The sequence below is a fragment of the Stenotrophomonas sp. Nf1 genome (assembly GCF_003028475.1).
GTDB lineage: Bacteria > Pseudomonadota > Gammaproteobacteria > Xanthomonadales > Xanthomonadaceae > Stenotrophomonas.
Map to the genome: position 1 here is coordinate 1 of NZ_PYTV01000007.1, position 112,876 is coordinate 112,876.

Consider the following 112,876-nt stretch of genomic DNA (forward strand, 5'->3'; position numbering starts at 1 on the left):
CCCGATCCCATCCCGAACTCGGAAGTGAAACGCAGCTGCGCCGATGGTAGTGTGGCTCAAGCCATGCGAGAGTAGGTCATCGCCAGGGTTTACACCCAAAACCCCGCTGCTCACGCAGCGGGGTTTTTCTTATTAAGTGAAGGCATCGCTTTTCCGGATACCTTCCGCCCCAAGGGCAAGATCGCGAAGCTGGCGCTGAAAGCGCCGCTGCAACCGTCTCCCTGGTGAAATTAGCGCTGTGGAACCACCCGATCCCATCCCGAACTCGGAAGTGAAACGCAGCTGCGCCGATGGTAGTGTGGCTCAAGCCATGCGAGAGTAGGTCATCGCCAGGGTTTACACCCAAAACCCCGCTGCTCACGCAGCGGGGTTTTTCTTTGTGCGCAGGAAAGATCGTGGTTGCCGGCCAGCGGCCGGCACTACCGGTGATCGACAGTGGGTAGATCCACCCCATGCGTGGATGGAAAGAGGTGCCAACCAAGGTTGGCAGCCACCAATGGCGGAGCGCGCAAAAAAAAGCGGCGCCCCGTGGGGCGCCGCTCAGGCCTGAACCTTGGTCAGTCGAGCAAGCTCGACTCTACTTGGCCGGGGCCTTGTCCTTCATCATCGCGTCGCGGGCCGCCTTGAACGGGTTGCCCTCGTACCAGTTCGGCCAACGATCACCGCCGGCCAGCTCCTTGCCGACGCCATACATCAGCTGCAGGTCTTCCACGGTGCCGTCCAGCTTCCAGGTGGCAGCGTCGAACTCATCCTTCGGGCCGTGGTAACGGTTGGCACCGTAATCGGCAGCGGCCTTGCGACCTGCCTCCACGCCACCCTCGCGCAGGTCTTCGCCACCATCGGCGTACAGCGCCGGCACGCCGGCCTTGGCGAAGTTGAAGTGGTCCGAACGGAAGTAGAAGCCGCTCTGCACCGAGGTCTCGCCGTGCAGGGTGCGGTCCTGTGCGGCGGCCAGCGGCTTGAGAATGTCTTCCAGCTCCGAACTGCCGAAACCGGTCACCGTTACGTCCTTGGCACGGCCGGCCACCGACATCGCATCGATGTTGATCACACCGGCAATCTTGTCCAGCGGGAAGGTCGGGTGGGCGACGTAGTACTTCGACCCCAGCAGGCCCGACTCTTCCAGGGTCACGGCCAGGAACACCACCGAACGCTCCGGCTTGGGATCCTGGTGGGCCATGGCCTCGGCCACCTCGAGAATGCCGGCCACGCCGGTCGCATTGTCGACGGCGCCGTTGTAGATGTTGTCGCCGGTCTCACCCTCGTGCTTGCCCAGGTGATCCCAATGAGCCATGTACAGCACGGCCTCATCGGCGCGCTTGCTGCCCGGCAGCACGCCCACCACGTTGCGCGACTGCTTCTGTGCAATCTGGCTCTTCAGATCAACCGCAGCGGTAGCCTTCAGCGACACCGGCTTGAAGCCACGCTTGCTGGCGTCCTTGTAGGCCTGCGCCAGGTCAAGGCCCGCACCGGCAAACAGCGCCTTGGCTGCGTCGGCACTCAGCCAGCCCTGCACCGGGATGCGCGCATCCGGATCGTCCTTGGCCGGCAGGTCGTACTGCGGGCCGGCCCAGGAATTCTTCACCACGTCCCAGCCATAGGACGCGCCGGCAGTGTCGTGCACGATCAGTGCGGCGGCAGCCCCCTTGCGCGCGGCTTCCTCGAACTTGTAGGTCCAGCGCCCGTAGTAGGTCATGCGCTTGCCGTCGAACAGCTTGGCGTCATCGACGTGGAAGCCCGGGTCGTTGACGAACATGACCACCGTCTTGCCCTTCCAGTCCTGGCCGGCGTAGTCGTTCCACTTCTGTTCCGGCGCATCGACGCCGTAGCCGACGAACACCAGGTCACTGGCGTCGACCTTCACTTCGGCCTGGCCGGTGCGGGTGCCGACCACCATGTCGGTGCCGAACTTCAGCTCGGTGGTCTTGCCACCCTGGGTGATCTTCAACACGGTCGAGGCATCGGCCGTGGTCTTGGTCATCGGTACATCCTGGAACCAGCTGTCGCCGTTGCCGGGCTGCAGGCCGATGCGCTGCATCTGGTCGCGGATGTAGTTGACCGTCAGTTCCTCGCCCTTGCTGCCCGGCGAGCGGCCTTCGAACTCATCCGAGGCCAGGGTCTTGACCATCTCGGCGAAGTCGCCGGCGTTGATCTCCGGCGAGAACGAATGGGCCGCCGGCTTGGTGGTGGCGGCGGCGGCGTCGGTGGCCGGCGCGGGTGCCGGAGTGTCTTCGCCTTTGCAGGCACTGAGCGCGGCCGCAGCGGCCAGGCACAGGAGGAGTTTGCGGGGCATCGTCGATTCCTGGGAAACAAAGGGCGGCCGCACGCCTTGCGCGACCGGTGTCAGCGAGTATCACCGAACCTGGGAGGGCCGGTGCGCTCAGTCCGCCGGGGCGGTTTCGGTGTCGAACGGGATCGGTTCGGCGCCGGTGACCGGCCCGATCCGCGCGGTGCGGTGTACATACAGCACCACTTCACGCTCGAACTGCAGGGGACCGTTGACCACGGCATTGGGGCCGACAATCACGCGCGGCTTGCGGCTGGCGGTCAGCGAGACGCTGAAGTTCGGCTTGCGCACATGCACACCGCCGTTGACCTGTGATCCGATGCCGACGGTGATGTCACCGTTGACGGTCTCCACGTCCTTGCCGATGCGGCTCTCGACCAGGCCGATACCGCCGTTGACGGTCTCGACACCGCCTTCGATCTGGCTGCCGCGGTCGGCGAAGATGCTGCCGTTGACGGTGCTGACGCTGCCGTTGGCGATCACCTCACGGCCCAGCCGCACGCCGCCGTTGACGGTCTCGATCTTGCCGGTGCGGGCGCGGTCGGCGACCTTCACCCCGCCGTTGACGGTGTCGATGCTGCCGGTCTCGACGCCTTCGCCAACCCGGATGCCGCCGTTGACGGTGTCCAGCTTGCCGTAGCGCTGGCCGGGTTCGGCGCTGATGCTGCCGTTGACCTTGCTGATGTTGTCCTGCGCCGCCACCGGCGTGGCGACCAGCAATACGCCCAACAGCAACGGAATGGAAAGAGTGTTCATGGCGCCCTCGATGGAAGTGCGGCTGGCAGGCCGCGTGCGGAGATGTCACCATTCCCCGGTACCCCCTGCAACTGCCTGAAGTCACTGGAAAGCCCTTGCGCGACAACGTCTTCCCATCACGCCAACCTCACATCGCCGCAGCCCGTGGCGGGCGCTGGCTGTTGTTGGGTCTGGCCCTGATGCTGGCCGTGCCCCTTCCCGGTGCCGCACAGACCACCCGTGAGACCGAGCGCAAGCTGCAGAAGCTGCGCAACGAGCTGAAGGATGTCGCGCAGGAACGGCGGCAGATCGAAGGGCAGCGTGGGCAGGCGTCGCGGCAACTGCGCGAGGCCGACGAGAAGGTGGCCCGCAGTGGCCGGGCACTGGCACAGACCGAAACGGCACTGCGCGAGCAGAACCAGGCACTGGTCGAGGCCGAGCGCCGCCGCAGCAGCCTGCAGGCCAATCTGGCCCAGCAGCATCGCGAGCTGGCCGGCCTGCTGCGTGCGGCCTACCAGCTGGGCAGCCATGCACCGCTGAAGCTGTTGCTGTCACAGGACACCGTGGCCGATGCCAACCGTGCGCTGGCCTATCACCGCTACCTGCAGCGCGAGCGGGCGCAGCGCATCACCACGCTGACCGCCGACCTGAAGGAACTGGAAGGGCTGCAGACGCAGATTGCCGAGCACCAGCAGAAGCTGCAGGGCACCCAGCGCGACCAGAAGCAGCAGGCGGCGACGCTGGCGGCCGATCGTCGCGATCGCGCGCAGACCGTGGCCTCGCTGGACGAGCGCTTCAAGGACCGGCGCGAGAAGGAACAGGCGCTGGGCCAGGATGCCAAGGCGCTGGAAACCTTGCTGGCCAATCTGCGTGCCGCTGCGGCCCGTGCCGAAGCCGAACGCCGTGCTGCGGCTCGTCGCGCGGCAGCGGAGAAGGCGGCCGCCGAGAAGGCCGCGCGGCAGGCGAAGGCGGAAGGGCGTCCACCACCGCCGACCAAGGTGCCGCCTGCGGTGGCTTCGGCCCCGGCGCCGAAGGTCGGGGGCCTGGGCTGGCCGCTGTCGGGCAATCTGTTGGCCCGCTACGGCGGCAAGCTGCCCGATGGCCGTACCAGCAGCGGTGTGCTGATCGGTGCACCGGCCGGCAGTACCGTCACGGCGGTGGCCGATGGCACCGTGGTGTTCTCCGACTGGATGACCGGCTACGGCATGATCCTGATCGTTGACCACGGCAATGGCTACATGAGCCTGTACGCGCACAACGACACGCTGCTGAAGGACGCCGGGGCCCGGGTCAGCCGCGGCGATGCCGTGGCCAAGGTTGGCAATTCCGGCGGGCAGGGCGTCACGGCGCTGTACTTCGAGCTGCGTCGCGGCGGGCAGCCGGTCAACCCGGACAGCTGGCTGCAGCGGCGCTGAACCTGGCCCCGCTGCCAGCGTTGCGGATTCAACGGGAATTTAGCTGTGCTTCGCGCATAATCGCGGCATGTGCCTTGGGCACGATGCCACCGTCGACAGGAGTGATCCATGCGCGCAGCCCGTACCGCCACCCTTTTGCTGGCCCTGTTGCCGGCGCTGTCCTGGGCGCAGCAGACCGCGCCCGCCCCGGCCCAGGAAACCAGTGGGCAGGCGGCGAACAGCGAGGAGGCGGTGACCTCGAAGGTGCCGCTGGAAGAGATCCGCCGCTTCGTGGCTGTGTACAACGCCGTGCGCGCGGCCTATGTCGATCCGGTCGATGACAAGAAGCTGATGCAGTCGGCGGTGCGCGGCCTGCTGCTCGACCTCGATCCGCACAGCACCTATTTCAACAAGGAAGATGCGCAGGCCTTCGACGAGCAGGCCAACGGCGCCTATGAAGGCATTGGCGTGGAGCTGCAGCAGCAGCCGGACAACGCCAGCATGAAGGTGATCTCGCCGATTGACGACACGCCGGCAGCCAAGGCCGGCATTCTGGCCGGCGACCTGATCATCGCCATCGACGGCAAGCCGATCAGCGCCATCGATGCCAGTGAACCGCTGCGCGGCCCGGCCGGCAGCAAGGTGGTGCTGACCATCGTGCGCGACGGCAAGCCCAAACCGTTCGATGTCAGCCTGACCCGCCAGACCATCCGCGTGACCAGCGTGCGCAGCCGCCTGCTGGAGCCGGGCTATGGCTACATCCGCCTGAGCACCTTCCAGGCCGACACCGGTTCGGACTTCCAGAAGCACGTGCAGCAGCTGCAGAAGCAGTCCGGTGGCCAGCTCAAGGGCCTGGTGCTCGATCTGCGCAGCAACCCGGGCGGCCTGCTGACTGCCGCCGTACAGGTGGCCGACGATCTGCTCGAGAAGGGCAACATCGTCAGCACCCGTGGCCGTATCAGCATCAGCGATGCGCGCTTCGATGCGACCCCGGGCGACCTGTTGAAGGGCGCACCGGTGGTGGTGCTGGCCGATGCGGGTTCGGCCAGTGCCTCGGAAGTGCTGGCCGGCGCGCTGCGCGACAACAAGCGCGCGCGCGTGGTTGGCAGCCGCACCTTCGGCAAGGGCTCGGTGCAGACCGTGCTGCCGCTGGACAACGGGGATTCGGTGAAGTTGACCACGGCGCGCTATTACACGCCCAGCGGCAAGTCGATCCAGGCCACCGGCATCGTGCCGGATGTTGAATTGAAGCCGGCCGCCACGCCAGCCGACGATGCGTTGCCGGCCAGCCTCAGCGACTACAGCGAAGCTACCCTGCCGGGCCATCTGCGCGGTGATGATGAAGGCACCGAGGGCTACCGCGCCGGCGCGGTGCTGCCGGGCGACGGTCCGATCAACGACGCGCTGGCCGAACTGAAGAACCCGGGTTCGGTGGCGGCACGCCTGAAGGCCGAAGCGGCCAAGGCGGACGCAGCCAAGGCCGCAAAGGCCGCAGCAGCGAAGCCGGAAGCCAAGCCGGAAGCCAAGCCGGAAGCCAAGCCCGCTCCGGTGCCGGCCAAGCCCTGACGGTAGCGCCGGGCCATGCCCGGCGTCCGCCCAAGGGGGGAACAAGGAAACGTTGCCGGCCAGCGGCCGGCACTACCGGGGCGGTCAGAACCCGTGCCGCTTGCGCAGCCGACGGGCGATCGCCGCCCGCACGTAGACCCCGTACACCACGCCGAACACGAAGCCGCCGATGTGCGCCCACCAGGCCACCATGCCGAAGCTGGGGCCGATATGGGCGAACACCACCTGCAGCGCCGCCCACACGCCGATCAACAGGTAGGCCGGGGCGCGCACGAACTCCAGGAACAGGCCGAGCGGAATGACCACGCCCAGCCGAGCGCCCGGGAACAGGGCCAGATAGGCGCCGATCAACGCCGAGACGGCGCCGCTGGCGCCGATGATGATCTGGTCCGGGCTGCCCATGGTGTAGATCGCCACCAGGTTGGACACCGCGCCGCCGACCAGGAACAGCAGCAGCAACCGCCACGGCCCCAGTACGCGTTCGGCCGGCAGACCGAAGATCAACAGGAAGACCAGGTTGCCCAGCAGGTGCGACCAGTCCGCGTGCAGGAACAGGGCGGTGAACAGGCGCAGCACGCTGCCGTCCTGCAGGGTCGCCCACCAGTCCAGCGGGTGGGTCAGGCCGGTGGACAGCGCGCCCCAGTCCAGCCAGAGACTGCTGCGGGCATCGTCCGGGCGCGAGATCGACCACAGGAACGCCAGCCACAGTGACGCAAAAAGCACGGGCGTGGCCCAGCGCAGGGCCGTCTTCTTGCGCGACGGGAGGGAGACGAACATGGGCAGTAGCCTAGCGTGACGGCGCCTGGGGCGGGGATTGTCCTGTTCAGCTTTTGAGACGGAAAAAGCGCCGGCGCTGTTATTGTTTCATTAACAGCTCTGGGTAATACTCGCATACGGCGTCGTATGTCGGGAGGGGAATCCGGCGCGCTCCGAAGGGCCCTCCGGGGCTGGTCGGGCGCAGGCGCACTCAGAGCAACATCACCGCTTACCGGAGAGAGAGAACTACGATGCAAACCGCTTCCACCATTGCCCGTCTGACCCTGCTGGCCGTCGGCGTTGCCGGTGCGCTGGCCGCCGCTGACGCCAACGCCGCCGCCTTCCAGCTGAAGGAAAACAGTGCCAAGGGCCTGGGCCGCGCGTTCGCCGGCTCCACCTCCGCCGAAGGCGATGCCTCGGTGGTTGCCACCAACCCGGCCTCCATGCGCCTGCTCGACGGCACCATGCTGCAGGGCGACGTCAGCGCCATCAGCTTCGGCGCCAAGTTCCGTGGCCAGGGCAAGTACGCCAACGGCGCTCCGATTTCCGGTGGCAACGGCGGCGACGCCGGCATGATCGCCCCGGTTCCGGCTGCCTACTTCCACCTGCCGTTCGGCGAGAACGACAACATGCACTTCGGTGCCTCGCTGACCGTGCCGTTCGGCTTCAAGACCGAATACGACCGTGACTGGGTCGGCCGCTACAACGGCGTCAAGACCGAACTGCAGGCGATCGACCTGGGCGTGGCGTTCTCCTACGACGTCAACCCGTACCTGTCGTTCGGTGCCTCGGTGTTCGCCGAGCGCCTGAACGTTGACCTGACCAGCGCCGTTGACGGTGGCACCGCGATCAATGCCAGCGCCCAGCAGCGCGCTGCTGCCGCTGCGCTGGCCGCTGGCCGCACCCCGGCCCAGGCCGCCGCTGCCGCCCAGGCCGCCGGCCGTCAGGCGGCCCAGCTCGGCTTCTCGCCGGGTACCGCCGATGGCTACCTGCGCATCAAGGGCGATGAAGTGTCCGTGGGCTACACCCTGGGCATGACCGTCACCCCGGTGGAAGGCACCAACATCGCCTTCAGCTACCGCTCGGAAGTCGAACACAAGATCACCGACGGCAAGGCTGACTTCACCATGACGCCGGCCGCGGAGCAGTTCCTGCGGACTGCGGCTCCGGGCACCTTCGTCGACAGCAACGGTCGCGCCACCATCACCCTGCCGGCCAGCGCCACCGTCAGCGTGACCCACCGCGTGAACGACCAGTGGAAGATCATGGCCGACGTCTCGCGCACCGCGTGGAGCAAGTTCGACCAGGTCACCGTCGACTATGATTCCAACCAGCCGGACAGCGTGCTGCCGTTCCACTACCGCGACACCACCTTCGCGTCGATCGGTACCGAGTACCGCATGAACGAGAAGCTGACCCTGCGCGGCGGTCTGGCCTATGACCAGACCCCGACCACCGACGCCCACCGCGACGTGCGCGTGCCGGACACCACCCGCAAGTGGCTGTCGCTGGGTCTGACCTACGCACCGTCGGAGAAGATGGAATACAGCGTGGGCTACACCCACCTGTTCACCAAGGATCCGAACGTCAACTCGACCTCGGCCACCGCCAACACCGTGACCGGCAAGTACAAGGTCAGCGGCGACGTGCTGGCTGCTTCGATGCAGTACAAGTTCTGATTCGGGCGATTGCCTGAGGCAGTACGAAGGAGGCCCCGCGTAAGCGGGGCCTTTTTTTTGTGCCGCGCCAGGGCATCCACGCGTGGCGTGGATCTACCGGGTGCGCTATCCGGGTTGCCGATCCTCGACAATAGGGCGATGAACCTGTCCGACCCGAACTTCCAGCTGGAGCTGGCCGCCAACATCGCCGTCGCCGGCTCGATCCTGCTGGCCGGCCGCAACAACGTGCACACCTGGTGGTTGGGCATCGTCGGCTGCGCGCTGTTCGCTGCGGTGTTCGAGCGTTCGCACCTTTACGCGGACATGGTGCTGCAGTTCTTCTTCATCGCCATCAGCGTGCTGGGCTGGTGGCAGTGGCTGCGGGGCGATCATGGTGCGCCGCTGCCGATCACCGCGCTGCGGCCGCGCGCGTGGGCCTGGCTGGCGCCGCTGGCGGTGGTGGCTACCTTCGGCTACGGCTGGATGCTGACCCGCCTGACCCATGCCTATGCGCCGTACGTCGATTCGGCGGTGCTGGTGCTGAGCGTGATCGCGCAGATCCTGATGATGCGGCGCAAGCTGGAGTCGTGGTGGGTGTGGCTGCTGGTCAACACCATTGCGGTGCCGCTGTATTACAGCCGCGGCCTGCACCTGACCTCGATCCTGTACGTGGGCTTCTGGATCAATGCGCTGGTGGCGCTGCGCCATTGGCGCAAGCTGATGCGCGTGTAGAGCCGAGCCCCATGCTCGGCTGTACCGTTGAAGCCGAGCATGGCTCGGCTCTACAACGGGCAAGACACAAAAAACCCCGCGTTCGCGGGGTTTTTCGTTTACCGCATGACGCCTGGGATCAGTCGCCCAGGGTCAGCAGCGAGGCGTTGCCGCCGGCGGCGGTGGTGTTCACCGTCACCGTCTTTTCGGTGGCGAAACGCAGCAGGTAGTGCGGGCCGCCGGCCTTCGGGCCGGTGCCGGACAGGCCCTGGCCGCCGAACGGCTGCACGCCGACCACCGCACCGATCTGGTTGCGGTTGACGTAGACGTTGCCGACGTGGACGCCGTTGCTGATGCGGTCAACGGTCTCGTCGATGCGCGAATGCACGCCCAGGGTCAGGCCGTAGCCGGTGGCGTTGATCTGGTCGATCACCGCATCCAGCTGGTCGCCCTTCCAGCGGATCACGTGCAGGACCGGCCCGAAGATTTCCTTTTGCAGCTGGCCCAGGTCCTTCAGTTCATACGCACGCGGCGCGAAGAAGGTGCCGTTGGCGGCTTCGGTGGACAGCTCGGCGGCGGCGATCAGACGTGCTTCGCGGTCCATGCGCGCGGCGTGGTCCTGCAGGATCTTCAGCGCGTCGGCATCGATCACCGGGCCGACGTCAGTGGACAGCAGGCCGGGGTTGCCGACCTTCAGTTCCTTCATCGCGCCGGCCAGCATGGTCATCACCTTGTCGGCGATGTCGTCCTGCACGAACAGCACGCGCGCGGCCGAGCAACGCTGGCCGGCGGAGGTGAAGGCCGAACCGATCGCGTCCTTGACCAGCTGTTCCGGCAGCGCCGAGGAGTCGGCGATGAAAGCGTTCTGGCCGCCGGTCTCGGCGATCAGCACGCCGATGGCGGCATCACGTGCGGCCATCGCGCGGTTGATCGCACGGGCGGTCTCGGTGGAGCCGGTGAAGGCGACGCCGGCCACGCGCGGGTCGGCGGTCAGTGCGGCGCCGACGGTGGCGCCGTCGCCCGGCAGGTACTGCACCACCTCGGCCGGCACGCCGGCGTCGTGCAGCAGCTTCACCGCGTAGTAGCCGATCAGGTTGGTCTGCTCGGCCGGCTTGGCGATGACGCTGTTGCCGGCGGCCAGTGCGGCGGCCACCTGGCCCAGGAAGATCGCCAGCGGGAAGTTCCACGGGCTGATGCAGACGAACACGCCGCGGCCGTGCAGCTGCAGTTCGTTGGATTCACCGGTCGGGCTCGGCAGCTTCTCGGCGTGGCTGAACTGCTCGCGCGCCTGCTTGGCGTAGTAGCGCAGGAAGTCCACCGCTTCGCGCACTTCGGCGATGCTGTCGGGCAGGCTCTTGCCGGCTTCCTTCACGCACAGCGCCATGAACTCGGGCATGCGCGCTTCCAGCTGGTCGGCGGCGTGCTCGAGGATGGCGGCGCGGCTGGCGGCCGGGGTGCGGTTCCAGGCCGGCTGCGCGGCCACGGCATTGGCCAGGGCCTTCTGCACGGTGGCGGCATCGGCGGCCAGCCACTGGCCGACCACTTCGCGGGTGTCGGCCGGGTTGGTCACCGGCAGCGCGGCGCCGGCCGGGTTGGCACCCGGCACCAGCGGGGCGGCCTGCCAAGGCTTCACAGCCGCGTTGATCTGCTCGGCCAGGGCGCGCAGTTCGTTGTCGTTGGCGAGGTTGGCGCCCATGGAGTTCTTCCTGTCGTGGTTCTGGCTGCGCAGCAGGTCAACCGGCAGCGGGATCTTCGGGTGGGGGATTGAGGCGAACGAGGACACCATCTCGACCGGATCGCGGATCAGGTCGGCAATCGGCACGCGCTCGTCGGTGATGCGGTTGACGAAGCTGGAGTTGGCGCCGTTCTCCAGCAGGCGGCGCACCAGGTACGGCAGCAGGTCTTCGTGCGAACCGACCGGTGCGTACACGCGGCAGGGCAGGCCCAGGCGGTCGGCCGGCACCACTTCGGCGTACAGGTCGTCGCCCATGCCGTGCAGCTTCTGGTGTTCGTACACGCCGCCGTTGGCGATGCTGCGCACTGCGGCAATGGTGTGCGCGTTGTGCGTGGCGAACATCGGGTAGATCGCATCGGCATGGGTGAACAGACGCTTGGCGCAGGCCAGGTAGGACACGTCGGTGTTCTGCTTGCGGGTGAACACCGGGTAGCCCGGATAGCCTTCGATCTGCGCGCGCTTGATCTCGGCATCCCAATAAGCGCCCTTGACCAGGCGCACCTGCAGGCGACGACCGGCGCGGCGTGCCATGTCGGCCAGATGATCGATCGTGTACGGGGTGCGCTTCTGGTAGGCCTGCACGACCACGCCGAAGCCATCCCAGCCGGCCAGCGAGGCATCGGAGAACACCTGCTCGATGATGTCCAGCGACAGTTCCAGGCGGTCGGACTCTTCGGCGTCGACGGTGCAGCCGATGCCGTAGCTCTTGGCCAGCTGTGCCAGTTCCAGCACGCCCGGCACCAGGTCCTTCAGCACGCGCTCGCGCTTGGCGTGCTCGTAGCGCGGGTACAGCGCCGACAGCTTGATCGAGATGCCCGGCGCGTTGTTGACGTCGCCGTCCGGACGGCCGCCGCGTGCCTTGTGATCGCCGCCGATGGCATGGATCGCACGACGGTAGTCTTCCAGGTAGCGCAGCGCGTCCTTCATGGTCAGCGCGCCTTCGCCCAGCATGTCGAACGAATAGCGGTAGCTGGCGTTGTCGCCCTTGTGCGAGCGCGACAGCGCTTCGCTGATGGTGCGGCCCATCACGAACTGGTGGCCCATGATCTTCATCGCCTGGCGCACGGCCAGGCGCACCACCGGCTCACCGACGCGGCCGACCAGGCGCTTGAACGCGCTGGGCGCATCGGCGCGGGTGGCATCGTTCATCTGCACCAGCTTGCCGGTCAGCATCAGGCCCCAGGTGGAGGCGTTGACCAGCACCGAGTCGCTGCCGCCCAGGTGCTTTTCCCAGTCGGCATCGGCCAGCTTGTCGCGGATCAGCTTGTCGGCGGTGTCCTGGTCGGGAATGCGCAGCAGCGCCTCGGCCACGCACATCAGCAGCACGCCTTCCTCGCTGCCCAGATCGTACTGGCGCATGAAGGCTTCGATCGCGCCCTGGTCCTTGGCGCGCACGCGCACGCGGCCGACCAGGTCGGCGGCCAGCGCCTGCACCCGGGCCTGTTCCTCGGCGGGCAGGCGGGCCTGCGCCAGCAGCTCGCGCACATGGCTGGCCTCGTCCTTCAACCAGGCATCGGTGATGGCCTGGCGGAACGGGTTGGGGGACGCCGGCAGTTCCGGCGACAGCAGCGCGCCGGGACGCGGGGCGTCGCTGGCGGCAGGGGAGGAGGAGGGTGCGTTCATGCCGGTCCGGCCAGTGGAAAACTTGGCGATTTTAATCATTTTTGCGCCCTTCGGAAGTGCCCCGCAGACACCTTCATGAAGGGCTGATAGCCCCTAACGGTGGTGGATTCGGCGTGTTCAGCAAACCCGGCCATATTTATGCTGAATTCGTCATTCGCGCCGCCGACCTCATGCTGTGTTGCAGCATCGGAAAAAGTGTGAATGCACCCTTGCTACCGGCGAGAGGGCGGGGCTACCATCGAGACGTTTCCCGCGGCAGGAACGCGGTTGCGACATGATCGAGGTGCTTCCAGCTCCGGATGGGTCAGGTACGCAGCTGCGGCTGCGTCCCCCACGGGCGCTCGATGCCCGGCAGTTCGTCCTGTTGTTCACCGTGTTGGCCGGTGCGATGTGGCTGGTGTCCGCCCTCGGGTGGTTGGCCGGCAATGCATTCGCCCCCCTGTTCGCGCTGCTGTACAGCCTGGTGCTGGCGGCGGCCCTGCGTGCCTTGTGGCGCAGTGGTGAACGGCAGGAGGAGATCCGGGTAGTGCCGGCGTACGTGGAGGTCATCCCCGTACCCGGTGGATTGCCGGTGTTCCGGGCTCACCCCCACTGGGTGCGCCTGCTCACCGACGATGAGAGGGTCCGGCTGGCATCCAGCGGCCGGCAGGTGGAGGTGGGGAGTTTCCTCGCGCCGGCCGAACGTCAGACGCTCGCAGAGACACTTGAAAGCTTGCTCGCCGCCAGCGATGGCGGCAACCGACGACGCTAAGGGTCTAGGCAATGAAGCAAAGCAGCAGGTGGGGCACGAAGTGCGTGAATGCGGTCGCCGCAATACTGGCGACCGGGGGACTGATGCCGGCGTTGGCCTGGGCCCAGGCGGCCGATCCCAAGCCGTGGCAGCTGAACATGGGCAAGGGGGTGACCCAGACCTCGCGCCTGGCCTGGGAATCGAACAATCTCTCGCTGATCGTCTGCACGGTCATCGGCGTCATCGTGTTCGGCGCGATGGCCTATGCGATGTTCAAGTTCCGCAAGTCCAAGGGCGCAGTGGCAGCCACCTTCAGCCACAACACCAAGGCCGAGGTCATCTGGACGGTGATCCCGGTGATCATCCTGATCGTGATGGCATGGCCGGCCACGGCCAACCTGATCAAGATGTACGACACCCGCGATGCCGAGATGACGGTGAAGGTCACCGGCTACCAGTGGATGTGGAAGTACGAGTACCTCGGCGAGAACGTCACCTTCACCAGCCGCCTGGACCGCGAGTCCGACCGCGTGCGGCAGAGCGGCGTGGTGCCCACCCGCGAGAGCCATCCGCACTATCTGCTGGACGTGGACAACCGGCTGGTGCTGCCGGTCGATACCAAGGTGCGCTTCGTCATCACCTCCGACGACGTGATCCACGCCTGGTGGGTGCCGGCGCTGGGCTGGAAGCAGGACGCCATCCCCGGTTTCATCAACGAGGCCTGGACCAGCATCGAGCAGCCGGGCGTGTACCGCGGGCAGTGCGCCGAACTGTGCGGCAAGGACCACGGCTTCATGCCGATCGTGGTCGAGGCGGTGTCCAAGGAAGACTTCAAGCGGTGGCTGGCGCAGCGCAAGCCGGCACCGCCCGCAGCACCGGCGGCCCCTGCGGCACCGGCAGAACCTGCTGCACCGGCCGCCGAGGCACCGGCCGCCCCGGCGGCGGCTGAAGCCGGCAACGCACCTGCCACCGCGGCCAGCGGCGCGTGATGTAAAGCCCGTGGCCGCCTGCGGCCGCGGTGACAACCGATTCTGAGAGGTGTTTTGCAATGGCGCACTCGGCAGTTGGGCACGACGATCACCATCACCATCCGGGCTTCTTCGAGCGTTGGTTCTTCTCGACCAACCACAAGGACATCGGCACGCTGTACCTGGGTTTCAGCTTCATCATGTTCATCATCGGCGCGGCGATGAGTGTGGTGATCCGTGCCGAGCTGGCGCAGCCGGGCCTGCAGTTCGTCAAGCCTGAGTTCTTCAACCAGATGACCACCGTGCATGCGCTGGTGATGATCTTCGGCGGCGTGATGCCGGCCTTCGTAGGCCTGGCCAACTGGATGATCCCGCTGCAGATCGGCGCGCCGGACATGGCCCTGCCGCGCATGAACAACTGGTCGTTCTGGCTGCTGCCGGTGGCCTTCAGCCTGCTGTTGTTGACCCTGTTCCTGCCCGGTGGTGCACCGGCCGGTGGCTGGACGCTGTACCCGCCACTGTCGCTGCAGGGCGGCTACAACGTGGCCTTCAGCGTGTTCGCCATCCACGTGGCCGGCATCAGCTCGATCATGGGCGCAATCAACATCATCGCCACCGTGCTCAACATGCGCGCGCCGGGCATCGACCTGCTGAAGATGCCGATCTTCTGCTGGGCCTGGCTGATCACCGCGTTCCTGCTGATTGCGGTGATGCCGGTGCTGGCCGGTGCGGTAACCATGCTGCTGACCGACAAGTTCTTCGGTACCAGCTTCTTCAACGCCGCCGGTGGCGGTGACCCCGTGATGTACCAGCACATCTTCTGGTTCTTCGGGCACCCCGAGGTCTACATCATGATCCTGCCCGCCTTCGGCGTGGTCAGCGAGATCATCCCCACCTTCAGCCGCAAGCCGCTGTTCGGCTATCAGGCCATGGTCTACGCCACGGCGGCGATCGCCTTCCTGTCGTTCATCGTCTGGGCCCACCACATGTTCACCGTGGGCATGCCGCTGGGCGGCGAGATCTACTTCATGTTCGCCACCATGCTGATCTCGATCCCGACCGGGGTGAAGGTGTTCAACTGGGTCAGCACGATGTGGCGCGGCTCGTTGACCTTCGAAGCGCCGATGCTGTGGTCGGTGGCCTTCGTCATCCTGTTCACCATCGGCGGTTTCTCCGGGCTGATGCTGGCCATCGTGGCAGCGGATTTCCAGTACCACGATACGTATTTCGTGGTCGCCCACTTCCACTACGTGCTGGTGACCGGTGCGGTGTTTGCGCTGATTGCCGCGGTGTACTACTGGTGGCCGAAGTGGACCGGGCGCATGTACAGCGAGAAGTGGGCCAAGGTGCACTTCTGGTGGTCGATCGTGTTCGTCAACCTGCTGTTCTTCCCGCAGCACTTCCTCGGCCTGGCCGGCATGCCGCGCCGCATTCCCGATTACAGCGTGGCGTTTGCCGACTGGAACCTGATCAGTTCGATCGGTGCGTTCGGTATGTTCGTCACGCCGTTCATGATGGCCGCGATCCTGCTGTCCTCGCTGCGCAATGGCGAGAAGGCCGAGGCCCGAAGCTGGGAAGGCGCGCGGGGCCTGGAGTGGACGCTGCCGTCGCCGGCACCGGCACATACCTTCACCACGCCGCCGACCATCCGCCCGGGGGACCTGGCGCATGACGACATCACGCATTGAGGTGGGGCATGCATAACGAAAGCCCCCTGCAAACCTGTAGAGCCGAGCCATGCTCGGCTGACGAAAAGCAGCCGACCAGCGGTCGGCTCTACCAGGGCGAGAGCAACGGCGTCGAACAGCAACGCCAGCGCGCCCGGCGCACCGCCGCCTGGGTCGGCGCGATCGCGGTGCTGGTCTACGCCGGCTTCATCCTCAGTGGAGTGATCGGCCGATGAGCGAGGCACCGGCCAGCACACCGTCACCCAGCGCCGGGCTGCCGCGCCTGATCGGCGTGGCGGTGGCGGTGTTCCTGCTGACCTTCTCGCTGGTGCCGCTGTACCGCATCGCCTGCGAGAAGGTGTTCGGCGTGCGCCTGGAGCGTGGCCCGGGCAGTGAAGCCAGCACCGGCGCCGCCGCGGGCAAGCGCACCGTGCGGGTGGAATTCGATGGCGGGGTGAATTCGCGCCTGCCGTGGTCGTTCCATCCCGAGCAGCTGACCATGGACGTGGTGCCGGGTGAACTCAACGAGGCACTGTACTTCGCCCGCAACGACAGCACGGCTGCGGTGGTCGGCAGCGCGGTGCCATCGGTGGCGCCGGCGCGTGCGTCGGGCTTCTTCAGCAAGACCGAATGCTTCTGTTTCACTGCGCAGACGCTGCAGGCCGGCGAGAAGCGCGACATGCCGGTGCGCTTCATCGTCGATCCGGACCTGCCGCCGGAAATCAAGACGATCACCTTGTCCTACACCTTCTACCGCAACGACGCGCTGTCCGATCGGCTGGCCCCGGCCGCCACCTCGGAAGGCGCGCACGCCGCACCCTGACCCGGATACCGACATGGCCCAGACACCGACCGACGCCAACGTGTACTTCGTTCCGGCCCAGAGCAAATGGCCGTTCGTGGGTTCCATCGCGATGATGGTGACCATGGTCGGCGTGGCCAGCTGGCTCAACGATGCCAGCTGGGGACGCTGGACCTTCTATATCGGCATCGCGATGCTGGTGCTGACCCTGTTCTGGTGGTTCAGCGACGTGGTGCGCGAATCGCAGGCGGGCCATTACAACCGCCAGGTGGATGGCTCATTCCGGATGGGCATGGTCTGGTTCATCTTCTCCGAGGTGATGTTCTTCGGTGCCTTCTTCGGCGCGTTGTTCTACACCCGCAACCTGGGCCTGTCCTGGCTCAGCGGCGAAGGCCGCGGGGTGATGACCAACGAGCTGCTCTGGCAGGGCTATTCGGCCGGCTGGCCAACCAACGGCCCGGCCGCGATCGGCGGTGCGTTCCAGACCATTCCGGCCTGGGGCCTGCCGCTGATCAACACGCTGATCCTGCTGACCTCTGGCGTGACCCTGACCATCGCCCATCACGCGCTGAAGGCCGGCAACCGCCGCCAGCTGCTGATCTGGCTGGGCCTGACCGTGGTGCTGGGCCTGGGCTTCCTGACCCTGCAGGCGGAGGAGTACATCCACGCCTACAAGGAACTGAACCTGACGCTCGGCTCGGGCATCTACGGTTCGACGTTCTTCATGCTGACCGGCTTCCACGGCGCGCACGTGCTGCTGGGCACGATCATGCTGATCGTGATGTGGCTGCGCTCGGCCAAGGGGCACTTCACCCGCGACAACCATTTCGGTTTTGAAGCCGCCGCGTGGTACTGGCACTTCGTCGACGTGGTGTGGCTGATGCTGTTCCTGTTTGTCTACGTGCTTTGATCACGCACGCATCGGTGGCCTCAGCCGCCGATGCCGTGCGGCTTGATCCAGCCCATGTAGATGCTCACGATCACCAGTGCGATCAGTGCGACAGACACCGCGATGCGGCGCGTCAGTGCGTTGACCGTGCGTTTGGTCTGGCCACGGTCGACCAGCAGGTAGTACAGGCCGGCGCCCAGATTCCAGACGATGACGATCAGAAACGCGATTACCAGCAGGGTCTTCAGCGAATCACTCATGCGCGGCTCGAGGGCAGGGTGGATGCGCCTATCTGACCGCGTTTGCGCGGACTTGTCATGATGCGGCAGCACACACGCGTGATTGGATGGCTGCTGGCCGTGCTGGCGATGGCCGCTTTCACCGCATTGGGGCTGTGGCAGCTGCAGCGCATGCATGCCAAACAGGCGATGTTGGATGCACAAGGTCCAGCTGCAGCGCAGGTACTGTCGCTGGCGCAGGCCCTGGCAGCGCCTGGTGCGTTGCACGGTGTGGCCGATCACGGCCGCTTCCTGCCCGGCGTGGTGCTGCTGGACAACCAGACCCGGCATGGCCGCGCCGGCGTGAAGATCTATCGCCCGTTCCGCAGTGACGATGGCAGCGTGCTGCTGGTCGACCTGGGATGGCGCGCGCTGCCGCCGGACCGCACGTTGCCCCAGCTGCCGCCGCCGCCCTCGCCGGTGGCGGTGCGCGGGCTGCTGGCACCGCCACCGGCGGCCGGATTGGCACTGGGTCCCGCATTCTCCGCCACCGGAGAAGCGGGCCGCTGGCTGGCCAGCCGTCTGCCCGCCGAAGGCCTGGCCCGCGCGCTGGGACTGCGAGCGCTGCCAGAGCGGGTGCTGCGGCTGGACCCGGCACTGCCGTTCGGCGACGAGCGCGACCTGGACCTGCTGCCCAACACACTGCCGCCGCAACGCCATCTGGGCTATGCCGTGCAGTGGTTCGGGCTGGCCCTGACCGTACTGGTGGTGGCGCTGGTGCTGGAGCGGCGCAGGAGACGGCCCATCGCCCGGTAGTGCCGGCCGCCGGCCGGCATCCAGGAATCCGAGGGATTGCCGGCCAGCGGCCGGCACCACACCCGCATCCCCCACCCAACCATGAGAAAATGCCCCGCATGAACACTGCTACGTCCCCGCAGGCGCGCGGCTCCGGCCGCCGGACCCTGGTGCTGCTGTTTGCCGTGTTCTTCGGCGCGATGGCGCTGGCCGCCGTGTTGCGTTTCTCCGGCTGGCAGCCGACCGGGCACCGTAATGCCGGCCAGTTGCTGAAGCCGCCGGTGGACCTGCGCCAGCAGGCACCGACCCTGGCCAATGGCCAGGCCTATCCGTGGAACCCCGAGGCACGCACCTGGCGCCTGCTGGTGGCGCCATCCGGGGCTTGCGACGCGCAGTGCGTCACTTTGTCGCAGGGACTGGGCAAGGTGTGGCAGCTGTTCGGCCATAACGCCGATAATGTCGAGATCCTGTGGCTGGGAACGCCACCGGCGTCGATCGCCTCGCTGCCCGCGCTGCGGCCGCTGGCTCCGTCGCCCGCCCTGCGCGCGGCGTTGCCGGGCGTCGATGATCCGGCGGGACTGCCGGTCTACGTGATCGATCCGAACGGCTTCGTGATCATGCGCCATGCCCCGGGTTCCGACCTCGGTGGCCTGCGCAAGGACATGGCCACGTTGCTGAAACTGAAGTGAGTCCCGTTTGATGAGCCTTTCCGCGCGTCCGGCGCTGCACCGCAATTTCCACCGCCTGGCGTGGTTCGCCATGATCATGACCGCGAGCACGATCATGTTCGGCGCCTTCGTGCGCCTGTCCGATGCCGGCCTGAGCTGCCCGGACTGGCCGACCTGCTATGGCCGCGCCACCTGGCCGCAGCACATCGAGGAGACCGTCGGCCACCCGGCTGCGGAGATCCGCCCGCTGGAGACCCACAAGGCCTGGCGTGAGCAGGTGCACCGCTTCCTGGCCGGTGCGCTGGGCATCGAGATCCTGACCCTGGCCCTGCTGGCCACACGCAAGCGACGCTTCGGAAGCACGGCGGTGGTGACCGCCTGCGTACTGGTGGCCGCCGGCATACCGTTGTACATGATGGGCTGGCATGGCACGGCCAGCGCCCTGGCATTGATCGGCGAGGCGATCCTGCTGATCGCTGCGCTGCGCTGGAGCAACATCGACCTGGCGCGCGCTGCGCTGCTGACCCTGGCGGTGGTGATCTTCCAGGCCCTGCTGGGCATGTGGACGGTGACCCTGCTGCTCAAACCCATCGTGGTGATGGGCCACCTGCTGGGCGGCATGCTGATGTTCGGCCTGCTGGTGTGGATGGCCTGGCGTGCCACGCATGTGCCGATCACCCTGGCCGAAGCACCGAAGCTGAAGTGGCTGCTGCGTGTTGGCGTGGCGGTGCTGGTCACCCAGATCGCACTGGGCGGCTGGGTCAGCGCCAACTACGCCGCACTGGCCTGTGGCGGTGGCAGCCTGTCGATGGACAACTTCCCGCGCTGCGCCAACCAGTGGTGGCCGCAGCACAACTTCGCCGAAGGCTTCACCCTGTGGCGCGGTATCGGCGTCGACTACGAGGGGGGCGTGCTGGACGGCGCCTCCCGTATCGCCATCCAGATGGCGCACCGCCTGTTCGCGGTGGTGGTGGCGGTCTACCTGCTGTGGCTGGGCGTGCGGCTGTTCCGCCTGCCGAGCATGCGTGGCTGGGCCAGCGCGCTGATCGCGCTGCTGGTGCTGCAGGTCACGCTCGGCATCCTCAATGTGAAGCTGGCGCTGCCGCTGGAAGTGGCCGTTGCCCACAACGGCGTGGCCGTTGCCCTGTTGTTCGTGCTGGTCAGCCTGCTGGCCCGCCTGCGTGCCCCGGACTGATTCCATGTTTTCCAACTATCGCCAGTACTGGGACCTGACCAAGCCCAAGGTCGTGGCCCTCATTGTCTTCACCGCCCTGGTCGGCATGGTCCTGGCCATTCCGGGCGTGCCCAGCTGGGAGCAGGTGCGTGCCGGCCTGCTCGGCTTCCTCGGCATCTGGCTGGCCGCTTCGGCCGCCGCCGCCATCAACCAGCTGCTGGATGCGCACATCGATGCGCAGATGGCGCGCACCTCGTGGCGTCCGCTGGTGGTGGGCAAGGTCAAGCCATGGCAGGTGCTGGTGTTTGCCGGCGTGCTGATCGTGCTGTCGATGGTCATCCTGGTGCTGTGGGTGAACCTGATCACCGCCGTGCTGACCTTCGCCTCGCTGATCGGCTATGCGGTGATCTACACCGTGTACCTGAAGCGCGCGACCTCGCAGAACATCGTCATCGGTGGCCTGGCCGGGGCGATGCCGCCGATGCTGGGCTGGGCGGCGGTGACCGGCATGCAGGGTTCCTCGGACTGGGCGTACTCGTCGCTGCTGGTACTGATCATCTTCATCTGGACGCCGCCGCACTTCTGGGCGCTGGCGATCTTCCGCCGCGAGGACTATGCCAAGGCGAAGATCCCGATGCTGCCGGTGACCCATGGCGTGGTGCACACCCGCAAGCAGATCATGGTGTATTCGGTGGTGCTGGCGCTGGTCTGCCTGCTGCCGTACCTGGTGGGCATGAGTGGTGCGTTCTATCTGGGCGGCGCGATCGTGCTCAACGCCGTGTTCCTCTGGTACGCCTGGCGCATGCTGGACCCGCCGGACGAACTGTTCTCGATGAAGATGTTCCACTACTCCATCGTCTACCTGATGGCGCTGTTTGCCTTCCTGCTGGTCGACCACTGGATCTTGCCCTGGTTGTGAGGGGCCTGACGTGGGGTCAGATCCCCGAAGGGGCTCTGACCCCGCCTGAAAGCGGGAGCATCCACGCATGGCGTGGATCTACTGAACCGCCGCGCTGAGCGTGGTCCCGTAGAGTCGAGCCATGCTCGACTGATCGCCGCAGCATCCACCCATGGCGTGGATCACCTTGAACTGTGGTTGATGCGTCGCCATTGCTGTTCCTGACCCCAAGGAAAGGAAGGCGCACGGATGCATTCGATCTTCCGCTGGACCACCGCGCTGCTGCTGGCGCTGGGCATGGCGTTCGGTGCGCATGCCAACGACACTGCCGGGCAGATCCGCCAGCACGCCGCCGAGCATCGCCTGCTGGTACTGGGCGAATTCCACGGCACCCGCGAAGTACCACTGCTGGTGCGCCAGCTGATGGACGACTACAGCCGCGACGGTACCCCGGTGCTGCTGGCGCTGGAACTGCCTCGTGCTGAGAGCCCCGCGCTGCACGACTATCTGGATTCCGATGGCGGGACGGCGGCACGCCAACGCCTGCATGACCGTGCGTTCTGGACCGTGCGCGATGACCAGCACGATGGCCGCCGCAGTCGCGACATGCTGGCGATGATCGAAGCATTGCGCGCGCTGAAGGCGCAGGGCCGTGCGATCGAGGTGGTGGGCTACGACGTGAACCGCAGCGACGGCGGCAACCAGGATCGCGATGACCGCATGGCCGCCGAGCTGCGGCGCCTGTACCGGCGCCTGCCCGACGGCGCACGCATGGTCGTGCTGACCGGCAATGTGCACGCCATGCTGCAACGCCCCGCCGATGCGCCGCCGGAAATGCAGATCCGGCCGATGGCATCGGCGCTGCGTGACCTGGATATCTACAGCGTGCGGCTGGAAGCGCTGCGCGGGCACTTCTGGGGATGCATGGACCGCTGCAAGGCACTGGCCCTGCTCGAACGGCCGGCGCGCGCGGCGCAGGTCAACACCCATGCCGGGCGCGAGTACGACCTGTGGGTGTGGATGCCGCAGCTGAGCGTCGGCACCCTGATTGACCCGTGAACCCGGGGTCAGATCCCCGAAGGGGATCTGACCCCATTTCGCAGTACATCAGCCGAGCATGGGCTCGGCTCTACAGTAGATCCACGCCATGCGTGGATGGCGTTTCCGGCAACAACCCGCGCGCCCGATCAGGGCGCGCGCTTTGCATACCGCTGCGCGATCACGCCGCAGACGATCAGCTGGATCTGGTGGTAGATCATCACCGGCAGCACGATCGCGCCGAGGCTGCCACCGGCAAACAGCACCTTGGCGATCGGCACGCCGGTGGCCAGGCTCTTCTTCGAGCCGCAGAACACGATGGCGATCTCGTCCTCGCGGTTGAAGCGCAGGCGGCGGGCGATGAAGGTGATCAGCGGCATGGCGATGCCCAGCAGCACGGCGGCCACGACCGCCACCGCGAACAGCGACAACAACGGCGTCTTGCTCCACAGCCCTTCAGTGACCGCTTCGCCGAACGCCGAATACACCACCAGCAGAATGGTGGCCTGGTCGGTGTAGCGCAGCAGCGCACGCTGCCGCTCCACCCAGCCGGCGATCCACGGCCGCAGCAGGTGGCCGGCCACGAACGGCACCAGCAGCTGCAGCATGATGCCGCCGATGGCATGCAGCGGGTCGTGCACGCCGCCGGATGTACCGGCCAGTGCGGTCAGCAGCAGGGGTGTGAGGAACACGCCGAGGATGCTCGACAGCGAGGCGCTGCACACCGCTGCGGGCACGTTGCCGCGCGCCATCGAGGTGAAGGCGATGGACGACTGCACGGTGGACGGCAGCGTGCACAGGAACAGCACGCCCAGGTACAGCTCCGGGGTCAGCAGCCAGCCCGACAGCGGCTTGAACAGCAGCCCCAGCAGCGGGAACAGGATGAAGGTGCAGGCCAGGATGGTCAGGTGCAGCCGCCAGTGCAGCATGCCGCCGATGATCGATTCGCGCGGCAGGCGCGCGCCGTGCAGGAAGAACAGCGCGGCGATGGCCACCGTGGTGACGTCGTCGAGGACGATGGCGGCAGCGCCCTTCATCGGCAGCAGCGAGGCCAGCCCGACGGTGCACAGCAGGGCGAGGGTGAAGTTGTCCGGTCGCAGGCGCGACCACCAGCGGGTCATGGTGGGCAGGGTCCTTGGTGCGGTGGAGTCAGGGCGAAGTGGAAGGCGTGGCCAGACGCTGGCGGGTGGCGGCTTCCAGCGACTTCAGGCCGGCACGCTGGCCCAGTTGCAGCGCCTGTTCGGGGCTGGCCTGTTCGTAGCGTGCATTGACCAGGCCGAGCACGGCGCCGGCGCGGTTGCCGGAGGCGCAGTGCAGCAGCACCGGCCCCTGGCTCTGCTGCAGGGCCTGGTGCACGGCACGCACGTTGGCCGCGTCCAGGCCCTCGGCACCGGCCATCGGAATGCGCACGTAGCGCAGGCCCAGTGATTCGGCCTCGCGGGTTTCATCGAAACCACGGTCCTCGCCGGGCTGGCGCAGATCGATCACGGTGCGCACGCCCTGCGCGGCAAGCTCGCGCAGTTGCACGGCGCTGGGCTGGCCGCCGGCATACAGGCCAGGGCGGACTTGGTTGAGCGCCGCGTCTTCGGCCAGTGCGGCCAGCGGCAGGCAGAGCGACAACAACAGCAGGCAGGTCAGGCGCAGCAGCATGGTCTTCTCCGTGAAAACGTCCTGCCGCTACAGGCGCAGTCCGGCGCGGGCCTTGAGCAGCTCGCGCAGTTCGTACTTGTCAGTATCGTCCAGGCCCTGCTGGCGCTGCTTTGCCAACAACTCCTCCAGACGTTGCACCAGCAGCTGTTTCTCCAGCTGGGCCACGGCATCGTGCAGTTCCTGGGTCCACATTGCCTCGTCGCCCGGCATCGTCTGCGCGGCCAGGGTATGCAGGGAGGCCTGTTCCTCGCGGCCGTCGAAGTGCTCCAGCAGGGCGCCGGTGCTGATGTCCGGGCGCTGTTCGACCAGCCCCAGCAGTTCCAGCAGCAGCTCTACGCCCGGCAGGCGCAGGCCCTGGAAGTGGTGCTTGCCACCCAGGGTCAGCGCCAGCGACGGCTGCTGCAGCAGTACGGCAATCGCACCGCGCACCAGGCTGCGCTTGGCCACCGGCTGGATGGAACGCGCCGGCGGCCGTTGCGGCATCGGCGAACGTGCCGCCTGGGCGTTGCCGCCGAGGCCGGTCAGCTGCCCCAGCTGCTGCTTCATCAGATCGCCGAAGGCGCCATCGGGAATCTGCGCCAGCATCGGCTTTGCGCGTTCGGCCAGGCGGGCCTTGCCGTCCAGCGTGCCCAGGTTGATCTCGCGGGTGAGTTCGTCGAAGAAGAACTGCGACAGCGGCGTGGCCTGCTTCAGGCGTTCGTTGAACGCTTCGGCGCCTTCCTTGCGCACGATGGTGTCCGGGTCCTCGCCATCGGGCAGGAACAGGAAGAACGCCTGGCGGCCGTCCTTCATGCGTGGCAGTACCGATTCCAGCGCCTTCCAGCCGGCGCGGCGGCCGGCAGCGTCGCCGTCGAAACAGAAGAACACGTCCGGCGCGTTGCGGAACAGCAGCTCGGCATGGTCCGGCGTGGTCGCGGTGCCCAGCGTGGCCACCGCCTGGGTGACGCCGAACTGGAACAGCGAAACCACGTCCATGTAGCCCTCGACCACGATCAGCCGCTCGATCTTCTGATTGGCCTGGCGCACCTGCCACAGGCCGTACAGTTCGCGGCCCTTGTGGAACAGCGCGGTCTCGGGCGAGTTGAGGTACTTGGGGCCGTCGTCCTTCTCGAACACGCGACCACCGAAGGCGATCACCCGGCCCCGGCGGTCGAAGATCGGGAACATCACCCGGTCGCGGAACTTGTCGTAGACGTGGCCGCGATCGTTCTTGGAGAACAGGCCGGCGCGGTCGAGCAGCTTCATGCGCCGCTCGTCCTTGCCCAGGGCATCGCGCAGGCCGCTGTAGCCATCGGGTGCGTAGCCGATCTGGAAGCGCGCGCGGTTGTCCTCGTCGACGCCACGACCATCGAGATAACTGCGCGCCTTGTCGCTGCCTTCCAGGTTCTTCTGGAAGAATTTGGTGGCCGCATCCAGCGCCGAGTACAGCTCGCGGCTGTCGTCCTGCTGCTGCGGGCTGCGCGGGTTCTCGTTGCGCGGTACGTCCATGCCGGCGCGCTTGGCCAGCTCATCCACCGCATCGAGGAACTCGAGGCGGTCGTAGTTCATCAGGAAGCTGATCGCGGTGCCGTGCGCGCCGCAACCGAAGCAGTGATAGAACTGCTTGGTGGGCGAGACCGTGAACGAGGCCGAGCGCTCGTCATGGAACGGGCAGCGCGCCGCGTACTCCTTGCCCTGGCGCTTCAACGGCACGCGGCTGCCCACCACCTCGACGATGTCGGTGCGGGCCAGCAGGTCGTCGATGAAAGCGTCGGGGATACGGGCCATGGGCAACAGGGCAGGGCGCAGCCGGCAGGCCGCGCAGAAGGGAAGGCAGGTTCCCTAGTCTACTCGCTGGTGGCCGCCGGGCCCGCTTCTTCGGTGGTGTCCCCGCCCTTGGCCAGCTGCGCCCGGGCGTACAGGCGTTCGTCGATCACCGCGGTCATCAGCGCACCGACGAAGAACACCGCAGTGGCGTAGTAGATCCAGACCAGCGAGATCACCAGCGCGCCCATCGAGCCGTAGGCGCTGCCCGGGGCCACGGTGGCGATGTAGACGCCGATGCCATAGCGGCCCAGCGCGAACAGTGCCGAGGTGATGGCGCCGCCGATGAAGGCCTGGCGCCAGGCCACGCGGCGGTCGGGCAGGTAGTGGTAGAGGAAGGCGAAGGCCAGCGTGTACAGCAGCAACGAGGTGAGGTAGCCGATGGCCGGCAGCACCGAGGGCAGCTGTGCGAACACCACCTGCAGCGCGGTGGTGGCGGTCATCGACAGGATCAGCAGGAAGCCCAGCGCCAGCACCACGCCGAAGGAGAACACGCGCTTGCGCAGCCAGGCCTTGATGCCATCCAGGCGCTGGCCGCTGGTGTGGAAGATGCGGTTCAGCGCGTTCTGCAGCTGGGCGAACACCGCGGTGGCACCGACAAACAGCAGCAGCGTGCTCCACAGCCCGGCCAGCGAGCCCATGCTGGGCTGGCTGTTGGCGTTGTGCAGCACGGTGTCGGCGACGCTGGCCACGCTGCTGCCGGCCACCGAGCCGATCTGGCCGATCAGTGCCTGTTGCGCCGGCGGGTACAGCGAGGCGGTCAGCCACAGCAGCAGCACCAGCAGTGGGGCCATCGACAGCAGGGCGTAGAAGGAGACCGAGGCGGCCTGGGTCAGCACGTCGATCTCGACGAAGCGCTTGGCCACGGCCATCGGGAAGCTGTCCTGCAGCTTTCCCAGGCGAGATCGGACGGCAGGCAGAAAGGCGTGGGGATGCGGCATCGAAGCAGGAGAAGGCAGGTGGATGATGCTTTTTCTAGCAAATCAGGGCGTTGGGTTGGGTGAAGTGCCTATTCAGACGTTGTGCCGTACAGCGTCCGCGCTATCCTTCTGCCCGACCGTGGGTGCGCAGGGGGCTGCCGCCACGGTATCCGGGGCCGGCTGCCGATGCGCAGGGCCGCGACATTCCAATTTCTCTGCAAAAGGACGCGTTATGAAAGGGATGGTCTACACCACGATGGTGTTGCTGGCGACGGTGAGCGGCTCGGCGACCGCCGCCTCGGCTGCCTGCGAGAAGGCATTCAAGACGGTAGGCGATCCGCGCAACGGCGCGATGTACATGGCCGATGTGACGGTGCCGGGGTTGAAGGTGCAGAGCGCACTGGACCAGCTGCGGCAGATCGGTGCCGAGGACCAGTTCGAGATCGGTGGCCAGCTGGTGGAAGGCAACACCGGCAACCAGTACCTGATCCAGACCAAGGGCCTGCGTACGCCGCTGGTGCTGATCGGTACCGCCGACCATACCGGCCGGGTGACCCTGGCGACCAAGCTGGCGCGTGGCCAGACGATCGGCCAGGACGAGGCGCGGCAGTCGATGTGCGCGATGCTGGACAAGCTGAAGGGCGGCAGCCAGGGTGAGGCGCTTGCCGCCGCGGCGCGCGCGAAGCAGCCGATGCCTGCGCTGGAAGACGTGGCCGCACCGGACCTGTCCAAGAAAATGGGCAAGGAAGTGCGCTCCACGATGGCCGCCTACAATGCCGCCGGCAGCTTCAAGGACCTGATGCTGGGTACCACCACCAACAAGGAAGACCTGGGCGATCGTTCGGCCACCTTCCTGCCGCTGTATGCGAAGTACATCGGCCGCCGGTACCGCATCGACGGGCAGATCTATACCGTCAACCGGAACAGCTACTCCACCCGCCCGGGCGAGGTGGGATCGATCAACTACCTGGTGACGCCGGAACGCGGCCTGCTGCGGATCCGCCAGAACGACACCTTCAACAACAACAACTACACCATCCGCTGCGAGTTCGCGCCGGACCAGGCGGCCAACTTCAGCGTGCTGCGTGAGCGTGACTGGGCCAAGCTGGAAGGTGAGGTCAGTTCGATCGAAGGCAGCTCGATGACCCTGCGCAACTGCCGCCAGGCGTAAGCGGCAGCGCCCCTGCCTGCAGTAATGACAAGGCCCGCATAGCGCGGGCCTTGTCGTATGCAGCGGGCGGTGCGGTGATCAGCCGGCCAGGGCCTGCTTGACCAGCTTGGACACCAGGGCCATGTCGGCCTGGCCGGCCAGCTTGGGCTTCAGTGCGCCCATCAGCTTGCCCATGTCGGCCGCGCCGGTGGCGCCGGTCTCGGCGATGGCAGCCTGGATGGCGGCCACGATCTCGGCTTCGCCCATCTTGGCCGGCAGGTAGGCTTCGATGACCACGATCTCGGCACGTTCGATCTCGGCCAGGTCTTCGCGCTGGGCCGCTTCGTACTGGCTGACCGAGTCCTTGCGCTGCTTGACCATCTTGTCGAGCACGGCGATCACCGCGGTGTCATCCAGCTCGATGCGCTCGTCCACTTCGCGCTGCTTGATGGCGGCATTGATCAGGCGGATCACGCCCAGCTTGTGCTTCTCGCCCGCCTTCATGGCGGCCTTCATGTCGTCGGTGAGCTGCTGCTTCATGCTCATGAGGAACCTCGTGGTGGTGGTGGGGCGGGGCGGATGCCCGAACCCGGAAACGCAAAAAGCCGGCGACGCTCGCGCGTGCCGGCTTCGGCTTCACCGCGGAAGGACAAGCCTGCCGCAATGAAGATGCGTCCGATCAGTACAGGCGCTGACGCTTGGTGACGTCGCGCGACGAGCGGCGCAGCTGACGCTTCACAGCAGCGGCGGCCTTGCGCTTGCGCTCCTGGGTCGGCTTTTCGTAGAACTCGCGCTTGCGGGTTTCGGCCAGCACACCGGCCTTTTCGCAAGTGCGCTTGAAGCGGCGAAGAGCAAACTCGAAGGGCTCGTTCTCGCGGACTTTGACGCTGGGCATGGAATCTCCGGGACACAGTAGAACCGGGTCACGCCCGGCGAGCCGCACATTATAGCGGCGAATAGACAAACTGCAAGCGGCCAACCCTGAATACGGGCCGGAAGTTCGAAAGCAGTGAGATCTGCACATCCCCCGAGGGGGCGGCAGGGGCGTCATAATAGCAGGCATGCGAGTCCTTGGCATCGAATCTTCCTGTGATGAGACCGGCGTGGCGGTGTATGACACCGACCTGGCCGGCAGCGCGGCCCTGCGCGCCCATGCGGTCTACAGCCAGATCGCCCTGCACGCCGAGTACGGCGGTGTGGTGCCCGAGCTGGCCAGCCGCGACCACGTCCGCAAGCTGCTGCCGCTGGTGCGCCAGACCCTTGCCGAAGCGGGCCTGGGTGTGGGCGACATCGACGGCGTGGCCTACACGGCCGGCCCCGGCCTGGTCGGCGCCCTGCTGGTGGGTGCCGGCGTGGCCCGCTCGCTGGCCTGGGCGCTGGAGGTGCCGGCGGTGGGCGTCCACCATATGGAAGGCCATCTGCTGGCCCCGCTGATGGAAGATGACCCGCCGCAGGCGCCGTTCGTGGCACTGCTGGTCTCCGGCGGCCATACCCAGCTGGTGGCGGTCGATGCCATCGGCCAGTACCGCCTGTTGGGCGAAACCCTGGACGACGCGGCTGGCGAAGCCTTCGACAAGACCGCCAAGCTGATGGGCCTGCCGTACCCGGGCGGCCCGCAGCTGGCCAAGCTGGCCGAGCAGGGCACGCCGGGCGCGTACCGCTTCGCGCGGCCGATGACCGACCGCCCGGGGCTGGATTTCAGCTTCTCCGGCCTGAAGACCCAGGTCCTGATGGCCTGGCGCGACAGCGACCAGAGCGAGCAGACCCGCGCCGACATCGCGCGTGGCTTTGAAGATGCGGTGGTCGAGACCCTGTCGATCAAGTGCGAGCGCGCGCTGGAAGCGGCCGGGACCAATGTGATCGTGGTGGCCGGCGGTGTCGGCGCCAACAAGCGCCTGCGCGCGCGCCTGCAGCAGATGGCCGAACGTCTTGGCGGCCGTGCCTGCTTCCCGCGGCCGGCGCTGTGCACCGACAACGGCGCGATGATCGCCTTCGCCGGCGCGCTGCGCCTGCAGGCCGGCCAGCACAGCCCGCCGAAGGTGGATGTGACCCCGCGCTGGGACATGGCGACCCTGCCGGCGGTGTGATCCGCTGTCTGTAGCGTCGAGCTTGCTCGACTGTTCCAGGCAACAACAGTCGAGCAAGCTCGACGCTACAAAGGCGGTGAGGCAGTCGAGCAAGCTCGACGCTACGGGCGGGCACCCAACGGCGACGCCGCCAACACCGTCGTCGCCCGCTCGTGCCGCTGCAGCCACCCCAGCGTATGCGGGCAGCGTGCATGGATCAGCCGCCCGATCGCGGCCAGGTCTGCGCCGATGTCGCGCTCCAGGATGGGTTCGTGGTGGGCGATGCGGTTGCGCAGGTGGCGGATGCGTCCAATGTCTGCGTGGATGGCTTTCCTGATGACACTGGGATGCGCCGAAGGCGCATGACGTAGAACCCCGCCGAGTGCAGGTATCCACAATGTGGCGTCGAAGCGGCAGGTGAAGAGCTGCTGCCAGAAGACCATCGGCAGGTTGGCGACGACTTCGGAGGCCTCTGTTGCGCGGCTGGCGACCTGCTCCAGCGCGATTCTCGCCGAGGTGGATGAAGCGGCGGGCAACCTGCGCCGCAAGGCTTCATTCCACGGCCATCGCGGGCCGTGCTGTCGGGCCAGGACCGACGCCGCTGCGTTGCGAATGACCACTTCGCACAGATGCACCGGCATCATGAGTGCACCGCACATCCGCATGTTCCACACGTACAGGCATTCGGCAGTGACGTCAGCGTTGCAGGTTGATGCGATTCTCTCGTAGGTCGACAGTCGCTCCGCCGACAACGCGCGCCTCAATGCATCGTATGCAGCCATGGTGATGTGTGGTGAGGGAGGGAAGCGGGATGTTGCCGAGGGGCCGAGCCGGTCACCATCAGGAAACATCCTTGTGTACGTGGGCTGTTTCCCGCGTTTCAGCCGGGGCGGGAACACGGATCTGCGTTGTCGTGATTGGCCTTGACCCGCCGGTTGGTCACTGACTAGTCTGGGCACCTGCGCCACCGGGACTCGCGGCTTGAGAAAGCTCCCCCCGGGGACAAACGGTAATACCAAAGGGCCCCGCTAGCAGGGCCCTTTGTCTTTTCCGGGCCCGCCCCATGCGGGACGCCCACCGCCCGTTCCGGGCAGGGTCACCGCCGTGCCGTTACCATGGCCGCCTGTATTGGCGCTGGTAACCGCAATGGACAAGGTTTTCATCGAGGGGCTGACGATCGACGCCCTGATCGGTATCTACGATTGGGAACGACGGATCCGCCAGGACCTGGTGTTCGATCTGGAAATGGGCTTCGACAACCGTCGCCCCGCGGCTACCGACGACATCGCCCACACCCTGAACTACAAGGCGGTGAGCAAGCGCCTGGAGCAGTTCGTGCGTGAATCGGAGTTCGGCCTGGTCGAGACCCTGGCCGAGCGTTGCGCGCAGATCGTGCTGGACGAGTTCGATGTGAAGTGGCTGCGCCTGAAGCTGAGCAAGCCCGGTGCGGTGCGTGGCGCGCGCGCAGTGGGCGTGATCATCGAGCGCACGCGCGACTGACCCGGTAAACCCGGCCTCAGGCCGGAAACCCGGTAGTGCCGGCCGCCGGCCGGCAACCTTGGCAACAACGAAACAGACAGGAGACAACCGATGGTGGACGCGGTGGTGGCGGTACAGTGGCTGGAAAAGCTGCAGAACACACTGGAACCCTATCCTGGCGCCTACCTGGCGTTGATGATCACGGCGCTGTTGATCGCCGCCGGCCTGGCCAACTGGGTGACCAAGCGCATCCTGCTGCGCGGGCTGCGGCGCCTGCTCAGCCGGCTGCCGGGCGCCGACACCGGCCGCGGCAGCCATCTGATGCGGGTGATCTCGCGCCTGTCCAATGTGGTGCCCAGCCAGGTGATCGCCTCGGGTATCCGCATCGTGCCGGACCTGCCGCCGGGGCTGGTCAGTTTCATCATCGGCGCCTGCCAGGCCTGGGCGATCCTGACCGTGGTGCTGGCGATCTCGCATGCACTGGATGCGGCCAACGACCTGTACGAGCGTCGCCCCGAAGCGCGCAACAAGCCGATCAAGGGCTACCTGCAGGTCGCCAAGATCGTCATCTTCGTGATCGCCGGCCTGTCGATCGTTGCCACCCTGGCCGGTGTCGACCTGCGCTATCTGGTCACCGGCCTGGGCGCCGCCACCGCAGTGCTGATGCTGATCTTCCAGGACACCATCCTGTCGCTGGTGGCCAGCGTGCAGATCAGCGGCGATGGCCGCGTGCGCATCGGCGACTGGATCGAGATGCCCAGCCAGAACGCCGATGGCGATGTCATCGACATCGCGTTGCACACCGTCACCGTGCAGAACTTCGACAAGACCATCACCACCATCCCGACCAAGAAGCTGGTGACCGAGTCGTTCAAGAACTGGCGCGGCATGCAGGAAGCCGGTGGCCGCCGCATCAAGCGCGCGCTGTACCTGGACCAGCACAGCGTCGGCTTCCTGGATGAGGGCGACCTGGCCTTCCTCGGCCAGTTCGCGCTGCTGGGCGACTACCTGCGTGAGAAGGAACAGGAACTGGGGCAGTGGAACGGGCGCCTGCGCGAGCAGGGCGTGGCCGAGGTCAACAGCCGCCGGGTGACCAACCTGGGCACCTTCCGCGCTTACGTCGAGCGCTACCTGCGCAGCCATCCGGGCATCCACACCGACATGACCCTGCTGGTACGGCAGCTGCAGCCGACCACCGAGGGCCTGCCGCTGGAGCTGTACTGCTTCACCCGCAGCACCGCCTGGGGCGAGTACGAGGCGGTGCAGTCGGACATCTTCGACCACCTGCTGGCGATCCTGCCGGCCTTCGGGCTGCGGGTGTTCCAGGCCTCCAGCGACGCCATGTTGATGGCCGGGCAGCGCCAGTTGGCCGGCTCGGAGTAAGCTGCGAGGCCTCCGGCCGGACCGTACGGATCCGGCTGGAGGTTGAAACTGAACGACGAAACCTCTCGCCAAATGGCTCCGGATCGCTAGAATGCCGGGCTTGTAAACGTTTTCATCAAGGACTGCTGGTGGCCTCCGATCGCATCGAATCCCTCATTGCCCAGATGACCGTCGAGGAAAAGGTCGGCCAGCTGGGTGTCTTCGCGGACATGGTCCGCCCGTTCGCCCCGGACGTGAACCCGGAAGCCAACGTGCGCAATGCCGACCAGGTGCTGCAGCAGGTGCGCGAGGGCAAGGTCGGCTCGCTGTTCAACGGTGTCGGCGCCGAGCTGGGCCGTCGCATCCAGCAGGTCGCCACCGAGGAAAGCCGGCTGGGCATCCCGGTGATCCTGGCCGCCGACGTCATCCACGGCATGCGCACCGTGTTCCCGATTCCGCTGGGCGAGGCCGCCAGCTTCGAACCGGACCTGGCCGAACGCACCGCGCGCGCCACCGCCGTCGAAGCCACCGCCGCCGGCCTGCACTGGACCTATGCGCCGGCCGTGGATATCGCCCGTGACCAGCGCTGGGGCCGTGGCGCCGAAGGTGCCGGTGAGGACGTGGTGCTGGGCTGTGCGTTCGCCGCCGCCCGCGTGCGCGGCTTCCAGGGCAGCGACCTGCGCGCCGCCGATTCGCTGCTGGCCACGCCCAAGCACTTCGCTGCCTATGGCGCGGTGATGGCCGGCATGGAATACAACATGGTGGACATCTCGCCGCAGACCCTGCGCGACGTGCACCTGCCGCCGTTCAAGGCCGCCTTCGACGCCGGTGCGATCACCGTGATGTCCTCGTTCAACGACATCAACGGTGTGCCGGCCAGCGCCAACGCCGAACTGCTGACCGACATCCTGCGCGGTGAGTGGAAGTTCCCGGGCGTGGTGATCTCCGATTACACCGCCGACATGGAACTGGTTGCGCACGGCTATGCGGCTGACGATCGCGATGCCACCGCCAAGGCGTTCACCGCCGGCCTGGACCTGAGCATGCAGAGCGGCTTCTACGCCGAGCACCTGCCGGGCCTGGTCGAGAGCGGCGAGGTGCCGATGGCGGTGCTGGATGAAGGCGTGCGCCGCATCCTGTGGCTGAAGGAAACCATTGGCCTGTTCGACGACCCGTACCGCTCGCTGGACCCGGCGCGCGAAGCCGATACCTCGCACATCGCCGCGCATGACGCACTGTCGCGCGACGCTGCACGCCGTTCTATCGTGCTGCTGAACAACCGCGACAACGTGCTGCCGTTGCAGAAGACCGGGCAGAAGATCGCGCTGATCGGCCCGTTCGTGCAGGACCGCGAGAACATCGAAGGCTGCTGGACGCTGTTCGGTGACAAGCAGCGTTATGTGGACCTGGAAACCGGCGTGCGTGCCGCTATTGGCGACGAAGCGCTGCTGGAGATCGTGCCGGGCTGTGATCTGGAAAACGCGATTCCGGGTGGCACCGAAGCGGCTGTGGCCGCCGCGCTGCGCGCCGACGTGGTGGTGCTGGCGCTGGGAGAACCGCAGCGTTACAGCGGTGAGGCGCAGTCGCGCGTGGAGATCACCCTGCCGCCGGCGCAGCAGGCGCTGGCCGAGGCGGTGGCGATGACCGGCAAGCCGCTCGTGGTGCTGCTGCGCAACGGTCGCGCGCTGGCCCTGCAGGGCGCGGTGCGCAACGCGCACGCCGTGGCCGTCACCTGGTACCTGGGCACGCAGACCGGCCATGCCGTGGCCGATGTGCTGTTCGGTGATTACAGCCCGTCCGGGCGCCTGCCGGTCAGCTTCCCGCAGGTGTCCGGCCAGCAGCCGTACTTCTACAACCACCCGCGCACCGGCCGCCCGGAACTGCCGACCATGTCGGAGTTCAAGGCACGTTGGCGCGAGATTCCCAACGAGCCGCTGTACCCGTTCGGCCATGGCATCGGCTACACCACCTTTGCCTACGGCGTGCCGCAGCCCAGTGCGGCCCAGCTCGGCTGGGATGACACCCTGACCCTCACCACCACGCTGACCAACCGCGGCGATGTGGCCGGCGAGGAAGTGGTGCAGCTGTACATCCACGACCGCGTGGCCAGCCGCGTGCGTCCGGTGCGCGAGTTGAAGGACTTCCGCAAGGTGGCCCTGCAGCCGGGCGAATCCACCGAGGTGGTGTTCACCCTGACCCGCGAGCAGCTGGCCTTCACCGGTCGTGACGGCGTGCTGCGCGCCGAGCCGGGTGTGTTCGACGTGTGGGTGTGCGCCTCGTCGGCCGCCGGTGAAGCGGTGCAGTTCGAGCTGCTGAAGGGCTGATTGCGCGCTCATCCACGCATGGCGTGGATCTACTGCAAGCGGTAGCGCCGGGCCATGCCCGGCGTTGCCTTGCTCACGATGCACGAACACGCCGGGCGTGGCCCGGCGCTACCATCGGGCTTTCGATCCGATGGAGTCCGCGTATGCGCACGATTGCCGTGTTGATTCCCACCCTGATGCTGGCCGCCTGTTCGCAGCCGGCACCGCCGGCCGCGCCTGCTGCGGATGCACCGCCGCCGATGGAGGCCAGTGCCCCGGCAACGCCTGCAGCACCTGCCGCTGAACCCGCGACCTCCACACCTGCCGCGCCCGCAGTGGAGGCGCCTGCCGAAGATGCACGTGCGCGTATCGACGCCGTGCTCGGCGATGCCGCGCAGTACGAGAAGGTGTTCAACGCATTCAAGACCGCCGTGGTCGGCGGTGACCGCGCCGCCGTCGTCGAGCAGGTGCGCTTCCCGCTGAACATCGCCGATGGGAAGAAGATCACCGGCCCGGGTGAGTTTCAGCGCAACTACGAGAAGATCATCACCCCGGCCGTGGTCAAGGCGGTGTCCGAACAGGACTTCGGCAAGGTCTTCGCCAACCAGCAGGGCGTGATGATCGGTGATGGCCAGGTATGGTTGAACGGGCAGTGCCTGGACCAGGCCTGCACGAAGACCGAAGTGAAGGTCATCACCATCCAATGAATGCAGACGGCCCCGCGTGCGGGGCCGTTGCGGAGAAGCGTGCCGGCCAGCGGCCGGCGCTACCTCAGGCTTTCGGCGTCAGCTTCAGCAGGCGTGCCTTGCTGCCGTCTTCCAGCAGCCACAGCGCGCCATCCGGGCCCTGTTCCACTTCGCGGATGCGCTCGCCCATGTTGAAGCGTTCGGCTTCGCGCGCACTGTCGCCGTCGAAGGCCACGCGCACCAGCGAGGTCGACGACAGCCCGCCGATGAAGCCGCTGCCCTTCCACTGCGGGAACAGGGCGCCGCTGTAGATCACGAAGCCGGCCGGCGAGATCACCGGCGTCCAGGTCACCTTCGGCGCGGCGAATTCCGGGCGGGTGCTGTGGTCGGGAATCGGGCGGCCGTCGTAGTGGTCGCCATTGGAAACCACAGGGTAGCCGTAGTTGGCGCCGCGCACGATCAGGTTCAGTTCGTCGCCGCCGGCCGGGCCCATCTCATGCGCCCACAGCTTGCCGTTGGCATCGAAGGCCATGCCGAGGATGTTGCGATGGCCCAGCGACCAGACCTGCGCGGCCACGCCGCCCTGCGAGGCGAACGGGTTGTCGGCCGGCAGGCTGCCATCGTCGTTGAGGCGCACGATCTTGCCGAGGTTGCCGCCCATGTCCTGCGCCGGATCGAACTTCTGCCGTTCGCTGGAGCTGATCCACAGCTTGCCGTCCGGGCCGAAGGCGAGGCGGTGGCCGTAGTGGCCTTCGCCACTGACCTTGGGGCTCTGCCGCCAGATCACCTTCAGGTCCTTGAGCTGGCCAGCGCCGCTCGCGTCCAACGCCAGCGTCGCGCGGGCCACGGCGGCACCGCGGGTGTCCAGCGTGCCTTCCTCGGCGTAGCTGAGGTAAACAACATGATTCCGGGCGAAGTCGGGGTGCAGGATGATGTCGCCAAAGCCCCCCTGACCACCGTAGGCCACCTTGGGAACGCCGGTGATCTCGTGCTTCTGGCCGCTGGCCAGGTCCAGATGCTGCAGCTTGCCGCGCTTCTCGGTGACCAGCAGGCTGCCGTCAGGCAGGAAGGTCATCGCCCACGGCTGGTCGAAACGGCTGACTTCGGTGGCGGTGAACGGGCGCTGGTCGGCGGCGGTGGAGGCTGCGGGCGCGGCGGCCTGGGCGCCGTTGGCGGCCGGGTCGGCGGCGTTGCAGGCGGAGGTGGCGAGGATCGGCACCAGGCCGAGGGCGAGCAGCAGGGAGGGGCGGGTCATGGGTATCTCCAGGGCGGGGATGCGGATGGCCGGGCTGTCCCTTGTACACCACCCGGCGTGTGACCGTCGTGGCCCGAAGGTCCTGCAACCCCTGTGCGAGGGCGGCGGGATCGTCTAGGGTGTTGGCGCCCGGGCAAAGCGTGCCCGTCTGCCTGCCAAGGATCTGCAATGAACACTGCCATGCCGCACAAGCCGTCCACCGCCTTCATCGCCGCCTCCTGGGTTGCCCTGCTGCTGGGCGCGGCGGCCTACCTGATCGGCCTGTTCAACGCCGCGATGGCGCTCAACGAGAAGGGCTACTACCTGACCCTGCTGCTGTTCGGCCTGTTCGCAGCGGTATCGCTGCAGAAGAGCGTGCGCGACCGCGTCGAGGGCATTCCGGTGAGCGCCCTGTACTACGCGCTGTGCTGGTTCGCGCTGCTGTCGGCGTTGATGCTGCTGCTGGTCGGGTTGTGGAACGCCACTCTGGCTCCCAGCGAGAAGGGCTTCTACGGCATGGCCTACGCGCTGTCGCTGTTCGGCGCGGTGGCGGTGCAGAAGAACACTCGCGACCTGATCGCCGCTGGCGGTGGGCAGAGCAAGCGCAGCGCGATCGTGCCGCCGTTGCCGGAACAGGAGTGACTCCGTAGAGCCGAGCCCGTGCTCGGCTCTTCTGCCGCACCTGTAGCGTCGAGCCATGCTCGACTCCCAGCCGAGCATGGGCTCGGCTCTACAGGGGCATGGCGTTATCGCTTCAACCGCGGATCGGCCAGCTGCGCGTCTTCCCAGCCGCGGCGTACCGCATTGCGTGCCTGTGCCCACTCAAGGCGGCTGTGGCCACGCTCGTTGGCCCAGCGCGATTCCAGCTCGGCTTCCACCTGTTCGTAGGCGCGGATCATGTCCTGCGCGCGGGCCGCGTGGCCGATCCGGTAGGCCGGTTCGTAATCCTCGAAGAACAGCTGGTCGTCGTAGTACGGCTCGGCGCTGTAGCGCTCGCGCCAGTAGTTGCTGACCGCATCACGCGGCGTGCTGTCATCCGGTACGCGGCCGGGAATCTGGTACTCGGTCATGGAAGGCTCCGTTGTGTACGAAGCCTGATCGTGCCTGCGTGGCGGTTAACGGCCCGGTCCGACAGCGTGATCACCAGATCAATCCGCCGGGCATGGCCCGGCGCTACCGGTCACCCGGCGTCGGCATCCTTGCGCGGCAGCTTGTAGATCACCGCGCCGATGGCAAATGCCACCAGCGCAGCGGCGATGTTCTGCCAGCTGGCACTGGCGAACAGCGCCACGCACAGCAGCAGTGCCAGCACCGGAATCAGCGGCCCACCGGGCAGCTTCAATGCGCCCGGCCGATCGGCGTAGCGCTTGGCCAGCACCAGCACCGCAGCGGCGGTACCGATGTAGGCGAACAGGCGCGTGGTCATCGACAGCAACGCCAGCTGCACGAACGAGCCGGACAGGGCCAGGCCGAGCGCGATCAGGCCCTGGCACAGGATCGATGCGGCCGGGGTGTGGAAGCGCGGATGCACCTGCGCCAGGATCTTCGGGCCGTAGCCATCGCGTGCCAGTGCAAACAGGAAGCGCGGGCCCATCATCATCGTGTTGCTGTTGGTGCCGAGGATGGAGATGGTGGCACCGACCGTCAGGATCAGCGCCAATGCTTCGCCACCGAAGCCGGCGGCGGCATCGGCCAGCGGCGTGGCCGAGCTGGCAAGGCCGGCCAGCGTACCCTGTGCCACCACCTGCACCGCGCCATAGATGACGGTGACGGTGATGATCATGGTGATCAGTGCGAACGGAATATCGCGACGCGGGTTGCGGTATTCACCGGCGGCCGCAGGAATGTTTTCGAAGCCGGCGTAGGCGTACAGCAACAACAGCGCAGCCTCGCCCATGCGTTGCAGGTCATGCGGGTCCGGGCGCTGGCCGGAGAACGCCAGTTGCGGGTCGATGTAGAACGCGCCGATGGCCACGAACAGCAGCAGCGGCAGCATCTTGCCGATCACCAGCACCACGCCGGTACGCGCGGCCGAGCGCACGCCGATGATGTTGATGCCGGTGAGGAAGCCCAGCGACACCACGATCACCGCGATGCGGCCCAGGCCAGCGCCGGCCCACGGCCAGAAACGCGCAACTGCATCGGCCAGCGCGTTGCTGAGCGCAGCGGCCGAGCTGATGCGGGTCAGCCAGATCATCCAGCCGATCTCGAACCCGGCGAAGCGCCCGAACGCCTCACGGGCGTACAGGTAGCTGCCGCCGGGCTCATCGAAGTAGCTGGCGGCCTGCGCGTAGCACAGTACCAGCAGGGCCACGACGATGCCGGCGGCAACCACGCCCCACAGGCTGAACGGGCCGAGCAGGGCGACGGTGGCGGCCGGCAGCAGGTAGATGCCGCTGCCGATCACATCGTTGATCGACAGGCCGACGATCTGCCAGCGGCTGACCGCGCGCTGCAGCTGTGGTTCGTCCTGCGCGCTCAACGGGCGTCTCCGGCCAGCGCGGGCAGCTGCCACTGCGCCTGCAGCCGCGTGTACTCGGCGCGCGGCAGCAGCACGAAGCGCGGCGCATCCTGCGGCCGCAGCCAGTCCAGCAGCGCCTGCATGCGCGCCTGCGGCATCGCGGTGCAGCCGGCGGTGGCCTCACCGGGTTGGCGCCACAGGTGGGCGAAGATGCAGCTGCCCTTGCCAGGCTGGTTGTCCGGGTTGTGGGCGATCACGAAGCCTTCCTGGTAACGGACGTCGCCCTTGTTGTGCAGGTCCAGCCGCATCGGCTCGGTGGAACCTGCCACGGCTGCCTTGCCCACCTTCTTCGCGTCGACGATGCGGTTGTAGAACGGCGAGGCCGGCACATCCATGCAGTAGCTGCTGTCGAGCATCGGCTGGTAGGCCATCGCGGTGCCGGGGCGGGTGACCGCATAGCCGAACGCGCTGCCGAGTGCGAACACGCCGGCCGGGCTGCGGCCATCGCCTTCGTGCTTCTGGGGGCCCTCGGCCTGCGCCGGATGCAGGCCCAGGCCCCAGGCGCTGCCGGTGCGGCCCAGCGCCACCGGAAATGCCTGGCCATGCCGGCGCCAGCCCTTGCCGTCGCGCACGTAGGCTTGCAACTGGCCCTGGGTGCTGTCCCAGCCGTCGCTGGTGACCACGATCAACTGGCGCGCGCCGTCCAGCGGTGCGGCGTGGACGGACAGCGAGCCGGCAAGCAGCAGGGCTGTCGTGGCGAGGCGGACCAGCGATTTCATCAACGTGCGCTCCGGTCAGGAATCCAGCAGGTGGTCGATCCGCTCCAGGTTCACCGCCAGCTGCTGCTGGCGGTCCGGATTGGCGTGGCAGAGCAGCACGAACAGGAAATCGAGCAGGGCGTGCATGGCGCTACGGTACAGCAGCTGCGCCACCTGCGGCGCGCGATCGTGCGCGCAGACCACCAGTGCCGCATCCGCATGCGCGCGCAGCGGGTTGGCGGTGTGGCGGGTGATCGAAATCACCTTGCCACCCATGTCCTGGAACTGCCGCGACAACTGCGAAAGCTGCGGCAGGTTGCCGAATTCGGAGAACACCAGCAGCGCATCGCCGGGGCGCGCGGCCGACAGGTTGGCCAGCATCAGGATCGGATCGGTATGCGGCACCACCAGCAGGCCGAGCAGCGACAGCCGCATGGCGAACTCGCGCGCGAACAGGCCGTCATCGCCCAGGCCATGGACGAACAGCTTCGGCGCGCCATCGAGCAGCTGCACGATGCGCTCGATTTCTTCGCGCGGATTGGCCTGGCGGGTTTCCTCTTCGGCCTGCGCCTTGCTGCGGCGCAGGGCGTCGCCCAGGCGCAGGTAGTCATCGCCGCTGTCGGGTTCGCGGGGTGCCTGTTGTGGATCGGCACCGGCGCGGGCGACATCCTGGCCGATGGAATACTTCAGATCCGGGTAGCCCTTGAAGCCGAGCTTCTGGCTGAACTTGACCACGCTGGACTGGCTGATGCCCAGCGCGCTGGCCAGTTGCTGGGAGGAGTAGTCGCGCAGCAGGTGGGCGTTGTCGAGGATGAAGTCGGCGATGCGGCGTTCGATGGCCGACATCTGCCCGCGCTCGGAACGGATCTTCAGCAGGGGCGGCATGCGGGGCGTCCGGGCATGGATAGGCGCGTTGCGGTTGGTCGCGTAGAGCAGATTATGTGGTGGGTCGGGCGGGTGGGGTTTGCAGGGGACGCCGTGAATCCGTCCATGGAGGCTTGGCCGCGCCATCCATGGCGCGGACACCCCTGCAAATCCCACCCGCCCGACCCCGGACAGATCGCGCGCGTGCCAGCCGCGAAGAGGATACGGGGTGGGGCAAAAGCAAGAGCATCCACGCATGGCGTGGATCTACGGTTCAACCCAGCATCTCCAGCCCGCGCACTTCGGTGATGCCCAGCCCCGGCACATCGCTGATGCTGATCTCCGATTCGTTGAAGTGCACGCCGCCGCTGACCGGGTCGAACTGGCCCAGCGACGGGCCATCCAGGTCGACCTTGGTGATCACATCGCTCTTGGCCACCGCCAGGTGCACGGCGGCGGCGACGCTGATGCTGGATTCGATCATGCAGCCGATCATGCACGGCACGCCGTAGATGCCGGCGATGTCGGCAATGCGGATCGCGTTGGACAGGCCGCCGGTCTTCATCAGCTTGATGTTGATGATGTCGGCAGCGCGCTGCTGGATCAGGTCCATCACCTGGCTCGGGCTGAACACGCTTTCGTCAGCCATCACCGGTGTATTGACCCGGTCGGTGACGTACTTCAGGCCGCTGATGTCGGCGGCCTTCACCGGCTGCTCCAGCAGCTCCAGCACCACGCCGGCTTCTTCCAGAGTGCGCATGGCATGCACCGCCTGCTTGGCGGTCCAGCCCTGGTTGGCGTCCAGGCGCAGCAGGGCGCGGCCTTCGACGGCGGCATGGATCGCCTTGACCCGTTCGATGTCCAGGCCGATGTCCTTGCCGACCTTGATCTTCAGCGACTCGAAACCGCGGTCGATCGCCGACAGCGAATCGGCCACCATCTTGTCGATGTAGTCCACGCTGATGGTGATGTCGGTGGTGATCACCGGGTCGCCGCCGCCGAGCATCTGGTACAACGGCGCACCATGCAGCTGCGCCCACAGGTCGTACAGCGCAATCTCCACTGCCGCCTTGGCGCTGGTGTTGCGCTCCATCGCGCCCTGCACCAGACCGCACAGGCGGTTGAGGTTGACCACGTCCTGGCCGATCAGGCGCGGGGCGATGAAATGGCGGATCGCTTCGATGATCGAGCCGTGCGTATCGCCGGTGATCACCGCCGTGGCCGGGGCTTCGCCATAGCCGGTGTGGCCGCTATCGGTGCGGATCAGCACCACCACGTCTTCCACGGTCTCCACCGTGCGCAGGGCGGTCTTGAACGGTGTCTTCAGCGGCACGCGCAGCATGCCCAGTTCGATGGCAGTGATCTTCATTCAGGAGTCTTGGCGCGCAGGCGCTGGATGTTGGTGATGCGGTCGATGTAGCGGACGGTATCGCTGGCCATCATCGGCTCCAGCGGCGTCACCGAAACGCCATTGAGGTGGGCCTGCACGCGTTTGCCGTCGGCACCGGACCAGCTGCCGCCCGCGGTATCGTGGATGACCCAGGTGCGGCCGTCGACGTGGCCGATGGCCATCATCACGTGGCCGGGTATGTAGACCAGATCGCCCACCCGGAGATCGGTCACAGCACGGTCACGCGCGGCCTTTGTGTCCTTGTCGGTGAACGGCAGGCGGTCCAGCGCCGGGCTGATGGCCTGCGCGCTGGTATTGCGCGGCAGCAGCACGCCGAAGCTGCGGTAGATCTCGGAAACGAATCCGCTGCAGTCGCGGGTGTCGTAGTCGTGGCCCCAGCCGTAACGCTCGCCGAGGAACTTGAAGGCCTGCTGCAGCAGCAGTCGCGGGGTCAGTGGCAGGTAATCGGCCGCGGTGTCCTGCGAACGCGGCAGCAGGGCCGGCACCAGCTTCAGGCGACCATCGGCCTCGCGCACCGGCAGCTGTACCACCCACGAGGCATGCGCCTGTTGGCCGTTCACTGCTTCGGCAGCGGGCCAGTCGGCCAGCACCGGCAGTCGCACGCCCATGTCCAGCTGCAGGCGCGAGACGCGCGGTTCCTCCGGGGTGTAGGCGGTCTGCGCGGTGGCGCCGGTGACAACGCGGTACGGGCCCTTCGTGCCATAGCCGAGCACCGTGGCCTTGTCGCCGCCGGCGATGGCGTCGGCCTCGATCCACGCGCTGTAGCGCTCGCTGTGCACGAACAGCCAGCGGCCATCGGCACTGCGATGGACCACCGCCACCTTGTCGCCGGGGAACAGTGCCGACTCCTGGAAGCGGTCGATGTCGGTGTCACCGGCAGTGCTGAAGACGCGCTCGCGGGTGGGGAAGGTGCGCAGCGCCGCGCGCTTCACCACCAGGCCGTAGGCGGGTGCGACGTGTGCGGGAATCGCATCGAGGCCGAGGTTGGCTTCGATGCCACTGCGCAGCGCAGGCGCGATGGCCTGGCCCCGCTCGTTGAACAGTGCACGCCCGGGCCAGCGCGACAATGCGCTGATGCTGGCTCGTACCTGCGCGGCATCGAGCTGTGCGGGCAGCGCGGCGATGTCCTGGATGTGGCTGTCCTGCGCGCGCATCCGCGCGTTCTGCGCATCGATCTGCGCGCGGTCCAGGATCGGCGCATCGGCGTTGTCCAGCCGGGCCGCCCAGTACTGCGGAGTCAGGTAGGCCTCGTGCAGGCCGATCACATACGGCAGCGGCGCGCCAGGATCGGGTGCCGGTGCGGCCGGTGCAAAGGCCGGTGCGGCCAGCAGGCACGCGGCCAGGGACAACCGGCGCGGCCATCGCCACTGCCGTTGCGGTTCGCGGGAAGCCAGGATCATGCGCAGCACACCCTCCTCGAATGCCTTTTGGAATATTTATTCCTTTCGGCATAGAAAGCAAGAATAAATTATTGACCGGCATCCCGGCCCGTGTTACACAGCCATTACCACCCGCGCTGGGGAAGTGTCGCTGTGGATCCTGCCGTTCGCAAACCGCGTCTGCCTGCTGCTGCCGGCCTGTGTGCCGCGCTGCTGCTGTGGGCGTGGTCGGCGGGAGCGGAGCCGCCGCCCTCGGCCGTCCGGTTTGCGCGCGTCGTGCAGATGATCGACGCGGGACGGTTCTTTGAAGCTCACAGCGAACTGAACACCTGGTCGGCCGCCGACGCGGCGGAGCCTGGCGTCAGTTTCGACGACATCGCGTTCCAGGAAGAACGCATGCGCCGCATCCGCCTGGATTTCAGCCTCGACGAAACCGCGGCCAAGGCCGCTGTGCGGCGCTGGATTCCCAACCTGACCGACGAAGAATTCGCGCGCTGGGACCAGCTCGGCCTGATCGAGCATCTCGATATCGATGGCGAGCGTTGGTACTTCAAGCGCGCACCGTCGAACCTGTTCCTGCTCAGCGACGAAGCACGCGCACGCCGCCGCGCGGATGCGCCGATGCCACCTCCGGGGCCCAACGAAGTGCTCAACGCACACCACGCGCGCGTGGTTGCCGCGGCCGAACAGCGTGGCCGGGCGTCGGTGCTGCCGCAGCGCATCGAATTCACCCAATCGCTCACGGTGAAGGCCGATGCGGTGCCGGCCGGCGAGACCGTACGTGCCTGGATTCCGTACCCGCGCGAGATCCCGGGCCAGCAGGAGCAGGTGCAGTGGCTGGGCAGCAGCCCGGGCAAGGCGCGGGTGGCACCGGCCAGCACCCTGCAACGCACGGCCTATCTGGAAACCAAAGCGGTGGCCGGGCAGCCAACCCGTTTCGAGGTCCGCTACGCGGTCACGATCTTCGCCCGGCATACCGCGATCGATCCGGCCAAGGTGCAACCGACCCCGGTCGATCCGGCCTTGAAGCCCTATCTGGCCGAGCAGTTGCCACATGTGCGCTTCACCCCTGCGCTGAAGCTGTTCTCCGACCAGGTGCTGCAGGGCGAGACGCGCCCGTATGAAGTGGTCCGCAAGCTGTTTGCTGCGGTCGACCGCATTCCCTGGGCCGGTGCACGCGAATATTCCACGATCAGCAACATCAGCGACTACGCGCTGCGTGCCGGCCATGCCGACTGCGGTCAGCAGACCCTGCTGCTGATCGCGCTGCTGCGCCTGAACGGCATTCCCGCGCGCTGGCAGTCGGGCATGGTGTTCTCCGGCGATGGCAGTGGTTACAACAACCTGCATGACTGGGGGCAGGTCTACCTGGCGCCGTATGGCTGGCTGCCAATGGACGTGACCACCGGCGCTCTGGCCAGCGACGTGCCCGCACTGCGCGATTTCTACCTGGGTGGCCTCGACGGCTACCGCATCGCCTTCAACGATGATTTCGGCCAGCCCTTCGTGCCGGCCAAACAGCACTACCGCTCGGAAACGGTCGACTCGCAGCGTGGCGAGGCCGAGTGGGCAGGCGACAACCTGTACTTCGACCAATGGAGCTACGACTTCCAGTGGCGGGTACTGCCAGCCGGGCAACGCTAGCGCGACACATCGCATTCCACACCATTCAATTCTTGCAGGAGAGAGCAGGGGATGAAGGCTTACAGCATCAAGCGGGCGGCGTTGTGCGTCGCCCTGGGGGCGTGTCTGGGCGTAATGCTGCCCAGCATTGCGATGGCGCAGAACGTGAGCGGCGCGGTCGCTGGCCGCGCAACTGCTGGTGACCAGGTCACCGTGGTCAGCAGCAGCACCGGCCTGACCCGCACCGTCACCGTCGGTAGCGATGGCAGTTACCGCCTCGGCCAGTTGCCGGTGGGTGACTACCAGCTGCAGCTCAGCCGCGATGGCCAGAAGCTGGGCGATCAGGTCTCGGTGAGCGTTGCCGTTGGTGGTACCACCACGGTCAACCTGGCCAGTGGTGGTGGCGTCACCAATCTTGACGCACTGCAGGTGGTCGGCACCCGCGTGGTCAACCGCGTGGATGTCTACTCCACCGAAACCTCGTTCAACATCAACCGCCAGGAAATCTCGCGGCTGCCGGTGGCCCAGGACCTGTCGGCGGTGGCGCTGATGGCGCCGGGCGTGGTGGGGGGCAACTCGTCCTTTGGTGGCCTGTCCTTCGCCGGTTCATCGGTGGCCGAGAATGCGGTCTTCATCAACGGCCTGAACGTCACCGACATGTACACCCGTCGTGGCTTCAGCACGGCGCCGTTTGCCTTCTTCAACGAGTTCCAGGTCAAGACCGGCGGCTACTCGGTGGAGTTCGGTCGCTCCACCGGTGGCGTGATCAATGCTGTGACCCGCTCGGGCAGCAATGAATTCGAAGGCGGCGTGGAAGTCACCGCCGAGCCCAGTGCATGGCGTGCCAGCGGCGGCGATCATTTCCATCGTGATGGCACGCCGCATTCCTATGGCAGCCGTGACAACAACTCGTTCCTGAAAACCAATGTCTGGGGTTCCGGGCCGATCATCAAGGACAAGCTGTTCCTGTTCGCGATGTACGAAGACCGCAGCGACAAGGGTCACAACACCTCGTCCGATGGCAGTACCTGGTTCAAGAACGATTCCGGCAACGGCTTCTGGGGCACCAAGCTGGACTGGAACATCAACGACAACCACAGCCTGGCACTGCTGGCATTCTCCGACGAAGGCGACGTCACCAATGCCTCGTACGGCTACAACTGGAATGCCGACCAGCTCGGTGCCTGGGGCGGCGATTCGGTTACCGAGACCGGCGGCCGCAACTGGTCGGCCACCTACACCGGCCACTTTGGCCAGAATTTCACCGCCCGCGCCATGGTGGGCCAGAACAACCAGCGCGCGTTCACCAACTCGTCGCTGGACCAGGCCTGCAGCCCGGTGTTCACCGACAGCACCTACGGTCCGCGGTTGAGCAAGCTGCAGGGGCTGCGTGCCGGCTGTCATCCGACCGGTGCGGCCGTGGCCGAGCGTGACGATACCCGCGATGTGGCGCGCCTGGACTTTGAATGGCAGCTCGGCGACCACCTGCTGCGCTTCGGTGTGGACCGCGAGTTGATGACCACCAAGCAGTCCACCCGCTACCCGGGTCCGACCGAGCTGAGCTACACCGCCTACGTGGCGCGTCCCGGCGATGAAGTGTGGGACGGCGCCAACGCCTACGTGCCGGCCGGCGTCACCGAAATGCTGCGCGCCCGCAACCGCAGGTCCGGTGGTACGTTCGAAACCGAGGCCAATGCCTTCTACCTGGAAGACATCTGGAACATCACCCCGAACCTGATGCTGAACCTCGGCGTGCGCTGGGACCGCTTCGAAAACCGCACCGCTGCCGGCAAGGCGTTCATCAAGATGGACGACCTGATCGCACCGCGCGTCGGCTTCTCCTGGGACATGCGCGGCGACGGCAGCACCAAGCTGTTCGGCAACGCCGGTCGCTACTACCTGCCGGTCACCAACAACATCAACGTGAACTTCGCTGGCGGCCTGACCGACGAATACAGCTACTACGTGCTCAACGGCTGGGAGCAGAAGACCTCGCCCACCGGATCGCCGTACATGGCGCCGATCGTGGGCCAGCAGATCGGCCCGACCGACACCCGCATGAATACCGGCGGAGCCGACCTGCGGCAGAGCGTGGACCGTGATCTGAAGGCGGTCTACCAGGACGAGTACATCCTGGGCTTCCAGAACATGATCAACCAGGCCTGGTCGTGGGGCGTCAATGCCACCTACCGGCGCATGACCCGCGCACTGGATGACATCCGCATCAACTACACCCCGTGCGGCCCGACCCCGAGCACGCTGTGGCCGATCGCCAACCCCGGCGAGAGCCTGACGATCTGGGGTGACAAGAGCATCGGTTGCGCCAACGAAGGCTGGATCACCATCGATACCGCCAACAGCGGCTACCGCAAGGGTGGCAGCGGCGAGGTGATCGGCTATTCCAAGCCCAAGCGCACCTACAAGGCGCTGGAGTTCCAGATCGACCGTGCCTGGGACGAGAAGTGGATGTTCAACGCGTCCTATCTGTGGTCCAAGAGCGAGGGCAACTTCGAAGGTCCGGTGAACTCCGATACCAACTACGGTGACACCGGCATGGTGCAGTTCTGGGATCATCCGGCCACCAACGAACGTTATGGCGTGCTGTTCAACGATTTCCGCCATCAGTTCAAGCTGCGCGCCGCGTATGCACTGAACAAGCAGTGGTCGTTCGGCACCACGCTGCAGGTGCAGTCGGGTGGCCCGATCACCGCTTACGGCGTGATGTGGCCGAACGACTCCATCGCCGGTGGCAGCACGTCCAGTGAAGGCAGCGGCGGTGGCACCGGCTGGCTGTGCGTGGCCAACTGCGCGGGCCCCTACAACCAGCGCCAGTTCGAATACAGCCCGCGCGGTGCGTTTGGTCGCCTGCCGTGGACCTGGACCCTGGGCGCCAACGTGACCTGGCGCCTGCCGGTGGAAGGCATCGACCTGAGCGCCCGGTTGTCGGTGTACAACCTCACCAACAACCAGAAGACCATCAACGTGCACCAGCGCTATGAAGCACAGCCCGGCCAGTACCGTGAGGCGACCTTTGCGACCGGCACGCGCTGGCAGGCCCCGCGCTATACCCAGCTGGTGGTGACCTGGAACTTCTGAGGCCAGCGCCGCGTGCGGCGCCGAGCGCGCTCGACCGTGCTCGACGCTACCTGTGCATTGCGGTGCTGGCGGTTCCCACGGCCTCCATCGATGCCGACGTTGCGGCCATCGTCCAGCACGAGCACCTGCCCGGGCTGGCCATGGCCGTGGTCGACAACGGGCAGGTGGTCTATCGCCATGCGGAGGGTGTGCGCGGCGATGGCGGCCGTATCGACGAGGACACGCTGTTCAAGATCGCCTCCAACAGCAAGGCGATGACCGCAGCGCTGCTGGCGCGGTTGGTGCAGCAGGGCCGGCTGCGCTGGGATGACCCGGTGCAGCGGCACCTGCCTGGTTTCCGCATGCATGACGCGTGGGTGGGCCAGCAGATGCAGGTGCGCGACCTGCTGATCCACAACAGCGGCCTCGGCCTGGGCGCCGGCGATCTGATGCTGTGGCCGGAACCCAACGCCTTCACCCGCGCCGACATCATTGCCGGCCTGGCGCACCTGAAGCCGGTCAGCAGCTTCCGCAGCCGCTATGCCTACGACAACCTGATGTATGTGGTGGCCGGCGAAGTGGCGGCCGCTGCCGGTGGCAAACCGTACGATCAGCTGATGCGCGAGCAGGTGTTCGAGCCGCTCGGCATGGACCGTTGCCAGGTGGGCGCGTGGTCGGTGAAGCAGATGGGCAACGTGGCCCAGCCGCATGCCTGGCGCGCGGGCCGCAACGTGGTGGTGAACGCCGATGGTGAAACCAGCCCCGACCTGACCTCGATGGCCGCCGGCGGCATCCGCTGTTCCCTGCGTGACATGACGCGTTGGATGCAGGTGCTGCTGGAGCCTTCCCTGGTCCCTGATTGGCTCAATGCCGAGCAGCGGCGCACGCTGTGGACCCTGCACATGCCGATGCCGCTGGGCGAACGCCAGCGGCGCTGGGACAACGCGCACTTCTACGGCTACGGCTATGGCTGGCGGGTGTCGGACATGGACGGGCAGTGGAAGGTAGCCCACACCGGCACCTTGTCAGGCATGTACTCCTCGCTGGCCCTGCTGCCGGACCGCAAGGTGGGCGTGGTGATGCTGATCAACGGCGAGGGCGAAGATGCACGCACGGCGCTGATGCAGGCGCTGCTGAAGCGCTTCACCGCTCCGCATGATGCGCGCCCGGCCGAGGCCTATCTGACCGAACTGAAGACCGAGCAGGCCACGCGGGCAGCGTCGGGCCATCAGCGGCCTGTGACGTCGACGGCGCAGCCGGCGCGCGCGGTCGATCTGCCGCGCTGGCAGGGCCGTTATCACGATCCCTGGCTGGGGCCGGCCTCGCTGTGCCCGGGCAAGGGCGGCCTGCGTTTCAGCGTGGACAAATCGCCGAAGCTGCAGGGCGCCGTGCTGCAACAGCAAGGACGCTGGCTGCTGCGCTGGGATAGGCTGGGCAACGAAGCGCAGGCATGGCTGCAACCGGGCGAAGCCCCGGTGCCGACGCTGGACCTGCGCGCCATCGATCCGGACATCGACTTCAGCTATGACTTCCAGGACCTGCATTTCACTCGTACTGGCGATTGCCCTGGCCGCGACCGCCCACGCCGCTGAGCCACCGCGCGTTTCGCCGGCCACCGATGCTGTCGCGGCCGGACTGGTGGAGATCCGCGCGCTGTCGCCGCACATCGAGATGGACATCCGCTATGCGACGTTGAACAACTTCACCGGCGCGCGCGTCCCTGGCTACCAGGCGCCGTCCTGCTATCTGCTGGCGCCGGTCGCGAAGGCACTGGCCCAGGTGGAGCAGGACCTGCGCGCGCAGGGCTTCGGCCTGCGTGTTTACGACTGTTATCGGCCGGTGCGTTCGGTGCAGGCCTTCATGGCCTGGGTGAACGATCCGCGCGAACTGTCGCGCAAGGCGATGCAGTATCCGGACCTGGACAAGCCGCGTCTGCTGGCCGACGGCTATATCGCCGAGCGCTCCGGCCACAGTCGCGGTGCCACGGTGGATCTGGGGTTGCTGGATTGCCGCAGCGGTGATTGCTCGGTGCTGGACATGGGCACCGACTTCGATTTCTTCGGCCCGCGTGCGCATACGCAGACGCCCGGGCTGAGTGATGCACAGCAGGCGAACCGCCAGCAGCTGGTGCAGGCGATGGCGCGGCGTGGCTTTGTGAACTATCCGCAGGAGTGGTGGCACTACACGTTCCAGCCCGAACCGGACCCCGGCACCGCCTACGACGTTCCCGTGCGGTAGGGGCGACACGGTAGTGCCGGCCGCTGGCCGGCAACCGCTGTCGGCTCGGTAGCTCCGCCCTCAACGATTCCGCGCGCGGTCTCTGGTTGATGTTGCCGGCCAGCGGCCGGCACTACCGCAGGTGCCGGGCGATACCCCTTACACTGGCCGCCTTCCCACCGCTGCCCACCCGATGAACCTTCCCCTGCACTTCGGCCTGCTCGGTACCCTGGAAGCTGGCGGCATCGCCTTACTGGTCGGCCTGCTGGTGTACCTGCTGTGGTCGCGGTTGTGCCGGCTGCTGCACTGGTCGATGGGCCATGCGATTGGCTGGTCCTGCGTCATCTCGGTAGTGATCTCGGCCGGCATCGATGCGTGGAAGCTGTTCTACATGGGCATCGTGCGGCTGGAATCACCGCTGTACGCGCGCATCTTCCTGTCCACCATCCACGATCCGAACGAACTGGGCAGCCGCGTGGTGCTGGAAATTGCCGGCGCGCTGGCCGGTGTGGCATTGGGATGGGTGATGTTCAGTTCGCGGTCATCGGAAAAAACCGTCGACTGACGCAGGTTTTTCGTTGGCACCCGGTTAAATCCGGGCGCACTGAATGCACATCTTATGAGCCACTCACCCGGCCCTAACCAGCGCACTAATGCATGCGCGCGGGCCAGTGGTTAATCGCGCGTGTGGGCGCCGGTTGCTGCGCAAAATCGATTCAGAAAGGCGGTGGCAGGGTAGGTGCCGTGCGGAGACAACAGGCCGCGCAACACCACCCAATAGGTAGGAGACACCCCTGATGACTATTCGCAACCGCAAGCCCCTGATCGCCCTGATCGTCGCCGCCGGCAGCGTACTGGCCATTCCGGCGATGGCGCAGTCGGCCAAGCAGCAGGCCGCGCATGCGCAGAACGAGGCCGCGCAGGCCCAGCAGGCAGCGGCGCAGGCCGGTCAGGCCGCTGACCAGGCGACCAATGCGGCCGCGGCGGCATCGGCGCAGGCCAATGGCGGTGGCCAGACCTGGGCCAGCATCGATACCGATGGCAACGGCACCATCAGCAAGACCGAGGTGCAGGTGAACGCGGGCCTGGCACAGGTGTTCGACCAGGCCGACAGCAACAAGGACGGCGAGTTGAGCGCCGATGAGTACAAGGCCTACGTCGCCGCCCAGCAGGCAGGTGCGGGCGGCGCTGCGCAGGGCGCGCAGGGCAGGTAACACCTGCATCGGGGCGTATGGGAACCCGGGCGGCTGCGGCCGCCCGGGTTTTTCTCGTCACCATGGCCCCTGTATCCTTGGCCGATGAATACCTCCACGCCTGCGCCGTCGCGCGCCATCGGCCTGGTCGGTTTTGACGGTGACGATACGCTGTGGAAGAGCGAGGACTACTACCGCAAGGCCGAGCAGGATTATCTTGACCTGCTGTCGCGCTACGTCGATGTGCATGACACCCAGACCGCGCGCCACCTGCTGGAAGTGCAGCAGCGCCACCTGGGGACCTTCGGCTACGGCGTGAAGAGCATGACCCTGTCGATGATCGAAGCGGCCATCGACATCACCGGCCAGCGCATCGAAGCCAAGGACATCCAGCGCATCCTCGATATCGGCCATGCCACCCTGGGGCATCCGGTCGAGCTGATCGACGGCGTGCGCGAAGCGGTGGCGGCCATCGCCGAGCACTACCCGGTGGTGCTGATCACCAAGGGCGATCTGTTCCATCAGGAAGCCAAGATCAAGGTCGCCCACCTGGCCGAGCTGTTCCCGCGCATCGAGATCGTCTCGGAGAAGGACCCGGAAACCTACGCCCGCGTGCTGGCCGAGTTCGACCTGCCGATGCAGCGCTTCGTGATGGTCGGCAACTCGCTGCGTTCGGATATCGAACCGGTGGTCACCCTCGGTGGCTGGGGCGTGCACACGCCGTACGCGGTGACCTGGGCGCACGAGACCCAGCACGGCGTGGCCGACGACGAGCCGCGCATGGTCACCGCCGACAGCGCCCATGATTGGCCGGCCGCGCTGGCCGCGATCGAGGCCAAGGCCGCCGCCGCGGCCTGACAGGCGCCGGCGGCTGCGGCAGAATCGGGCCATGAACCTGCGACTGCGCGCCCTGCTGTTGTCCCTGCTGCTGGCGCCGGCCACCGTGCTGGCCCAGCAGACCGCCGAACGTTCGGCTGTGTATGAGGTGGAGACCGGCGACAGCTGGGTCGATGCCCAGCTGCAGGACATCAACCATTACGCCGAACGCTACCCCGACGCCTTCCTTGACGAAGTGTCGCGCTACGCGGGCGTGCCACGCGGCTACATCAGCGCGCTGTTCACCACCCATGGCTGGCAGGCCGGGGACATCTACTTCGCCTGTTTCTGGGCCAAGGCCAGTGGCCAGACCTGCCGCGACAGCGTGCGCGCCTTCAGCCAGAACCCGGAGGGCGGCTGGGAGGCAGTGGTGAAGCGGATGCCGGTGAAACCACAGAACGTGCATGTGCGCGCCGTACGCCATGCCATCGTGGCCAGCTACCAGCACTGGGACCGGCCGATCACCCTGGATGCCACCTTGAAGCGGCAGCTGAACCGGTAGTGCCGGCCGCTGGCCGGCAACTGCACCAATCCAGGCATCCGGAGGTTGCCGGCCAGCGGCCGGCACTACCGATTTCTTTCATGTTGCTCTGCGTATCGCCGCCGCCCCGCGCTCCGGCGACAATACGGGCCCGAGCTGTTCCCCGTTCCCGTAATCGAGTGACTGATGAGCGCCTCTTTCGTTTCGCCCGATGTGATCCGCCGCCTGTTCGCGCAGGCCATGTCCCGCATGTACCGCACCGAAGTGCCGCTGTACGGCACGCTGGTGGAACTGGTGGAGCGGATCAACGCGCAGGTGCTGGCCCAGGACCCGGCGCTGGCCGCGCAGCTGCAGCGCAACGAGGAGCGCGCGCGCCTGGATGAAGAGCGCCATGGCGCGATCCGCGTCGGCACCGTGCAGGAACTGGCCACGCTGCGCCGCCTGTTCGTGGTGATGGGCATGTACCCGGTGGGTTACTACGATCTGTCGGTGGCCGGTGTGCCGGTGCATTCCACTGCGTTCCGCCCGCTCACCGGCGCCGCGCTGGCGCAGAACCCGTTCCGCGTGTTCACCTCGCTGCTGCGCCTGGAGCTGATCGAAGACGAAGCCCTGCGTGCCGAATCGGCGAAGATCCTTGCGCGCCGCCGCATCTTCACCGACGGCGCGCTGGCACTGATCGACCAGGCCGAGCGTGACGGCGGACTGTCGCAGGCCGATGCCGAGCGTTTTGTCGAGCAGGCGCTGGAAACGTTCCGCTGGCACGGTGATGCCACCGTCGACCTGCCGACCTACCACGCGCTGCACAACGCGCACCGCTTGGTGGCCGACGTGGTCAGCTTCCGTGGCCCGCACATCAACCACCTGACCCCGCGCACGCTGGATATCGATGCCGCGCAGACTGCCATGATCGAACACGGCATGGCGGCCAAGGCGGTGATTGAAGGCCCGCCGCGCCGCGCCTGCCCGATCCTGCTGCGCCAGACCAGCTTCAAGGCGCTGGAAGAGGCCGTGCACTTCCCGGACAGCGAGGGTGGCGATGCCGGTACCCATACCGCGCGCTTCGGCGAGATCGAACAGCGCGGCCTGGCCCTGACCCCGAAGGGCCGCGCGCTGTACGACCAGCTGCTGGCGCAGGCGCGCGATGCCGGTGGGGCCGGCAGCACCGGCGGCGACTACGGCCAGCGCCTGCAGGCGGTGTTTGCCAGCTTCCCGGATGACCACGACACCCTGCGCCAGGAAGGCCTGGGCTACTACCGCTACCAGCTGACCGAGGCCGGCCGCGCCGCACCCGAGCGCGTGGCCGATCTGCCGGCCGAAGTGCTGGTGGCCGCTGGGCTGGCCACGGCCGACCCGATCGTCTACGAAGACTTCCTGCCGGTCAGTGCCGCAGGCATTTTCCAGTCGAACCTGGGCGGCGAAGAACAGCGTGCCTATGCCGCGCATGCCAACCGCGAGGCCTTCGAGCAGGCGCTGGGGGTGGCGGTGAATGACGAGTTCGAGATCTACGAGCGGCTGCAGGCCGAGTCGCTGGCGGCGCTGCGCACCGCCTGAAGGTAGAGCCGGCCGCTGGCCGGCTGTTGCGGAAGCCGGCCAGCGGCCGGCTCTACCCGATGTCCGTACCTGGGGTCATGCTGCTGCCCCTTTGTAGAGCCGAGCCATGCTCGGCTGCACAGGGAAGGAGAGTCGAGCATGGCTCGACTCTACAGAAGCGGGCCTCAACCCTTCATCGTGCCGGTATCCAGCCAGCGCTGGTGCCACGACAGCGCTTCGGGCAGCAGATGCGGGGTGTGCTTGCCGTAGCTCTCGCGGCTGGCACGGTCGAAGTAATCCTGCAGCTGCGCGCGGAAATCCGGGTGCGCGCAGTTGTCGATCAGCACCTGCGCACGCTTGCGCGGGGTCAGCCCGCGCAGATCGGCCAGGCCCTGTTCGGTGACTATCACCGACACGTCGTGCTCGGTGTGGTCGACGTGGCTGGCCATCGGCACTATCGCCGAGATGGTGCCGTTCTTGGCCGTGGACGGGCTCAGGAACGCCGACAGGAAGCCGTTGCGGGCAAAGTCGCCGGAACCACCGATGCCGTTCATGATCCGCGTGCCCATCACGTGCGTCGAATTGACGTTGCCGTAGAGGTCCACCTCGATCATGCCGTTCATGCCAATGCAGCCCAGGCGGCGCACCAGTTCCGGATGGTTGGAGATTTCCTGCGTGCGCATGATGATGCGCTCGCGGTAGAAATCGATGTTTTCCTTGAACGTCTCGTTCGCCTGCGGGCTCAGCGCAAAACCCGTGCACGAGGCATAGCTCAGCACGCCGTCGCGCAGCAGGTCGAGCATGCCGTCCTGGATCACTTCGGTGAATGCGGCCAGGTCGCGGAAACCACTCTTAGCCAGGCCGGCCAGCACCGCATTGGGAATATTGCCCACGCCCGACTGCAGCGGCAGCAGGTTCGGCGGCAGGCGGCCCTTCTTCACTTCGTGCTGCAGGAACTCGATCAGGTGCGAGGCGATCTGTTCGCTGGTCGCATCGATCGGGCTGAACGGGCTGTTGCGATCCGGGCCGTTGGTGCGCACCACCGCCACGATCTTGTCCGGGTCGCAGCGCAGCGCGGTGTCGCCGATGCGGTCGTTGGCGTTCACCAGCGGAATCGGCTTGCGGTGCGGCGGCAGCGCGGTGCCGTAGTAGATGTCATGCATGCCGTCGACGCCCGCCGGCTGCCACTCGTTGACCTCGACGATCACCTTCTTCGCCAGGTCCAGCCAGGTCTTGTTGTTGCCGACCGAGGTGGACGGCACCAGTGAGCCGTCCTCGCGGATGGCCGACACTTCGATCACCGCGGTATCGATCTCACCGTAGAAGCCGAACCACACGTGCTGGGCGACGTGGCTGAGGTGGATGTCGATGTAATCCAGCTTGCCCTCGTTGATGCGGTTGCGCGCATCCGGGTCGCTCTGGAACGGCATGCGCATGGCGATGCCATCGGCCTTGGCCAGCGCGCCATCGAGTTCCGGCGCGGTGGAGGCGCCGGTCATCAGTTTGATCTGGAAGGGGTTGCCCTGGGCGTGCACCGCTTCGATGCGGCGGGCCAGTTCGACGGGAACGGCCTTGGGATACCCGGAGCCGGTAAAGCCGCTCATGGCCACGGTTTCACCGGGCTGGATCAGCGCGGCTGCGGCCTCGGCAGAGACCACGCGGTCACGGAGACGCGCGTTGGCGATGCGATCAACAGACATGACGACAGTGTTTCTGGGGGGAAACCCGATTATCGGCCATCCTCATCCGTACGGGGGGTTCTACCTTCGTGGAATGGCTTTTCCCGGGAGGGGGCACCCATACCCGCCGGTTTTGTTTTGCAGTGCAGCGTGCAAAGTGCTTTCGCAGCCCGCACGATGGCCCTGCATCCCGACGTGGGGGAGGGAGCAGAGCCCGCTGGCAGTTCGCTGCAAGCGGGCTTTTTTATTGCCTGTCGCCCAGTATGAATACGCAATAGCGGGGTCGGATCCTTCTGCCAACGGCAAAAGGCTCTGACCCCATCCACGCTGCCGGTAGAGTCGAGCTTGCTCGACTGCCGTTGGGCGGCATGGGTGAAAGCCAGTCGAGCAAGCTCGACGCTACAGGCCCTTGGGGTCAGAGCTCTTTGCCCATGGCCAAGGGATCCGACCCCGGCCGGTCGATACAATCAGCCCATGACCCTCGCCCCCGCTGAACTGCCCGCCTCCCTGCAGCCCGTCGTCGAGCGCGCGCTGTCGCGATTGACCCAGGTTTTGCCCGAGCCCGTCCCGGCCGAGCTGCAGCCGCTGCTGACCCGGCTGGCGGTGGCCAGCGACTTCGCGCTGGACACCCTGGTGCGGCAACCGGCACTGCTGGCGCAGCTGGCCGCCCCCGGTTGCCCGCCGATCCCGGCGCCGGTGCTCGACCCGCTGCAGCCCAGCGACTGGCCGGCGCAGCTGCGGCGCTGGCGTGCGGCGATGTCCACGCGGCTGATCTGGCGCGACCTGGCCGGTCTGGACGACGTGGCGCAGACCCTGGCCGGCGCCACCACCCTGGCCGAAGACTGCCTGCGGCTGGCGCTGGAGGCCCTGCAGCAGGAGTTCGCGCAGCGCCACGGCGTGGTCCGCGATGCCGAGGGCCATCCGCAGCAACTGGTGGTGTTCGGCCTCGGCAAGCTCGGCGGCGGCGAACTCAACTTCAGTTCCGATATCGACCTGGTCTACGCCTACCCGCACGGCGGTGAATCCGACGGCCCGCGCGCGCTGGCCGCCGAAGAGTATTTCGCCCGCCTCGGCCAGCGCCTGGCCAAACTGCTGGACGAAACCACGGTCGATGGCTTCAGCCACCGCGTCGACCTGCGCCTGCGCCCGTTCGGCAGCGCCGGCCGCGTTGCGCTGTCATTCGCGGCGATGGACCAGTATTTCCAGCGCGAGGGGCGCGACTGGGAACGCTATGCCTGGTTGAAGGCGCGTGCGGTGGCCGGCGACATCGAGGCCGGCGAAGCGTGGCTGCAGACCCTGCGTCCGTTCGTGTACCGGCGTTATCTCGATTTCACCGCGCTCGATGGCCTGCGCGAGATGAAGGCGGCGATCACCGCCGAGGTCGCGCGCCGCGAACTGCATGAAGACATCAAGCGCGGTGCCGGTGGTATCCGCGAGATCGAGTTCCTGTGCCAGGCGCTGCAGCTGATCCGCGGTGGCCGTGAACCGGTGTTGCGCGAACGCCGCCTGCTGGTGGCGCTGGATGCGTTGATGGCCGCCGGTCAGATCGCGCCGGAAGATGGCAGCGCGCTGCGCGAGGCCTATCTGTTCCTGCGCCGCCTGGAAAACCGCTTGCAGATGCTGCGCGATGCGCAGACCCACGTGCTGCCCAGCGATGCACTGGACCGCGAGCGCATCGCGATCGGCCTCGGCTACCCGGACTGGGACGTGCTGCGCGCGGCGCTGGCCGTGCAGCAGCAACGGGTCAGTACCGAATTCGCCGCGCTGCTGGCCCCGCGCAAGGGCCAGGCCGCGCCCGACGCGCTGGCCAACTACTGGCGCAGTCTGCCTGACGGCAGCGATGCACCGTTGCTGGCCGAAGCCGGTTTCCTCGATGCCAACGGCGCCGACCAGTCGCTGCGCGATTTCGCCCAGGGCACCGGCGTGAAATCGCTGTCCGACGCTGCGCGTGCACGCCTGGACCGCGTGCTGCCGGCGCTGCTGCATGCGGCCACGCGCTCGCCGCAACCGGACGCGGCGCTCAAGCGCGTGCTCGGCCTGCTGCAGGCAGTGCTGCGCCGGACCAGTTATCTGGCGCTGCTGGACGAACAGCCGAGCGCGTTGGCGCGGCTGGTGGACGTGCTGGCGCGCAGCGCACTGCTGGCCGAACGGCTGGCCGCGTATCCGCTGCTGCTGGATGAACTGCTGGACGTGCGCGTGTCCGGGCCGATGCCGGATGCGGACGGCATGCTGGCCGAGTGCCGGCAGGTGCTCACGGTGGAGGATCCCGAATCCGCGCTGCGCTGGCTCAATGAGACGCGGCTGGCGCTCAGCTTCCGCATGGCGATGGCCACGCTGGACGGCCGTCAGGGCGCGGTGGACAGCACCCGGCAACTGGCCGAGCTGGCACAGGCCGTCGTCATCACGGTGCTGGCGATGGCCGAAGCGGACATGCGCGCCGCGCACGGCGAGATTCCCGGCGGGCGCTTCGCGATCATCGGCTACGGCAGCCTGGGTGGTCTTGAGTTGGGCTTCGGTTCCGATCTGGACCTGGTGTTCCTGCACGACAACCCGGCCGGCGTGGATGCCAGCGATGGCGCGCGCCCGCTGGAACCGGGGCGCTGGTATGCGCGCCTGGCACAGAAGGTGATGGCTCTGCTCGGCGCGGTCACTGCAGCAGGCCGCCTGTACGACATCGACGTGCGCCTGCGCCCGGATGGCGGCAAGGGTTCGCTGGTGTCTTCGCTGGCCAGCTACACCGAGTATCAGCGCGAACGCGCCTGGACCTGGGAACACCAGGCACTGGTGCGCGCGCGTGGTGTGGCCGGTGATGCCAGCCTGCTGGCCGACTTCGAACAGGTACGCGCGCAGACGTTGGGTCGCGAACGCGATCAGGCCACGCTGTATGCCGATGTGTTGAAGATGCGCGGCCGCATGCGCACCGAGCTGGACCGCAGCGATGCCGCGCGGCTGGACCTGAAGCAGGGCGCCGGTGGCGTGGTGGACCTGGAGTTCCTGCTGCAGACCGGCGTGTTGGCGCGCAGCGCGCAGCATGCGGCGCTGCTGCAGCCGCGTGATACGCCATCATTGATCGATGCATTGGCCGTTGCCGGATTCCTGCCCGATGGCACCGCGCAGGCGCTGCACAGCGCACATGCCGCGCTGCTGGAGGTGGGATTGGCCTGCACGCTGGATCGGCGGCCACGCCTGGCAGCGACCACCCCGGCCATTGAAGAGGCCTGCGCGGCGATCACTTCGGCCTGCGTTGAAGCGGAGTTGCCGTTCGCCTGACCGGCAGCGATGGCTGGGCAATGGCCTGCTTCTGGTGGGTGCCAACCTTGGTTGGCACAGGCCCTCAGCGCTCTTGACCCCGGCAAGAGCGTGCCGACCAACGGTCGGCACCCACCAAAACGATGCCCCGCTGTTGGCACCTACCAAAACAATGCCCCGCTGTTGGCACCCACTGGAGCCATGACCCGCCGATGACCCGCTCTTGGTAGGTGCCAACCTTGGTTGGCACGGGCCATCAGCGCTCATGACCCCGGCAACAGCGTGCCGACCAACGGTCGGCACCTACCAGAGCGATGGCGGTCAGCCGGCGGCGCGCAGCGGCGCCATCTTCCACAGCAGCGCGCGGAACGGGGCCAGCAGGCACACGCCGATCGCCAGCTTCACCGCCAGGTCGCCGGCGGCCCAGCTCATCCACGGCAGCGCCGAACCGGCAAATGCGATCGACCAGAAGATCGTGGTGTCCACCGTCGCGCTGCAGGTGGTAGCCACCATCGGCGCGCGCCACCAGCTGCCACGGCGCAGGCGGTCGAACACGGTGATGTCCAGCAGCTGCGCCACGATGAATGCCGAGCACGAGGCAATAGCGATGCGCGGGGTGGCCACCCACACCGACAGCACCACCGCCACCAGGAAACCAATCCACGCCACGCGGCGTGCCGGGCCCGGGCCGAAACGGCGGTTGATCAGGTTGCTGACCAGAAACGCCACCGGATAGCTGAAGGCACCCCAGGTCAGCCAGTCATTGATCGGGTACTGCACCAGCACGTTCGACAGCAGCACCACCGCGCCCATCGCCAGCACCGCCAGCACCAGGGCGCGCGGGGTCAGCGGGGCAAACACAGGGGCAGGACGCACGGACATGGCGAGCCAGGGGGACAAGGGGAATCGCCCATTATCCGCCCGGCCCGCGGCAAAGCCAAAACCGGTCGTTCAGCTTTACAGCGCTTCGCTCATCACATCGCCGGCGGCGTAGGCGGTGGGCACGTAGGCCAGCGTCTGGCCCTGGGCGCCCTTCACGTTCCAGCCGGCACCGGCCGGGGTCGGCTCGAAACGCACCTGCTGGCCGACCACGAAGGCCGCCGTCGGGTCCTGGTCCTTCGGCGTAACCGGCCAGTGCAGGGTGGCGGTCTGGTCGGCCTTGTCGGGCACCTGCAACTGCACCTTGCGCTCGCCCTGCGGCGTGGTCTCCACCTTCTTCACCTCCATCGGCGGCAGCGGCACCGCCTTGGTGCGGGTGGACTTGCCGTGGCGCTCGCTGGCCTCGAACGGCGCCTTGGACAGCTCGGACAGGCCCATCGAGGCCGCCAGCGGCAACGACAGCACCACGAACGAAGTGACGATCACGCTGGCCTGGCTGCTGTTCAACTGCGGCGCAGCGCCGGCATGGACAGTGGGCACCAGCAGTGCGGAGAGCAGCAGGGCGGACGCGGGAACACGCAGGCAACGGAACATGCAGACCTCCAGGGAGCGAGGAAAAAGGAAAGGATTCAGGGCGCGGCGGCGGCAGCACCAGCCACCGGCACATGAGGGATCACCAGTTCCTGCTGCAGCTGGCTGCGCTGGTGCAGGAAGTCGAACACCGATTCCACCGTCACCACCGAGTAGTTGCCGGAGATGCGTTCGCCGGCGGGATGGTCGGTGGTGGTGGCGTTGGCCACGAACAGGCGCGCACCCACGCGCTTGCCCAGGCCGATATGCAGCACGCTGGGCTGGTATTTCTGTTGGCGCAGCCACTGCTGGGCCTGTTCGCGCTTGACGATGGCCGGCGCGCCGTCGGCCTGGGCCATCGCCGCGGCCAGCACTTCCAGCACCCACTGGTTGGAGTTCTGGTAATCGGTGGCGAACGGATAGGCCACCACGTTGTACTTGGTTTCGTGCAGCGCCTTGGGCTGGATCGACGGCGCGGCCAGCATCGCCTTCAGTGCCGCACGCAACGCCGGCGAAGGGATGCCGATGCGCACATCGGTATGCCCCGCGCTTTCACCGACGAAGTTGCCCAGGCCCTCGTGGTACAGCTGCGAGCTGTCGGTCTTGCAGCGGTTGAGCAGGTGCATGGCGCGCCAGCGGCCGTCGTCCTCGCGCAGCAGGAAGGCCAGATGGCTGTGGCGCAGGCCGTAGCGGCTCAGGTCCTGGCCACCGCGCGCGGCAATCACCACCTCTACGTCGGGCAGCGCGTCCAGGCGTTCGGCAGTGGTCCAGGCAACGTCCAGCATCGCCGCCTGCGACGCTACGCTGGGGTAGTGCTCGCGGCACTCGGTGCTGTTGGCCCAGGCGGGTGTGGTTGCCAGCAGGCTGGCGAACAACAGCGCGGCGCGGGGCAGGCGATAGAAACGATCCATGTCGGTACCTTCAACGGCGGTCAGGGCCGCGCGCTGATCATACGCCGGTCAGCGCAGCGGGCGGTCCACACCCTTGCGCTTGAGCTCGCGGTCGCAGGCCTCGCTGATCGGTGCCACCGGCAGTGGCGGGCGCTCGTCGCGCGGATTGCGCAGGGCCGGCTGTTCGCGGTACGCATCCAGCTGCTGCTGGCACTGGTAGGAAATCGGGTCCAGCTCGGTGGGCGCGGTGGAGCACGCGGCGAGCAGGGCCAGCGGCAGCAGAAGCAGGGTACGCATGGGGACATCCGGTCCGATGGGGGAAGCTGGACTCTAACCGTGCGGCCCGATCGAGATGTTCAAAAATCGCTGGGCACCCCGGTAGTGCCGGCCGCTGGCCGGCAACGTCAGGATCTTCGGTAGCGCATAGAGCATTGCCGGCCAGCGGCCGGCACTACCCAGGTGCCAGGCGCTGCTTTACCTCGGCGGCAATCCGCGTGGTCTCGCGCAATGGTTCGATGCGGTCGTACTGCCAGTCCAGCCAGTGCGTCTGCAAGCGCCCGCGTTCGCGCAACTGCTGCTGGAAGCGCGCCAGCCGCCCTTGCACCGTATCGGCCAGCGCCACCATCACCGGCATGCGCGTGGCGCAGGCTTCAGAGAGCAGGTTCACCGAATCGGGCGATACCACCACGCGGTTGGCCCAGCCGAGCAGGCCGCCATACGGATTCACGCCGTCGCCGCCGTCGCCCCAGATCACGTGCGGCAGGTCGGCGAAGGTCGCGCGCAGGATCTCGGCCAGCGCCGGCGGCGTGCGTCGCGAGGTGGTGGCCAGCAGGCTGCCGCCTTCGCTGCGGATCTGCTCGGCCAGGGCGCGGAACACACCGACCATCGCGGTTTCGTCCCACGGCGCCAGCGGCGTCGGGCCGCCCACCAGCAGTGCGGTGCGCGGGCCGGGCAGGGTGCTGAAGCCGGCGAACGCGGCGCGGCCCCAGGCCAGCCAGTCATCGTCCACCGGGTTGAGGCTGCCGAGCAGGGTCAGCACGTTGCTGCCGCGCAGGCGGTCGTGCTCGGGCACCACCACCACATCCCAGTGGCGCGCGCCCAGGCGCGGGTCAAGAATCTGCACCACCTGGCTGCCGCGTGCACGCAGCACGCGCAGGGCACCGGCGGCCTGGCGGCCACAGCCGATCGCCAATGCCGGCGGGTCGGCAGCCAGTGTCGCCAATGCCTCGCCATAGCCGTTCATATCACCGGGCAGGCGGCGAGGTGACAGCCAGCGCCACGGTGCACGCGGCTGCAGGAGCAGCGGCCGATGGGCGCCCTGACGCAGCGCCGAGGCCAGCGCGACCGCCTGGCGGACATTGCCCGCGCGGCCGTCGGTGACCGTCCAGGGCGCGCTCGATCGTTTCACCATTGGCATTAATTCGTTTCAGCCCTGCTGGGTGTTGCAACAGTCGCGACACTCTACACTGCGGCTCGTCGATTCGCCCCGCGCCGCCCGCGGGCACTGACTTCCCTTAGCCGCCCTGGAGATCCACCGATGTCCCACGCGCTTGACGCTGCCGCCCTGGACCAGCTGTTCCGTACCGCCCGCACCCAGAACGCCTTCCTCGACAAGCCGGTGTCCGACAGCCTGCTGCAGGAACTGTACGAGCTGGTGAAGTGGGGCCCGACCGCAGCCAACACCACGCCGGCCCGCTTCGTCTTCGTGAAGTCGGCCGAAGCCAAGGCCAAGCTGGCCCCGGCCCTGTCCGAAGGCAACCACGACAAGACCATGGCCGCCCCGGTCACCGTCATCATCGGTTTCGACCTGGATTTCCACGAGAAGCTGCCGTACCTGTTCCCGCACACCGATGCCAAGGCCTGGTTCGAGGGCCCGCGTGAAGGCCGCCATGAAGCCGCCATCCGCAACGGCAGCCTGCAGGGCGCCTACCTGATCCTGGCCGCGCGCGCGCTGGGCCTGGATGCCGGCCCGATGTCGGGCTTCGACAACGCCAAGGTGGACGAGGCGTTCTTCGCCGGCACCGCCATCAAGTCGAATTTCCTGGTCAACCTGGGTTACGGTGACTCGGCGGGCCTGTTCCCGCGTCTGCCGCGCCTGTCGTTCGACGAAGCGGCGCGCATCGCGTAAGTCGCTGTATCGGTTTCGGGCCCGCCGTTGCTCGGCGGGCTCTTGCTGCACCGTGTACCCACCCTACGATCCGGAGAGTTCCTCAGATGAGCGCCACCCGTAAACTGCTGCTGCCGCTGGCCCTGACCCTGGCCATCGCCGCCTGCTCCAAGCCGGCCGACACCGCTGCCCCGGCCGCTGACGCTGCTGCCCCGGCCACCACCGAACAGGCCGCTGCCCCGGCGGCTGCGGCCGCCGATGCTGCCGCTGCCGCCCCGGCCGCCGAAGCGATCAAGATCGCCTCGGGCACCTACAAGCTGGACCCGAGCCACACCGACGTGCTGGCGCAGTGGAGCCACTTCGGCTTCTCCAACCCCAGCGCACACTTCGGCAACGTGGAAGGCACCCTGGTGTACAACGCCGAAGACGTGACCAAGTCCACCGTGGAAGTGAAGCTGCCGCTGAGCGGCCTGAACAGCTTCACCGCCAAGTTCGACGAGCACCTGAAGAGCGCCGACTTCTTCGACGCCGCCAAGTTTGCTGATGCCACCTTCAAGAGCACCAAGGTGGAAGCGGCGGGCACCAACAAGCTGACCGTCACCGGCGACCTGACCATCAAGGGCACCACCAAGCCGGTCGTCCTGGACGTCACCGTCAACGGTGGCGGCGAGCACCCGATGGCCAAGGTTCCGGCCGCCGGCTTCGATGCCACCACCACCCTGAAGCGCAGCGATTTCGGCGTCGGTGCGTATGCTCCGAACGTCAGCGATGAAGTGAAGATCCGCATCACCACCGAAGCCACTGGCGAAAAGCCGGCGGCTTGATGCACCCCGCTCACTCGTCGTGAGAAGGCAGAAGGCCCGCTGAAAAGCGGGCCTTCTTTTTGGGTTCCGGTAGAGCCGGCCGCTGGCCGGCTGCATGCGAGGTGCCCGATGCTGATGGGCTTGCCGGCCAGCGGCCGGCACTACCCGGTAGGTGCGGACCTGCATCTGGTGGGTGCGGACCGTTGGTCCGCACGATCCCTCAGCGCAGCGCGCCCATCCACGCCACGCACGCTTCGCTCGGGCTCTGCTTGGCCTTCACCGTCAGCCCGCTCACGCGTACGAAGGTCTGCGCTGCCTGCGCCACCACCTGGCGGGCGATCAGCGCCGCCTGCTTGGTCGCGGCCTGCTGCTTGCGCAGCTGCACGATATGCACCGACGGGCGGCCCACCGGCGCGTACTTCTGGTCGCGACGCAGCACGTCGGCCACCTGCGCCACTTCGAACTCGGCCTGCAGGTAGCGGTGCTGCGCCTCCACCAGGTCGCGCAGCGGCGCGCGCAGTGCGGCGGTGTCGGTGAACGCGGCCAGCGCCGCATCACAGGCGGTGTCATCGGCGAAACGGGTACGCAGCGCGTCCACGCTGGCCAGGGTCAGTTTGGCCATGTGGGCCTCGTTGCTGCAGGAAGGGAGTGCGATTGTCGCATTGCGAGCTCGGTCGTGCCGGCCGCAGTCGCATCGCCCGCTCGGTAGTGCCGGCCGCTGGCCGGCAATTGCAGGGAGGCGCGCGGACCCACGGTCCGCACCCACCGAAGGCAGGAAACCGCCGAGCGTGGGCTCGGCTCTACAATGGGCCGCTGTTTCATTCACGGAAGAACGACCCATGCAGGACGCGCAGTACTGGTTGAACGAATTCTGGGCCGGCTTGAGCGTGCTCGATCTGGCGTTGGGCAGCGTGCTGGGCACGTTGCTGGGCCTCATCGCTGGCCTGGCCGTGTGGTATGGCCTGCGCCGCCGCGGCTGGCTGCAGCGGCGCAAGCGCTGGCATCACTGGCTGCTGGCCAGCTACATGGTGCTGCTGCCGCTGGCCACCGCCTTCTTCGGTCTGCAGCTGGGCTTCACCGCCGGTGCCCACCGCGCGCTGTTCAAGCAGCTGGACCATTTCCAGCCGCACCTGCAGACCCTGGTGGCCGAATGGAGCCACGGCTTCACCGATTCGCTGGACGACCCGCGCATGCGCGAGGCGCTGCGCAGCCAGGGCACGGTGGGCGATGTGGCCGATGCGGTGGCCTCGGCCTACCTCAGCGAGCACCCGCTGCCGGCGCTGGACCGCCTGGGTGACGGCGTACTGGCACGTGCCACGGGCTGGGTGATCGGCAAGGTGCGCGAAGGCGTGCTGCGTGGTCTGGTGGAAGACACCCTGGTGGACAAGGCGGGCGCACTGGGCGTGGAGCCGAAGGTGGTGCGCGAGGCCCTGACCATGCACGTGGATGAGCTGCTGCACACGCGCGGCGTGCTGCGGCTGGTGAAGGCGCAGATCAACGGCATGATGCCCGGCGTGTACTTCGGGCTGCTGCTGCCGTGGCTGTTGATCCTGCTGCTGGTGGCACTGGAGATCTGGGCCGCGCACCGGTTCGGATGGACGCGGAAGGTGGCGCCACTTTCCAACGGCTTGGGCTCTGAACCGGTAACGGAGCACTTGTAGAGCCGAGCCCATGCTCGGCTTATCGCGCGCAGCGCGAGGGCGGCTCGAAAAGCAGCCGAGCGTGGGCTCGGCTCTACATAGTCAAGGGCGTGCGGACCAACGGTCCGCACCTACCCAGGTGCATGCGGTCAGTCGCCGTCGGTCTCGTCCGGGTGGGCCTTCCACACGCGCGGCGTGCTGCGGCTGGTGAAGGCGCAGATCAACGGCATGATGCCCGGCGTGTACTTCGGGCTGCTGCTACCGTGGCTGTTGATCCTGCTGCTGGTGGCGCTGGAGATCTGGGCCGCGCATCGGTTCGGATGGACGCGGCAGGCGGGGACCGGCGTGGTAGTGCCGGCCGCTGGCCGGCAGCTGCAGGTTCCTGCCGAAGGTTCATGAGGTTGCCGGCCAGCGGCCGGCACTACCTGTCGGAGGGCGTGCGGACCAACGGTCCGCACCTACCGAGGAAGGTGCGTCAAGGGCGTGCGGACCAACGGTCCGCACCTACCCAGGTGCATGCGGTCAATCGCCGTCGGTTTCGTCCGGGTGGGCCTTCCAGTAGCCGGTGGAACGGATCCAGTCGCGCGGCACGCCCAGGTGGCCTTCGATGAACTTGCGCATCATCCGCGCGCGGCGCGATTCGGTGGCGATCCAGTAGAAGACGTCGCCCTCAGGTGCCTCGAAGTCGGTCAACATGTCCTCCAGCAGCGTGCTGCTGGCGGCCGGGAAGCCGTTGCGCTCCAGCCAGTGGATGCGCACGTTCTCGTACTGCGGCAGGTCCTGGCGTTCGGCTTCATCGCTCACTTCGATGTAGGCCTGCACCTCGGCACCATCCGGCAGCACGTCCAGCCAGCGGGCGATGGCCGGCAGCGCGGTCTCATCGCCAATCAGCACATAGGCGTCGTAGCTGTCGGCCACCACGAACGAGCCGCGCGGGCCGCCGATCACCAGCGGGTCGCCGGGCTGCGCGCGTTCGGCCCACGGCCCGGCGATGCCCTGGTCGTGCAGCACGAAGTCGATGGCCAGCTCGCCGGTCTGGTGGTCCCACCAGCGCGGGGTGTAGTCGCGGGCGGGCGAGGGCTCCTTGCCCTCCGGGTAGCTGCGGCCTTCGGCGGTCAGCACCGGCAGCACCATCTCGCCGCTGGCGTTGGGGAAGAACAGCTTGATGTGGTCGTCGGCGCCGGGCGAATCGAAACCGGCCAGGTCGTCGCCGCCCAGCACGATGCGGCGCATGTGCGGGGTGACTTCTTCAGTGCGCAGCACGGTCAGTTCACGGAAGCGCACATCCAGGCGCAGGCGCGTGTTGTTGTGTTCGGTCATGGGGGTACCTGCAAAGGTGTCGCGCAGTGCTGCGCGGCGTAGGGGAGGACCTGGCTGGAATCAGTCTGGCTGGGTCGTTGAAAGCGGGGGTGTCTCGTTACCGGCAGTCCCGTTGAGCAGGGCCGAGGCCCGGGTCAGCAGCGCCGCCACTTCGTCGGCCTCACCCTCGGCCCAGCGGCCGTGGTGGTGCACCAGCGCCCGCTTGAACTCGCGCAGGGCGGTGGCCAGCGGCGGCGGCAGCGAGGCCTTGGTGATCTCGCGGGCGCGGTCGAAGGCGCGTCGCTGCGCCAGCCGCACTTGGGTGCGCTGCACCTTCAGCTCGAACTCGCCGGCGGCGGTGATGCGGAAGATCCGCTTGCCATCCACTTCCTCGGCCTCGATCCAGCCGGCCTGCTCGAAGCTGGCCAGCAGCGGGTACATGGTGCCGGCGCTGGGCGTGTAGGCCTGCATGAACTGGTTGCTGATCAGCTGCATCAGCTCGTAGCCATGGCGCGGCTGCTCGCCGATCAGGGCCAGCACCAGCAGGCGCAGGTCACCACGGCTGAGCACGCGCGGCTGGCCGTTGCGGCGCGGCACCGCCGAATCGGTGGAACGGGCTCGGGGAGAAGGGGAACGGCTCATTTCGATATATCGGTAAACGAGTGTGAAAACGATATATCGATATGTCGAAAGCGACAACACCCGATCCGGCCACAAGCAGGGGTGATTTGGGCCACGGCCCCGGCGCGCGGGCAGAAAAAGGGGCGCCCGTGTGGGCGCCCCTGGCGGCAATCGTGGAAGGGGACAGGGCCGCCAAGCCCATGACTCGCCAACCACCCTGGGCCGGTTGCCAGCCCCGATCCAGAGGAAGGTGCGACATGTTGGCGGCGGTTCAGCGCCCGCCCCCGGAACGTGCCGGCAGCGCCACCGACCGTGCCCCACAACCGTCATCGGCAGCAGTAACACTGCGTCCTGCGCATGGGCGCAGCGGTCCGTAAGCGACAGCCCACGCAGCCGCCAAGGCCCGCCGCAGGGCCATCAAGGGCGCTTGCAAGCCCCTTGCGGACACTGGCCGCTTGCGTCCATACGCCAGCGTAGCCAAGTGACGAAAGCCCTTGGTGCGCTACACTTTGCGGTCTAGAAATCTATACAACAGTCGCGCGCGTGCGTGCGGTTATGGGAGCGCTAATGAACTGGTTGAACGAGGTGCTGAACAACGACCCGAATCCTGTGGAAACCCAGGAGTGGATCGAGTCGTTGAAGGCCGTTATTGATGTCGAGGGCTCCGAGCGCGCGCATCAGCTGCTGGAAGGCATGGTGGAACTGACCCGTCGTTCGGGCGCCTACCTGCCGTTCTCTCCCACCACCGAGTACGTCAACACCATCGAGCCGCAGCTCGAGGCCAAGAGCCCGGGCAATGCCGAGCTGGAATGGCGCATCCGTTCGATCATCCGCTGGAACGCGATGGCCACCGTGGTGCGCGCCAACCGCAAGCCGGGTGACCTGGGCGGCCACATCGCCTCGTTCGCGTCCGGTGCCACCCTGTACGACGTGGGCTTCAACCACTTCTGGCGCGCCCCAAGCGAAAGCCACCCGGGCGACCTGCTGTTCATCCAGGGCCACAGCGCCCCGGGCATCTACGCGCGTTCCTTCCTGGAAGGCCGCATCAGCGAAGAGCAGCTGGACAAGTTCCGCATGGAAGTGGACGGCGGTGGCCTGTCCTCGTACCCGCACCCGTGGCTGATGCCGGATTACTGGCAGACCCCGACCGTGTCGATGGGCCTGGGCCCGCTGGCCGCCATCTACCAGGCGCAGTTCATGCGCTACCTGGAAAACCGTGGCCTGATCGAGAAGTCCGACCGCAAGGTGTGGTGCTTCATCGGCGACGGCGAGAGCGACGAGCCGGAAACCCTGGGTGCCATCGCGCTGGCCGGCCGTGAAGGCCTGGACAACCTGATCTTCGTGGTGAACTGCAACCTGCAGCGCCTGGACGGCCCGGTGCGCGGCAACGGCAAGATCATCCAGGAACTGGAAGGCGTGTTCCGTGGCGGCGGCTGGAACGTGATCAAGCTGCTGTGGGGCGGTTACTGGGATGCCCTGCTGGCCAAGGACAGCGACGGCGTCCTGAAGAAGCTGATGATGGAAACCGTCGACGGCGAATACCAGAACTGCAAGGCCTTCGGCGGCGCGTACACCCGCGAGCATTTCTTCGGCAAGTACCCGGAAACCGCTGCGATGGTTGCCGGCCTGAGCGACGACGACATCTGGCGCCTGAACCGTGGCGGCCACGACCCGCACAAGGTGTACGCCGCCTACCACCAGGCCGTGAACACCAAGGGCATGCCGACCGTCATCCTGGCCAAGACCGTGAAGGGCTACGGCATGGGCAGCGCCGGTGAAGCGCTGAACCCGACCCACCAGACCAAGAAGCTGGACGACGATGCGGTGCGCCACTTCCGCGACCGCTTCAACATTCCGGTGACCGACGCGCAGCTGGCCGACGGCCAGGTGCCGTTCTACCACCCGGGCCCGGATTCGCCAGAAGTGCAGTACCTGCAGGAACGCCGTGCCGCGCTGGGCGGTTACCTGCCGCAGCGCCGCCGCAAGGCCGACAAGACCTTCGTGGCACCGAAGCTGGAAGCCTATGAGCGCCTGCTGAAGAGCAGCGGCGAGCGCAGCTACTCCACCACCATGGCGTTCGTGCAGAGCCTGAACATCACCCTGCGTGACAAGGAACTGGGCCCGCACATCGTGCCGATCGTGGCCGACGAAGCCCGTACCTTCGGTATGGAAGGCCTGTTCCGCCAGATCGGCATCTACGCGCCGTTCGGCCAGAAGTACAAGCCGGTGGACGCCGACCAGCTGATGTTCTACCGCGAAGACCAGAGCGGCCAGGTGCTGCAGCAGGGCATCAGCGAGCCGGGTGCGATCAGCTCGTGGATGGCCGCCGGTACCAGCTACTCGGTGAGCAACGTGCCGATGCTGCCGTTCTACATCTACTACTCGATGTTCGGCTTCCAGCGCGTGGGCGACATCGCCTGGCAGGCGGCGGATATGCGTACCCGCGGCTTCCTGCTGGGTGGCACCGCCGGCCGCACCACGCTGAACGGTGAAGGCCTGCAGCACGAAGATGGCTTCAGCCATCTGGTGGCCGGTGGCATTCCGAACGTGCGCAGCTACGACCCGACCTTCGGCTTCGAAGTGACCGTGGTTCTGCAGCACGGCACCAAGCGCATGATGGAAGACCAGGTGGACGAGTATTACTACGTCACCCTGATGAACGAGAACTACACCCACCCGGAAATGCCGGAAGGCGCGGCCGAAGGCATCGTCAAGGGCATGTACCTGCTGACCGACGCCGGCAAGCCGAAGAAGGGCGAGCTGCGCGTGCAGCTGCTGGGCTCCGGCACCATCCTGCGCGAAGCCATTGCCGCGGCCGAGCTGCTGGACAAGGACTTCGGCGTGACCGCCGATATCTGGAGCTGCCCGAGCTTCAACGAACTGCGTCGCGATGGTTTCGACGTGGAACGTGCCAACCGCCTGCATCCGGAAGGTGAGCAGCGCAAGGCCTACGTGACCGAGCTGCTGGAAGGCCGCCAGGGCCCGGCGATTGCCGCTACCGACTATGTGCGTGCGTATGCGGACCAGATCCGCGCATTCGTGCCGATGTCGTACACGGTGCTGGGTACCGATGGTTTCGGCCGTTCGGATACGCGTGCGAACCTGCGCCGGTTCTTTGAGGTGGATCGCTACTACATCGCGCACGCCGCGATTGCGGCGCTGGCGAAGGAAGGGAAGATGACCGCGAAGGACGTGGCCCGGGCGATCAAGCAGTACAAGATTGATCCGGAGAAGGCTAATCCTGTTGGGGTTTGATTAGGTCGCAATTGAGGTGTAGAAAAAGGGCGGTTCTACCGCCTTTTTTCTTGAGTGTCATCCAGTCCCTGTCGGTGGGTGGAAATGAAGATAAAGCAGCTGGCTCTCTACAACTACAAATCTCATCGAAAGCTTGAGTTGAGCTTTGAAGGTGACGTTACTATTATTTCCGGAAATAATGGCGAGGGTAAGTCAAGTATTCTCGGGGCCATACGCGACATATTCGGTCGAATGCATACGAGATTTCCCGGTCTAACTGGAATTTCGCCGCGGGCCGGTGATATTCGAATTGATTCTGCCTTGCAACCAAGTGAAGGATTGCACGTATGGGCACGGCTTGATGTGACGAAAGAGAGCTCGGGGCTCTCTGGTTCTATCGACGATGGCGAGGTGCTAATTGAGGTTTCTCGAACCAAGCTTAGGGAGAGAACACCTAAAACAGTAAACTCACTTTTGGATCAGTTGAATCAAGAGCACGTCATTGGAGTGAAGCAGCTGGATGGCTTCGTTGATAAGTTGATCACGGCTGATTCTGGCGGAGAATCTTATTTGATGCCTGTGATCGCATATTATGGAACAGATCGTGCAGTTTTTGAGACGCCGCTTCGCAGGAGAAACTTCAAGACGCATTTTCCTCGTTTCGATAGCTTAACCGGATCCCTAAACTCTAACTCAAATTTTAAGCGTGTCTTTGAATGGTTTCATGCGAAAGAGACTGAAGAGGCATTCAAGCAAAAGAAACTTCGCTCCTTTGATTACTCTGATGAAGAGCTGGATGCAGTTAGATATGCGATCGAGAGATTTCTTCCTGGGTTCAAGGAGCCTCGGACCGTTCTGAGGCCCCTCCGATTCGTTGTGGACAAGGCGGAGGGGGACAAGACGAGAACCTTTGACCTCAATCAGCTGAGCGATGGTTACAGAACCTGTCTCGCGATGGTGGCAGATCTAGCTTGCCGCATGGTTGAGGCCAACCCATCTGAGGTTATGAAAAATCCGCTGGAAGCTGAGGCGATTGTTCTAATTGATGAGGTGGATCTGCACCTTCATCCTTCCTGGCAGCAAGTCATAATATCTGATCTCCTCCGTGTTTTCCCAAATGCTCAGTTCATTGTTACGACACATAGTCCGCAAGTTATGAGTAGCGTAGAGAGTCGTTGCGTAAGGAAGCTAGTTGTCAACGAAGTGGAAACTGGTGTATCCATCCCTAGCTTTGCGATGGGTGCGCGAAGTGTGGATGTTATGGAAAATGTTCAGGAGGTTGATGCGCGCCCCCCCAACGCGATTACAGCGAAGCTTGATCGATACAAGACGCTAGTTCGTGCGGGCGAGTGGAGCTCCCAGGAGGCTCGTGAGCTTCGTAACGAGTTGGATGCCTGGGGATGGCGAGATGAACCCGAGCTGCGGCGAATTGATGTCGAAATTAGAGTTGCGGAGAGTGGGAGAGTTAATAATGCGAAGGTTAAATAAGGGTGGCTCTCCGCCGAAGCTTGCGGCGTTTGTTGCTAATAATCCATCGGCGACTTGGAGTGTGATTCGGAAGAATGGCTCGCGATATGCTCAGATTAGAAAATTTCTTTTTGAGGATCAACAGTCACTTTGCGCATACTGCGAGATAAGATTAATAATAGACGAAAGCAATCCGGATAGCTCGGATTTCAGGGTCGAGCATTTTCACCCTAAGAGTCCCCATGTTGTTCCGCCAAACTACGCTGCAATGTGGCTCAATATGCTGGGTTGCTGCCATGGTGGAGCACATAAGTCAGTTCCTCAGCCTGGCCGGTTCTCGGCGCCCGATCTTTCTTGTGATGCGCTAAAGGCAAATCAGAATTTGGTCGGAGTTATATTAAATCCACTGTCGGATTTTATTGGATCTGACATGCTTTTTAGTTTTTCGGTGGATGGATCAATTAGTGTTTCGCCGAGTTGTCCCGGGGCGCTGCAAGCGTCCGCAGGGGAGACAATTGTTCACCTTGGCTTGGATTCCAATCGGCTTCGTCGACTCAGACGCGAGGCGATTGAAGCAACCCTTGACGCGATAGCGGATCTCAATAGCAGCGGTGTCGATTTGGAGGAGGCCTGTACGATTCTGTTTCCGAATCAAGCACCGCCAGAGTTCTATTCTTGTATGAGGTCCGTGCTGGGGGCGGTAGCGGAGGCGCGGTTGACTCAGTTAAATTATTATCAGTAGATGGCTGGAGTTATAGGGTGATGTTTCCAGTTCAAATGGCCTATTATTGGTCGACTAATCATTCGTATTGTTTTCTTCTTTCCGGTTCCGATTCCATCGGAAAGCATAACTAGTGCTCTGCTTGGGGAGGCAGAAAGGAACTCCTTTCATTTGCGGGTGCAGTTCCAATTGGGCAGATCTTTAGATCTGCCTATAGATGGGCCGCCAGGCTTGGCGGCCTGACAGATGCGAGAGATGGTGAGGTGTCTTTGCTGGTTTCCGATTGCTTTCTATCGCTGCACCTGTAGTCGCTCAGCCACCTGCGCCGTCAACGCCACGCAAGCCATCTTCAACCCCTCCATCATCCGATCACCCAAATACTCCTCCGGCGCGCCGTTCTGCCGCGTCCGCTCCGCTGCCAGCATCAACTCCGCGACCACACGCAGACCGGCCACGGCGCAGTCCGCATCTGCCAGCTGGAGGCAACGCCCAGGCAGCTGATGCCGTTCCGGCCAAGGCTGGCCATCCGCCGCCGCACCGGTTCCGATGCGGCGCAGCGTGGCGACGAAGGAGTTGGGATCGGGGGAGGGTTCGCGCTCGGCGTCGGCGTCGGCGTTGTCCGGATCGTATAGCGCGTGCAGGGAACGGAAATCCGAGGTGCTCATGGCAATGCTCCGTACAGGACAGATAGCAGCGCCACCGATAGAGGTGGCGGACGGTGCGTGGCTCGAAAACCGGTGAATACCCAAGCCGGCGGACCCGAAGGCCCCCACGCACCGCCCGCCATGGAACGCGAACGGATTGCCAGCCGACGCCATCCGAAGATGACGCCGACTGGCAAGCGTGAAGCACTGGGTATTCAGACGGGTTTTCGAGTCCCGCGCCACCTTGTGCGTGGTGGCATGCCAAGGTGTACTCGCATGGTTGCGAGATGCCAAGAAACCGTAGGCCGCAGGGGCCACAAATGCTGACGCTTACGGCATTGTTGCACGGCAGGCGCACGGCGGAATCCTTGCGGTGCAGCGGTCTCGGCCGTTGTTAAGTTACCGCCCGAATGCGCTCCTAAAAGCACGGTTTGCCGCCGCCCGCGGTTCCAAAAGCGACACTCAGCTCAAAGCGTCGGCAGGCGAGGTGTGCCAATTGCGACACGGCTTAACGCTTCGGCGCTACACCCGGCCGTGGCCACAAGGCATCGTCACGCTCCAGGTCGTAGTCGCTGCCGAATGCCAGCGCTGCCTCGCGCGGTGGCAGATCCGCGTAGCAACCCAGCAGATACTCATCCATGCCGGCATCGCTATGGTCGATGGCGAACAGATGCAGCAACTCCTTGTCGAAGGCTTCCAGCCACGCGGCGTCGATTCGGGTCATGGTCATCCTCCAGTGGGGCGGGGAAGATGACGCGTCCTCGTCTCAAGAGGTTGGATTCAACCCGCCACACTGTCCTCCGGCCATACCCACCCCTCAGGCAGCAATACCTCGGCCCGCGTCAGGCAGAACGGCAGCACCCACAACCGCAGCCCTTCGCTGCCGGGAAAGTCGAACACCGGCAGCGGCTGATTCAGCTTGTCGGTACGCGGGTAGACCAGCGCAACCACACCCTGTCCATCCAGATAGCTGCGCCCATAGGCGTGCAACTGGTAGAAATCTTCCTGCTGCAGGCCGTACTTGTCGGTGCCATTGGCCTGGCCGGCGTCCAGCAGCTTCCACTTGGTGTCCAGCACCAGTACGTCTGTCTTCTGCCGGCTCACCACCATGTCCGGGCGCAGCTGGAACCATTTCGCACCGCCGTGATGCACCAGGTGATGCCGCCTTACCTGGGTATCCAGCGCAAGATGCGCCGGTAGCTGCTTCTGGAAGTGCCTGGCCACGTATGCCTCGAACAGCCGTTCCATCGGGAACAGCAGCGACGGTGCCTGCTGCGCGCCCACCGCCGATGTGGGCGAGAGCCCTTGCAGGATCAAACGGGTCCAATCCAGCGCTTCGCGATAGGTGCGCATGTTGCGGTCCAGCTGCACCCGCTGCATGTCCTGGTCTGGGGTGTGGCTGACCGGCACCTCAGCGAAGAACGCCAGCAGTTCCCGCGCCAGCCGTTGATGGTTGGTCATGCGGGTCGCGCCAAGCACCCTGCGCAACGCCGTGTGGATCAGCCGGTTCTCCGGCCTGTCGATGCTGAATTCATCATGGGCGGTGTGGAAGCGATCAGCACGTACCAGATTGCGGCGTAGATGCTGGGCAACGAGAAGCCTTCCGCGCAGCGCGGGCAGATCATCCTCGCGCGTCTGGTACTGGCCGCGCAGCCCGGTGCGGGTGACCGCCACCACCGTGCGCAGGAACTCGCCAACGAACACGTCCAGCAGCGGCATGCTGTCGGCGGAAAGCTGCGCATTGCCGAACCGAAGGTGCGAGAACTGCTGCAGGCAACGCAACATCCTCAACAGCAGGCCGCGCGCTTCACCGGCCCCGGCATCCAGCGCCTTGCCCACCTTGGGCAGGATCTCGATCTGTTGGCCGCCTGGCGCGGTAACCACGCCCACATGGCTGGTGACCTGAACACCGCGGCGGCAACGGCGCACCCATGGGGAGAGCTTGCCGTCGATCAGTTCCAACGACTGCCGTTCCAGCCACCGGTAAACGCCATCGGGCACGACGCGCGCACCACCTGGCGCTGTGCCCGATGACGATGCCGGCACGAGTACGTCGTACTCGTGCAGGGTGAGCGTGGCTGCCGTGCTCACTCGTTGCCCAACAGCGTGTTGTAGATGCCCACGTAGGCGTCTGGCTTGCTCAGGGCATCAGGATTTCGATTGAAACGCGGCCGTGCACCATGTCCCTCGGCCGCAGCATTGGCGCCGAACAGGCGTTCCAATGTCTGGTCATCGTTGGTGGTCTCCTGCACAAATTGCAGACTCGAATGCTTCTGATTGTCGCCAAGTACCAACCGAATCTTCTGCCAGTCGTCGTAGAAGTACTCTTCCAGCAAAGGCAAGATCTGCTTCTCGAACAGCGCGGTCAGGGCCGTCATGCGCTCGCTGTCTTCCTTGATGTTCTTCAGTGGCATGAAGTAAGCATGGCCGATCAGATGCTCGCGATCGTAGAGTGCTTCGATGCGCTGGTTCATCGCAGAGAGCAGCTTTGGGATATGAATGGAGACGTCATCCCTGTTAACGCGCAGGCCGCCCAAGGGAGCAAGGTCGCCATCTTCTGAGTTGGGGAGCACTTCCTCAAACTCGAATCGGCGGCGAAGCGCGGTGTCCAGAGATGCCAGGGATCGGTCGGCCGTGTTCATCGTGCCGATGATGCTGACATTGCGCGGAACGGAGAACAGCTGCTGTGAGTAGGGTAGCGTGACCGAATGGCAGTTCTTCATGCCGGTCCGCTTGTCCAGTTCAATCAATGTGATCAGTTCGCCGAAGATCTTGCTGATGTTGCCGCGATTGATCTCGTCGATGACGATGGCGAACATTTCATCGGGATATTTGCGCGCACGCTCGCAGAGCTTCAGGAACACGCCCGGACGAACTTCATAGCGCACTTGGCCCTGGGCGCTATCCTCGATGACCGGGCGCAGACCTTCGATGAAATCTTCGTAGCCGTAGGACTGGTGGAAGGTGACAAAGGTGTAGCGCTCGGTCTCGCCTTCAAACGCCGATTTTTCGTCCGCCTCAGCTGTGAACTGATCATCCAGCAGGAACTTGAGCTCGTACGTTTTGCCGGTTCCTGGCGGACCGAAGTAGATGCGATTAAACGCAAGCCTCTCCGCGACCTCGCTCTGCACCGCGGGCAGTCCTTCATCATTGTCGTCTACGTCCGACGGATCAGAGGTGGTAGACGCGTCATCATCGGCCTGGCCAGGCCAGAAGCCCTCGCGCTCTTCGTCGGTTCGAATCAGCTCCTGCAGGGCTTCATCATCGGCATCCAGCGCGGTCGCGATGTTGTCGACCATCTTCTCTGAGATGACCTTGCGAACGAACTTGGAAATGCTTGGCAACTCAGGTCGCCAGGTAACCCGGCAGGCGAGCGAACCTGTCACCAGCCCAACCACCGAAACGGCCCGCCCGCTGCCGGCGTTCTTCCGGCCAAAGCGCAGATGGGTGTGGGTACCTGCGAACCACCAGTCCATTCCCGAGTAATGCACCAGCCGAGCCAGTCTGCAGAATTGCTCTGTGTCTTCTGAGGTCCAGCCTTTGCGCATGGTGCGGAAGTCTTCGTTGATATCGAAGTGTTTCAGCACGGCATCCGGCTCAACTTCATCGGGCTGGCCAATGCGCTTTGCCACTTCGTCGTAGCTCAGCCCGAACTCGGCGATGGCGTTCAAACTCCACGCCACCAGATCTTCCATGCCAAGCGACAGCCCTTGGTCGATCGGTAGCACTTTAACAATGGGTGAGGACTGAAACGGACCACGCAACTTCAGATAGGCCTCACGCATGGGGTTGTTGTCTTGCAGCTTCACCGTGTCGATCTTGACGACGAAGCCGTCATGGCCGTTAAGGCCAACGGTGTAGGCCAGTGAAGGCGGCGACGCGGCATCGGGATAAATCTTCGCCCAGTTGTAGCCAGCGAAGTGATTGCCCTGGTTGGTGGCGCGTCGGCGGATACTGACGCGGCCATTGGAGAAGCGCGCCGCCTTGATGCGGTTCGCCCAGTCCTGCGTCAAATCGTAGGCCTGGCGCAGCTTGTTGTAGGCGGTCTGATGCGCGGCATCGGTTTGATCGAACTTCTTCCCTTGCAGCGACTGCAGCAGGTTGAAATGTTCTTGCGTGAAGAATTCGGACATCGGGCCTTCCATTCCTTGACGATGCGGGCGGACTCATTCCGCCTTGGGATGATTGCAGCACCTAGTGCTAGGCGGCAGCAACGGGTGCAACTTTAGGGCGGGCCCCTGGGCGTTTGGCAGGGATTACGCGGGTGCCCGGTATAGGAGCCCACCCCGGCCCCCTGTCTCCTGCTACCATTCCCCCCGCTAACCCAGCCAGCCCTTCCGTGCGCACACGCCGGAACGGCCGTCTTCGTACGGCCCAGCGAGCCAGGACACCCTCCCGTGCCCTTTCAAGGATGCTTGCATGTTCCGTCATTCCGCTTTCCGCTCGGCCGCCCTGGCCCTTGCCGTCTCGCTCAGCCTCGGCGCGCCGGCCGCCTTCGCCGATAACGCGCCCGCCGCCAACGCCACCACCGCCGTGCAGCGCCAAGCCGTGGCCAAGGGCCTGTACGAGCTGGCCTACAGCCCGAAACAGAACGCCGTGTTCGTCGCCTCGTCCGGTGGCTTCGGCGATGACGCCGGCCCGGCCCAGGTGCTGCGCCTGAACCCGACCACGCTGGCCGTGGAAACCCGCATCCCGCTGGAGCGCAAGGCGTTCGGTGTGGTGCTGGACGACGCCCACAACCGCCTGTACGTGGGCAACACCGTGGACCTGTCGGTGACCGTGGTCGACACCGCGCAGAACAAGGCCATCGGCACCATCCAGCTGATGGAAAAGAAGACCGGCAAGGACGGCAAGGCCGCCTACACCCACGACCTGCGCGAACTGGTGGTGGATAGCGCCGCCAACCGCCTGTACGTGACCGGCCACAGCAGCCAGCCGGATGTGAGCAGCGTGCTGTTCGTGATTGATACCACCACGCAGAAGGTGATCAACACCATCGACGGCCTGGGCAATGCCAAGGCGCCGGGCCTGGCGTTGGATGCGGCCAACAAGCGCGTGTACACCAGCAACCTGCTGGCCGACCTGGTGGTGGTGGGCACCGATTCGAACAAGGTAGTGGCCCAGCACGAGATCGCCGCCGAGCAGCCGATGAACATCGCGCTGGACCCAGCCGGCAAGCGCCTGTTCGTGACCGACCAGGGCTCGGAGTTCCTGCGCGGCTACCAGGCCAAGAGCAGCGGCCTGGTGAGCAAGCATCCGGGCCAGCGCGTGCTGGTTCTGGACCGCAGCACCGGCAAGGAACTGGCCAGCATCCCCACCGACGCCGGCCCGCTGGGCATCCTGCTGGATGCACCGCGCAAGCGCCTGTACGTGACCAACCGCGAAGCCGGTACGGTGACGGCGTACAACAGTGACAGCTACCAGAAGGTGGCCACCTACACCGTGCCGACTCACCCGAACAGCCTGGCGCTGGATGCGAAGAACAACGTGTTGTTCGTGAGCATCAAGAACGGCGAGAAGGATGCCAAGGACGCGAACGAGAGCGTGGCGCGGATTCAGTTGTAAGGCATTCCACAGAGCTTAGGCGTAGCGAAGGCAGGGCATCCCCCTGCCTTCTCTGTATTCGGCAAAAACGTGCCGATTACGACATCGGAAGGTACTATCCCGTCTCTAAGGCCAATAGGCCGTGTCAATTAGATGAGACAGGGGAAGCAGGGATGGCGTACTGGTGGGTGAACCAGAAGAAGACCTTTGAAGCCTCGGCAAAGGGCGGCTTTCTGTGGTCGCCGAAGAAGAAGACCAACGGACATCGCTTTGCGTTCTACGAGAACATGACCTTGGTGCGGCCGGGTGACGTGATCTTTGCCTTTGCGGACAAGCAAATCAGGGCTCTTGCCGTCGTGAGCGGAGCGCATGCCGAGATGGCGCGCCCCGAGAGCTTCAAGACTGCTGATAGTGATTGGAACAACGATGGCTGGACGGTACCGGTGCAATACCAGCTGGTTGACGTCCCGCTTGAGGTGCGTAATCACATGGATCTGCTAGGTCAACATCTGCCCTACAACTACGCACCCATCAAGACGAGCGGAAAGGCCAACGAGGCGTATCTTTGCCCCGTGCCAGAGGCGATGGCAGACGACCTTCTTGATCTGCTGAAGACCGATCGCGAGGAGCTTCGTCAGTGGCAAGAGGACGTGCCGATCTCCAGTGCGATTCGTTCGATTCAGAACGATGCCACGCTCTCGACGACCCAGAAGAAGCAGCTGATCAATGCGCGCGTTGGGCAGGGTAAGTTCCGCAGCAACGTGTGCGAGATTGAGCCGATGTGTCGTGCAACGGGAACGACGAACCAAAAGTTCCTTATCGCCAGTCACATCAAGCGTTGGGCCGAGAGCGATAACCACGAACGCCTCGATGGCAACAACGGGCTGATGCTTGCCCCCCACATCGATCGACTGTTCGATCGTTGGCTCATATCTTTCACTGATGATGGTGTGATGATCTTCAGTGAGGCGCTGCCGGATGGGCTTCGGGCTCAGTGGGGATTGGAGCAGAAGGTCGCGCCGAAGCCGTTCAACGCAGAGCAGATGCGTTACTTGAGCGAGCATCGGGAAAGGCTGATCGGCAGGTAGTGAGGTGAAATGGCACATCTGGTCAGATGTGCCATTGCAGGGGGGAGGCTAAGCCTAGCCGAGTTAAGAGCCCGGGATCGATGACGCTTCGGAAGCTTCGTTCGCTAGACGACACTCTACGAAATTGGCTACACGGTCGGTAGGAATCGTTGCAATACCTTTGGCATCGCTTTTTAGTCTCACGTAGTACATGGAGGAAGTGGCTGCCCGAATTCCAAGTTCCTTCGTGATTGACCGAGTCTTGTCGTGCCAGTCGATTACTTCGGAAAAATCTGATTTTTCGCCCGTGACAATTAGGTGCAGGCACGGCATGCCGCCGGATCCGCTGCTAGAAATGACCTTTCCTGCAAGCCAGCCACCAGTGGTAGGGAAAATGCATATTGTGGTGATGATGATCAAGCTTGCGTGGAACGTTCGCGCTATGATCTTTCCGTCCTTGCTGCCCAACTCGATGAGTCTAACGAAAAATACTTGTATCAATGTTGCCGCTGCCATCACAAGGAGAAGTAGTCCAAGAATCACCCAGGAGTTTTCGATTTCCCGGAAATATTCCATTGCACCCTTCATAACAAAAAGTGCAAAAATCATCTGAACAAGATTTGAGGAAATGGCAGACCATGTGCGGTCCAGCCAATGACGTTTCTTCTTGTTTCCATTGAAGAAAAATGTCGCGAAGACGAACACTAGTCCGGCCAGGGCAATAGATACCGGGATGCCCCATTTGTCGTTTCCAGGATGGCTGGCCATCAGGACGACGGCGATTGCCAGTATTGCTCCCGGTAATATCAATGCCGTGAGCCATTGAAAGATGTTCAGCCCTCTTTCGGATGATCGTTTAAGAACGTGCAGGCTTCCATCATTCGAGGCATCTGCTTCCTCAAACATGACCATAAGGGGCATTAATGCTAGGGCAAATAGCATCAACGTGATGGCGCATATCATAACTAGCAGCGATGGTAGTCCTGATATTACATCTGAAGAAAGTATGCTGAGGGGTATGTGCTCGGATTGAAGGTAATAAGACAGACTTAGGCTTGGCAGGGCAATAGATGCAGCAGCGAGTTTTACGGGATGCTTCTCTGCCCATGAGAAGGAGTCTGCGAGCTGTTGAAGCCATAGCTTGAAGACCGCGTTAACTTCAGTGCTGGGGGATGATTGCGTATCGGTCACTGTGATTCCCTTCGTTTGCGCAGTGTGTAGGTCGAGATAAGCCAGGTCTGAGGCTGGCTCTCGCGACTAGATCGGCCGACGTGAGCAATTTTTTAGTGGTGAATTAGTGCAGATGTCACGAAGCATAGGTGGGAGCAGATGACCAAGGTGACGCATAGTGAACTTCCAACGCCAAGCGCGATTAATCATCCATAGCTTTGCGGCTAGCCTGGAGGTCACCATGTCATTCCATGGGTGGGTCCGGCTCAGACCTTACAGGGGATATGCAACCGAAGCGCGGCGCTTCAACGCTGCAAGCTCTGATGTCGCAGTCAGCGGGCTATGCGCGTGCGCTCGTTGAGGATTCTCTGCGACTACTTGCAAAGGCCCTCCTTTTCGACCTCACACCCATAAACCCCACTGGCTTCCCTCCCCAGCATGCGGCGAGGGAGAGCGCATGCAACGGGTCATGATCGTCCTCGGCGACCGCACCATCGGCGGTGGCGAAGTGCTGACAGGTGCGCCCAGCACTTTCATCAACAACATCGCCGTCGCCCGCGTGGGCGAAACGGCCAGCAGCCCGCAGCACGGTGGCTTCTTCGCCATCGTCACCGGCGACCACACCTTTCTGATCGATGGCCAGCCGTTTGCGCGCCATGGCGAGCGGCTGCCGACTGCTTACAACCATGTAGGCGGAACGCCGGGTCATGGTGGACATCGTGGCCGAGGCGAAGAAGCTGGGGCTGTGAGCCAGCGGGTCGGGACGACCTTGCCGTTCTCCGGACTGCAGCCGAGCGTGGGCTCGGCTCTACATCACGCCACGCAGCGGTTTCGTCAATCCGCCGGGCGATGGTCGTAGCTGATCACCCGCTCCACCTGCCACTGCCCATCCACGCGCCGCCAGACCTGGATGAAGCGCGCCTGCCCGGTCCAATGCTCCACGCCCTTCGCATCGCGTTCGTGGAAGCGGTGGTCGCCGATCTCCAGCGCCCGCTCGTCGTGCAGCGGAAACACCTGCAACGAACTCTCCACCAGTTCACGGCGCAGATGCGTGTGGTTGGCGCGGGTGCTTTCGCACAGCGCGGCCACGCTGCGGCGGAAGTCGTCGCGGTTGCTGGCGGACTTGCCGGCTTTGTCATGGAAGAACTCCATGTCTTCGGTGGTCATCGACGCGGCCTTGTCGGCGTCGCAGGCGTCGAACGCGGCGGCGAACAACTGCGTATCGGCCTGGCGGATCTGTTCGCGCAGGGTGTCCGGCGCGGTCGGGGCGGCGGCGAGGCCGGCGGCCAGCAGGGGCAGGGTGAACAGCAGCATGGCGAATCTCCCGGAGGTGGTCCACGCAGGCTGGCACGACCCGCTGCGCGCCGCTGCCGTGCTGCGACGAAACCGCCACCGGGCGCGATGAAACTCGGTTTTGGCGGCACGGCCGCCCGGCTACCCTGTGCACGCCGTGTCACAGTGCGCCGCGATTCCCTCACGGGCGGCATAGGGATAGGGCTCTAGCCTGCAACTCTGCCCTTCCACAGGAGCCCCCATGTCCGCTTCCCCTATTCGCCTGCACGTTCGCCTGCACGTTGAAGACACCGGCGGCGATGGCCGCCCGGTCATCCTGATCCATGGCTGGCCGCTGTCGGCCGATGCCTGGAAATCGCAGGTGTCGATCCTGCGCGATGCCCAGTACCGGGTGATCAGCTACGACCGTCGTGGCTTCGGCCGCTCGGAGAAGCCCGCCGACGGCTATGACTACGACAGCTTGGCGGCGGACCTGGCGGCGTTAATCGAAGAGCGCGACCTGCACGAGGTGACGCTGGTCGGCTTCTCGATGGGCGGTGGCGAGGTGGCGCGTTACGTGGCCAACCACGGTGAGGACCGCTTGCACAGTGTGGTGTTCGCCGCCGCCGTGCCGCCGTACCTGCTGAAAAGTGATGACAACCCGGACGGCCCGCTGACCCAGGACAAGGCCGATGAGATGCGCCGTGGCCTGGAGAAGGACCGCGAGGCGTTCTTCGATGGCTTCACCCGCGATTTCTTCAGCGCCGACGGAAAACTGATGGTGACCGAAGATCAGCGCCAGGCCGCGATCGCGCTGTGCCATCAGTCCGACCAGACCGCCGCGCTGGGCTGCATGCAGTCCTTCGCCACCACCGATTTCCGCGATGACCTGAAGAAGATCACCGTGCCGACCTTGATCCTGCACGGCGACAGCGACGCCATCGTGCCGTTTGAAGGCTCCGGCGAGCGCACGCATGAGGCCATTGCGGGCAGTGAGGTGGTGATCCTGGAAGGCGCGCCGCACGGCTGCAACACCAGCCATGCCGACCATTTCAATCTGGCGCTGCTGAACTTCCTGAAGAAGTAATCTGGCGCCATGCGCAAGAACCAGACCCCACCCTGGAAGAAGCCCAACCCCAAGGGCCAGAAATCCCAGCCGCTGTCGCCCGCGCAGAAGGAGGCGGCGCGACAGCGGGCGGAGGAGAACGGGCGCCCGTACCCGAATCTGGTGGACAACATGTGGGCGGCCAAGCTGCCGCGCGGTGATTGATGGGGGTAGCCGAGCGTGGGCTCGGCTCTACCTCTGGATCAGTGGCGCCCAGCCGGTGTCGGTCCAGGGGGCTAGCTGTGCCGGCTGCACCGACACTGCGTTGGCTGGCAGGCCGCCCAACTGCGCCAGTTCGGTTTGCAATGCAATCGCATCCACGGCGGTGGGAATGGCCACCTGTAGTCGATCATCGAGGTGCCGAACTTGTACCGGCAGCACGGCGCGCGCTTCATGGTCGCCGCCGAAGCGGCCGATCGGATAGCGCATCACGACCGGGCGTGCCAGCGGCGCCAGTGCGGGCTGCCATCGTTGCAGCACCACGGACTGTGCCGCCGCCGGAACGCGCACTTCGGCGATCGTGACCGGATAGCCGCGCAGGCTCTCGACCATCACCTGGAAGCGTGCGCCATCGGGCATCGCCACCACCGTAGCCGCCAGCGCCGCCAGTGCGACCATCGCGGCGGCGAAGTACCAGCGGCGCGGGGCGCTGGCCGGAAGGGTGGCGCTGCGCAGGCCCGGGCGGCGGCGCAGTGCGCGCGCGTACAGGCGGCGGTCCTTTTTGCGCGGACTGCGGCTGTGCGCGGGCAGGTTTAGTGGCATCGGCGGCAGGCGCGCGGCACGCGCATTGATCAGGCGTGACAACAGCCAGGCCACCAGCGCGAATGCCAACAGTGGCAGCAGCGTGCGCACCGCCAGGTACAGCGTCACCATCGTGCGCACTCCTTGCACGCGTGCCTCTTTCCGAATGCACATCCTACCGGTACGCGCCGTGCGTGTCGCATCTGCCAGCCGACAACGCCGGCATGCTTGGTTAGCATGGCCCCCCGTTGTAATGGATGTACCCATGCCCGCGACTGCCTCCCGTCTTGGCCGCCTGTTCGGGCCAGCGTTGATGTTGTTCCTGTTGCAGGTGCTCGCGCTGCTGGCGCTGGGCCTGGAGGCCGGCTACTTCCATCATCGCGTTGCGCTGCTGCTGGAGCCGCTCAGCCCGGCCTGCGGCGGGCCGGATGCGGCGGCGCGGCTGCAGGTGGCCGAGCAGCTGATGGCCCGTGCCGAGGCGCTGGACGATTGGCAACCCCTGCGCTGGATTCCACTGCTGGGCATCGTGCTGGCACTGTTGGGCGCCATGACGCTGTGCGCCAGCCAGGCGTTGCGCTTCGCCCAACGATGGCGTGCAGCGGGCGGGTTGCTGGCGCTGCTGCATGGCGCCGCATTGGCGCTGGCGAGCTGGACGCTGCACCTGTACGAGAACGCCTGGAGCAGTCTGGCCACCCTGTCACCTGCGACATGCCTGGTGGATCTGACCGAGCATGGCAAGGTGCCGCTGGCCCAGGCGCAGCAGGTGATGTTCCACATTCTCACCCGCGAGCATGCGCCGCTGCAGCGCAACCCCGACGATCTGGCCCTGGTACTGGCCACGCTGCTGCTGATGGCGATGGTGGCCAGTCTTGCGCTGTGGCGGGCTGTGGCGCGCGGCAGTGCATCCGCCGACGGCTGAGGACCATCTCGGCGAACGCATGCATTCGCGTTACAGTCCACGCAGTGTCCCGACAAGGAAGTACCGATGCGTGCGTTGTTGCGAGCCCTGCCGTTGCTGTTGTTGTCACTGGCCGTGCAGGCCGCCGAGGTCGATCGCCGCATTGCGGTGACCATCGATGACCTGCCCTGGGCGCGGGTGGACGAGATCGTACCGGCCGATCTGCAGGCGCGGCATGCCGCGTTGATGGCGCAGCTGCACCAGGCCAACGTGCCGGTGGTCGGCTTCGTCAACGAGAACAAGCTGGAGGTGGGCGGGCAGGTGCAGCCGGCGCGGGTGCAGATGCTGCGCGACTGGCTGCAGGCCGGCTACGTGCTGGGCAACCACACTTATTCGCACATGGATCTCAATGCCAAGGGCGTGGCGGCGTTCCAGCAGGATTTCCTGCGCGGTGAAACCGTGCTGCGGCCGCTGCTGGCCGAGCGCGGGCAGGCGCCGCAGTGGATGCGCCATCCCTACCTGCGCGCCGGTCGTACACCGGAAGAGCGCGCGCAGATGGACGCCTTCTTCAAAGCGCATGGCTACCGCGTGGCACCGGTGACGGTGGACAACGGCGAATGGGTGTGGGCGTTCGCCTACGCCAACGTGATGAACGAGCAGCCCGATTCGCCTGCACGCGAGGCCACGCTGGCACAGCTGCGCAAGGGCTATGTGCCGTACATGCTGAACAAACTGGATTACTACGAGAAGCAGTCGCAGGCACTGCTGGGCTACGCGCTGCCGCAGGTGTGGCTGATGCACGCCAACGAACTCAACGCGGCCACGTTCGCCGAACTGGTGGCGGCGACCCAGCGCCGTGGCTATCGCTTCGTGTCGCTGGACGAGGCGATGCGCGATCCGGCCTATGCGCGTGGCGCCGAAGGCTACAACGGCCGCTATGGCCCCAGCTGGCTGCACCGCTGGGCGATGGCGGAGAAGAAGCCGAAGGAGTTCTACGCCGGCGAGCCGGTGGTGCCGACGTGGGTGATGCAGTTGGCGAAGGTGGATTCGGAGTGAGGCTCAGCGCTGCGGGTGTTGCCGGCAGCGGAGATCGCCCCCGACGCTGAAGCATCAGCTCTGCCCCGTTCACCCAGCTGGAGAATGGGGCGCGTAGTCCAATGCTTCAGTGTCCTTGATCAGCCGATCGTGCCGCTTGCGCACATCTTTGGCAGTTCCCCATCCTGTGAGGCTCGCTCTCTCAGCCCAGGTACCTTCTCGTAGTGTGCCTCGAGGTAGCGAATACCCGTGTCACGGCCGATGCCCACGCACTGGATCTTGGCTGCGTTGATGACAGTATCCATGCGAACCCTGCCGGTTGCGCCGGACGACAGCTGAATGGCCCTGACGATGCTCTCGTTCGCATCAGCAAGATTGGATGTGCGCAGACCGGCATATGCACGCGCGTTCCACGCCTCTGCGCTGGAGGCATCAACGGTTGTGGCGGCCTGGAAGTACTGAAAAGCAAGGTTGGCTTTTCCGCTGACCAGCGCATCTCTGCCTGCTCTCAGATAATCCTCGGCCGTCGGAGGAGAGGCAGCTGGCGCGGGGACGTTGGCCGAAGCCTGGCCTGCGTCGTTCTCGTTGGAGAGGCTCAATGCGCTCGCGCGGAAGGAGATGATGCGCACTTGGAGGAGCCGGAAATCCGTTTCGGAGAAGTAAGCCTTTGCTCGGTCGAGGAGGTGCAGGAATACCTGCTCGTCCCGGGACACGATCTGGGCTTCATACTTTTCCATGAATGCCATGATCATCTGATCAAGCTGTCTATCGGCCTGGCTCTGCTGGTGGCCGATGCTTGCATTCTTGAACGCTCTGTCATCGATCCCGGTCTGCTTCTGTTCCTCCCGCCGCTGCTCTTCGGAGCGCGATGCCAACTGGTGAGCGGCGAATGCAATGAAGACCATGCAGGTTGGAATCACGATCTTGCTGATGACTTCCCCGATGAACTTGCCTAGATTGGTGAGTACTGCCTTCCATGGCTGTGGGTTGGACATGCTGGTGTTCCGAGGGGCCTTCTACGCTATCGGCATGCCGGCAATGATCTTGAACCTTTGCTCTAGGCGCGGCGCACCGCCAGCACGCCATCCAGTGCCAGTTCCGCTTTGAAACCGGCCTTTTCCAGCCGCTTGGCTACTTCACGCGGCACATCGCGGCCGCTGGTCAGCTTGTTCGGTGCGCCGGTGTAGTGGAACAGGCGGCCGCCCTTGCGGATGACGCGGGCGAGGTGGTCGTAGAACACCTGCGAGTACAGCTCGCCGGCAATGCCGAAGCGCGGCGGGTCGTGCAGGATTGCGTCGACGCTGTTGCTGGCCACCTGCTCGATCTGCTGCGAGACATCGCCGTGGCTGAACTGCAGGCGGCCCCCGGCAGCCGCCGAATCCGGATCCGGCGACCACGGGTTGAGCGTGCGCAGCCACATCACGTCGGCGTTCTTCTCGAACGAGCGGATCTGGCCGACGCCGGCCTCCAGCGCGCAGGCGGCGAAGTAGCCCAGGCCGCCGCAGGTATCGAGGATGATCTTGCCGGCCGGGGCGACCAGCTCGACCTTGCGTCGCGCATCCTCGAACGGCGACAGCTTGGAGGTGGGCAGCATCTTGATGCCGTCGATCTCGAAGGTCGGCGCGCCCCATTCGGTGGGCACCAGCTTGATGAGTGAGCCGCTGTAGCGCGAGATCGGCGCGAAGTCCTCGCCATCCCAGTAGTACAGCGTGCGGTCCTTCAGCTTGCCCGGCCACGGGTAGTGCTGGCCGCGGAAGCCGAAGCCTTCGGCGTCCAGTGCAACCGTATCCTGGCTGCGCCCCAGATCGAGCGAGCCCTGCCAGTCGGTGGCGCCCTTGTCATGGGCACGGCGCAGGGTGTCGGCGCTGTCACGGGTCAGCAGGGGGCCGGTGTAATGGGGCACGGCGGGTACCGGGGCGGTTCGGGGGAGGGCATGGTACCGCAGCTGTTGTAGAGCCGAGCCCATGCTCGGCTTCACCGTGCCTGCATCCACGCATGGCGTGGATCTACTGTCACACGGGCCGGGCCTGGGCTCGAGACGCGTGCAGTTGAAGCCGTGTGTGGCGCCTTCCCCTGAAATCATGGCCTCGCCCAGCGAGGGCTCCATATCCAGCAGCGCGCATGAGCGACGGTGTGCATCCTGGGTCCCCGGAGGCTGCCGATGAAAATCGTAGCGCATGCGGCCGTCTTCCAGCAGCAGCCAGTGCACGGTAACGCGCTCATGGCTGCCGTTGCCGTGGTCCCAATCCAGTGTGCGCATCACCAGGGTCTGGCCATCGGGCATCTCGCGTACTTCGTCATACGCGCCTTGGGTTTTTGCGGTGCTTGTCGCAACCAGAAGGAACAGCAGCAGCATCGTCCACCGCCCAAAGAGGGAAGTGTGTGTTCGCCCGCCGAGAGCGGCCATCAGAATCGTTGCAACTTACGGGCACTTCACCGCATATACCGGCCCGGCGCCGATCAGCATCAGTGCCATGTAGTCGCTGTCGCTGGCCTTGCCTTTCAGCGTGGCGCCCTTGTTGAAGTGGAAGATGCCGAAGCCGCCGGCCATGCGGATCAGGGCGCTGTCGATCTGTGCGGCGTCATCGCGGAAGTAGCGGCCGATCTCGCTGGTGCTGGCCTTGTGCAGGGCATTCGGGTCGCGTTGCCACTGGCCATCGCGACCGAAGGAGACGAAGTACTGGCCGCCTTCCTTGTCGATGCGGAAATCGGCGGGCTTGCGTGCGCTGGTGGCGAAGCAGCCCTGCAATGGGTCGGCAGAGAAGGGTAGCCCTGCCTCACCACCGCAGGCGGTGAGCAGCAGGAGGGCACCGGGCAGCAGCAGGCGGAGCGTGCGCATGGGATGTCCCTACAGGGCGGGTACGGCTAGTGTAGGCAGCAGGCGGCGTGGCCCGTACAGAAATTCGGCAAGGTCAGAGGGGTTTTCGGATGGCGCAGGGCAAGGCACCGTGGTGCGGCGTGGCGAGTTGGCTGGGCATTGCAGTGGGCTGGGGCGCGGGCACGTTGGCGGCGCAGGCGTCGGTTGCGGCCGGCGGCAATGGGCTGGCCGCAGGGCTGGGCGTGGGCGTGCTGGGGGCCGCGCTGGTGGGGTGCGGACTGGCAGTGGCCTCGCGCGTGCGCGGTGAGCGCTGGCCATGGATCGGTATTGGCGGCGCGGTACTGAGTGCGGCGCCGCTGCTGATGTACGTGCTGCGGATGCTGTTGAAGCTCTAAGGGGTAGTGCCGGCCGCTGGCCGGCATTCGCAGTCCATGGGGTTGCCGGCCAGCGGCCGGCACTACCGATGGGTTCACGTGCTGCGGTGGATCTCCACGGTGACGTGCACCAGCTCTTCGTGGATGGCCAGCGCCTGACGCACGCTGTCGGCGTCCAGCTGCGGGTCGCTGGTGACCACGCTGGCGCTGACCGCGTACTTGCCGCGGCCCACCTGCCAGACGTGCAGGTCGGCCAGGCGTGCCGGCCACGGGCCCTGCTCGATCACTTCGCGCACTTCGGCCACCACCGGCGCATCCATCTGTGCGTCGAGCAGGATGCGGCCGCTGTCGCGCAGCAGGCCGATGGCCCACACGGTGACCAGCACCGCGCCGACCAGGCCCATCACCGGGTCCAGCCAGGTCAGGCCCAGCAGCTTGCCGCCGAGCAGGGCGACGATGGCCAGCACCGAGGTGGCGGCGTCGGCCAGCACGTGCACGTAGGCCGAGCGCAGGTTGAGGTCGTGGCCGTGCGAGTGATCGTGGTGATCGTGATCATGCCCGTGGTGGTCGCCATGGTCGTGGCCGTGCCCGTGGTGGTGATGCGCATGCCCCGGGCTGTCATGCAGCCACCACGCGCACAGCAGGTTCACGCCCAGGCCGACCACGGCGATGGCGATGGCTTGGTCATAGTGGATCGGCGCCGGCACCCACAGCCGCTCCAGTGATTGCACCGCCATCAGCGCGGCCACGCCGAGCAGGGCGATGGCGCTGGTGTAGCCAGCCAGGATCTCGATCTTCCAAGTGCCGAAGGCGAAACGCGGGTCGTGCGCATAGCGGCGCGCACAGCGGTAAGCGAACACCGACAGGCCCAGCGCCAGCGCGTGTGAGCTCATGTGCCAGCCGTCGGCGAGCACGGCCATGGAGTTGAACCACCAGCCGCCGACGATCTCCACCAGCATCATGCTGACGGTGAGCCATAGGGCGCGGCGGGTGTTGCGTTCGGCCAGCGGGTTGCCGTCGTCGAAGCGGTGTTCGTGACGACGGGCGGCGGCGAGGGCGTCCAGGTGCATGGGGAAACCAGAGGGTGGAAGGATACCCCCATAGGGTATACGATACGCGCATGGCCCATGTACACAAGAATCGAAAGCAGCTGCTGACCCGGGTGCGCCGTATCGGCGGCCAGGTGGCGGCGTTGGAGCAGGCGCTGGACAAGCCCGAGGGTGAGGCCGGTGACTGCGCGGACGTGCTGGTGCAGGTCGCCGCCGTGCGCGGTGCCGCCCACAGCCTGCTGATGGAGCTGCTGCACGAGCATCTGCAGGAGCATGTGGTGGGGGCGGAAGACCCGCAGCAGCGGGCTGCCGAGGCCGAGGTGCTGGTGGAGCTGCTGCGCCGCTACGGCAAATAGGCCGGTAGTGCCGGCCGCCGGCCGGCATCGTCAGGCGGTGGCCGGAGGTCATGCGGTTGCCGGCCAGCGGCCGGCACTACCGGGTACGTTCGGGGTTCATGCGGTTGCCGGCCAGCGGCCGGCATTGCCGGGTACGTTTGGGGTTCATGGGTTGCCGGCCAGCGGCCGGCATTGCCGGGTACGTTTGGGGTTCATGGGTTGCCGGCCAGCAGCCGGCATTACCGGGTACGTTCGGGGTTCATGCGGTTGCCGGGCGGCATTACCGATGGCGGTGCCGGGCGTTCCAGAGATGCGTTGCCGCCAGCAGCAGGCTGCCGGTGACGGTCAGCGGGGTTTCCCAGTCATGCGAGGGCAGCGCCAGCGCGCCGGCCAGCAGCAGGCCCAGCCCGCTGCCGGCGGTGGCCCAGGCCAGCACGGGCAGGGGATGGCGACGCTCGGCGCGCCACAGCGCATAGCCGGTCAACGGCAGGGCGATGGCCACGAACAGCAGGTGCACCCATTCCGCTTCGGCCCAGGCGCCGAACAGCGGCAGCGCGGCGGCCAGCAGCGGCAGCGCCAGGCAGTGCAGCAGGCACAGGCTGGACAGGGCGACCGCGCCGGCATCGAGCAGGGCGGCGGAGGGGGACTTCATCGGGGGGAGGTTCCTTGCACGGCAAGTGTTATACAGTAACATTTCCGTTCCGCAGCCAACCCGCTCCGACATGAACACTGTTTCCCGCGCCGACCGTCGCCTTCCGGTCACCGTGCTGTCCGGCTTCCTCGGGGCCGGCAAGACCACCCTGCTCAACCAGATCCTGCGCAACCGCGAGGGCCTGCGCGTGGCGGTCATCGTCAACGACATGAGCGAAGTGAACATCGATGCGCAGCTGCTGCGCGAGGGCGGCGCCGAGCTGCGCCGTACCGAAGAGACGCTGGTGGAGTTCAGCAACGGCTGCATCTGCTGCACCCTGCGCGACGATCTGCTGCAGGAAGTGCGGCGCCTGGCCGACGCCGGCCGCTACGACTATCTGCTGATCGAATCGACCGGGATCGGCGAGCCGATGCCGGTGGCGGCCACCTTCGCGGTGCGCGACGAGCACGGCTTCAGCCTGAGCGACATTGCACGCCTGGACACGATGGTGACCGTAGTGGACGGCAGCGCGTTCCTGGCCGATTTCGGTTCGACGCTGCGCCTGGCCGAGCGCGGCCAGCAGGCCGGTCCGGACGATGACCGTGGCGTGGTCGATCTGCTGTGCGAGCAGGTGGAGTTCGCCGATGTGATTGTGGTGAGCAAGGTCGACCAGGTGGATGACGAGGTGCTGCAGGACACGCTGGCGGTGCTGCGTGGATTGAACCGTGATGCGAAGCTGCTGCTGTCCCGTTTCGGAGACGTGCCGCTGGCCGAGCTGCTGGATACCGGTCGCTTCGACTTCGAACGCGCGCAACGCGCACCGGGCTGGGTGAAGGAGCTGCGCGGCGAGCACAGGCCGGAAACCGAGGAGTACGGCATCGGCAGCTTCGTCTACCGCGCGCGGCGTCCGTTCCATCCCATGCGCTTTGCGCGGGCACTGCAGTCGGGCATGCCGGGGGTGATCCGCAGCAAGGGCTGGTTCTGGTTGGCCAACCGCATGGACTGGGTGGGCGAGTTGAACAGCGTGGGTGCGGCCACCCGCACCCAGGCCGCCGGCTTCTGGTATGCGGCGCGCGAACGCGTGCGTGCCGGCCAGGAAGACACTACGCCGCTGCTGCCGCCCACGCCGCTGCCGTACAGCGATCTGGGCTGGGCACGGCAGCAGGCCGAATGCTGGAGCGCACCGCTGCCCGGTGTGGAGGAATTCCCGGACAGCGCCGCGTATTCGGCGATGGCGCGCCTGTGGCATCCGCTCTGGGGTGACCGCCGCCAGGAACTGGTGGTGATCGGTGTGCACATGGATGAGCGTGTGGTGCGTGCCGAGCTGGATGCGTGCCTGCTCAACGACCAGGAACTGCGTGCCGGGCCGTTGCTGTGGCAGCAGCTGCCGCAGGCGTTCCCGGTGTGGAAGCGGTGAGCAGAATGCCGTTGTAGGGCCGAGCCCACGCTCGGCTGTTGCTTCGGTAGATCCACGCCGTGCGTGGATGCAGGCATGGCGGAGTCGAGCAAGCTCGACTCTACAACGCGTCGCGCCATTGCCAGCCATCGCTGCGGACCTGCAGCACCTGGGTAGGCCGCAGCGCGTGCAACAGGTGGTGGTCGTGGCTGACCATCACCAGCGCACCCGGCCAGGCCGCCAGCAGTTCTTCCAGTGCCTGCAGCGCGCCCAGGTCCAGTGCGTTGCCGGGTTCATCCAGCAACAGCAGCTGCGGGGCAGGGGCGGCGTACAGCACGCTGGCCAATGCACCCTTCACCCGTTCGCCGTCACTGAGGCTGGCCGCTGGCCGTTGGATGCGCTGGGCGTCCAGACCGAGCAGGGCCAGCCGCGTGCGCAGTTCGCCGGGATCGGCGGTCGGGTTCGCCGCCTGCACGATCTGCAGGATGCTGCGCTCACCGGACATGCCCAGCAGCTGCTGATCCAGCAGTGCCAGCGGCGCGTGGCGCTGCACGCTGCCCGCGCGTGCCGGCAGCTGGCCGGCCAGCACGCGCAGCAGGGTCGACTTGCCGGTGCCGTTGTCGCCGACCACAGCGATGCGTTGGCCGCGGCGAATGTCCAGCTGCAACGGTACGCCGCAGCCATGCGGCAGCAGCAGATCCTGCGTCTGCAGCAGGCGTGCGCTGCTGCGCTCACCTTCCACGGCGAACAGCGCCAGTTCCGGTGCCACGTGCACGGCCGAAGCGGCGGCCCGCAGCTGTTCGCTGCTGGCCTGCAGGCGCTCGGCCTGCACCTGCTGCGCGCGTCCGAGCGTGGCCTCGGCGCGCTGCTTCTGGCGGCCGAGCAGGATCGGCGCCTGGTTGGCCTGCTTCGCATCGCGGTTGCCGCGCGCCTGGCGTTGCTGTTGGCGCTGGTGCTGTTCGCGCGCGCTGCGCTGCTGCTGGCGGTGCTGCGCGCGCGCATGGTCGAGCTGGGCGACGGCGGCCTCGCGTTCGGCCTCGCGTGCGGCGGCGTAGTGCTGCCAGGGGCCGCCATAGCGATGCAGGCCGCGCGCGTCGAGTTCGACGATCTGCTGCATGTGGCCCAGCAGTTCGCGATCGTGGCTGATGACCAGCAGGCCGCCGCGCCACTGCCGCAGTTGTTCGTACAGCTGCTGGCGGTGGCGCGCATCGAGGTGGTTGCTGGGTTCGTCCAGGATCAGCCAATCGGCGCCACTGGCCCAGGCGCCGGACAGCGCCACCTGCATGGCCTGGCCGCCACTGAGGCGCGCGGCAGGGTGGAGCGGATCCAGATCATCGGGCAGACCCAGTGCCTGCCAGCGTTGCAGCAGGCGCTCGCGCAGATCCCAGCGATCACCGATGCAGGCGAAGTCGGCCTCATCGACGCTGCCCGCTTCGATGCGCGCCAGCGCGGCCAGTTCCCGACCGACTCCCGCCAGTTCGCCGACCGTGCCGGCCGGAGGGTAGCCCGGGGTGGGCAGCAGGAATACACGGCCGCTGCCGCGCACCTGGCCGCTGTCGGGGGTGAGCCGGCCGGCCAGCAGGCGCGCGAGCACGCTCTTGCCGGCGCCATTGGCACCGACCAGGCCGGTGGCCACCGGTTCGAAGGAAAAGGACAGATCGGAAAACAGCGCGCGGCCGTCGGCCAATCGATACGACACGCGATCGAGCGTGAGGGAATGCGGGGTCATGCGACCTCCAGGGATGCCGGGTTCTCCCCTGCGCGCAGGGGCGGGAAGACTCAGGCCGTCTGTTGGGAAGACGGCGGCATCACTGGCGCATTGGTCGCGAGCCTCTGGGAGGAATGAGGGGGCCAGTATAGCGGGGTTGGCTGAATGGCTGCGTGCACCTGCGGAACCGGGCGGGGCGGCTGAATGGTCGCGTGCACCTGTAGAGCCGAGCCATGCTCGGCTGATTTTCGTTTGGGTTCCGATTGGTCGAGCATGGCTCGACTCTACAAGGAGCATCCACGCATGGCGTGGATCTACCGAAGGAGCATCCACGCATGGCGTGGATCTACCGAAGGAGCATCCACGCATGGCGTGGATCTACCGAAGAAGCATCCACGCGTGGCGTGGGTTCAGCGGAAAAGGCATCCACGCATGGGGTGGATTCAGTGAAGAGGGCATCCACGCATGGCGTGGGCCTACGGCACGGTGCCCAGGCGTTCGCCGACGAAATCGATGAACACCCGCAGCTTCGGCAGCACATGGCGGCCGGACGGCCACAGCAGATGGAAGGTGCCGCAGGAATGCACGTGTTCTTCCAGCACGGTCACCAGCCGGCCGTCGGCCAGCGCGTCACGCACCGAATGCACCGGCACGAACGCTACACCGACATCGCGCAGCGCCAGCGCCACCCGCGCTTCGATGGTATTGGCCACCATGTGGACCGGCAGCTCCTGCGGCATTTCATCATCGGGCCAGTGGATCGGCCACGCTTCCAGCTTGCCGGTGCTGGGAAAACGATAGTGCAGCAGCGTGTGCTGCATCAGCTCCGCCGGCGTGCGCGGAATGCCGCGACGCTGCAGGTAGGCCGGCGAGGCGACGATGCGGCGCGGGAACACGCCCAGGCGTCGTGCGTTCATGCGCGAGTCGCTGGGTTCACCGACGCGCAGCACGGCATCGAAGCCTTCCTCGATGACATCGACCAGGCGATCGCTGAAATCCAGATCGAGCCGGATGTCCGGATAGGCCGCCATGAACTCGGCCATCAGCGGCAAGGTCAGATCGCCCACCAGCGGCAGGCTGATGCGCAGCGTGCCGCTGGGCGTGGCATGCGGCTGTACGAGTTCGGTGCGGGCGGCATCGCGCTCGTCGAGGATGCGCCGGCAGCGCGCCAGGAACAGCTGGCCTTCGGCGGTGAGGGTGATGCTGCGCGTGCTGCGGTGGAACAGGCGCACGCCCAGCGCGTGTTCGAGCCGGGCCACGCACTTGCCGGCGGCCGAGGCGGAGATGCCCTGCAGGCGCCCGGTCTCGACGAAGCTGCGGGTGTCGGCGGCGTGCACGAAGGTCTGCAGGTTGGCGAGGTTGTCCAGGACTGACATGGGCGTGCGGGCGATGAAAGCGGCAGGGTAGGGGCAGGGTAGGGGCAGGGCGCGCCGCCGGCGGCGCGGCCGCCGCAACGCTGTGGTGCGTGACCGGACGCGCGCGGTTACGGCCTCGCAGTTCCGGCCATCATGCCGATTGCGGACTGCACGGTCCACGATGCGCGGAGCGGTACCCCGCTTTTTGCCACGCGGCGGGCTGCCTAACGTGGCGGGCCTCTCCCCACGGATCACCGCGATGAATGCCGCTCCTTCCCTTCCCGCCGCGCCGACCCTGCCCTCGGTGCAGCACCTGTTGCAGCAGGTGCACCCGCAGCGCCTGGTCGGTGCGGTGGTGCGCGTGCGCCAGCACGGGGTGCTGCGCCATGCCAGCGCCACCGGGCTGTCCGATCGCGAAGCGGCCACGCCGATGCGCGCGGACCAGCTGTTCCGGCTGGCCTCGGTGAGCAAGCCGCTGCTGACCACGGTGTTGCTGCGCCTGGTGGCCGACGGCGTGCTGGACCTGGATACGCCGGTGCAGCGCTGGCTGCCGCAGTTCCGCCCGGCGCTGGCCGATGGCAGCACCCCGCCGATCAGCCTGCGCCAGCTGCTCAGCCACAGCAGCGGGCTGGGCTATCGCTTCCTGGAAGCCGATGCCGATGGCCCCTATGCACGCGCCGGTGTCAGTGATGGCATGGACGCCAACCCGCTGTCCCTGGCCGACAACGTGCAGCGCATCGCGCAGGTACCGCTGCTGTTCGCACCGGGCAGCCAGTGGCTGTATTCGCTGGGCGTGGACGTGGCCGGTGCGGTGGCCGAGGCGGCGACCGGCGAGACCTTGCAGGCCTTGTTCGCGCGGTTGCTGGCCGCGCCGCTGGGCCTGCGCGACACCGCGTTCGCCACGCGTGATGCCGCTCGCCTGGCCACGCCGTATGTGAGCGATGCGCCGCAACCGCATCGCCTGCGCGAAGGTGAGGTGGTGGCGCCATTCGAGGGCACCGTGGGCATCGACTACAGCCTGGCACGCGCCACCGATGCCAGCCGCTTCGCGTCGGCCGGCGCCGGCCTGGTGGGCACCGCCGACGAGGTGATGGCGGTGCTGGAGGCACTGCGCGATGTGCAGGCGTCGGGGCTGCTGCCGCCGGCACTGGTGGCACAGATGGGCACGCCGCAGGTGGGAGAACAGGGGCCGCCCGAGCCGGCCGGCTGGGGGTTCGGGCTGGGCTTTGCGGTCCTGCGTGATGCGGCGGCCAGTGGCACGCCGCAGAGCGTGGGCACCTGGCGCTGGGGCGGTGCCTATGGCCACAGCTGGTTCGTTGACCCGGTACGGGCGCTGAGCGTGGTGGCGCTGACCAACACCCTGTACGAGGGCATGGATGGTGCCTTTGTCGATGAGCTGCGCGATGCGGTGTATGCCGATCTGGAGGCCGGGCGATGAGCGGCCATGCGATCGACGCGGCCAGCCCGGCCGGCGAGGCCACGCGCCTGCCGTGGGCGGGCCTGCTGGCGCTGGCCGGCGGCGGTTTCATCACCCTGCTGACCGAGACCCTGCCGGCCGGCGTGCTGCGGCCGATGGGGCAGGGCCTGGGCGTGAGTGATGCCGCGGTGGGCCAGCTGGTCAGCGTGTACGCGCTGGGCTCGGTGATGGCCGCGTTGCCGATGACCGCGCTGACCCAGCGCCTGCCACGGCGGCCGCTGCTGTTGGCGGCGATCGCCGGCTTCGTGGTGGTCAACACGCTGACGGCGATGAGCAGCAGCTATCCGCTGATCCTGGCCGCACGCTTCCTGGCCGGCGTCTGCGGCGGCCTGCTGTGGTCGCTGGTGGCCGGATACGCCGCGCGCATGGTGGTGCCGTCGTTGCAGGGCCGGGCGATCGCGGTGGCGATGGTCGGTTCACCGCTGGCACTGTCGCTGGGGGTGCCGGCGGGCACGCTGCTCGGCCAGCAGATCGGCTGGCGCTGGGCATTCGCGCTGATGAGCGTGCTGGGCGTCGGGCTGCTGGCCTACGCGCGCTGGGCGCTGCCGGCGCTGCCCGCTGCCGGGGCCGGGCAGCGCACATCGCTGGGCACGGTGTGGCGCATGCCCGGGGTACGCAGCGCACTGGCCGTGATGGCGTTGTACGTGCTGGCGCACAACGTGCTCTACACCTACATCGAGCCATTGGCCGTGGACGCCGGCGCCGGTGCGTGGCTGGACCGGCTGCTGCTGGCGTTCGGCGTGGCGGCGATCGTCGGCATCGGCATTGCCGGCTGGGGCGTGGATCGTCACCTGCGCCGGCTGGTCTGGGCGGCGGTGGTGGGCTTCCTGCTGCCGGTGCTGGCGCTGCTGCTGTGGCCGGGAGCGCCGGGCGTGCTGCTGCCGGCCACGATCGCGTGGGGGGTAGCCTTCGGTGCGGTGCCGACGCTGTTCCAGACCGCGCTGGCGCGCCGCGCTGGGGCGGCGGCCGATCTGGCGCAGTCGATGCTGGTGACGGGCTGGAACCTGGCCATCGCCGCCGGCGGTGTGGCCGGTGGCGTGCTGCTGCAGGCCGGCGGTGCCGGCGTGCTGGGGTGGTTGCCGTTGCTGCTGCTGGCCGTGTGTGCGGGGTGGCTGCTGGTTCGGCCGAAGGCGTGGCTGTAGAGGACGATCAGCGCCGCAGCCGGGCGTGGGCTCGGCGCTACGCCTCCGGCTCCTGCTCGATCGGTACGCTGCGCGGGTTCTGCATGTGCTCGCGCGCAGCGCCGTACTGCTGCTGCCGCTTGTGATGGAAGGCCACGAACTCGTCGCGTGGCAGCGGCCGCGAGAACAGCCAGCCCTGCCCGAATTCCACATGCCGGCTGTGCAGGTAGGCCAGCTGTGCTTCGGTTTCCACGCCTTCGGCCACCACCCACAAGCCCAGCTCCTTGGCCATGTCGATGATGTGCGGGGTGACCGGGCTGGTCGCACTTTCGGTGCCGATCGCATCGATGAAGGACTTGTCGATCTTCAGCGCGTCCAGCGGCAGCTGTTCCAGGTACTGCAGGCTTGAGAAGCCCACGCCGAAATCGTCGATGGCCACGCTGTGTCCGGCGCGCCGCGCCGCCGCCAGCATGGTGCGCGCACGATCCAGATCGAGGAAGCCGCGTTCGGTGGCTTCCATCCAGATCTGCTGCGGCAGGATGCCGCTGCCGGCCATGTGCTTGGAGATCATCTTCAGTGCACGGCCGCTGCTGAGGTCTTCCGATGCCAGGTTGATGGCGATGTGTGCGCTGCGGTCGGCCACCAGCAGTTCACGCATGTCGCGCACCACGTTCTCGATCACCAGGTCGGTGACGTCGGCGATCATGCCGGCCTCTTCGGCCAGTGGAATGAACAGATCCGGCCGCACCTGGGTGCCATCCGGGCGCTGCCAGCGCACCAGCGCCTCGGCACCGACGCAGATGCCGGTTTCCAGTTCGATGATCGGCTGGTAGTGCAGGTACAGCTCGCGGCGGCGGATGGCTGTGGCCAGCTCACCGCGCAGCGACAGGCGGCGTCGCGACAGCCAGATCACCAGGCCGGCCCCGGCGGCGGCCAGCAACAGGCCCAGCGGAACGTACAGCCAGGCCTGCTGGCGGAAGGTCGCGGTCAGCGCGGTACGCGGCGTGGTGGTGATCGCCAGCCATTCCTCGTTGCGCGCGGTGGCGTACAGCGTGTTCTGGTCCAGGCCTTCGCTGGGGTTGCGCAGCAGCGTCTGCAGCAGTGCCGGGTCCATGCCCGGCTGCTGGGCCAGCAGGCGCCCATCCGGGCTGGCCAGGGCCAGGCGCACGTGCGGATCAACGATGAGATCGACAAAGCGACGCGGGTCGACCAGCACATCGTAGGAGCCGTACAGGATGGCCAGCATCTGGCGGCGGCCGCTGGCTTCCGGACGCACATCCACCGCGATGCCGGCGCCGTCGCTGGTGACGTGATCGGGCCTGGGCTGGTCCACGTCGGACAGGAACGGTCCCCAGGACGTGCAGCGCAGCTTGCCGCCTTCGAAGTACCCCATCTGCTCGATCGACGAGGTGGTCATCACCAGCGTCTGCATGCGCCGGATGTGGTCGTCGCTGCACGGTACGTGGGCGCCGGCTTCGACCGACTTCAATGCGGCCAGCGCTTCCTGATAGGACAGGTCCGAGCGGCGCAGGGTGCGCCCGGCGATATCGCGCAGGCGTTCCTGCTCGACACTGACCGCACGGTCCCAGGTGGCGTAGGCCATCACCGCGATGGGCACGGCCGCGGCCAGCAGCGCCAGCGCGGTGCCACCGATGATGACGCGCAGGCGGCTCATGGCCGGGGCTCGGGCAGGGCGGTCAGGGCAGGGCGCATGGTCGGGCCGGTCCTTGGGCAGGTGCGGCTATCTGAGCATGGCGCCGCGCCGGGCGGAATGGGATCAATACGGTATTCGGTCACATTGTGGTGAAAGCGGCTGGCTTTGACGCAATTGGGCCATCAGGCGCTGGCGCTCCGGGCCCTGGAGGACTACCGTCGGACGCTTCGCCTGCCCCTTCCCACGCCCATGACCGAGCCCGCAACGCCCCCCGAGCACCTGCGCCGCAGCCTGTCCAACCGCCACCTGCAACTGATCGCCATCGGCGGTGCCATCGGTACCGGCCTGTTCATGGGCTCGGGCAAGACCATCAGCCTGGCCGGCCCGTCGATCGTGTTCGTCTACCTGATCATCGGCGCGATGCTGTTCTTCGTGATGCGTGCGATGGGCGAACTGCTGCTATCGAACCTGCAGTACAAATCCTTCATCGATTTCTCCACCGACCTGCTCGGCCCCTGGGCCGGATTCTTCTGTGGATGGACCTACTGGTTCTGCTGGATCGTCACCGCCATTGCCGATGTGATCGCCATCGCGGCCTACGCGCAGTTCTGGTTCCCCGGGCTGGATGCATGGATCCCGGCGCTGGCCTGCGTGTTGCTGTTGCTGGCGCTGAACCTGGTGACGGTGAAGCTGTTCGGCGAAATGGAGTTCTGGTTCGCGCTGATCAAGATCGTGGCCATCTGTGCGCTGATCATCACCGGTGCCGGGCTGGTGGCCTGGGGCTTCACCTCGCCCAGCGGCCATACCGCCTCGCTGTCGAACCTGTGGAATGACGGCGGCATGTTCCCGATGGGTCTGGTGGGCTTCTTCGCCGGCTTCCAGATTGCAGTGTTCGCCTTCGTCGGCATCGAGCTGGTCGGTACCACCGCCGCCGAAACCGCCGACCCGGAGCGCAACCTGCCCAAGGCGATCAATTCGATTCCGGTGCGCATCATCATCTTCTACGTGCTGGCGCTGATCGCGATCATGGCGGTCACCCCGTGGCGCCAGGTGGTGCCGGACAAGAGCCCGTTCGTGCAGCTGTTCGTGCTGGCCGGCATTCCGGCTGCGGCCAGCCTGATCAACTTCGTGGTGCTGACCTCGGCCACCTCGTCGGCCAACAGCGGCATCTTCTCCACCAGCCGCATGCTGTACGGCCTGGCCGAAGAGGGCCACGCACCGCGTGGGCTGTCGCGGTTGTCGCGCGCGGCGGTACCGGCGCGCGGCCTGCTGTTCTCCTGCCTGTGCCTGCTGGGCGGCACGCTGCTGATCTACCTGATTCCGAACCTGGTGACCGCCTTCACCCTGGTGACCACGCTGGCCACCGTGCTGTTCATCTTCGTCTGGTCGCTGATCCTGGTGGCTTACATGGTCTATCGCCGCCGCTATCCGGAGCGCCACGCCGCCTCGATCTTCAAGATGCCCGGCGGCGTTGCCATGTGCTGGGCCTGCCTGCTGTTCTTCGCCGGCGTGCTGGTGCTGCTGAGCCTGCAGGGCGATACGCGCCAGGCGCTGATGGCCAGCCCGGCGTGGTTCGTGCTGCTGGGCGTGGGGTATTGGGTGCGGCGCAGAACGGCGAAATGACCGGGAATGCGGGCAGCAATGCCGGAAATCGCGAACGTTGGAGATCGGAACGTCGGAACGTCGGAAATCGGTAGAGTCGACTGTTAGTCGACTGCTCTCCCATGGGCCACCGCAAAACCCCGCGCTGCGCGCGATAGTCGACTAACAGTCGACTCTACCGGTACCGGTACCGGTGCCGGGACCAGCGCCGTGCCCCATTCACCCGGCGTTAGCGGCTGCGGCCGGATCATCCGGCCGCCATGTTTACCCGCCCTGCCGCCATCGCGCTGTTGCTGCTGTCCAGCCTCTGGCCGGGGCTGGCCGCTGCGCGCACCGTCTACCGCTGCGTGCAGGGCAACACGGTCAGCCTGGCGACGGCGCCGGAACCGGGCTCGCGCTGCACACCGAAGCAGATCGACGACAACGCCATCCAGACCCCGAACCTGTGGGGCAACATGGGGGTGTTCAGTGGCGTGCTGTACGAACGCGAGCAGGACGGCGCACTGGTCTATTCCACGCGCAACCTGCCCGGCTCGCGGGTGTTCCTGAAGTTCACCGTGGCCACCCCACCGGGGGAGCCTGCCCACGAAGGGCTGGGCAAGGTCGGCACGCCGCAGCTGGCCCAGCACGCCAAGCAGTTCAAGGCGGCGGCCAAGGCCACCGGCGTCGACGATGCCTGGCTGCGTGCGATCGCGCATGCCGAAAGCAATTTCGATGCGTTGGCGGTATCGAGCAAGGGGGCGCAGGGCGTGATGCAGCTGATGCCCGAGACCGCGCAGGAATTCGGTGTACGCGATCCGTTCTCGCCGCAGCAGTCGATCGATGGCGGTGCGCGTTACATGCGCGCGCTGCTGCGCCGCTACAACGGTGACCGGCCGCTGGCCGCAGCCGCCTACAACGCCGGCATCGGCGCGGTCACCCGTTACAAGGGCGTGCCGCCGTATGCCGAGACCCTGGCCTACGTGGACAAGGTGATGGCGTTGTACGCGCGCTACCGCGAGGCGATGGGCATCCGCAGCGAGGTGCCGGCGCGTTAGGCGGGTTCTGCGGGGGGTGTTGTAGAGCCGAGCCCATGCTCGGCTTGCGCCAACAGCAGCCGAGCGTAGGCTCGGCTCTACAGCAGAACCGATCAGCGCGAGGTGCCGCTGCTGACCAGGTCGTAGCGCTCGACGCGGCCGATGCGGGCGATCTCCGCCTGCACATCGGCGCGCAGTTTCAGTGCACGCCACGCCGCATCGATCCTGATGTCGCCGGGCAGCGACGGGTAGGTGCGCATGTCCTGCAGGCTGGCCAGCGTCTGGCCACGTTCAACCGGCGACCGCAGCTGTTCGATCAGCAGCGCGGCCGCGGCGTCCAGATCGCCTTCCTCCAGCAGCATCTCGCGCTGGAACAGGCGCGCGTCTTCGCCCTGGGCCAGAATCGCCGCGCGCGCGGCCTGCGTGGCTGACGCATCGCCGCGTTCGCGGGCGGCGGCGAACTGCACCAGCGCCTGCGCCGCCCTGCCGTAGCCGGTCAGCCCCGCGATGTCATTGACCGCCGCGGCCCCCTCCTGCGCGCGTCCCAGCGAGATCAGGAAGAAGCCGACATTCAACTGGTGCTCGATGCCGTTGGCACTGGGTGCACCGATGCGCGCAGCCCACCTCGCCGTGGCCAGCGCATCGTCGATGCGGCCCAGCCGGCGCAGCGCGGCGGACCGGCTGTTGAGCAGCCACGCCACCCATTGCGCCTCGGCCGCCGATGGCGACTGGCCTGCGGCGGCAGCGCGGGCCATGCCATCGGTCAGCGCCAGCACTTCCTCGCTGCGGTCGAGCATCAACAGGGTGCTGGCGAAGTCAGCCATGCGCGCATCCAGTGCGCGATCGAGCAGGCCCGACACGCGCAGATCATCCAGGTGCGTCTGTGCCGCCTGACGTGGATCAAAGCGCGGGTCATCGCGGTCGATATAGCGGTCGAAGCGCTTGTCGCTGCGCAGCCGGATGATCTCGGCCGGGCCCTTGATGCGGGCCAGCGTGGCCGGAATGTCATCGCCGCGACCGTGCTCGGCCTGCAATGCGGCCAGTGCCAGCCACAGCCCGCTGGGTTGCACGCCGTCGCCCTTCCAGCCGTTGTCGAACAAGGCCTGCAACAGTTCCATGCGCCGCTGCGGCTGGTCGCGCAGGCGGTACTGCAGGTAGAGGACGGACTGCTGCTCGATCGGCAGCGGCGCCTGGGCGTGCTTCAGCGCCTGCAGCAGGTAGGTGGTGGCCGGTGCAGGCTGGTTGTCGGACAGTTCCAGCGATACCCGGGTGAGCAGGATCCGCGCATCGTTCGGCAGGGTCTCCTGCGCGCGCTGCAGGTAGCGGCGTGCCAGGGCCGGCTTCTTCTGCATCATCGCGGTCCAGCCGGCCGCCTGCGCAGCGCGGCCCTGTCGCTCGGCATCGAAATCGTCCAGCAGCGGGTCTTCCATCAACCGTTCCATGCTGATCAGCGCCCCCAGCGTGTTGCCGCTGTCCGACTGCCTGATCGCCTCATCCCAGCGGCTGGCATAGGCCACATGCACCGCATCGGTGGTGATGGACGGCTTCTGCGGCGCCACCGTGATCGATGCCGAAGCAGGTGCGCCGGCCAGTGCGGCCATCAGCACGACGGTGAGGGGGACAAGGCGGGGCATGAAGATCTCCATCCGTGGCAGTCCATTGAACCCGCTGCGCCTGGCAAGGACAAGCACGATGGATGCAACGTTGCTGCTTGGGCACCCGCGCGACCGTGGCGCATCACGCGCGCAGCGTCTATTGTCGGTGCCTCTTCAGGCAGCAGGCAGGGCGGCACGGCACGATGGCACGGTGGCAATGGATGGCGGCAGGTGTGGCGTTGGCAACGGCGGTGGCGTTGGCTGCAACGTGGTGGGAAAGGCCGCTGCATACGCTCGCTGAACCGGCAGGCCCGCTGCCGACGCCGCTGGCCTGGACCGCGCAGATCGAGCCGCTGGCCGGCGATGGGCATCCCGGTGATCGCGATGGCGCGTCGGCGCAGGCCCGTTTCGCTGATCCCTATGCGCTGCTGCGCGCGGCCGATGGCAGCGTCTATTTCACCGATGCGGGCGACAACAACCGCATCCGTCGCCGCCTGCCCGATGGTCGTGTCGAAACCGTGGCCGGGCAGGGCGAAGGACGCCTCGACGGCCCGGCGTTGCAGGCGAGTTTCAACACGCCCTCGGGCATTGCCGCCGACGCGCAGGGCAACCTGTACGTGGCCGACACCGGCAATCACGCGATCCGCCGCATCGGCAGCGATGGCCAGGTGACCACGCTGGCCGGCGGTGAGCAGGGCTATGCCGATGGCCCTGCCGCGCAGGCGCGCTTCGATGCGCCGATGGGCATCGCGGTGGACGCGCAGGGCCAGGTCTTCGTGGCCGACACCTACAACGACCGCATCCGGGTGATCGGCACCGATGGCACGGTGCGCACCCTGGCCGGCGGTGAGCGCCCGGGGCTGGCCGATGGCGCCGGTACCGAGGCGCGTTTCGATACCCCAGTGGCGCTGGCCTTCGATGCGCAGGGCGCGCTGCTGGTGGCCGACCTGTTCAACAACGCGGTGCGCCGGGTCGGCGCCGATGGCACGGTCAGCACGGTGCTGGGCACGGGCGCTGTGATCAATGGCCCGCTGTCGCTGGCCACTACGCATGACGGTGTGCTGTACGTGGGCGATCTTGATGGCCGCATCGTGCAGGTGACGCCGCAGGGCCACCAGATCGCGCTGGTCGGCAATGGTCGCCTGCCGCGCCTGGCCCGCCCCAGCGGGCTGGCGGTGGATGCCGATGGCAGTGTGCTGGTGGCCGACGCGGCGGCCTACCGCCTGCACCGCCTGCGCCCGCTGCCGGTGGGCGAGCTGCCGGCGCCGGCGCTGGCCGGCCCGGCCGCCGATGCCGCGCTACCCGATACCGGTGGCCGCTGGCCGCTGGCGCCGCAGCAGGGCTGGCATGAAGTGGTCGGCACGCTGGGCGAAGTGCGCGGCAACTTCAAGGGCGAGAGCCGCCATCACCTGCACGGTGGCTTCGACGTGCGCGGTGATGTCGGCCAGACCGTGCTGGCCATCGCCGAGGGCAAGGTGAGCAGCCCGGTGGCGGCGTGGAGCCTGGGTGGGCAGGCCGAAGGCCTGGCGGTGGATCGCCTCAAGTACATCCACATGCGGGTGGGCCGCACCCCGCGCGATGAACCGTTCGACGCGCGCTGGCAGGCGCTGTACGACGAGCAGGGCAAGCTGGAGCGGATGCGCGTTCGCCGCGGCACCCGCATCCACGTGGGCGACCGGCTGGGCAGCATCAACAACCAGGCCCATGTGCACCTGGCGGTGGGCACCGGCGGCTTCGAGACCAATGCGGTGGCGCTGGGCTTCCACAACTACGCCGATCACTTCGCGCCACGCATCACCGATGTGGCGCTGCTGGACGACAACGACCAGCCGCTGGCCGCCGGCGCCGACGGCGTGGTGATGCTGGCGCGCCAGGGCCGTGGCGTGCAGATCGTGGTCGAAGCCTGGGACCAGGTCGACAACAACCTGCCGCGCCGTCGCCTGGGCATGTACCAGGTGGGTTACCAGATCCTCGATGCCGGCGGCCAGCCCCTGCAGGGCTACGAGCAGCCACGCTGGAACATCGTGTTCAACCGCATGCCGCCGCAGATGGAAGCGGTGCGCGTGGCCTATGCGCCGGACAGCGGCATCACCGTGCATGGCAGCGCGGTGACCCGGTTCCGTTACCTGGCCACCAACACCGTGCGCGACGGCCTGATGGAAACCGGGCGCTGGCAGCCGGCGGCGCTGCCGCCGGGCGAGTACATCGTGCGCGCCAGCGTGCGCGATTACAGCGGCAACGACGGTGTCGGCCCGCGCGAGATCAGAGTGCGGTTGCTGCCATAGCAGCTGCTGGGGCGCCGCAGCGTTCGCGCTCGGCGTCCATGTCTTCCAGCGGCCGCACTTCGATGCTGCCGAAGCGTGCCCACGGGAACTGGCGGGCGATGCGCATGGCTTCGTCGCGGTCGCGGGCCACGATCAGATTGAAGCCGGCCAGCAGTTCGCGGGTTTCGGCGAACGGGCCATCGAGCACGCGGCTATGGCCGTCGCGCACGCGCAGGGTCTGTGCGGTGTCGACCGGCTGCAGTTTCTGCGCGACCAGCAGGGTGCCTTCGGCCTGCAGCTGGTCGGCGTGGGCGAGGCAGTCGCGCATCAGCGCATTGAACTCTTCGGTCGGCAGGGCCTGCAGCAGGGCAGGCTCGATGTAGATCAGAAGCAGGTACTGCTGCATGGCACGGTCCTGGCGGGGGCGGGTGCCCATGATGGCGCAGGTCTGCGCACGGGCATGTTGCAGCGCGGGAAGCGCGCCTTCGGCGGATGGCGGCGAACGGCGGAGCCCCTCCGTGGTGGGGGTCGGGTTGGTCGCTGAAAGCTGGCTTCCTGTGGGTGGGCCGGGCGGGTGGGATTGGCGGGGACGCCGTGAACCCGTCCATGGGGGCTTAGCCGCGCCATCCATGGCGCGGATACCCCGCCAACCCCACCCGCCCGGCCCCAGACAGATTTCGGCGGCTGACCCACCACGGGAAATCAACAACAAGAGCAAAAAGCGGGTCGCTGCGCTCGCAAAGCCGAGGCCGCCAGTCAATCGTTGTTGCTGTTGCTCTTGCCTTTTCTCTTGATCTTCCCGTGGTGCGTATCGGAGGCAGGAAACTGTCCGTGGCCGGGTGGGTAGGCGGGGCGGGGGTGTCCGCGGCATGGATGGCGCGGCCAAGCCCCCATGGACGGGTTTACGGCGTCCCCCGACCCGCCTACCCACCCGGCCAAACCCAAGAACCCGAGCTTTCAGCGACCCACCCAACCCACCACGGAGGGGCTCCGCCGTTCGCCGACCCCGCCGAAGGCGCGCTTTCCGCGGCAGAAAAAAATTTTCAACAGACGTGTCGATTCCCAGCCCGCTGGTTCGTTGTACCCAGTGAAGGGCACGCACCACGCGTCCCCACGGGAGACCGAAATGAAAGTGATGGTGATCGTGAAGGCCAACGCCGACTCCGAAGCCGGCCGCATGCCCAGCGAACAGGACCTGTCTGAAATGGGTGCCTTCAACGAGCAGCTGGTCGCCGCCGGCATCATGCTGGCCGGTGAGGGCCTGCACGCCACCCAGCGCGGCCGCCGCATCCACTTCGGCCACGGCGCGCCGAAGGTCGAGTCCGGCCCGTTCGGCCCGGCCGACCAGCAGATTGCCGGCTTCTGGCTGTGGAACGTGCGCTCGTTGGAGGAGGCGGTGGAATGGGCCAGCCGTGCACCGTTCCGCAGTGGCGGCACGCTGGAAGTGCGTCCCCTGATCGCACCGGAAGATTTCGGCGAAGCCTTCACCGCCGACTTACAGCAGCAGGAACAGCGTCTGCGTGCACAGCTGCAGGATTGACCCGGATTCCCCTGCCGGGCGTGGCCCGGCGCAACCGACCTGAACCACACAACGGAGTAGTGCGATGAAACTGATTCCCTTCCTCGGCTTCAGCGGGCAGGCCCACGATGCGATGGCGTTCTACGCCAAGGCACTGGGCGGCCAGGTCACCTCGGAAATGAAGTACCGCGACATGCCGCCCTCCGATGGCGCGCCGGGCTGCAATGAAATGCCGCCGGAAACCCTGGACCACGTGGCGCACAGCCAGCTGGAGATCGGCAACGCGATCCTGATGGCGGCCGACGGCCCCGGCGGTGGCGAGGGCGGCTCGACCACCATCAACGTCGATGTCGACAGCATCGAGGAAGCCGAGCGTGTGTTCGCCGCACTGGCCGAAGGTGGCCAGGTGCAGATGCCGATCGCGGAAACCTTCTGGGCCCATCGCTGGGGCATGCTGATCGACCGCTTCGGCAAGCCGTGGATGGTCAACTGCATGAAGCAGCCCTGATCCCTCTGTCTTCCATCCACCAGGAGCGTTACCGATGAGTGCACCACAACCGCAGATGATCTTCGTCAACCTGCCGGTGAAGGACCTGGAAAAATCCAAGGCGTTCTTCAGCGCGCTGGGCTACAGCTTCAATCCCACCTACACCAATGACGATGCGGCCGGCATGGTCATCAGCGAGAGCATCTACGTGATGCTGCTGACCCAGCCTTTTTTCCAGCAGTTCACCAACAAGCCGATTGCCGATGCGCACACCCACACGGAAGTGATCAATGCACTTTCTGCGCCCAGTCGCCAGGCCGTTGACGTGTTGGTGGACAAGGCCCTGGCCGCAGGTGCCAGCGAACCGCAGCCGGTGCGCGACCTTGGCTTCATGTACCAGCGCGGCTTCCAGGACCTGGATGGGCACCTCTGGGAAATCGCACACATGGACGGCGAGCCGGGCTGACCGCCGCCGCAGGGAGAACCCTCATGGCTTACGTGGATGCCTACGTGCTGCCGTGCCCGCAGGACAAGGTGGCGGCCTACCGCCGCCTTGCCCGCAAGGCCGGCACGGTGTGGAAGGAACATGGCGCGCTGCAGTACATGGAGTGCGTGGCCGACGATGTGGAGCCGGGGAAAACCACCTCGTTTCCGCGCGCGGTGAAGGCCAGGGCCGGCGAGACGGTGATCGTGGCCTTCGTGGTGTTCCGCTCGCGCGCCGCGCGCGACCGCATCAACGCGAAGGTGATGGCCGACCCGCGGCTGGCGTCACTCGGCCCCAAGGACATGCCGTTCGATACCCGGCGCATGTTCTGGGGCGGCTTCAAGCCGATCGTTGAAGCGTGAGCGGCGGCGCTTGTGCAGGCCGATCGTTGAAGCGTGAGCGGCGGCGCTTGTGCAGGCCGGGCGTGCGTGCTGTGATCGGCGCATGCTCGAGCCCGCACTGACGCAGCGTCTGGAAACCCTCTGGCGGATGGAGTCGCCAGTGTTGATCGCGCGCCTGGCGCGGCTGCTCGGCGGCGATGTCGGCCGTGCCGAGGAGCTGGCCCAGGACACCTGGCTGGCCGCGCTGGAGCGTTGGCCGGAGCAGGGCATCCCGGACAATCCCGGAGCCTGGCTGATGACCACCGCGCGCAACCGTGCCATCGATGTGCTGCGCCAGCACCAGCGGGTGGCGCAGCAGCACGCGCAATGGGGCGAGGAACTGCATCCGGCCGCGCTGCCAGCGCCGGATGACAGCCAGGCGCTGGAAGACGACCTGGGTGACGATCTGCTGCGGCTGATGTTCGTGGCCTGCCACCCGGTGCTGCCCGCCGATGCGCGGGTGGCGCTGACCCTGCGCCTGCTGGGGGGGCTGACCACGCTGGAGATCGCCCGCGCGTTCCTGCAGCCCGAGCCGACCATTGCCCAGCGCATCGTGCGTGCCAAACGCACGCTGGCGCAGAAGCAGGTGCCGTATGAAGTGCCACGCGCCGAGGCGATGCCTGAGCGGCTGGGTTCGGTGCTGGAGGCGATCTATCTGGTGTTCAACGAAGGCTATGCCGCCAGCAGCGGCGATGACTGGATGCGTCCGGCGCTGTGTGAGGAAGCGTTGCGGCTGGCGCGCATCCTGGCCTACCGCATGCCGGTGGCGCCGGTGCTGGGACTGCTGGCGTTGATGGAACTGCAGGCCTCGCGTGCGGCGGCGCGGGTGGATGCCCGCGGCGCGGCGGTGGTGCTGGATCAGCAGAACCGTGCCCGCTGGGACTGGTTGCAGATCGAGCGCGGCCAGCAGCTGCTGGCACGCGCGCTGGCGGCCGGTGGCGGTGACGATCCCTACGTGCTGCAGGCGCGCATTGCGGCCTGCCATGCCGGCGCGCGCCGTGCCGAGGATACCGACTGGCCACGCATTGCCTCGCTCTATGCGCAGCTGTTGCAGGTGCAGCCCTCCCCGGTGGTGGCGCTGAACCGGGTGGTGGCGGTGCTGCGCAGCGACGGTGCCTTCGCCGCATGGGCGCAGTTGCAGCCGTTGCTGGTCGAGCCCCGGTTGCAGGACTACGCGCCGTTGCAGGTGGTGCGGGGCGAACTGCTGCAGCAGCTGGGCCGAACCGATGATGCCCGCCAGGCGTTCACCGCTGCCGCCGCGCTGACCACCAACGCACGCGAACGCGAGCACCTGCTGGCCCGCGCGCAACGCGCGGGGTCAGATCCCTCTCCCGTCGGGAGAGGGATCTGACCCCCTCTTTCCGAATCCCATTACACTCCGGAAGGATTTCCCTGCTGGAGAGAGCAATGAAGCGAGTAGCACTGGGCGTGCTGGCCCTGTCGGTGTCGAGCGCACTGATGGCGGCCACCCCGAAATTCAATGGCGCGCGGATTTCCGCCGACGTCAAGGAACTGGCCTCTGACGCCTACGAAGGCCGCTCGCCGGCCACCGCCGGCGAAGAGAAGACCGTTGCCTATCTCAGCAAGCAGTTTGCCGCGGCCGGCCTGCAGCCGGGCGGCGACCTGAAGGACGGCAAGCGCCTGTGGACCCAGGCCGTACCGCTGCGCAAGGGCGACATCGTCGGCACCCCGCAGCTGGCGCTGCACCAGGGCGGCAAGACCATTGCGCTTGACCAGGGCAAGCAGATTGCCGTGCGCGCGGCGATGAACGGCGCCAGCAACGTCGACATCAGCAAGGCACCGCTGGTGTTCCTCGGCTACGGCGTGAAGGCGCCGGAGCGCAACTGGGATGACTTCAAGGGCGTGGACCTGAAGGGCAAGATCGCCGTGGTGCTGATCAACGACCCGGACTTCGAGACCGGCCAGGGCGACTTCGACGGCAAGGGCATGACCTACTACGGTCGTTGGACCTACAAGTACGAGGAAGGCGCCCGCCAGGGCGCACTGGGCGTGCTGATCGTGCACGAGACCGCGCCGGCATCGTACGGCTGGGCCACCGTGGCCGGCTCCAATACCAACACCATGTTCGATGTGGTGCGCGACAACCCGGCCGGCAGCCATCCGCTGCTGGAAGGCTGGATCC

General features: G+C 66.4%; 103 protein-coding genes, 2 rRNA genes and 1 pseudogene (1 of these 106 cut by a window edge). 61 read left to right on the forward strand and 45 right to left on the reverse strand.

What is annotated here, in order from left to right; translation table 11 throughout:
• A 5S ribosomal RNA gene (gene rrf, locus C9412_RS13440) occupies positions 1-88 on the forward strand; the annotation flags it as partial.
• 132 nt (positions 89-220) lie between these two features.
• Positions 221-335 (forward strand): 5S ribosomal RNA (rrf, locus tag C9412_RS13445).
• Between the two features lie 242 nt (positions 336-577).
• Here rrf (C9412_RS13445) and C9412_RS13450 read toward each other — a convergent pair.
• Complete coding sequence (locus C9412_RS13450; protein WP_107232090.1) at positions 578-2,293, reverse strand: M28 family metallopeptidase; 1,716 nt, start codon at positions 2,291-2,293, stop codon at positions 578-580.
• A gap of 87 nt (positions 2,294-2,380) precedes the next feature.
• The gene (locus tag C9412_RS13455) at positions 2,381-3,043 is read right to left on the reverse strand and encodes a hypothetical protein (RefSeq protein WP_107232091.1); all 663 of its coding nucleotides are present in this window, start codon (positions 3,041-3,043) and stop codon (positions 2,381-2,383) included.
• Positions 3,044-3,222: 179 nt separating this feature from the next.
• Here C9412_RS13455 and C9412_RS13460 point away from each other — a divergent pair, with 179 nt between their 5' ends.
• Together C9412_RS13460 and C9412_RS13465 are read left to right on the forward strand one after the other, a co-directional pair.
• Positions 3,223-4,437 (forward strand): peptidoglycan DD-metalloendopeptidase family protein, encoded by a 1,215-nt coding sequence (locus C9412_RS13460; protein ID WP_258190254.1) that lies wholly within the window; start codon positions 3,223-3,225, stop codon positions 4,435-4,437.
• 108 nt (positions 4,438-4,545) lie between these two features.
• Positions 4,546-5,982, forward strand: a complete 1,437-nt coding sequence (locus C9412_RS13465) for a S41 family peptidase (RefSeq protein WP_107232093.1) — start codon at positions 4,546-4,548, stop codon at positions 5,980-5,982.
• An 84-nt stretch (positions 5,983-6,066) separates the two neighbouring features.
• Here the strand turns inward: C9412_RS13465 and C9412_RS13470 are convergent, their stop codons facing one another.
• Entirely contained in the window at positions 6,067-6,759 is a 693-nt protein-coding gene (locus tag C9412_RS13470; RefSeq protein ID WP_107232094.1) for a rhomboid family intramembrane serine protease, read from the reverse strand.
• Between the two features lie 230 nt (positions 6,760-6,989).
• On the opposite strand from C9412_RS13470, the gene C9412_RS13475 reads away from it, so the two are divergent.
• Both C9412_RS13475 and pnuC read left to right on the forward strand, forming a co-directional pair.
• Positions 6,990-8,417, forward strand: a complete 1,428-nt coding sequence (locus C9412_RS13475) for an outer membrane protein transport protein (protein WP_107232095.1) — start codon at positions 6,990-6,992, stop codon at positions 8,415-8,417.
• Between the two features lie 138 nt (positions 8,418-8,555).
• The gene (gene pnuC, locus C9412_RS13480; RefSeq protein WP_107232096.1) at positions 8,556-9,128 is read left to right on the forward strand and encodes a nicotinamide riboside transporter PnuC; all 573 of its coding nucleotides are present in this window, start codon (positions 8,556-8,558) and stop codon (positions 9,126-9,128) included.
• A gap of 118 nt (positions 9,129-9,246) precedes the next feature.
• Here pnuC and putA read toward each other — a convergent pair whose 3' ends face one another.
• The gene (gene putA / locus C9412_RS13485) at positions 9,247-12,465 is read right to left on the reverse strand and encodes a bifunctional proline dehydrogenase/L-glutamate gamma-semialdehyde dehydrogenase PutA (RefSeq protein ID WP_107232097.1); all 3,219 of its coding nucleotides are present in this window, start codon (positions 12,463-12,465) and stop codon (positions 9,247-9,249) included.
• Positions 12,466-12,739: 274 nt separating this feature from the next.
• Here putA and C9412_RS13490 point away from each other — a divergent pair, with 274 nt between their 5' ends.
• The 6 genes from C9412_RS13490 to C9412_RS13515 are packed head-to-tail and all read left to right on the forward strand — an operon-like array spanning position 12,740 to position 17,542.
• On the forward strand, positions 12,740-13,216 hold the full coding sequence (locus C9412_RS13490) for a DUF2244 domain-containing protein (RefSeq protein WP_107232098.1): 477 nt from the start codon (positions 12,740-12,742) through the stop codon (positions 13,214-13,216).
• Positions 13,217-13,227: 11 nt separating this feature from the next.
• Positions 13,228-14,184 carry a cytochrome c oxidase subunit II gene (gene coxB / locus C9412_RS13495; protein ID WP_107232099.1) on the forward strand — a complete coding sequence of 319 codons (957 nt, stop codon included), beginning with the start codon at positions 13,228-13,230 and terminating at the stop codon, positions 14,182-14,184.
• 59 nt (positions 14,185-14,243) lie between these two features.
• Positions 14,244-15,851, forward strand: coding sequence for a cytochrome c oxidase subunit I (gene ctaD, locus C9412_RS13500; protein WP_107232100.1), 1,608 nt, complete (start codon positions 14,244-14,246; stop codon positions 15,849-15,851).
• Between the two features lie 8 nt (positions 15,852-15,859).
• Positions 15,860-16,066: a hypothetical protein gene (locus tag C9412_RS13505; protein ID WP_107232101.1), complete on the forward strand. Its 207-nt coding sequence runs from the start codon at positions 15,860-15,862 to the stop codon at positions 16,064-16,066.
• A complete protein-coding gene (locus C9412_RS13510) occupies positions 16,063-16,653 on the forward strand; it encodes a cytochrome c oxidase assembly protein (RefSeq protein WP_107232102.1) in 591 nt (196 codons plus the stop codon). Before C9412_RS13505 ends, C9412_RS13510 begins: the two co-directional genes overlap by 4 nt.
• A gap of 13 nt (positions 16,654-16,666) precedes the next feature.
• Entirely contained in the window at positions 16,667-17,542 is an 876-nt protein-coding gene (locus C9412_RS13515) for a cytochrome c oxidase subunit 3 (protein WP_107232103.1), read from the forward strand.
• Between the two features lie 20 nt (positions 17,543-17,562).
• On the opposite strand, the gene C9412_RS13520 is transcribed toward C9412_RS13515, so the two are convergent.
• Positions 17,563-17,781 carry a twin transmembrane helix small protein gene (locus C9412_RS13520; RefSeq protein ID WP_107232104.1) on the reverse strand — a complete coding sequence of 73 codons (219 nt, stop codon included), beginning with the start codon at positions 17,779-17,781 and terminating at the stop codon, positions 17,563-17,565.
• Between the two features lie 57 nt (positions 17,782-17,838).
• Between C9412_RS13520 and C9412_RS13525 the strand changes: the two genes are divergently transcribed.
• The 5 genes from C9412_RS13525 (at position 17,839) to C9412_RS13545 (ending at position 22,333) form a co-directional block, all read left to right on the forward strand.
• On the forward strand, positions 17,839-18,555 hold the full coding sequence (locus tag C9412_RS13525; RefSeq protein WP_107232105.1) for an SURF1 family protein: 717 nt from the start codon (positions 17,839-17,841) through the stop codon (positions 18,553-18,555).
• Between the two features lie 98 nt (positions 18,556-18,653).
• A complete protein-coding gene (locus tag C9412_RS13530) occupies positions 18,654-19,223 on the forward strand; it encodes a hypothetical protein (RefSeq protein WP_107232106.1) in 570 nt (189 codons plus the stop codon).
• Between the two features lie 10 nt (positions 19,224-19,233).
• On the forward strand, positions 19,234-20,397 hold the full coding sequence (locus C9412_RS13535; RefSeq protein ID WP_107232107.1) for a COX15/CtaA family protein: 1,164 nt from the start codon (positions 19,234-19,236) through the stop codon (positions 20,395-20,397).
• Between the two features lie 4 nt (positions 20,398-20,401).
• On the forward strand, positions 20,402-21,295 hold the full coding sequence (cyoE, locus tag C9412_RS13540) for a heme o synthase (RefSeq protein WP_107232108.1): 894 nt from the start codon (positions 20,402-20,404) through the stop codon (positions 21,293-21,295).
• A 228-nt stretch (positions 21,296-21,523) separates the two neighbouring features.
• Entirely contained in the window at positions 21,524-22,333 is an 810-nt protein-coding gene (locus tag C9412_RS13545) for a calcium-binding protein (protein ID WP_107232109.1), read from the forward strand.
• A 128-nt stretch (positions 22,334-22,461) separates the two neighbouring features.
• Here C9412_RS13545 and C9412_RS13550 read toward each other — a convergent pair whose 3' ends face one another.
• Genes C9412_RS13550 through C9412_RS13565 form a run of 4 tightly spaced genes read right to left on the reverse strand, consistent with a single transcriptional unit; the run spans position 22,462 to position 26,706 of the window.
• Positions 22,462-23,433 carry a bile acid:sodium symporter family protein gene (locus tag C9412_RS13550; RefSeq protein ID WP_107232110.1) on the reverse strand — a complete coding sequence of 324 codons (972 nt, stop codon included), beginning with the start codon at positions 23,431-23,433 and terminating at the stop codon, positions 22,462-22,464.
• 28 nt (positions 23,434-23,461) lie between these two features.
• Positions 23,462-23,962: a protein tyrosine phosphatase family protein gene (locus C9412_RS13555; protein WP_107232111.1), complete on the reverse strand. Its 501-nt coding sequence runs from the start codon at positions 23,960-23,962 to the stop codon at positions 23,462-23,464.
• Between the two features lie 27 nt (positions 23,963-23,989).
• Positions 23,990-25,729 (reverse strand): DNA primase, encoded by a 1,740-nt coding sequence (gene dnaG / locus C9412_RS13560; protein ID WP_107232112.1) that lies wholly within the window; start codon positions 25,727-25,729, stop codon positions 23,990-23,992.
• Positions 25,730-25,788: 59 nt separating this feature from the next.
• Complete coding sequence (locus tag C9412_RS13565; RefSeq protein ID WP_008265392.1) at positions 25,789-26,706, reverse strand: YihY/virulence factor BrkB family protein; 918 nt, start codon at positions 26,704-26,706, stop codon at positions 25,789-25,791.
• Positions 26,707-26,917: 211 nt separating this feature from the next.
• On the opposite strand from C9412_RS13565, the gene C9412_RS13570 reads away from it, so the two are divergent.
• Positions 26,918-27,856, forward strand: coding sequence for a hypothetical protein (locus tag C9412_RS13570; protein WP_258190229.1), 939 nt, complete (start codon positions 26,918-26,920; stop codon positions 27,854-27,856).
• 78 nt (positions 27,857-27,934) lie between these two features.
• Here C9412_RS13570 and C9412_RS13575 read toward each other — a convergent pair whose 3' ends face one another.
• Both C9412_RS13575 and rpsU read right to left on the reverse strand, forming a co-directional pair.
• On the reverse strand, positions 27,935-28,381 hold the full coding sequence (locus C9412_RS13575) for a GatB/YqeY domain-containing protein (RefSeq protein ID WP_107232114.1): 447 nt from the start codon (positions 28,379-28,381) through the stop codon (positions 27,935-27,937).
• Between the two features lie 133 nt (positions 28,382-28,514).
• Positions 28,515-28,730: a 30S ribosomal protein S21 gene (rpsU, locus tag C9412_RS13580; RefSeq protein ID WP_002808376.1), complete on the reverse strand. Its 216-nt coding sequence runs from the start codon at positions 28,728-28,730 to the stop codon at positions 28,515-28,517.
• Positions 28,731-28,896: 166 nt separating this feature from the next.
• Here rpsU and tsaD point away from each other — a divergent pair, with 166 nt between their 5' ends.
• On the forward strand, positions 28,897-29,922 hold the full coding sequence (gene tsaD, locus C9412_RS13585) for a tRNA (adenosine(37)-N6)-threonylcarbamoyltransferase complex transferase subunit TsaD (RefSeq protein ID WP_107232115.1): 1,026 nt from the start codon (positions 28,897-28,899) through the stop codon (positions 29,920-29,922).
• A 101-nt stretch (positions 29,923-30,023) separates the two neighbouring features.
• Here tsaD and C9412_RS13590 read toward each other — a convergent pair whose 3' ends face one another.
• Positions 30,024-30,683: a hypothetical protein gene (locus C9412_RS13590; RefSeq protein ID WP_107232116.1), complete on the reverse strand. Its 660-nt coding sequence runs from the start codon at positions 30,681-30,683 to the stop codon at positions 30,024-30,026.
• Positions 30,684-31,047: 364 nt separating this feature from the next.
• Between C9412_RS13590 and folB the strand changes: the two genes are divergently transcribed.
• The 4 genes from folB to C9412_RS13615 all read left to right on the forward strand — a co-directional run bounded on the left by folB (position 31,048) and on the right by C9412_RS13615 (position 35,752).
• On the forward strand, positions 31,048-31,401 hold the full coding sequence (gene folB / locus C9412_RS13595; RefSeq protein WP_005407807.1) for a dihydroneopterin aldolase: 354 nt from the start codon (positions 31,048-31,050) through the stop codon (positions 31,399-31,401).
• Between the two features lie 90 nt (positions 31,402-31,491).
• On the forward strand, positions 31,492-32,763 hold the full coding sequence (locus C9412_RS13600) for a mechanosensitive ion channel domain-containing protein (RefSeq protein ID WP_107232117.1): 1,272 nt from the start codon (positions 31,492-31,494) through the stop codon (positions 32,761-32,763).
• 128 nt (positions 32,764-32,891) lie between these two features.
• The gene (locus tag C9412_RS13605) at positions 32,892-35,066 is read left to right on the forward strand and encodes a glycoside hydrolase family 3 N-terminal domain-containing protein (protein ID WP_107232118.1); all 2,175 of its coding nucleotides are present in this window, start codon (positions 32,892-32,894) and stop codon (positions 35,064-35,066) included.
• Between the two features lie 143 nt (positions 35,067-35,209).
• Positions 35,210-35,752, forward strand: a complete 543-nt coding sequence (locus C9412_RS13615) for a hypothetical protein (protein WP_181358644.1) — start codon at positions 35,210-35,212, stop codon at positions 35,750-35,752.
• 64 nt (positions 35,753-35,816) lie between these two features.
• On the opposite strand, the gene C9412_RS13620 is transcribed toward C9412_RS13615, so the two are convergent.
• On the reverse strand, positions 35,817-36,986 hold the full coding sequence (locus tag C9412_RS13620) for a PQQ-dependent sugar dehydrogenase (protein ID WP_107232121.1): 1,170 nt from the start codon (positions 36,984-36,986) through the stop codon (positions 35,817-35,819).
• A gap of 168 nt (positions 36,987-37,154) precedes the next feature.
• Here C9412_RS13620 and yiaA point away from each other — a divergent pair, with 168 nt between their 5' ends.
• Positions 37,155-37,607, forward strand: a complete 453-nt coding sequence (gene yiaA, locus C9412_RS13625; RefSeq protein WP_107232122.1) for an inner membrane protein YiaA — start codon at positions 37,155-37,157, stop codon at positions 37,605-37,607.
• A 104-nt stretch (positions 37,608-37,711) separates the two neighbouring features.
• Here the strand turns inward: yiaA and C9412_RS13630 are convergent, their stop codons facing one another.
• The 6 genes from C9412_RS13630 to C9412_RS13655 all read right to left on the reverse strand — a co-directional run bounded on the left by C9412_RS13630 (position 37,712) and on the right by C9412_RS13655 (position 43,859).
• Positions 37,712-38,035 (reverse strand): hypothetical protein, encoded by a 324-nt coding sequence (locus tag C9412_RS13630; protein ID WP_107232123.1) that lies wholly within the window; start codon positions 38,033-38,035, stop codon positions 37,712-37,714.
• Between the two features lie 110 nt (positions 38,036-38,145).
• Entirely contained in the window at positions 38,146-39,447 is a 1,302-nt protein-coding gene (locus tag C9412_RS13635; RefSeq protein WP_107232124.1) for an amino acid permease, read from the reverse strand.
• Positions 39,444-40,205: a L,D-transpeptidase family protein gene (locus C9412_RS13640; RefSeq protein ID WP_107232125.1), complete on the reverse strand. Its 762-nt coding sequence runs from the start codon at positions 40,203-40,205 to the stop codon at positions 39,444-39,446. Before C9412_RS13640 ends, C9412_RS13635 begins: the two co-directional genes overlap by 4 nt.
• Positions 40,206-40,220: 15 nt before the next feature.
• Complete coding sequence (locus C9412_RS13645; RefSeq protein ID WP_107232126.1) at positions 40,221-41,069, reverse strand: MurR/RpiR family transcriptional regulator; 849 nt, start codon at positions 41,067-41,069, stop codon at positions 40,221-40,223.
• A gap of 253 nt (positions 41,070-41,322) precedes the next feature.
• Entirely contained in the window at positions 41,323-42,417 is a 1,095-nt protein-coding gene (locus C9412_RS13650) for a dipeptide epimerase (protein ID WP_107232127.1), read from the reverse strand.
• Positions 42,414-43,859, reverse strand: coding sequence for an SH3 domain-containing protein (locus C9412_RS13655; protein ID WP_107232288.1), 1,446 nt, complete (start codon positions 43,857-43,859; stop codon positions 42,414-42,416). The genes C9412_RS13650 and C9412_RS13655 overlap by 4 nt, the downstream gene beginning before the upstream one ends.
• 132 nt (positions 43,860-43,991) lie before the next feature.
• Here C9412_RS13655 and C9412_RS13660 point away from each other — a divergent pair, with 132 nt between their 5' ends.
• The 9 genes from C9412_RS13660 to C9412_RS13700 all read left to right on the forward strand — a co-directional run bounded on the left by C9412_RS13660 (position 43,992) and on the right by C9412_RS13700 (position 54,854).
• The gene (locus C9412_RS13660; RefSeq protein ID WP_107232128.1) at positions 43,992-45,482 is read left to right on the forward strand and encodes a transglutaminase-like domain-containing protein; all 1,491 of its coding nucleotides are present in this window, start codon (positions 43,992-43,994) and stop codon (positions 45,480-45,482) included.
• A gap of 51 nt (positions 45,483-45,533) precedes the next feature.
• Complete coding sequence (locus C9412_RS13665) at positions 45,534-48,557, forward strand: TonB-dependent receptor (protein WP_107232129.1); 3,024 nt, start codon at positions 45,534-45,536, stop codon at positions 48,555-48,557.
• Positions 48,558-48,622: 65 nt separating this feature from the next.
• Positions 48,623-50,128 (forward strand): serine hydrolase domain-containing protein, encoded by a 1,506-nt coding sequence (locus C9412_RS13670; RefSeq protein ID WP_258190255.1) that lies wholly within the window; start codon positions 48,623-48,625, stop codon positions 50,126-50,128.
• A complete protein-coding gene (locus tag C9412_RS13675) occupies positions 50,061-50,774 on the forward strand; it encodes a M15 family metallopeptidase (RefSeq protein WP_107232131.1) in 714 nt (237 codons plus the stop codon). The genes C9412_RS13670 and C9412_RS13675 overlap by 68 nt, the downstream gene beginning before the upstream one ends.
• Positions 50,775-50,946: 172 nt before the next feature.
• Positions 50,947-51,318, forward strand: coding sequence for a hypothetical protein (locus C9412_RS13680; protein ID WP_107232132.1), 372 nt, complete (start codon positions 50,947-50,949; stop codon positions 51,316-51,318).
• A gap of 232 nt (positions 51,319-51,550) precedes the next feature.
• Entirely contained in the window at positions 51,551-51,967 is a 417-nt protein-coding gene (locus tag C9412_RS13685; protein WP_107232133.1) for an EF-hand domain-containing protein, read from the forward strand.
• Between the two features lie 84 nt (positions 51,968-52,051).
• Positions 52,052-52,804 (forward strand): HAD family hydrolase, encoded by a 753-nt coding sequence (locus tag C9412_RS13690; protein WP_107232134.1) that lies wholly within the window; start codon positions 52,052-52,054, stop codon positions 52,802-52,804.
• Between the two features lie 31 nt (positions 52,805-52,835).
• Positions 52,836-53,324 carry a hypothetical protein gene (locus C9412_RS13695; RefSeq protein WP_107232135.1) on the forward strand — a complete coding sequence of 163 codons (489 nt, stop codon included), beginning with the start codon at positions 52,836-52,838 and terminating at the stop codon, positions 53,322-53,324.
• Positions 53,325-53,489: 165 nt separating this feature from the next.
• A complete protein-coding gene (locus C9412_RS13700) occupies positions 53,490-54,854 on the forward strand; it encodes a VOC family protein (RefSeq protein ID WP_107232136.1) in 1,365 nt (454 codons plus the stop codon).
• A 164-nt stretch (positions 54,855-55,018) separates the two neighbouring features.
• On the opposite strand, the gene C9412_RS13705 is transcribed toward C9412_RS13700, so the two are convergent.
• Complete coding sequence (locus C9412_RS13705) at positions 55,019-56,533, reverse strand: acetyl-CoA hydrolase/transferase family protein (RefSeq protein ID WP_107232137.1); 1,515 nt, start codon at positions 56,531-56,533, stop codon at positions 55,019-55,021.
• A 453-nt stretch (positions 56,534-56,986) separates the two neighbouring features.
• Here C9412_RS13705 and glnE point away from each other — a divergent pair, with 453 nt between their 5' ends.
• On the forward strand, positions 56,987-59,782 hold the full coding sequence (gene glnE / locus C9412_RS13710; RefSeq protein ID WP_107232138.1) for a bifunctional [glutamate--ammonia ligase]-adenylyl-L-tyrosine phosphorylase/[glutamate--ammonia-ligase] adenylyltransferase: 2,796 nt from the start codon (positions 56,987-56,989) through the stop codon (positions 59,780-59,782).
• A gap of 300 nt (positions 59,783-60,082) precedes the next feature.
• On the opposite strand, the gene C9412_RS13715 is transcribed toward glnE, so the two are convergent.
• From C9412_RS13715 to C9412_RS13735, 5 genes are all read right to left on the reverse strand, one after another.
• The gene (locus C9412_RS13715; protein WP_107232139.1) at positions 60,083-60,643 is read right to left on the reverse strand and encodes a queuosine precursor transporter; all 561 of its coding nucleotides are present in this window, start codon (positions 60,641-60,643) and stop codon (positions 60,083-60,085) included.
• A gap of 75 nt (positions 60,644-60,718) precedes the next feature.
• The gene (locus C9412_RS13720; RefSeq protein WP_107232140.1) at positions 60,719-61,234 is read right to left on the reverse strand and encodes a hypothetical protein; all 516 of its coding nucleotides are present in this window, start codon (positions 61,232-61,234) and stop codon (positions 60,719-60,721) included.
• 35 nt (positions 61,235-61,269) lie between these two features.
• Complete coding sequence (locus C9412_RS13725; RefSeq protein ID WP_107232141.1) at positions 61,270-62,121, reverse strand: DUF2145 domain-containing protein; 852 nt, start codon at positions 62,119-62,121, stop codon at positions 61,270-61,272.
• Between the two features lie 48 nt (positions 62,122-62,169).
• On the reverse strand, positions 62,170-62,397 hold the full coding sequence (locus C9412_RS13730; protein ID WP_107232142.1) for a hypothetical protein: 228 nt from the start codon (positions 62,395-62,397) through the stop codon (positions 62,170-62,172).
• Between the two features lie 154 nt (positions 62,398-62,551).
• Entirely contained in the window at positions 62,552-63,511 is a 960-nt protein-coding gene (locus C9412_RS13735) for a mitochondrial fission ELM1 family protein (protein ID WP_107232143.1), read from the reverse strand.
• A gap of 126 nt (positions 63,512-63,637) precedes the next feature.
• On the opposite strand from C9412_RS13735, the gene C9412_RS13740 reads away from it, so the two are divergent.
• Positions 63,638-64,228, forward strand: a complete 591-nt coding sequence (locus C9412_RS13740; protein WP_107232144.1) for a malonic semialdehyde reductase — start codon at positions 63,638-63,640, stop codon at positions 64,226-64,228.
• An 86-nt stretch (positions 64,229-64,314) separates the two neighbouring features.
• Complete coding sequence (locus tag C9412_RS13745) at positions 64,315-65,031, forward strand: YceI family protein (RefSeq protein ID WP_107232145.1); 717 nt, start codon at positions 64,315-64,317, stop codon at positions 65,029-65,031.
• 199 nt (positions 65,032-65,230) lie between these two features.
• Here the strand turns inward: C9412_RS13745 and C9412_RS13750 are convergent, their stop codons facing one another.
• On the reverse strand, positions 65,231-65,632 hold the full coding sequence (locus C9412_RS13750) for a hypothetical protein (RefSeq protein WP_107232146.1): 402 nt from the start codon (positions 65,630-65,632) through the stop codon (positions 65,231-65,233).
• Between the two features lie 217 nt (positions 65,633-65,849).
• Here C9412_RS13750 and C9412_RS13755 point away from each other — a divergent pair, with 217 nt between their 5' ends.
• Together C9412_RS13755 and C9412_RS13760 are read left to right on the forward strand one after the other, a co-directional pair.
• A complete protein-coding gene (locus C9412_RS13755) occupies positions 65,850-66,671 on the forward strand; it encodes a hypothetical protein (RefSeq protein ID WP_107232147.1) in 822 nt (273 codons plus the stop codon).
• A 162-nt stretch (positions 66,672-66,833) separates the two neighbouring features.
• Positions 66,834-67,049 (forward strand): annotated as a pseudogene (locus tag C9412_RS13760) (hypothetical protein); the annotation flags it as partial.
• A 123-nt stretch (positions 67,050-67,172) separates the two neighbouring features.
• Here C9412_RS13760 and C9412_RS13765 read toward each other — a convergent pair.
• Entirely contained in the window at positions 67,173-67,970 is a 798-nt protein-coding gene (locus C9412_RS13765; RefSeq protein ID WP_107232148.1) for a siderophore-interacting protein, read from the reverse strand.
• Between the two features lie 60 nt (positions 67,971-68,030).
• Entirely contained in the window at positions 68,031-68,591 is a 561-nt protein-coding gene (locus C9412_RS13770) for a PadR family transcriptional regulator (RefSeq protein ID WP_107232149.1), read from the reverse strand.
• Positions 68,592-69,137: 546 nt separating this feature from the next.
• Between C9412_RS13770 and aceE the strand changes: the two genes are divergently transcribed.
• Complete coding sequence (gene aceE / locus C9412_RS13775) at positions 69,138-71,825, forward strand: pyruvate dehydrogenase (acetyl-transferring), homodimeric type (protein ID WP_107232150.1); 2,688 nt, start codon at positions 69,138-69,140, stop codon at positions 71,823-71,825.
• An 84-nt stretch (positions 71,826-71,909) separates the two neighbouring features.
• Entirely contained in the window at positions 71,910-73,292 is a 1,383-nt protein-coding gene (locus C9412_RS13780; RefSeq protein ID WP_107232151.1) for an AAA family ATPase, read from the forward strand.
• A 990-nt stretch (positions 73,293-74,282) separates the two neighbouring features.
• Here the strand turns inward: C9412_RS13780 and C9412_RS13790 are convergent.
• From C9412_RS13790 to C9412_RS13805, 4 genes are all read right to left on the reverse strand, one after another.
• A complete protein-coding gene (locus tag C9412_RS13790) occupies positions 74,283-74,657 on the reverse strand; it encodes a hypothetical protein (RefSeq protein WP_107232153.1) in 375 nt (124 codons plus the stop codon).
• A gap of 487 nt (positions 74,658-75,144) precedes the next feature.
• Complete coding sequence (locus tag C9412_RS13795; protein WP_181358646.1) at positions 75,145-75,360, reverse strand: hypothetical protein; 216 nt, start codon at positions 75,358-75,360, stop codon at positions 75,145-75,147.
• A gap of 56 nt (positions 75,361-75,416) precedes the next feature.
• On the reverse strand, positions 75,417-76,598 hold the full coding sequence (locus C9412_RS13800) for an McrC family protein (protein WP_219906174.1): 1,182 nt from the start codon (positions 76,596-76,598) through the stop codon (positions 75,417-75,419).
• A 125-nt stretch (positions 76,599-76,723) separates the two neighbouring features.
• Positions 76,724-78,769 (reverse strand): AAA family ATPase, encoded by a 2,046-nt coding sequence (locus tag C9412_RS13805; protein ID WP_107232290.1) that lies wholly within the window; start codon positions 78,767-78,769, stop codon positions 76,724-76,726.
• Positions 78,770-79,055: 286 nt separating this feature from the next.
• Between C9412_RS13805 and C9412_RS13810 the strand changes: the two genes are divergently transcribed.
• Complete coding sequence (locus tag C9412_RS13810; RefSeq protein ID WP_107232155.1) at positions 79,056-80,201, forward strand: YncE family protein; 1,146 nt, start codon at positions 79,056-79,058, stop codon at positions 80,199-80,201.
• 167 nt (positions 80,202-80,368) lie between these two features.
• Complete coding sequence (locus C9412_RS13815; RefSeq protein WP_181358647.1) at positions 80,369-81,268, forward strand: HNH endonuclease; 900 nt, start codon at positions 80,369-80,371, stop codon at positions 81,266-81,268.
• Positions 81,269-81,331: 63 nt separating this feature from the next.
• Here C9412_RS13815 and C9412_RS20575 read toward each other — a convergent pair whose 3' ends face one another.
• A complete protein-coding gene (locus tag C9412_RS20575) occupies positions 81,332-82,438 on the reverse strand; it encodes a hypothetical protein (RefSeq protein ID WP_146160108.1) in 1,107 nt (368 codons plus the stop codon).
• A 448-nt stretch (positions 82,439-82,886) separates the two neighbouring features.
• On the opposite strand from C9412_RS20575, the gene C9412_RS13820 reads away from it, so the two are divergent.
• Entirely contained in the window at positions 82,887-83,276 is a 390-nt protein-coding gene (locus C9412_RS13820) for a PAAR domain-containing protein (RefSeq protein WP_258190238.1), read from the forward strand.
• Here C9412_RS13820 and C9412_RS13825 read toward each other — a convergent pair.
• On the reverse strand, positions 83,252-83,731 hold the full coding sequence (locus C9412_RS13825; protein ID WP_107232158.1) for a DUF4440 domain-containing protein: 480 nt from the start codon (positions 83,729-83,731) through the stop codon (positions 83,252-83,254). The two genes, C9412_RS13820 and C9412_RS13825, sit on opposite strands and share 25 nt — an antisense overlap.
• Before the next feature lie 220 nt (positions 83,732-83,951).
• Between C9412_RS13825 and C9412_RS13830 the strand changes: the two genes are divergently transcribed.
• Together C9412_RS13830 and C9412_RS20705 are read left to right on the forward strand one after the other, a co-directional pair.
• On the forward strand, positions 83,952-84,776 hold the full coding sequence (locus C9412_RS13830; protein ID WP_107232159.1) for an alpha/beta hydrolase: 825 nt from the start codon (positions 83,952-83,954) through the stop codon (positions 84,774-84,776).
• A gap of 9 nt (positions 84,777-84,785) precedes the next feature.
• Positions 84,786-84,959: a hypothetical protein gene (locus C9412_RS20705; protein WP_181358648.1), complete on the forward strand. Its 174-nt coding sequence runs from the start codon at positions 84,786-84,788 to the stop codon at positions 84,957-84,959.
• A gap of 27 nt (positions 84,960-84,986) precedes the next feature.
• Here C9412_RS20705 and C9412_RS13835 read toward each other — a convergent pair whose 3' ends face one another.
• Positions 84,987-85,667 (reverse strand): hypothetical protein, encoded by a 681-nt coding sequence (locus tag C9412_RS13835; RefSeq protein WP_107232160.1) that lies wholly within the window; start codon positions 85,665-85,667, stop codon positions 84,987-84,989.
• A 133-nt stretch (positions 85,668-85,800) separates the two neighbouring features.
• Here C9412_RS13835 and C9412_RS13840 point away from each other — a divergent pair, with 133 nt between their 5' ends.
• Both C9412_RS13840 and C9412_RS13845 read left to right on the forward strand, forming a co-directional pair.
• A complete protein-coding gene (locus tag C9412_RS13840) occupies positions 85,801-86,454 on the forward strand; it encodes a hypothetical protein (protein ID WP_181358649.1) in 654 nt (217 codons plus the stop codon).
• Positions 86,455-86,520: 66 nt separating this feature from the next.
• A complete protein-coding gene (locus C9412_RS13845; protein WP_107232162.1) occupies positions 86,521-87,489 on the forward strand; it encodes a polysaccharide deacetylase family protein in 969 nt (322 codons plus the stop codon).
• A gap of 119 nt (positions 87,490-87,608) precedes the next feature.
• Here the strand turns inward: C9412_RS13845 and C9412_RS13850 are convergent, their stop codons facing one another.
• The 3 genes from C9412_RS13850 to C9412_RS13865 form a co-directional block, all read right to left on the reverse strand.
• The gene (locus C9412_RS13850) at positions 87,609-88,463 is read right to left on the reverse strand and encodes a hypothetical protein (protein WP_107232163.1); all 855 of its coding nucleotides are present in this window, start codon (positions 88,461-88,463) and stop codon (positions 87,609-87,611) included.
• 62 nt (positions 88,464-88,525) lie between these two features.
• On the reverse strand, positions 88,526-89,434 hold the full coding sequence (locus tag C9412_RS13855) for an MnmC family methyltransferase (protein ID WP_181358652.1): 909 nt from the start codon (positions 89,432-89,434) through the stop codon (positions 88,526-88,528).
• A 456-nt stretch (positions 89,435-89,890) separates the two neighbouring features.
• On the reverse strand, positions 89,891-90,307 hold the full coding sequence (locus C9412_RS13865) for a hypothetical protein (RefSeq protein ID WP_107232164.1): 417 nt from the start codon (positions 90,305-90,307) through the stop codon (positions 89,891-89,893).
• 89 nt (positions 90,308-90,396) lie between these two features.
• Between C9412_RS13865 and C9412_RS13870 the strand changes: the two genes are divergently transcribed.
• Entirely contained in the window at positions 90,397-90,681 is a 285-nt protein-coding gene (locus tag C9412_RS13870) for a hypothetical protein (RefSeq protein WP_107232165.1), read from the forward strand.
• Positions 90,682-90,755: 74 nt separating this feature from the next.
• Here the strand turns inward: C9412_RS13870 and dmeF are convergent, their stop codons facing one another.
• Complete coding sequence (gene dmeF / locus C9412_RS13875; protein ID WP_107232166.1) at positions 90,756-91,730, reverse strand: CDF family Co(II)/Ni(II) efflux transporter DmeF; 975 nt, start codon at positions 91,728-91,730, stop codon at positions 90,756-90,758.
• A 50-nt stretch (positions 91,731-91,780) separates the two neighbouring features.
• Here dmeF and C9412_RS13880 point away from each other — a divergent pair, with 50 nt between their 5' ends.
• Entirely contained in the window at positions 91,781-92,065 is a 285-nt protein-coding gene (locus C9412_RS13880) for a metal/formaldehyde-sensitive transcriptional repressor (RefSeq protein ID WP_106550496.1), read from the forward strand.
• Positions 92,066-92,324: 259 nt separating this feature from the next.
• Here C9412_RS13880 and C9412_RS13885 read toward each other — a convergent pair whose 3' ends face one another.
• Positions 92,325-92,696: a MerC domain-containing protein gene (locus tag C9412_RS13885; RefSeq protein ID WP_107232167.1), complete on the reverse strand. Its 372-nt coding sequence runs from the start codon at positions 92,694-92,696 to the stop codon at positions 92,325-92,327.
• A gap of 70 nt (positions 92,697-92,766) precedes the next feature.
• On the opposite strand from C9412_RS13885, the gene C9412_RS13890 reads away from it, so the two are divergent.
• Positions 92,767-94,092, forward strand: coding sequence for a GTP-binding protein (locus C9412_RS13890; protein ID WP_107232168.1), 1,326 nt, complete (start codon positions 92,767-92,769; stop codon positions 94,090-94,092).
• Positions 94,093-94,192: 100 nt separating this feature from the next.
• Here the strand turns inward: C9412_RS13890 and C9412_RS13895 are convergent, their stop codons facing one another.
• Together C9412_RS13895 and C9412_RS13900 are read right to left on the reverse strand one after the other, a co-directional pair.
• The gene (locus C9412_RS13895) at positions 94,193-95,800 is read right to left on the reverse strand and encodes an ATP-binding cassette domain-containing protein (RefSeq protein ID WP_107232169.1); all 1,608 of its coding nucleotides are present in this window, start codon (positions 95,798-95,800) and stop codon (positions 94,193-94,195) included.
• Between the two features lie 455 nt (positions 95,801-96,255).
• The gene (locus tag C9412_RS13900) at positions 96,256-97,155 is read right to left on the reverse strand and encodes a LysR family transcriptional regulator (RefSeq protein ID WP_107232170.1); all 900 of its coding nucleotides are present in this window, start codon (positions 97,153-97,155) and stop codon (positions 96,256-96,258) included.
• A 238-nt stretch (positions 97,156-97,393) separates the two neighbouring features.
• Between C9412_RS13900 and C9412_RS13905 the strand changes: the two genes are divergently transcribed.
• On the forward strand, positions 97,394-98,572 hold the full coding sequence (locus C9412_RS13905; RefSeq protein ID WP_107232171.1) for a serine hydrolase domain-containing protein: 1,179 nt from the start codon (positions 97,394-97,396) through the stop codon (positions 98,570-98,572).
• Positions 98,569-99,753 (forward strand): MFS transporter, encoded by a 1,185-nt coding sequence (locus C9412_RS13910; RefSeq protein ID WP_107232172.1) that lies wholly within the window; start codon positions 98,569-98,571, stop codon positions 99,751-99,753. Before C9412_RS13905 ends, C9412_RS13910 begins: the two co-directional genes overlap by 4 nt.
• Before the next feature lie 37 nt (positions 99,754-99,790).
• Here the strand turns inward: C9412_RS13910 and C9412_RS13915 are convergent, their stop codons facing one another.
• Positions 99,791-101,407, reverse strand: coding sequence for an EAL domain-containing protein (locus tag C9412_RS13915; RefSeq protein ID WP_107232173.1), 1,617 nt, complete (start codon positions 101,405-101,407; stop codon positions 99,791-99,793).
• Positions 101,408-101,635: 228 nt separating this feature from the next.
• On the opposite strand from C9412_RS13915, the gene cycA reads away from it, so the two are divergent.
• A complete protein-coding gene (gene cycA / locus C9412_RS13920) occupies positions 101,636-103,009 on the forward strand; it encodes a D-serine/D-alanine/glycine transporter (RefSeq protein ID WP_107232174.1) in 1,374 nt (457 codons plus the stop codon).
• A 239-nt stretch (positions 103,010-103,248) separates the two neighbouring features.
• On the forward strand, positions 103,249-104,025 hold the full coding sequence (locus C9412_RS13925) for a lytic transglycosylase domain-containing protein (protein WP_107232175.1): 777 nt from the start codon (positions 103,249-103,251) through the stop codon (positions 104,023-104,025).
• Between the two features lie 92 nt (positions 104,026-104,117).
• On the opposite strand, the gene C9412_RS13930 is transcribed toward C9412_RS13925, so the two are convergent.
• Complete coding sequence (locus C9412_RS13930) at positions 104,118-105,638, reverse strand: hypothetical protein (RefSeq protein ID WP_107232292.1); 1,521 nt, start codon at positions 105,636-105,638, stop codon at positions 104,118-104,120.
• Positions 105,639-105,802: 164 nt separating this feature from the next.
• Here C9412_RS13930 and C9412_RS13935 point away from each other — a divergent pair, with 164 nt between their 5' ends.
• Positions 105,803-107,884 carry an NHL repeat-containing protein gene (locus C9412_RS13935; RefSeq protein WP_107232176.1) on the forward strand — a complete coding sequence of 694 codons (2,082 nt, stop codon included), beginning with the start codon at positions 105,803-105,805 and terminating at the stop codon, positions 107,882-107,884.
• Here C9412_RS13935 and C9412_RS13940 read toward each other — a convergent pair.
• Positions 107,862-108,269, reverse strand: coding sequence for a YciI family protein (locus C9412_RS13940; protein ID WP_107232293.1), 408 nt, complete (start codon positions 108,267-108,269; stop codon positions 107,862-107,864). The two genes, C9412_RS13935 and C9412_RS13940, sit on opposite strands and share 23 nt — an antisense overlap.
• 720 nt (positions 108,270-108,989) lie before the next feature.
• On the opposite strand from C9412_RS13940, the gene C9412_RS13945 reads away from it, so the two are divergent.
• The 6 genes from C9412_RS13945 to C9412_RS13970 form a co-directional block, all read left to right on the forward strand.
• Positions 108,990-109,403: a YciI family protein gene (locus C9412_RS13945; RefSeq protein ID WP_107232177.1), complete on the forward strand. Its 414-nt coding sequence runs from the start codon at positions 108,990-108,992 to the stop codon at positions 109,401-109,403.
• A gap of 64 nt (positions 109,404-109,467) precedes the next feature.
• The gene (locus C9412_RS13950) at positions 109,468-109,890 is read left to right on the forward strand and encodes a VOC family protein (protein WP_107232178.1); all 423 of its coding nucleotides are present in this window, start codon (positions 109,468-109,470) and stop codon (positions 109,888-109,890) included.
• Between the two features lie 34 nt (positions 109,891-109,924).
• The gene (locus tag C9412_RS13955) at positions 109,925-110,335 is read left to right on the forward strand and encodes a VOC family protein (RefSeq protein ID WP_107232179.1); all 411 of its coding nucleotides are present in this window, start codon (positions 109,925-109,927) and stop codon (positions 110,333-110,335) included.
• Positions 110,336-110,358: 23 nt separating this feature from the next.
• Complete coding sequence (locus tag C9412_RS13960; protein WP_107232180.1) at positions 110,359-110,715, forward strand: DUF1428 domain-containing protein; 357 nt, start codon at positions 110,359-110,361, stop codon at positions 110,713-110,715.
• Between the two features lie 82 nt (positions 110,716-110,797).
• The gene (locus C9412_RS13965; protein WP_107232181.1) at positions 110,798-112,084 is read left to right on the forward strand and encodes a sigma-70 family RNA polymerase sigma factor; all 1,287 of its coding nucleotides are present in this window, start codon (positions 110,798-110,800) and stop codon (positions 112,082-112,084) included.
• A gap of 56 nt (positions 112,085-112,140) precedes the next feature.
• Positions 112,141-112,876, forward strand: the 5' portion of a protein-coding gene (locus tag C9412_RS13970; protein WP_107232182.1) for a M28 family metallopeptidase. The gene runs 914 nt beyond the window's last position; only the first 736 of its 1,650 coding nucleotides appear in the window; the start codon lies at positions 112,141-112,143; the stop codon falls past the right edge of the window.

Excerpts from the sequence above, each read along its gene's own strand:
- C9412_RS13945 (WP_107232177.1), top strand. The coding sequence starts at position 108,990 with ATGAAAGTGATGGTGATCGTGAAGGCCAACGCCGACTCCGAAGCCGGC.
- C9412_RS13825 (WP_107232158.1), bottom strand. The coding sequence starts at position 83,731 with ATGCTGCTGTTCACCCTGCCCCTGCTGGCCGCCGGCCTCGCCGCCGCC.
- C9412_RS13735 (WP_107232143.1), bottom strand. The coding sequence starts at position 63,511 with ATGGTGAAACGATCGAGCGCGCCCTGGACGGTCACCGACGGCCGCGCG.
- cycA (WP_107232174.1), top strand. The coding sequence starts at position 101,636 with ATGACCGAGCCCGCAACGCCCCCCGAGCACCTGCGCCGCAGCCTGTCC.
- C9412_RS13960 (WP_107232180.1), top strand. The coding sequence starts at position 110,359 with ATGGCTTACGTGGATGCCTACGTGCTGCCGTGCCCGCAGGACAAGGTG.
- C9412_RS13665 (WP_107232129.1), top strand. The coding sequence starts at position 45,534 with ATGAAGGCTTACAGCATCAAGCGGGCGGCGTTGTGCGTCGCCCTGGGG.
- C9412_RS13755 (WP_107232147.1), top strand. The coding sequence starts at position 65,850 with ATGCAGGACGCGCAGTACTGGTTGAACGAATTCTGGGCCGGCTTGAGC.
- C9412_RS13570 (WP_258190229.1), top strand. The coding sequence starts at position 26,918 with ATGAAAGGGATGGTCTACACCACGATGGTGTTGCTGGCGACGGTGAGC.
- C9412_RS13690 (WP_107232134.1), top strand. The coding sequence starts at position 52,052 with ATGAATACCTCCACGCCTGCGCCGTCGCGCGCCATCGGCCTGGTCGGT.
- C9412_RS13880 (WP_106550496.1), top strand. The coding sequence starts at position 91,781 with ATGGCCCATGTACACAAGAATCGAAAGCAGCTGCTGACCCGGGTGCGC.
- C9412_RS13675 (WP_107232131.1), top strand. The coding sequence starts at position 50,061 with ATGACTTCCAGGACCTGCATTTCACTCGTACTGGCGATTGCCCTGGCC.
- yiaA (WP_107232122.1), top strand. The coding sequence starts at position 37,155 with ATGAACACTGCCATGCCGCACAAGCCGTCCACCGCCTTCATCGCCGCC.
- C9412_RS13510 (WP_107232102.1), top strand. The coding sequence starts at position 16,063 with ATGAGCGAGGCACCGGCCAGCACACCGTCACCCAGCGCCGGGCTGCCG.
- C9412_RS13890 (WP_107232168.1), top strand. The coding sequence starts at position 92,767 with ATGAACACTGTTTCCCGCGCCGACCGTCGCCTTCCGGTCACCGTGCTG.
- C9412_RS13730 (WP_107232142.1), bottom strand. The coding sequence starts at position 62,397 with ATGCGTACCCTGCTTCTGCTGCCGCTGGCCCTGCTCGCCGCGTGCTCC.
- C9412_RS13805 (WP_107232290.1), bottom strand. The coding sequence starts at position 78,769 with ATGTCCGAATTCTTCACGCAAGAACATTTCAACCTGCTGCAGTCGCTG.
- C9412_RS13765 (WP_107232148.1), bottom strand. The coding sequence starts at position 67,970 with ATGACCGAACACAACAACACGCGCCTGCGCCTGGATGTGCGCTTCCGT.
- C9412_RS13460 (WP_258190254.1), top strand. The coding sequence starts at position 3,223 with ATGCTGGCCGTGCCCCTTCCCGGTGCCGCACAGACCACCCGTGAGACC.
- C9412_RS13790 (WP_107232153.1), bottom strand. The coding sequence starts at position 74,657 with ATGAGCACCTCGGATTTCCGTTCCCTGCACGCGCTATACGATCCGGAC.
- C9412_RS13870 (WP_107232165.1), top strand. The coding sequence starts at position 90,397 with ATGGCGCAGGGCAAGGCACCGTGGTGCGGCGTGGCGAGTTGGCTGGGC.
- C9412_RS13810 (WP_107232155.1), top strand. The coding sequence starts at position 79,056 with ATGTTCCGTCATTCCGCTTTCCGCTCGGCCGCCCTGGCCCTTGCCGTC.
- C9412_RS13590 (WP_107232116.1), bottom strand. The coding sequence starts at position 30,683 with ATGGCTGCATACGATGCATTGAGGCGCGCGTTGTCGGCGGAGCGACTG.
- C9412_RS13630 (WP_107232123.1), bottom strand. The coding sequence starts at position 38,035 with ATGACCGAGTACCAGATTCCCGGCCGCGTACCGGATGACAGCACGCCG.
- C9412_RS13545 (WP_107232109.1), top strand. The coding sequence starts at position 21,524 with ATGCATTCGATCTTCCGCTGGACCACCGCGCTGCTGCTGGCGCTGGGC.
- C9412_RS13795 (WP_181358646.1), bottom strand. The coding sequence starts at position 75,360 with ATGACCCGAATCGACGCCGCGTGGCTGGAAGCCTTCGACAAGGAGTTG.
- C9412_RS13475 (WP_107232095.1), top strand. The coding sequence starts at position 6,990 with ATGCAAACCGCTTCCACCATTGCCCGTCTGACCCTGCTGGCCGTCGGC.
- C9412_RS13770 (WP_107232149.1), bottom strand. The coding sequence starts at position 68,591 with ATGAGCCGTTCCCCTTCTCCCCGAGCCCGTTCCACCGATTCGGCGGTG.
- C9412_RS13740 (WP_107232144.1), top strand. The coding sequence starts at position 63,638 with ATGTCCCACGCGCTTGACGCTGCCGCCCTGGACCAGCTGTTCCGTACC.
- pnuC (WP_107232096.1), top strand. The coding sequence starts at position 8,556 with ATGAACCTGTCCGACCCGAACTTCCAGCTGGAGCTGGCCGCCAACATC.
- C9412_RS13845 (WP_107232162.1), top strand. The coding sequence starts at position 86,521 with ATGCGTGCGTTGTTGCGAGCCCTGCCGTTGCTGTTGTTGTCACTGGCC.
- C9412_RS13955 (WP_107232179.1), top strand. The coding sequence starts at position 109,925 with ATGAGTGCACCACAACCGCAGATGATCTTCGTCAACCTGCCGGTGAAG.
- C9412_RS13705 (WP_107232137.1), bottom strand. The coding sequence starts at position 56,533 with ATGTCTGTTGATCGCATCGCCAACGCGCGTCTCCGTGACCGCGTGGTC.
- C9412_RS13575 (WP_107232114.1), bottom strand. The coding sequence starts at position 28,381 with ATGAGCATGAAGCAGCAGCTCACCGACGACATGAAGGCCGCCATGAAG.
- C9412_RS13620 (WP_107232121.1), bottom strand. The coding sequence starts at position 36,986 with ATGACCCGCCCCTCCCTGCTGCTCGCCCTCGGCCTGGTGCCGATCCTC.
- putA (WP_107232097.1), bottom strand. The coding sequence starts at position 12,465 with ATGAACGCACCCTCCTCCTCCCCTGCCGCCAGCGACGCCCCGCGTCCC.
- tsaD (WP_107232115.1), top strand. The coding sequence starts at position 28,897 with ATGCGAGTCCTTGGCATCGAATCTTCCTGTGATGAGACCGGCGTGGCG.
- C9412_RS13750 (WP_107232146.1), bottom strand. The coding sequence starts at position 65,632 with ATGGCCAAACTGACCCTGGCCAGCGTGGACGCGCTGCGTACCCGTTTC.
- folB (WP_005407807.1), top strand. The coding sequence starts at position 31,048 with ATGGACAAGGTTTTCATCGAGGGGCTGACGATCGACGCCCTGATCGGT.
- C9412_RS13530 (WP_107232106.1), top strand. The coding sequence starts at position 18,654 with ATGAACACTGCTACGTCCCCGCAGGCGCGCGGCTCCGGCCGCCGGACC.
- C9412_RS13720 (WP_107232140.1), bottom strand. The coding sequence starts at position 61,234 with ATGTTCCGTTGCCTGCGTGTTCCCGCGTCCGCCCTGCTGCTCTCCGCA.
- C9412_RS13650 (WP_107232127.1), bottom strand. The coding sequence starts at position 42,417 with ATGAAGATCACTGCCATCGAACTGGGCATGCTGCGCGTGCCGCTGAAG.
- glnE (WP_107232138.1), top strand. The coding sequence starts at position 56,987 with ATGACCCTCGCCCCCGCTGAACTGCCCGCCTCCCTGCAGCCCGTCGTC.
- ctaD (WP_107232100.1), top strand. The coding sequence starts at position 14,244 with ATGGCGCACTCGGCAGTTGGGCACGACGATCACCATCACCATCCGGGC.
- C9412_RS13470 (WP_107232094.1), bottom strand. The coding sequence starts at position 6,759 with ATGTTCGTCTCCCTCCCGTCGCGCAAGAAGACGGCCCTGCGCTGGGCC.
- C9412_RS13615 (WP_181358644.1), top strand. The coding sequence starts at position 35,210 with ATGCGCACGATTGCCGTGTTGATTCCCACCCTGATGCTGGCCGCCTGT.
- C9412_RS13835 (WP_107232160.1), bottom strand. The coding sequence starts at position 85,667 with ATGGTGACGCTGTACCTGGCGGTGCGCACGCTGCTGCCACTGTTGGCA.
- C9412_RS13910 (WP_107232172.1), top strand. The coding sequence starts at position 98,569 with ATGAGCGGCCATGCGATCGACGCGGCCAGCCCGGCCGGCGAGGCCACG.
- C9412_RS13520 (WP_107232104.1), bottom strand. The coding sequence starts at position 17,781 with ATGAGTGATTCGCTGAAGACCCTGCTGGTAATCGCGTTTCTGATCGTC.
- C9412_RS13930 (WP_107232292.1), bottom strand. The coding sequence starts at position 105,638 with ATGCCCCGCCTTGTCCCCCTCACCGTCGTGCTGATGGCCGCACTGGCC.
- C9412_RS13895 (WP_107232169.1), bottom strand. The coding sequence starts at position 95,800 with ATGACCCCGCATTCCCTCACGCTCGATCGCGTGTCGTATCGATTGGCC.
- cyoE (WP_107232108.1), top strand. The coding sequence starts at position 20,402 with ATGTTTTCCAACTATCGCCAGTACTGGGACCTGACCAAGCCCAAGGTC.
- C9412_RS13950 (WP_107232178.1), top strand. The coding sequence starts at position 109,468 with ATGAAACTGATTCCCTTCCTCGGCTTCAGCGGGCAGGCCCACGATGCG.
- coxB (WP_107232099.1), top strand. The coding sequence starts at position 13,228 with ATGAAGCAAAGCAGCAGGTGGGGCACGAAGTGCGTGAATGCGGTCGCC.
- C9412_RS13550 (WP_107232110.1), bottom strand. The coding sequence starts at position 23,433 with ATGACCCGCTGGTGGTCGCGCCTGCGACCGGACAACTTCACCCTCGCC.
- C9412_RS13780 (WP_107232151.1), top strand. The coding sequence starts at position 71,910 with ATGAAGATAAAGCAGCTGGCTCTCTACAACTACAAATCTCATCGAAAG.
- C9412_RS13565 (WP_008265392.1), bottom strand. The coding sequence starts at position 26,706 with ATGCCGCATCCCCACGCCTTTCTGCCTGCCGTCCGATCTCGCCTGGGA.
- C9412_RS13830 (WP_107232159.1), top strand. The coding sequence starts at position 83,952 with ATGTCCGCTTCCCCTATTCGCCTGCACGTTCGCCTGCACGTTGAAGAC.
- dmeF (WP_107232166.1), bottom strand. The coding sequence starts at position 91,730 with ATGCACCTGGACGCCCTCGCCGCCGCCCGTCGTCACGAACACCGCTTC.
- C9412_RS13535 (WP_107232107.1), top strand. The coding sequence starts at position 19,234 with ATGAGCCTTTCCGCGCGTCCGGCGCTGCACCGCAATTTCCACCGCCTG.
- C9412_RS20705 (WP_181358648.1), top strand. The coding sequence starts at position 84,786 with ATGCGCAAGAACCAGACCCCACCCTGGAAGAAGCCCAACCCCAAGGGC.
- C9412_RS13905 (WP_107232171.1), top strand. The coding sequence starts at position 97,394 with ATGAATGCCGCTCCTTCCCTTCCCGCCGCGCCGACCCTGCCCTCGGTG.
- rpsU (WP_002808376.1), bottom strand. The coding sequence starts at position 28,730 with ATGCCCAGCGTCAAAGTCCGCGAGAACGAGCCCTTCGAGTTTGCTCTT.
- C9412_RS13840 (WP_181358649.1), top strand. The coding sequence starts at position 85,801 with ATGCCCGCGACTGCCTCCCGTCTTGGCCGCCTGTTCGGGCCAGCGTTG.
- C9412_RS13680 (WP_107232132.1), top strand. The coding sequence starts at position 50,947 with ATGAACCTTCCCCTGCACTTCGGCCTGCTCGGTACCCTGGAAGCTGGC.
- C9412_RS13820 (WP_258190238.1), top strand. The coding sequence starts at position 82,887 with ATGATCGTCCTCGGCGACCGCACCATCGGCGGTGGCGAAGTGCTGACA.
- C9412_RS13455 (WP_107232091.1), bottom strand. The coding sequence starts at position 3,043 with ATGAACACTCTTTCCATTCCGTTGCTGTTGGGCGTATTGCTGGTCGCC.
- C9412_RS13855 (WP_181358652.1), bottom strand. The coding sequence starts at position 89,434 with ATGGGCTCGGCTCTACAACAGCTGCGGTACCATGCCCTCCCCCGAACC.
- C9412_RS13505 (WP_107232101.1), top strand. The coding sequence starts at position 15,860 with ATGCATAACGAAAGCCCCCTGCAAACCTGTAGAGCCGAGCCATGCTCG.
- C9412_RS13885 (WP_107232167.1), bottom strand. The coding sequence starts at position 92,696 with ATGAAGTCCCCCTCCGCCGCCCTGCTCGATGCCGGCGCGGTCGCCCTG.
- C9412_RS13965 (WP_107232181.1), top strand. The coding sequence starts at position 110,798 with ATGCTCGAGCCCGCACTGACGCAGCGTCTGGAAACCCTCTGGCGGATG.
- dnaG (WP_107232112.1), bottom strand. The coding sequence starts at position 25,729 with ATGGCCCGTATCCCCGACGCTTTCATCGACGACCTGCTGGCCCGCACC.
- C9412_RS13695 (WP_107232135.1), top strand. The coding sequence starts at position 52,836 with ATGAACCTGCGACTGCGCGCCCTGCTGTTGTCCCTGCTGCTGGCGCCG.
- C9412_RS13465 (WP_107232093.1), top strand. The coding sequence starts at position 4,546 with ATGCGCGCAGCCCGTACCGCCACCCTTTTGCTGGCCCTGTTGCCGGCG.
- C9412_RS13640 (WP_107232125.1), bottom strand. The coding sequence starts at position 40,205 with ATGAAATCGCTGGTCCGCCTCGCCACGACAGCCCTGCTGCTTGCCGGC.
- C9412_RS13685 (WP_107232133.1), top strand. The coding sequence starts at position 51,551 with ATGACTATTCGCAACCGCAAGCCCCTGATCGCCCTGATCGTCGCCGCC.
- C9412_RS13700 (WP_107232136.1), top strand. The coding sequence starts at position 53,490 with ATGAGCGCCTCTTTCGTTTCGCCCGATGTGATCCGCCGCCTGTTCGCG.
- C9412_RS13645 (WP_107232126.1), bottom strand. The coding sequence starts at position 41,069 with ATGCCGCCCCTGCTGAAGATCCGTTCCGAGCGCGGGCAGATGTCGGCC.
- C9412_RS13655 (WP_107232288.1), bottom strand. The coding sequence starts at position 43,859 with ATGATCCTGGCTTCCCGCGAACCGCAACGGCAGTGGCGATGGCCGCGC.
- C9412_RS13865 (WP_107232164.1), bottom strand. The coding sequence starts at position 90,307 with ATGCGCACGCTCCGCCTGCTGCTGCCCGGTGCCCTCCTGCTGCTCACC.
- aceE (WP_107232150.1), top strand. The coding sequence starts at position 69,138 with ATGAACTGGTTGAACGAGGTGCTGAACAACGACCCGAATCCTGTGGAA.
- C9412_RS13745 (WP_107232145.1), top strand. The coding sequence starts at position 64,315 with ATGAGCGCCACCCGTAAACTGCTGCTGCCGCTGGCCCTGACCCTGGCC.
- C9412_RS13600 (WP_107232117.1), top strand. The coding sequence starts at position 31,492 with ATGGTGGACGCGGTGGTGGCGGTACAGTGGCTGGAAAAGCTGCAGAAC.
- C9412_RS13525 (WP_107232105.1), top strand. The coding sequence starts at position 17,839 with ATGATGCGGCAGCACACACGCGTGATTGGATGGCTGCTGGCCGTGCTG.
- C9412_RS13555 (WP_107232111.1), bottom strand. The coding sequence starts at position 23,962 with ATGCTGCTGCGCCTGACCTGCCTGCTGTTGTTGTCGCTCTGCCTGCCG.
- C9412_RS13715 (WP_107232139.1), bottom strand. The coding sequence starts at position 60,643 with ATGTCCGTGCGTCCTGCCCCTGTGTTTGCCCCGCTGACCCCGCGCGCC.
- C9412_RS13900 (WP_107232170.1), bottom strand. The coding sequence starts at position 97,155 with ATGTCAGTCCTGGACAACCTCGCCAACCTGCAGACCTTCGTGCACGCC.
- C9412_RS13925 (WP_107232175.1), top strand. The coding sequence starts at position 103,249 with ATGTTTACCCGCCCTGCCGCCATCGCGCTGTTGCTGCTGTCCAGCCTC.
- C9412_RS13915 (WP_107232173.1), bottom strand. The coding sequence starts at position 101,407 with ATGAGCCGCCTGCGCGTCATCATCGGTGGCACCGCGCTGGCGCTGCTG.
- C9412_RS13490 (WP_107232098.1), top strand. The coding sequence starts at position 12,740 with ATGATCGAGGTGCTTCCAGCTCCGGATGGGTCAGGTACGCAGCTGCGG.
- C9412_RS13850 (WP_107232163.1), bottom strand. The coding sequence starts at position 88,463 with ATGTCCAACCCACAGCCATGGAAGGCAGTACTCACCAATCTAGGCAAG.
- C9412_RS13725 (WP_107232141.1), bottom strand. The coding sequence starts at position 62,121 with ATGGATCGTTTCTATCGCCTGCCCCGCGCCGCGCTGTTGTTCGCCAGC.
- C9412_RS13450 (WP_107232090.1), bottom strand. The coding sequence starts at position 2,293 with ATGCCCCGCAAACTCCTCCTGTGCCTGGCCGCTGCGGCCGCGCTCAGT.
- C9412_RS13940 (WP_107232293.1), bottom strand. The coding sequence starts at position 108,269 with ATGCAGCAGTACCTGCTTCTGATCTACATCGAGCCTGCCCTGCTGCAG.
- C9412_RS13935 (WP_107232176.1), top strand. The coding sequence starts at position 105,803 with ATGGCACGGTGGCAATGGATGGCGGCAGGTGTGGCGTTGGCAACGGCG.
- C9412_RS13515 (WP_107232103.1), top strand. The coding sequence starts at position 16,667 with ATGGCCCAGACACCGACCGACGCCAACGTGTACTTCGTTCCGGCCCAG.